Source organism: Pseudomonas sp. 3B-A001-10F (genome assembly GCF_056313565.1).
In genome coordinates this window covers 1-115343 of record NZ_JBQYFW010000008.1, presented here as the reverse complement: position 1 = coordinate 115343, position 115343 = coordinate 1, and the positions used below count along the sequence as shown (strand labels likewise).

General features: G+C 59.1%; 95 protein-coding genes, 1 tRNA gene and 3 pseudogenes (1 of these 99 running past the window's edge). 43 read left to right on the top strand and 56 right to left on the bottom strand.

What is annotated here, in order from left to right; genetic code table 11:
- On the top strand, positions 1-22 hold the 3' portion of the coding sequence (locus tag AC0ZWN_RS10525) for a DUF3820 family protein (protein WP_003227425.1). 215 nt of this gene lie to the left of the window's left edge; 22 of the gene's 237 nt are visible here — the last part of the coding sequence; the start codon falls outside the window, past its left edge; its stop codon occupies positions 20-22.
- Positions 23-51: 29 nt separating this feature from the next.
- Positions 52-1233: an aminotransferase class V-fold PLP-dependent enzyme gene (locus AC0ZWN_RS10520; protein ID WP_476334980.1), complete on the top strand. Its 1182-nt coding sequence runs from the start codon at positions 52-54 to the stop codon at positions 1231-1233.
- Here the strand turns inward: AC0ZWN_RS10520 and AC0ZWN_RS10515 are convergent.
- From AC0ZWN_RS10515 to zwf, 4 genes are all read right to left on the bottom strand, one after another.
- Positions 1230-1805: a hypothetical protein gene (locus AC0ZWN_RS10515; protein WP_476334979.1), complete on the bottom strand. Its 576-nt coding sequence runs from the start codon at positions 1803-1805 to the stop codon at positions 1230-1232. The two genes, AC0ZWN_RS10520 and AC0ZWN_RS10515, sit on opposite strands and share 4 nt — an antisense overlap.
- Before the next feature lie 171 nt (positions 1806-1976).
- Entirely contained in the window at positions 1977-2642 is a 666-nt protein-coding gene (locus tag AC0ZWN_RS10510) for a bifunctional 4-hydroxy-2-oxoglutarate aldolase/2-dehydro-3-deoxy-phosphogluconate aldolase (protein WP_008082815.1), read from the bottom strand.
- Between the two features lie 17 nt (positions 2643-2659).
- Positions 2660-3370: a 6-phosphogluconolactonase gene (pgl, locus tag AC0ZWN_RS10505; RefSeq protein ID WP_034153386.1), complete on the bottom strand. Its 711-nt coding sequence runs from the start codon at positions 3368-3370 to the stop codon at positions 2660-2662.
- Positions 3357-4823: a glucose-6-phosphate dehydrogenase gene (zwf, locus tag AC0ZWN_RS10500; RefSeq protein WP_077574250.1), complete on the bottom strand. Its 1467-nt coding sequence runs from the start codon at positions 4821-4823 to the stop codon at positions 3357-3359. The genes pgl and zwf overlap by 14 nt, the downstream gene beginning before the upstream one ends.
- Before the next feature lie 226 nt (positions 4824-5049).
- Between zwf and AC0ZWN_RS10495 the strand changes: the two genes are divergently transcribed.
- On the top strand, positions 5050-5910 hold the full coding sequence (locus tag AC0ZWN_RS10495; RefSeq protein WP_171057240.1) for a MurR/RpiR family transcriptional regulator: 861 nt from the start codon (positions 5050-5052) through the stop codon (positions 5908-5910).
- 208 nt (positions 5911-6118) lie between these two features.
- Here AC0ZWN_RS10495 and AC0ZWN_RS10490 read toward each other — a convergent pair whose 3' ends face one another.
- From AC0ZWN_RS10490 to edd, 11 genes are all read right to left on the bottom strand, one after another.
- Positions 6119-6973: a D-hexose-6-phosphate mutarotase gene (locus AC0ZWN_RS10490; RefSeq protein ID WP_093430701.1), complete on the bottom strand. Its 855-nt coding sequence runs from the start codon at positions 6971-6973 to the stop codon at positions 6119-6121.
- A 114-nt stretch (positions 6974-7087) separates the two neighbouring features.
- Complete coding sequence (locus AC0ZWN_RS10485; RefSeq protein ID WP_150693291.1) at positions 7088-8437, bottom strand: carbohydrate porin; 1350 nt, start codon at positions 8435-8437, stop codon at positions 7088-7090.
- Positions 8438-8630: 193 nt separating this feature from the next.
- Positions 8631-9791 (bottom strand): ABC transporter ATP-binding protein, encoded by a 1161-nt coding sequence (locus AC0ZWN_RS10480; RefSeq protein WP_038369188.1) that lies wholly within the window; start codon positions 9789-9791, stop codon positions 8631-8633.
- Between the two features lie 2 nt (positions 9792-9793).
- On the bottom strand, positions 9794-10639 hold the full coding sequence (locus AC0ZWN_RS10475; RefSeq protein WP_007917872.1) for a carbohydrate ABC transporter permease: 846 nt from the start codon (positions 10637-10639) through the stop codon (positions 9794-9796).
- Positions 10632-11540, bottom strand: a complete 909-nt coding sequence (locus tag AC0ZWN_RS10470; protein ID WP_095048188.1) for a carbohydrate ABC transporter permease — start codon at positions 11538-11540, stop codon at positions 10632-10634. The genes AC0ZWN_RS10475 and AC0ZWN_RS10470 overlap by 8 nt, the downstream gene beginning before the upstream one ends.
- Positions 11541-11696: 156 nt before the next feature.
- On the bottom strand, positions 11697-12998 hold the full coding sequence (locus AC0ZWN_RS10465; protein WP_016983700.1) for an ABC transporter substrate-binding protein: 1302 nt from the start codon (positions 12996-12998) through the stop codon (positions 11697-11699).
- Positions 12999-13128: 130 nt separating this feature from the next.
- Positions 13129-14388, bottom strand: coding sequence for a D-mannose isomerase (locus tag AC0ZWN_RS10460; protein WP_476334977.1), 1260 nt, complete (start codon positions 14386-14388; stop codon positions 13129-13131).
- Between the two features lie 310 nt (positions 14389-14698).
- Positions 14699-16168 carry an ATP-binding protein gene (locus AC0ZWN_RS10455; RefSeq protein ID WP_476334976.1) on the bottom strand — a complete coding sequence of 490 codons (1470 nt, stop codon included), beginning with the start codon at positions 16166-16168 and terminating at the stop codon, positions 14699-14701.
- Positions 16158-16889 carry a response regulator gene (locus AC0ZWN_RS10450; RefSeq protein WP_003227460.1) on the bottom strand — a complete coding sequence of 244 codons (732 nt, stop codon included), beginning with the start codon at positions 16887-16889 and terminating at the stop codon, positions 16158-16160. Before AC0ZWN_RS10450 ends, AC0ZWN_RS10455 begins: the two co-directional genes overlap by 11 nt.
- Positions 16890-17049: 160 nt before the next feature.
- Positions 17050-18003, bottom strand: a complete 954-nt coding sequence (locus tag AC0ZWN_RS10445; RefSeq protein ID WP_476334975.1) for a glucokinase — start codon at positions 18001-18003, stop codon at positions 17050-17052.
- On the bottom strand, positions 18000-19826 hold the full coding sequence (edd, locus tag AC0ZWN_RS10440; protein ID WP_093430466.1) for a phosphogluconate dehydratase: 1827 nt from the start codon (positions 19824-19826) through the stop codon (positions 18000-18002). The genes AC0ZWN_RS10445 and edd overlap by 4 nt, the downstream gene beginning before the upstream one ends.
- 220 nt (positions 19827-20046) lie before the next feature.
- Here edd and gap point away from each other — a divergent pair, with 220 nt between their 5' ends.
- The 9 genes and pseudogenes from gap (at position 20047) to AC0ZWN_RS10395 (ending at position 30720) form a co-directional block, all read left to right on the top strand.
- Positions 20047-21048 carry a type I glyceraldehyde-3-phosphate dehydrogenase gene (gap, locus tag AC0ZWN_RS10435; RefSeq protein ID WP_099756996.1) on the top strand — a complete coding sequence of 334 codons (1002 nt, stop codon included), beginning with the start codon at positions 20047-20049 and terminating at the stop codon, positions 21046-21048.
- Positions 21049-21248: 200 nt separating this feature from the next.
- On the top strand, positions 21249-21767 hold the full coding sequence (locus AC0ZWN_RS10430) for an RNA polymerase sigma factor (RefSeq protein ID WP_093430467.1): 519 nt from the start codon (positions 21249-21251) through the stop codon (positions 21765-21767).
- Positions 21768-21892: 125 nt separating this feature from the next.
- Positions 21893-22858, top strand: a complete 966-nt coding sequence (locus AC0ZWN_RS10425) for a FecR family protein (RefSeq protein ID WP_476334973.1) — start codon at positions 21893-21895, stop codon at positions 22856-22858.
- A gap of 122 nt (positions 22859-22980) precedes the next feature.
- Positions 22981-25566 carry a TonB-dependent receptor gene (locus tag AC0ZWN_RS10420; RefSeq protein WP_476334972.1) on the top strand — a complete coding sequence of 862 codons (2586 nt, stop codon included), beginning with the start codon at positions 22981-22983 and terminating at the stop codon, positions 25564-25566.
- Positions 25567-25677: 111 nt separating this feature from the next.
- Entirely contained in the window at positions 25678-26274 is a 597-nt protein-coding gene (locus tag AC0ZWN_RS10415; protein ID WP_476334970.1) for a biliverdin-producing heme oxygenase, read from the top strand.
- 165 nt (positions 26275-26439) lie between these two features.
- Positions 26440-26850, top strand: a complete 411-nt coding sequence (locus AC0ZWN_RS10410; protein ID WP_476334969.1) for a YbaN family protein — start codon at positions 26440-26442, stop codon at positions 26848-26850.
- Positions 26851-27040: 190 nt separating this feature from the next.
- Positions 27041-28321: pseudogene (locus tag AC0ZWN_RS10405) on the top strand (methyl-accepting chemotaxis protein); the annotation flags it as partial.
- 102 nt (positions 28322-28423) lie between these two features.
- On the top strand, positions 28424-29179 hold the full coding sequence (locus AC0ZWN_RS10400) for a methyl-accepting chemotaxis protein (RefSeq protein ID WP_400507418.1): 756 nt from the start codon (positions 28424-28426) through the stop codon (positions 29177-29179).
- A gap of 191 nt (positions 29180-29370) precedes the next feature.
- Positions 29371-30720: a CoA transferase gene (locus AC0ZWN_RS10395; protein ID WP_476334968.1), complete on the top strand. Its 1350-nt coding sequence runs from the start codon at positions 29371-29373 to the stop codon at positions 30718-30720.
- Between the two features lie 340 nt (positions 30721-31060).
- On the opposite strand, the gene AC0ZWN_RS10390 is transcribed toward AC0ZWN_RS10395, so the two are convergent.
- Positions 31061-31924: a DNA-3-methyladenine glycosylase family protein gene (locus tag AC0ZWN_RS10390; protein WP_476334967.1), complete on the bottom strand. Its 864-nt coding sequence runs from the start codon at positions 31922-31924 to the stop codon at positions 31061-31063.
- Complete coding sequence (arcD, locus tag AC0ZWN_RS10385) at positions 31921-33348, bottom strand: arginine-ornithine antiporter (protein ID WP_476334965.1); 1428 nt, start codon at positions 33346-33348, stop codon at positions 31921-31923. Before arcD (AC0ZWN_RS10385) ends, AC0ZWN_RS10390 begins: the two co-directional genes overlap by 4 nt.
- Positions 33349-33788: 440 nt before the next feature.
- Here arcD (AC0ZWN_RS10385) and arcD (AC0ZWN_RS10380) point away from each other — a divergent pair, with 440 nt between their 5' ends.
- The 12 genes from arcD (AC0ZWN_RS10380) to AC0ZWN_RS10325 all read left to right on the top strand — a co-directional run bounded on the left by arcD (AC0ZWN_RS10380) (position 33789) and on the right by AC0ZWN_RS10325 (position 48514).
- Positions 33789-35216 carry an arginine-ornithine antiporter gene (gene arcD, locus AC0ZWN_RS10380; protein ID WP_093430475.1) on the top strand — a complete coding sequence of 476 codons (1428 nt, stop codon included), beginning with the start codon at positions 33789-33791 and terminating at the stop codon, positions 35214-35216.
- 33 nt (positions 35217-35249) lie between these two features.
- The gene (gene arcA, locus AC0ZWN_RS10375; protein ID WP_116255073.1) at positions 35250-36506 is read left to right on the top strand and encodes an arginine deiminase; all 1257 of its coding nucleotides are present in this window, start codon (positions 35250-35252) and stop codon (positions 36504-36506) included.
- 69 nt (positions 36507-36575) lie between these two features.
- Positions 36576-37586, top strand: coding sequence for an ornithine carbamoyltransferase (locus AC0ZWN_RS10370; protein ID WP_008086805.1), 1011 nt, complete (start codon positions 36576-36578; stop codon positions 37584-37586).
- A 68-nt stretch (positions 37587-37654) separates the two neighbouring features.
- Positions 37655-38584 carry a carbamate kinase gene (gene arcC / locus AC0ZWN_RS10365; protein ID WP_414915503.1) on the top strand — a complete coding sequence of 310 codons (930 nt, stop codon included), beginning with the start codon at positions 37655-37657 and terminating at the stop codon, positions 38582-38584.
- A gap of 62 nt (positions 38585-38646) precedes the next feature.
- Positions 38647-39009, top strand: coding sequence for a DUF5064 family protein (locus tag AC0ZWN_RS10360; protein WP_180698636.1), 363 nt, complete (start codon positions 38647-38649; stop codon positions 39007-39009).
- Positions 39010-39286: 277 nt separating this feature from the next.
- On the top strand, positions 39287-40795 hold the full coding sequence (locus AC0ZWN_RS10355) for a sigma-54-dependent transcriptional regulator (protein WP_476334963.1): 1509 nt from the start codon (positions 39287-39289) through the stop codon (positions 40793-40795).
- A gap of 433 nt (positions 40796-41228) precedes the next feature.
- Positions 41229-41612, top strand: coding sequence for a glycine cleavage system protein GcvH (gene gcvH / locus AC0ZWN_RS10350; protein ID WP_099757005.1), 384 nt, complete (start codon positions 41229-41231; stop codon positions 41610-41612).
- An 11-nt stretch (positions 41613-41623) separates the two neighbouring features.
- Positions 41624-44476 carry an aminomethyl-transferring glycine dehydrogenase gene (gene gcvP, locus AC0ZWN_RS10345; protein ID WP_476334962.1) on the top strand — a complete coding sequence of 951 codons (2853 nt, stop codon included), beginning with the start codon at positions 41624-41626 and terminating at the stop codon, positions 44474-44476.
- Between the two features lie 201 nt (positions 44477-44677).
- On the top strand, positions 44678-46054 hold the full coding sequence (locus AC0ZWN_RS10340; protein WP_463547183.1) for an L-serine ammonia-lyase: 1377 nt from the start codon (positions 44678-44680) through the stop codon (positions 46052-46054).
- A 134-nt stretch (positions 46055-46188) separates the two neighbouring features.
- Entirely contained in the window at positions 46189-47313 is a 1125-nt protein-coding gene (gcvT, locus tag AC0ZWN_RS10335; RefSeq protein WP_476334961.1) for a glycine cleavage system aminomethyltransferase GcvT, read from the top strand.
- 403 nt (positions 47314-47716) lie between these two features.
- The gene (locus tag AC0ZWN_RS10330) at positions 47717-47929 is read left to right on the top strand and encodes a cold-shock protein (RefSeq protein WP_003227496.1); all 213 of its coding nucleotides are present in this window, start codon (positions 47717-47719) and stop codon (positions 47927-47929) included.
- Positions 47930-48025: 96 nt separating this feature from the next.
- Positions 48026-48514 (top strand): RDD family protein, encoded by a 489-nt coding sequence (locus tag AC0ZWN_RS10325; RefSeq protein WP_093430484.1) that lies wholly within the window; start codon positions 48026-48028, stop codon positions 48512-48514.
- A gap of 135 nt (positions 48515-48649) precedes the next feature.
- On the opposite strand, the gene nadA is transcribed toward AC0ZWN_RS10325, so the two are convergent.
- From nadA to AC0ZWN_RS10230, 19 genes are all read right to left on the bottom strand, one after another.
- Positions 48650-49708 (bottom strand): quinolinate synthase NadA, encoded by a 1059-nt coding sequence (gene nadA / locus AC0ZWN_RS10320; RefSeq protein WP_016773509.1) that lies wholly within the window; start codon positions 49706-49708, stop codon positions 48650-48652.
- A 271-nt stretch (positions 49709-49979) separates the two neighbouring features.
- Positions 49980-50055, bottom strand: a tRNA-Lys gene (locus tag AC0ZWN_RS10315).
- Between the two features lie 62 nt (positions 50056-50117).
- On the bottom strand, positions 50118-50810 hold the full coding sequence (gene queC / locus AC0ZWN_RS10310; RefSeq protein WP_476334960.1) for a 7-cyano-7-deazaguanine synthase QueC: 693 nt from the start codon (positions 50808-50810) through the stop codon (positions 50118-50120).
- A gap of 1 nt (position 50811) precedes the next feature.
- Positions 50812-51459: a 7-carboxy-7-deazaguanine synthase QueE gene (gene queE / locus AC0ZWN_RS10305; RefSeq protein WP_007951198.1), complete on the bottom strand. Its 648-nt coding sequence runs from the start codon at positions 51457-51459 to the stop codon at positions 50812-50814.
- Between the two features lie 166 nt (positions 51460-51625).
- A complete protein-coding gene (gene ybgF / locus AC0ZWN_RS10300) occupies positions 51626-52459 on the bottom strand; it encodes a tol-pal system protein YbgF (protein WP_007912724.1) in 834 nt (277 codons plus the stop codon).
- 6 nt (positions 52460-52465) lie between these two features.
- Positions 52466-52963, bottom strand: a complete 498-nt coding sequence (gene pal / locus AC0ZWN_RS10295) for a peptidoglycan-associated lipoprotein Pal (protein ID WP_003178634.1) — start codon at positions 52961-52963, stop codon at positions 52466-52468.
- A gap of 52 nt (positions 52964-53015) precedes the next feature.
- Positions 53016-54296: a Tol-Pal system beta propeller repeat protein TolB gene (gene tolB / locus AC0ZWN_RS10290; RefSeq protein ID WP_476335037.1), complete on the bottom strand. Its 1281-nt coding sequence runs from the start codon at positions 54294-54296 to the stop codon at positions 53016-53018.
- A gap of 17 nt (positions 54297-54313) precedes the next feature.
- Positions 54314-55393: a cell envelope integrity protein TolA gene (gene tolA / locus AC0ZWN_RS10285; protein WP_095048213.1), complete on the bottom strand. Its 1080-nt coding sequence runs from the start codon at positions 55391-55393 to the stop codon at positions 54314-54316.
- Entirely contained in the window at positions 55393-55845 is a 453-nt protein-coding gene (gene tolR, locus AC0ZWN_RS10280) for a protein TolR (RefSeq protein WP_161806672.1), read from the bottom strand. The genes tolA and tolR overlap by 1 nt, the downstream gene beginning before the upstream one ends.
- Before the next feature lie 23 nt (positions 55846-55868).
- Positions 55869-56564 (bottom strand): protein TolQ, encoded by a 696-nt coding sequence (gene tolQ, locus AC0ZWN_RS10275; RefSeq protein ID WP_008080223.1) that lies wholly within the window; start codon positions 56562-56564, stop codon positions 55869-55871.
- Positions 56554-57021: a tol-pal system-associated acyl-CoA thioesterase gene (gene ybgC / locus AC0ZWN_RS10270; protein WP_095048214.1), complete on the bottom strand. Its 468-nt coding sequence runs from the start codon at positions 57019-57021 to the stop codon at positions 56554-56556. The genes tolQ and ybgC overlap by 11 nt, the downstream gene beginning before the upstream one ends.
- Positions 57022-57148: 127 nt before the next feature.
- Positions 57149-58210: a Holliday junction branch migration DNA helicase RuvB gene (ruvB, locus tag AC0ZWN_RS10265; protein ID WP_007912736.1), complete on the bottom strand. Its 1062-nt coding sequence runs from the start codon at positions 58208-58210 to the stop codon at positions 57149-57151.
- Positions 58211-58819 (bottom strand): Holliday junction branch migration protein RuvA, encoded by a 609-nt coding sequence (gene ruvA, locus AC0ZWN_RS10260; RefSeq protein ID WP_034153418.1) that lies wholly within the window; start codon positions 58817-58819, stop codon positions 58211-58213.
- A gap of 114 nt (positions 58820-58933) precedes the next feature.
- Positions 58934-59461, bottom strand: coding sequence for a crossover junction endodeoxyribonuclease RuvC (gene ruvC, locus AC0ZWN_RS10255; protein WP_007962095.1), 528 nt, complete (start codon positions 59459-59461; stop codon positions 58934-58936).
- A 158-nt stretch (positions 59462-59619) separates the two neighbouring features.
- Positions 59620-60366, bottom strand: coding sequence for a YebC/PmpR family DNA-binding transcriptional regulator (locus AC0ZWN_RS10250; RefSeq protein WP_007912738.1), 747 nt, complete (start codon positions 60364-60366; stop codon positions 59620-59622).
- A 129-nt stretch (positions 60367-60495) separates the two neighbouring features.
- The gene (gene aspS, locus AC0ZWN_RS10245) at positions 60496-62271 is read right to left on the bottom strand and encodes an aspartate--tRNA ligase (protein WP_093430490.1); all 1776 of its coding nucleotides are present in this window, start codon (positions 62269-62271) and stop codon (positions 60496-60498) included.
- Between the two features lie 100 nt (positions 62272-62371).
- Positions 62372-62593, bottom strand: coding sequence for an FmdB family zinc ribbon protein (locus tag AC0ZWN_RS10240; protein ID WP_093430491.1), 222 nt, complete (start codon positions 62591-62593; stop codon positions 62372-62374).
- A gap of 131 nt (positions 62594-62724) precedes the next feature.
- Positions 62725-63063 carry a ribbon-helix-helix domain-containing protein gene (locus AC0ZWN_RS10235; RefSeq protein WP_258708716.1) on the bottom strand — a complete coding sequence of 113 codons (339 nt, stop codon included), beginning with the start codon at positions 63061-63063 and terminating at the stop codon, positions 62725-62727.
- Between the two features lie 184 nt (positions 63064-63247).
- Entirely contained in the window at positions 63248-63718 is a 471-nt protein-coding gene (locus tag AC0ZWN_RS10230) for a Dps family protein (protein ID WP_038366640.1), read from the bottom strand.
- Between the two features lie 311 nt (positions 63719-64029).
- On the opposite strand from AC0ZWN_RS10230, the gene AC0ZWN_RS10225 reads away from it, so the two are divergent.
- The gene (locus tag AC0ZWN_RS10225; RefSeq protein ID WP_007912746.1) at positions 64030-64632 is read left to right on the top strand and encodes a cold-shock protein; all 603 of its coding nucleotides are present in this window, start codon (positions 64030-64032) and stop codon (positions 64630-64632) included.
- 70 nt (positions 64633-64702) lie between these two features.
- Here the strand turns inward: AC0ZWN_RS10225 and AC0ZWN_RS10220 are convergent, their stop codons facing one another.
- Positions 64703-64909: a SlyX family protein gene (locus AC0ZWN_RS10220; protein ID WP_093430493.1), complete on the bottom strand. Its 207-nt coding sequence runs from the start codon at positions 64907-64909 to the stop codon at positions 64703-64705.
- A 3-nt stretch (positions 64910-64912) separates the two neighbouring features.
- On the bottom strand, positions 64913-65338 hold the full coding sequence (locus AC0ZWN_RS10215) for an HIT domain-containing protein (protein ID WP_093430702.1): 426 nt from the start codon (positions 65336-65338) through the stop codon (positions 64913-64915).
- Between the two features lie 891 nt (positions 65339-66229).
- Between AC0ZWN_RS10215 and AC0ZWN_RS10210 the strand changes: the two genes are divergently transcribed.
- A complete protein-coding gene (locus AC0ZWN_RS10210; protein ID WP_258708718.1) occupies positions 66230-67594 on the top strand; it encodes an OprD family porin in 1365 nt (454 codons plus the stop codon).
- Positions 67595-67712: 118 nt separating this feature from the next.
- Here the strand turns inward: AC0ZWN_RS10210 and AC0ZWN_RS10205 are convergent, their stop codons facing one another.
- Together AC0ZWN_RS10205 and AC0ZWN_RS10200 are read right to left on the bottom strand one after the other, a co-directional pair.
- Positions 67713-68555: a mechanosensitive ion channel family protein gene (locus tag AC0ZWN_RS10205; protein ID WP_034153426.1), complete on the bottom strand. Its 843-nt coding sequence runs from the start codon at positions 68553-68555 to the stop codon at positions 67713-67715.
- A gap of 139 nt (positions 68556-68694) precedes the next feature.
- Positions 68695-69180 (bottom strand): YajQ family cyclic di-GMP-binding protein, encoded by a 486-nt coding sequence (locus AC0ZWN_RS10200; protein WP_007912755.1) that lies wholly within the window; start codon positions 69178-69180, stop codon positions 68695-68697.
- A 140-nt stretch (positions 69181-69320) separates the two neighbouring features.
- Here AC0ZWN_RS10200 and AC0ZWN_RS10195 point away from each other — a divergent pair, with 140 nt between their 5' ends.
- The 3 genes from AC0ZWN_RS10195 to AC0ZWN_RS10185 are packed head-to-tail and all read left to right on the top strand — an operon-like array spanning position 69321 to position 72908.
- Positions 69321-70238, top strand: a complete 918-nt coding sequence (locus tag AC0ZWN_RS10195; protein WP_476334959.1) for a putative 2-dehydropantoate 2-reductase — start codon at positions 69321-69323, stop codon at positions 70236-70238.
- A gap of 45 nt (positions 70239-70283) precedes the next feature.
- On the top strand, positions 70284-72320 hold the full coding sequence (locus AC0ZWN_RS10190; RefSeq protein WP_476334958.1) for a sensor histidine kinase: 2037 nt from the start codon (positions 70284-70286) through the stop codon (positions 72318-72320).
- A gap of 3 nt (positions 72321-72323) precedes the next feature.
- Entirely contained in the window at positions 72324-72908 is a 585-nt protein-coding gene (locus AC0ZWN_RS10185; RefSeq protein WP_476334956.1) for a cob(I)yrinic acid a,c-diamide adenosyltransferase, read from the top strand.
- A gap of 113 nt (positions 72909-73021) precedes the next feature.
- On the opposite strand, the gene AC0ZWN_RS10180 is transcribed toward AC0ZWN_RS10185, so the two are convergent.
- From AC0ZWN_RS10180 to secA, 4 genes are all read right to left on the bottom strand, one after another.
- Positions 73022-73969 (bottom strand): Nudix family hydrolase, encoded by a 948-nt coding sequence (locus AC0ZWN_RS10180; protein WP_476334955.1) that lies wholly within the window; start codon positions 73967-73969, stop codon positions 73022-73024.
- The gene (locus tag AC0ZWN_RS10175; RefSeq protein WP_476334954.1) at positions 73966-74598 is read right to left on the bottom strand and encodes a glutathione S-transferase family protein; all 633 of its coding nucleotides are present in this window, start codon (positions 74596-74598) and stop codon (positions 73966-73968) included. Before AC0ZWN_RS10175 ends, AC0ZWN_RS10180 begins: the two co-directional genes overlap by 4 nt.
- Before the next feature lie 179 nt (positions 74599-74777).
- On the bottom strand, positions 74778-75995 hold the full coding sequence (argJ, locus tag AC0ZWN_RS10170) for a bifunctional glutamate N-acetyltransferase/amino-acid acetyltransferase ArgJ (RefSeq protein ID WP_476334953.1): 1218 nt from the start codon (positions 75993-75995) through the stop codon (positions 74778-74780).
- A gap of 122 nt (positions 75996-76117) precedes the next feature.
- The gene (secA, locus tag AC0ZWN_RS10165; RefSeq protein WP_476334951.1) at positions 76118-78853 is read right to left on the bottom strand and encodes a preprotein translocase subunit SecA; all 2736 of its coding nucleotides are present in this window, start codon (positions 78851-78853) and stop codon (positions 76118-76120) included.
- A 308-nt stretch (positions 78854-79161) separates the two neighbouring features.
- Between secA and AC0ZWN_RS10160 the strand changes: the two genes are divergently transcribed.
- Positions 79162-79617: a DUF721 domain-containing protein gene (locus AC0ZWN_RS10160; protein WP_038366691.1), complete on the top strand. Its 456-nt coding sequence runs from the start codon at positions 79162-79164 to the stop codon at positions 79615-79617.
- A gap of 8 nt (positions 79618-79625) precedes the next feature.
- Here the strand turns inward: AC0ZWN_RS10160 and AC0ZWN_RS10155 are convergent.
- Positions 79626-79724, bottom strand: a pseudogene (locus AC0ZWN_RS10155) (metal ABC transporter ATP-binding protein); the annotation flags it as partial.
- Positions 79721-81199: a helicase HerA-like domain-containing protein gene (locus AC0ZWN_RS10150; protein ID WP_476334950.1), complete on the bottom strand. Its 1479-nt coding sequence runs from the start codon at positions 81197-81199 to the stop codon at positions 79721-79723. The pseudogene AC0ZWN_RS10155 and the gene AC0ZWN_RS10150, both read right to left, overlap by 4 nt.
- A 190-nt stretch (positions 81200-81389) precedes the next feature.
- Here AC0ZWN_RS10150 and AC0ZWN_RS10145 point away from each other — a divergent pair.
- The 5 genes and pseudogenes from AC0ZWN_RS10145 to AC0ZWN_RS10125 all read left to right on the top strand — a co-directional run.
- Positions 81390-82421, top strand: a pseudogene (locus AC0ZWN_RS10145) (cache domain-containing protein); the annotation flags it as partial.
- Positions 82422-82514: 93 nt separating this feature from the next.
- Entirely contained in the window at positions 82515-83279 is a 765-nt protein-coding gene (locus tag AC0ZWN_RS10140) for a methyl-accepting chemotaxis protein (protein ID WP_371043227.1), read from the top strand.
- Positions 83280-83545: 266 nt separating this feature from the next.
- Positions 83546-84658, top strand: a complete 1113-nt coding sequence (locus tag AC0ZWN_RS10135; RefSeq protein ID WP_460129964.1) for a glycosyltransferase family 4 protein — start codon at positions 83546-83548, stop codon at positions 84656-84658.
- Positions 84651-85427, top strand: a complete 777-nt coding sequence (locus AC0ZWN_RS10130; protein ID WP_476334948.1) for a DUF2334 domain-containing protein — start codon at positions 84651-84653, stop codon at positions 85425-85427. The genes AC0ZWN_RS10135 and AC0ZWN_RS10130 overlap by 8 nt, the downstream gene beginning before the upstream one ends.
- Positions 85424-86419 (top strand): lysylphosphatidylglycerol synthase transmembrane domain-containing protein, encoded by a 996-nt coding sequence (locus AC0ZWN_RS10125; protein WP_476334946.1) that lies wholly within the window; start codon positions 85424-85426, stop codon positions 86417-86419. Before AC0ZWN_RS10130 ends, AC0ZWN_RS10125 begins: the two co-directional genes overlap by 4 nt.
- A 48-nt stretch (positions 86420-86467) precedes the next feature.
- On the opposite strand, the gene AC0ZWN_RS10120 is transcribed toward AC0ZWN_RS10125, so the two are convergent.
- Both AC0ZWN_RS10120 and purU read right to left on the bottom strand, forming a co-directional pair.
- A complete protein-coding gene (locus AC0ZWN_RS10120) occupies positions 86468-86644 on the bottom strand; it encodes a hypothetical protein (RefSeq protein WP_449123596.1) in 177 nt (58 codons plus the stop codon).
- A gap of 84 nt (positions 86645-86728) precedes the next feature.
- Positions 86729-87577 carry a formyltetrahydrofolate deformylase gene (gene purU / locus AC0ZWN_RS10115; RefSeq protein ID WP_007912774.1) on the bottom strand — a complete coding sequence of 283 codons (849 nt, stop codon included), beginning with the start codon at positions 87575-87577 and terminating at the stop codon, positions 86729-86731.
- 336 nt (positions 87578-87913) lie between these two features.
- Between purU and mvaT the strand changes: the two genes are divergently transcribed.
- Positions 87914-88291, top strand: a complete 378-nt coding sequence (gene mvaT, locus AC0ZWN_RS10110; protein WP_007912775.1) for a histone-like nucleoid-structuring protein MvaT — start codon at positions 87914-87916, stop codon at positions 88289-88291.
- A 96-nt stretch (positions 88292-88387) separates the two neighbouring features.
- Here mvaT and sbcB read toward each other — a convergent pair whose 3' ends face one another.
- Positions 88388-89818 carry an exodeoxyribonuclease I gene (gene sbcB / locus AC0ZWN_RS10105; protein ID WP_095126197.1) on the bottom strand — a complete coding sequence of 477 codons (1431 nt, stop codon included), beginning with the start codon at positions 89816-89818 and terminating at the stop codon, positions 88388-88390.
- A 181-nt stretch (positions 89819-89999) separates the two neighbouring features.
- On the opposite strand from sbcB, the gene AC0ZWN_RS10100 reads away from it, so the two are divergent.
- Genes AC0ZWN_RS10100 through AC0ZWN_RS10075 form a run of 6 tightly spaced genes read left to right on the top strand, consistent with a single transcriptional unit; the run spans position 90000 to position 96719 of the window.
- Positions 90000-90725 carry an RDD family protein gene (locus AC0ZWN_RS10100; RefSeq protein ID WP_476334944.1) on the top strand — a complete coding sequence of 242 codons (726 nt, stop codon included), beginning with the start codon at positions 90000-90002 and terminating at the stop codon, positions 90723-90725.
- Positions 90722-91699: a stage II sporulation protein M gene (locus tag AC0ZWN_RS10095; RefSeq protein WP_476334942.1), complete on the top strand. Its 978-nt coding sequence runs from the start codon at positions 90722-90724 to the stop codon at positions 91697-91699. Before AC0ZWN_RS10100 ends, AC0ZWN_RS10095 begins: the two co-directional genes overlap by 4 nt.
- A complete protein-coding gene (locus AC0ZWN_RS10090; protein WP_476334941.1) occupies positions 91686-93233 on the top strand; it encodes a DUF4129 domain-containing protein in 1548 nt (515 codons plus the stop codon). The genes AC0ZWN_RS10095 and AC0ZWN_RS10090 overlap by 14 nt, the downstream gene beginning before the upstream one ends.
- Positions 93230-94393, top strand: a complete 1164-nt coding sequence (locus tag AC0ZWN_RS10085) for a DUF4350 domain-containing protein (protein WP_476334940.1) — start codon at positions 93230-93232, stop codon at positions 94391-94393. Before AC0ZWN_RS10090 ends, AC0ZWN_RS10085 begins: the two co-directional genes overlap by 4 nt.
- Positions 94390-95391: an AAA family ATPase gene (locus AC0ZWN_RS10080; protein ID WP_095048231.1), complete on the top strand. Its 1002-nt coding sequence runs from the start codon at positions 94390-94392 to the stop codon at positions 95389-95391. The genes AC0ZWN_RS10085 and AC0ZWN_RS10080 overlap by 4 nt, the downstream gene beginning before the upstream one ends.
- Complete coding sequence (locus AC0ZWN_RS10075; RefSeq protein WP_476334939.1) at positions 95388-96719, top strand: DUF58 domain-containing protein; 1332 nt, start codon at positions 95388-95390, stop codon at positions 96717-96719. Before AC0ZWN_RS10080 ends, AC0ZWN_RS10075 begins: the two co-directional genes overlap by 4 nt.
- Here AC0ZWN_RS10075 and AC0ZWN_RS10070 read toward each other — a convergent pair whose 3' ends face one another.
- The 7 genes from AC0ZWN_RS10070 to AC0ZWN_RS10040 all read right to left on the bottom strand — a co-directional run bounded on the left by AC0ZWN_RS10070 (position 96720) and on the right by AC0ZWN_RS10040 (position 113556).
- A complete protein-coding gene (locus AC0ZWN_RS10070; RefSeq protein WP_476334938.1) occupies positions 96720-100763 on the bottom strand; it encodes an Ig-like domain-containing protein in 4044 nt (1347 codons plus the stop codon).
- Positions 100756-104862 (bottom strand): Tc toxin subunit A-related protein, encoded by a 4107-nt coding sequence (locus AC0ZWN_RS10065; protein ID WP_476334937.1) that lies wholly within the window; start codon positions 104860-104862, stop codon positions 100756-100758. The genes AC0ZWN_RS10070 and AC0ZWN_RS10065 overlap by 8 nt, the downstream gene beginning before the upstream one ends.
- Positions 104859-108602, bottom strand: coding sequence for a Tc toxin subunit A (locus AC0ZWN_RS10060; RefSeq protein ID WP_476334935.1), 3744 nt, complete (start codon positions 108600-108602; stop codon positions 104859-104861). The genes AC0ZWN_RS10065 and AC0ZWN_RS10060 overlap by 4 nt, the downstream gene beginning before the upstream one ends.
- 144 nt (positions 108603-108746) lie before the next feature.
- Positions 108747-111770 (bottom strand): hypothetical protein, encoded by a 3024-nt coding sequence (locus tag AC0ZWN_RS10055; protein WP_476334934.1) that lies wholly within the window; start codon positions 111768-111770, stop codon positions 108747-108749.
- A gap of 394 nt (positions 111771-112164) precedes the next feature.
- Positions 112165-112521: a PilZ domain-containing protein gene (locus AC0ZWN_RS10050; protein WP_093430706.1), complete on the bottom strand. Its 357-nt coding sequence runs from the start codon at positions 112519-112521 to the stop codon at positions 112165-112167.
- A gap of 228 nt (positions 112522-112749) precedes the next feature.
- Positions 112750-113136 carry a tetratricopeptide repeat protein gene (locus AC0ZWN_RS10045; RefSeq protein ID WP_093430516.1) on the bottom strand — a complete coding sequence of 129 codons (387 nt, stop codon included), beginning with the start codon at positions 113134-113136 and terminating at the stop codon, positions 112750-112752.
- Between the two features lie 84 nt (positions 113137-113220).
- Positions 113221-113556 carry a hypothetical protein gene (locus AC0ZWN_RS10040; protein WP_476334933.1) on the bottom strand — a complete coding sequence of 112 codons (336 nt, stop codon included), beginning with the start codon at positions 113554-113556 and terminating at the stop codon, positions 113221-113223.
- A gap of 235 nt (positions 113557-113791) precedes the next feature.
- On the opposite strand from AC0ZWN_RS10040, the gene pyk reads away from it, so the two are divergent.
- Positions 113792-115243 (top strand): pyruvate kinase, encoded by a 1452-nt coding sequence (gene pyk, locus AC0ZWN_RS10035; protein WP_093430517.1) that lies wholly within the window; start codon positions 113792-113794, stop codon positions 115241-115243.
- Positions 115244-115343: the final 100 nt, after the last annotated feature.

The window sequence follows — 115343 nt, the reverse complement described above, 5'->3', positions numbered from 1 at the left end:
CAAACCTGCCCCGCGCCACTGAAGCGCCCTCCTCTCTAGAGTCAGCCGACCATGCCCGATAACACCCGCCGCGCCCGTGACGAAGCCTTTTGGCGAACGTTCGCCGATCGCTACGACGTTCAACCCGGTCCCGTGAACCTGGAAAACGGTTATTTCGGGCGCATGTCGCGCACGGTGATCGAGGAATACCAGCGCAACATCGAGCTGATCAACACCAGCAACTCGGTGTACGTGCGCCAGCGTTTCGAGCAGCACGACAACCTCGATATCCGCGCACAGCTGGCCGAGTTGATTGGCGTGCGTGCGCAGAGTGTGGCGTTCACCCGCAATGCCACCGAAGGTCTGCAGTCGCTGATTCGCAACTACAACCGCTTGCAACCGGGCGATCAGGTGCTGATCAGCGATCTGGAATACGACACGGTCAAAGGCGCCATGCGCTGGCTCGCCAGGCAGCGCGGCGCCGAGGTGATCGAGATTGCTCACGTGCACCCGGCGAGCTACGACAGCCTGGTGGAGACTTACCGCGAAGCCTTCGTCGGTCATCCGCAAATCAAGCTGATGGCCCTGACTCACGTCACTCACCGCACCGGTCTGGTCATGCCAGTGCAAGCCATCGCCGCGCTGGCCAAAGAGCATGGCGTCGATGTCATCCTCGACGGCGCCCATGCACTCGGTCAGATCGAGTTCGATCTTGATGCCCTCGGCATCGCTTTCGCCGGATACAACCTGCACAAATGGATCGGCGCACCGCTCACCCTCGGCTTCCTCTATATCGCGCCACACCGCCTGGCCGACATTGATCCGGACATGGGTGAAATGCATTACCCGGGCAATGACATCCGTGCGCGCACTTCGTACAGCACGCCCAACATTCCGGCGCTGATGACTTTGCCGCTGGTGTTCGAAGAGCACCGTTCCCTCGGCGGCGCTCCGGCCAAAGGTGCTCGCCTGAATTATCTGCGCAACCTCTGGGTCAGCGCGGTGCGGCACTTGCCGGGCATCGAAGTGATGACGCCAGACGACCCTCGGCTGTACTGCGGCATCACATCCATGCGCTTCACTCGGCACGACGATCAACAGGCGATGGCCGAGCGTCTGCTCAACGACTACAACCTGTTCACCGTGGTGCGCCATGGCGCAGCCAGCGGGCCGAGCATCCGCATTACACCGGGGCTGACCACCACCGCTGCCGACATGCAGTTACTGGTGCGGGCGCTGAACGAGCTGCGCTAAAACACCGTGATCAGGTATTTGTCATAGCCCGCCACGCCGATCTGCGATGACAGTGCAAAGGTGTCGACGCCGATCGTCAGGTTGCCGAAGTAGCCGTCCTCCGGGCCATCGTCTGTGATCGGCCGCAACGCCAGCCGAACGGCATCGTTATCAGTGGCTGTGCAATTGCAGGCACAGGGCAGATGCAGGCGCCCCGCCCAGGCCTCCTGGTACAGCTGCGGCTGTTGATCGTCATTGGCGATGGCGACGCTCAGAGCGATGCATGAAAAGGCAGTTTGCCGATCCGGGTAAAGGCTGGTGAAACGAACGATGCCTTTACTGTCGGTCGACTGACTGCCGCACAGTGTGTCGGTGCCAATGTGCTGCTCGATGCGGACCACGGCGCCACTGACCGGCTCGCCGGTCATGGCATCGACCAGGGCCAGCCGCAATAGAAGAGGCAAGCCTTCGATGCCCGCGCTGATGTTGCGCACCTTGCCCTGGCTGTTGTGCCAATCGAAACTGCCAACCACGGGCAACTGCCGTGGGTGCAGAGCGTTGTCTGATAAAGCTAAAGATTGCTGGTCGTCCATGAGGCGTTCTCTCTTCCGTAAGATGAACGCAGATTAGCGCCACGCAAACGCGGCTGTGCGGTAACTATGTATCGCGTGATGTCCCGACACTTTCTTCAAGGCAAAAAAAACGGTGCACCGACCAAGCGCACCGTAAAGCCGTAGAACACACAACGAAGTGTCTGGTAACAATCAGTCCAGCAGCGCCAGTGCCTCAGCGGTGCATTCCTGAATACGGGCCCAGTCGCCGTTCTTGATCCACTCCGGATCAAGCATCCAGCTACCGCCCACGCACATGACGTTTTTCAGCGCCATGTAGCTCTTGATGTTGGCCGGGCCGACGCCGCCAGTCGGGCAGAATTTCACTTCGCCGAACGGACCGCCGAGGGCCTTGATTGCCGCCACGCCACCGCTGACTTCAGCCGGGAACAGCTTGAAGCGGCGATAACCCAGACCGTAGCCTTCCATGATGCCGGAGGCGTTGCTGATGCCCGGCAACAGCGGAATCGGGCTGTCGACACTGGCTTCCAGCAGGTCACGGGTGATGCCTGGGGTGACGATGAACTGCGAGCCAGCGGCTTCGGCAGCCGCGAGCATGTTGCGATCGAGCACGGTGCCGGCACCGGTCATCAATTCCGGACGCTGGTCGCGCAGGATCTGGATGGCCTTGAGGCCAAACTGCGAACGCAGGGTCACTTCCAGCGCGGTGAGGCCACCGGCAGCCAGAGCGTCAGCCAGTGGCAGCACGTCCTGTTCGCGAGCGATGGTGATCACCGGCAGGATCCGCGCCTTGGCGCAGAGGCTGTCGATCAGGGCAACTTTGTCCGCCATGGAAACGGTCGGGGATGGGGTTGTCATAGCGGCTGTTCCTTGGCTCATGGGCACCAGTAAATCTCTAACGTAGGTTGCAGAAACGCGCGCACCGGCATGGCGGCGACGTCGGATGCCAGTGCGGCATTCAGGGTGGTCAGTTTCGACTGACCGGAAATCGACAGAATCTTGTGTTTGGCCGAGGCCAGCAGCGCACGGCTCATGGTCAGGCGTTGACGCGGCACGCTTGGCGCCAGCATCGGCCAGCAACGGCGCGTGCCATCAGCCTGCAGCGCTTCGGCGAGGTTCGGGCTGTCGGGGAACAGCGACGCCGTGTGGCCGTCATCACCCATGCCCAATACCAGCACGTCAATCGGCGGCAATTCGGCAAGCAAGCGGTCAGCCTGTTCAGCAGCCTGCTCGACGTTGGCCGCCGCGCTATACAGGCTGAGGAACTGCGCCTTGGCCGCCGGGCCTTTGAGCAGATACTGCTTGAGCAGACCGGCATTACTGTCGGCATGTTCAACCGGTACCCAGCGCTCGTCGGCGAGGGTCACGACGACCTTCGACCAGTCCAGTTCCTGCTTGGCCAGGTGCTGGAAAAACGCCACCGGGCTACGACCGCCGGACACCACCAGCACCGCGTTGCCGCGTGCAGCAATGGCTTCGCTCAATTGCTTGGCCACGTTCAGCGCCAGACCTTCGGCCAACAACACCGGGCTTTTGAATTCGTGGGCATTCACGCCCGCAGGCAGTTGCACATCAGATATCGCCATACCACGACCTCCCGTCCCGCGTGATCAATGCAATGGAGCTCATCGGCCCCCACGACCCGGCCGCATACGGCTTGGGCGCGTCACCGGATTTTTTCCACCCGGCGATCAGTTGGTCACACCACTTCCACGCGGCTTCGATTTCATCTTTACGGACAAACAGGTTCTGATTGCCGTTCATCACTTCCAGCAACAACCGCTCGTAGGCATCGGGAATCCGCGCGCTACGCCAGGTGTCGGAGAAATTCAGTTGCAGCGGGCCGCTGCGCAGTTGCATGCCTTTGTCCAGGCCCTGCTCTTTGGTCATCACGCGCAAGGAAATGCCTTCGTCCGGTTGCAGGCGAATGATCAGTTTGTTGCTGATCTGCAGGCGCTGCTCAGGGGCGAAGATGTAGTGCGACGGTTCCTTGAAGTGGATGACGATCTGCGACAGTTTTTGCGGCATGCGTTTGCCGGTGCGCAGGTAGAACGGCACGCCGGCCCAGCGCCAGTTGCGGATATCGGCACGCAAAGCGACGAAGGTTTCGGTGTCGCTCTGGGTATTGGAGTTCGGTTCTTCGAGGTAACCCGGTACGGATTTGCCTTCGCTGTGGCCGGCAATGTACTGGCCACGCACGACCTGCGTGGTCAGGCCTTCCGGACTGATCGGCGCCAGGGCCTTGAGCACTTTTACCTTTTCGTCGCGGATGCTGTCGGCGGACAGGTCGGCCGGCGGGTCCATGGCGATCAGGCAAAGCAGCTGTAACAGGTGATTCTGGATCATGTCGCGCAGTTGGCCGGCCTTGTCGAAGTAGCCCCAGCGGCCTTCGATACCAACCTTCTCGGCCACGGTGATTTCCACGTGGGAGATGTAATTCTGGTTCCACTGGGTTTCGAACAGGCTGTTGGCGAAACGCAGGGCGATCAGGTTCTGAACGGTTTCTTTGCCCAGGTAGTGGTCGATGCGGTAGGTACGGTTCTCCGGGAAGAACTGCGCCACGGCGTCGTTAACCTTGCGCGAGGATTCGAGGTCGGAGCCGATCGGCTTTTCCAGTACCACGCGGGTATTTTCTGCCAGACCGACTTTCGCCAGGTTTTCGCAGATCGCGCCGTACACCGCCGCAGGGGTGGCGAAGTAGGCAATCATGCGTTGCGTGCTGCCAGCCAGTTCGGCCAGCGCCACGTAATCTTCGGATTTGAGGAAGTCGACGTGCAGGTAGGTCAGGCGTGCGAGAAAACGCTCGGCGACGGCCTCGTCCAGCTCTTTGCCCACATAACGACGCAGTTCGGCGGCGATGAACGCCATGTGCTGTTGCTGGGAACCTTCTTCACGGGCCAACGCGATGATGCGCGTGTCCTCGTGCAACAGATCGGCGCCATCGAGGTGATAAAGGGCAGGAAACAGCTTGCGCAGGGCCAGATCGCCAAGCGCGCCGAACAAGGCAAAGGTGCACGGTTCAACCGTAATCGAAGGCATGATGTTTGTTCTTTTATCAAGTTAAGCTACAAATACCTTTTTTCAAGGCATCACTCAAGGGAAAATGTAGTAATAACCACAACATTTTCGCAAAATACAGATTCCGAGTGGTGGTCGCTCGGACGCATCAGTAGGATAGGCCACCGTTACGGGCCATATCAAAGGCCCAATTTGCATAGCCCGGCGCACCTTTGCGCAGGTGAATTAGGAATTCCATATGGACCGCGTGCGAAATTTACTGGAACAGATCCAGAGTCGCCTTGAAGACCTGAACAAGGCCGAACGCAAAGTCGCCGAGGTGATCCTGCTCAACCCGCAGCAGGCCACCCGCTTCAGCATCGCCGCCCTCGCCCAGGCAGCCTCGGTGAGCGAACCGACGGTCAACCGTTTCTGCCGTTCGTTCGGTGTCAGCGGCTATCCCGAACTCAAACTGCAACTGGCGCAGAGTCTGGCCAGTGGCGCGGCGTATGTCAGCCGCGCGGTCGAGGCCGACGACAATCCCGAGGCGTACACGCAGAAGATTTTCGGCAGCGCCATTGCCTCGCTGGACAGTGCCTGTCAGGCACTGGATCCGAACCTGATCAGCCGCGCCGTCGACCTGTTGATTCAGGCGCGACAGATCCACTTCTTCGGCCTCGGCGCCTCGGCACCGGTGGCACTGGATGCGCAGCACAAGTTCTTCCGCTTCAACCTGGCGGTGACCGCGCATGCCGATGTGTTGATGCAGCGGATGATTGCCTCGGTGGCGCACACCGGTGAGTTGTTCGTGATCATTTCCTACACCGGGCGCACCCGTGAACTGGTCGAAGTGGCGCGTATTGCTCGGGAAAACGGTGCTTCGGTGTTGGGTTTGACGGCGGAGAATTCGCCGCTGGCCAAGGCGAGTACCTTGAGCCTGAACATTCCGTTGCCGGAAGACACTGACATCTATATGCCGATGACATCGCGGATCATTCAGTTGACCGTGCTGGATGTGTTGGCGACGGGGATGACCTTGCGTCGCGGAGTGGATTTCCAGCCGCATTTGCGCAAGATCAAAGAGAGCTTGAATGCGAGCCGGTATCCGGTTGGGGATGAATTCAACTAAAGATCAAAAGCACCCTCACCCCAGCCCTCTCCCGGAGGGAGAGGGGGCCGACCGACGTGTCTTCCGTCATGCATCGACCTGAGAGACCGAGTCGATTATGGATTCACAGCCGATCTTTCATTTCGGTGAAACTCTCCAATATCCCGCAATCAGTCCCCTCTCCCTCTGGGAGAGGGCTAGGGTGAGGGTAGCGGTGTACTTGACACACTCAAGCCGCCGCCCACGCCTGCAAACTCAAATGCGCCTTCTCCCCCGGCGCTAAATGCAGGCTGTCAGTCCCACCCGCCGCCGCTTCCACGCAGACAAACTCCGAAATCTCATCCCACGTCACGCCCAACAACGGCCGCGCGCCCGGATGCCACACCACCGTATCCGCACTGTCACCGGTATCAATGCACAACTCGCGCTGCCAGGCGTGATCTTTCAGCTGCAATTCACCGTCATGCTGGAACACCCGCTGACAGCCGCCATCCACTCGCAACTCGCCTTCCTGCTGACAAATCTGCCGATTCAACTGGTCATAGCCCTGCGCCCCTTCAAGCCCAGACAGCGCTATCTCGCCGACATCGCCAATACGCCAGTAAGCGTGCAAAGCCTGGCTCAACTGGCATGGCATGTCGTCCTGATGCTCGGTACTCAGGCGTAATTCCATGCGTTCGCCCAGATGCGCGTGCAGGTCGACCTGCCAGTCGCACAGCTGCAATTGCCAATGCAGGCGCACGCCGTCTTCGGCGCTGCTGCTGTCGAGCAGCTTCCAGTCGAGCAAGCGCGCCCAACCATGCGATGGCCAGGCGTTTTCGCTGGGATGACGGCCATACCACGGCCAGCACACCGGCACGCCACCGCGAATAGCGCCGACATGCGGCCACTTCGCCGCGCACCACAACCACGGCTTTTGCCCACGCGGCTGAAAGTGCAGCAACTGCGCGCCCTGACGACTGAACACCGCCTGACACAGCGGGTGATCGATCACCAACACGTCGCGCATCTGATAGCGCTCCCAGGCGAACACCGGTTGTTCACGCAGGGATTTGAAGAAGCGTTGTAGCGGATGCTCATGCATTTGCCACGATCCTGAACTCGTCTTTCACAGGGGTGCGCCGCCCCCCAAAAAAAAGCGGACAGCCTGGGCTGTCCGCAAATATGCGCACATAGAGAGGAGCTTATCGCAGACGCGTTAGAACGTAGACTGAATTTTCAGGCCAGCGACCAAAGCGTTGTCCACTTCATCCACACCACCCGGGTGAGTGATGTATTGCAGGTTAGGACGTACGGTCAGCCAGTTGGTGACGTGGAAGCCGTAGTTGATCTCGTAGTTGTATTCGGTTTCACGAATTGGCGAGAACACCGGATTGTCGTAGTCCGAAACACCGTTGGAAGCGTTTAGTAGTTCGGCGTTTTTCTTCACGTCATCGTTGACGTGGATACGCGCCGCGCCGATACCGACGTCATCCTTCGGACGCGCGTCGAACGGGCCTTTGTAGACAAACATCACCGACTGGTAGTTGTCGATGAAGTTGGTGTCCTTGTCGTGGAACGTGGCGTTGGCAGCAATGTTCAGACCGCGAGAAGCATCACCGTTATGGCTGGTGAGTTGCTGTTGCGCCACGAACCAGTAGCCGCTTTTGCTGCTGTGGGTTTTGTAAGCGTCGCGCGTGGTTGCCGCGTCGAAACCGTTGACGTCTTCACGAACGTCGTCGGCATCAGCGGTGCTCTTGTAGTAACCGACGCGGTATTCGCCTGGCAGGCTGTTGACCTTCGGCGACCAGACCAGCTCGACCGGAAGAACGGTACCTTTGGTGCCGCTGCCACTGAGCTTGAAGCCGTTGCCGTGTTCCAACTGCGACGGGTTCTGGTTGTACGCACCGATCTGCGCGTAGAGCTCGTCGTTGATGTTGTACTTCACACGGATCGCGGCCTGACTGACCGGCCAGTTGTACCAGATGTTGGTCGCCCAGTTACCCACTTGCGAGCCGCAGAACGCCAGGTTCTGGAAGTCGCACGGGAAGGTGTTGAAGTCTTCGCCTTCACCGAAGTAACCGGCCTTGACGTCGAGTTTGTTGTCGAAGAACTGGTGCTGAATCCACAACTGGGTCAGACGCACCATGTGGCCACGGCCGTAAACTTCTTGCGACGAACTCAAGGTGCCGGCACGCGGATCGCCAACGCGGTCGTTGGAGATGTTGTAGCCGTTACGGTTGGTCAGCTGGATCTTCGCCTGAGTGTTATCCCAGCCCCACAGCTTTTGCAGATCGAGTGCCACGCCCAGACCGAACTGGTCAGCGTAACGCGCAGTCTTGTCGTCGTTGTAGCCACCGTTCAGGTTGCCACCGACTTCCCCAACGTAGTCAGCCTTGATATCGATACCCTGCTCGATCAGCTTGGTACGCTCGCCACCCCAGTCGCCGGTCATCCATTTCGAATCGGAACTGAAGGCATCCGCCGCCATGGCGTTACCGGCCAGCACCAAGGCCGCCGCAGCCGACACTTGGCAGATCAACCGGGCATTGACGTGTTTCTTTTTCATCCCTACATCCTCGTCTTTATTGTTATTAACTGTTTTTATCTAACGCGGTTTACATAAAGTGCGATGGATTACAGGCAATCCACCGCGTGCTCCTTTGTGGGAGCGAGCCTGCTCGCGAATGCGGTGTAACAGGGGACATCAATGCTGGATGTCAGACCGCTTTCGCGAGCAGGCTCGCTCCCACATTTGTTCCTCAGCGCCCCTTGAACTGGGCGACGTTCGCAGACCGCGCATCGGTCTGTGGTTGCCCGGCAGTGCCGAGGCGCTCACCGGTGTTGGCATCAAACAACAACACTTTCGACGGATCGAATTGCAGCGTCAGGTTCTCGCCCACCTGCGGTGCCACATCCGGCGCCAGACGGCAGCAGACTTTGGTGTCATTGAGGTTGACGAACACCAGGGTGTCCGGACCGGTCGGCTCGGTCACCTGTACTTCGGCGCGAATGCTCGGCAAGCCATTGCCCTCGCCGTTCGCCAAAACGATCTGTTCAGGACGCAGACCGAGGATCACTTCGCGATCTTCGAGCCCGGCGTCCTGCATGCTCATCGGCAGCTCGCAACGCGCCTGACCGCTGTCGAGCAGCGCCAGCAGACGACCGTCCTTGCGCTGCAGACGCAGCGGGATGAAGTTCATCGGCGGCGAACCGATGAAGCTCGCCACGAACAGGTTGGCCGGGTCGTTATAGATCTCTTTTGGCGTGCCGAACTGTTGAATGATGCCGTCCTTCATCACCGCCACCTTGTCGCCCAGAGTCATCGCTTCGATCTGGTCGTGGGTCACGTAGACCGTGGTGGTTTTCAGGCGCTGGTGCATCAGTTTCATTTCGGTGCGCATCTCGACGCGCAGCTTGGCGTCGAGGTTGGACAGTGGTTCGTCGAACAGATAAATCTTCGGTCGCCGCGCCAGGGCACGGCCCATCGCTACACGCTGTTGCTGACCACCGGAAAGTTGACCCGGCTTACGGTTCAGCAGGTGTTCGATCTGCAACAGCTTGGCGACGCGCGCGACTTCTTCGTCGATCGCCGACTGCGGCATCTTGCGGATCTTCAGACCGAATTCGATGTTCTCGCGCACGCTCATGGTCGGGTACAGCGCGTAGGACTGGAACACCATGGCGATGTCGCGATCCTTCGGGCTCATGCCGCTGACGTCCTGATCGCCGATCATGATCGCGCCGCCGGTGATGGTTTCCAGACCGGCGATGCAGTTCATCAGGGTCGACTTGCCGCAGCCCGACGGGCCGACGAGGATCAGGAATTCACCGTCCTTGATCGACAGTTCGATGTTCTTCAGGGTGTCCGGCAGGCCGGCACCGTAGGTCTTGTTGACGTTGCGAAGTTCGAGCGTTGCCATGATTACCCCTTGACTGCGCCGGCTGTCAGCCCGCGCACGAAATACTTGCCTGCGACCACATAGACCAGCAGGGTCGGCAGGCCGGCGATCATCGCCGCTGCCATATCAACGTTGTATTCCTTGGCGCCGGTGCTGGTGTTGACCAGGTTGTTCAGCGCCACCGTGATCGGTTGCGAATCACCGCTGGAGAACACCACACCGAACAGGAAGTCGTTCCAGATCTGGGTGAACTGCCAGATCAGGCAGACCATGATGATCGGCGTCGACATCGGCAGAATGATGCGGCGGAAAATCGTGAAGAAACCTGCGCCGTCGAGGCGTGCAGCTTTCACCAGTGCATCCGGAATGCTCACGTAGTAGTTACGGAAGAACAGCGTGGTGAACGCCAGACCGTAAACCACGTGAATAAACACCAGACCGGTGGTGGTGCTCGCCAGGCCCATCTTGCCGAGGGTGAACGAGGCCGGCAGCAGCACGGTCTGGAACGGCAGGAAGCAGCCGAACAACAGCAGACCGAAGAACAACTGCGAACCACGGAAGCGCCAGAACGACAGCACATAACCGTTCAATGCACCGATGGCGGTAGAGATGATTACCGCCGGAACGGTGATCTTGATCGAGTTCCAGAAGTAACCGTCAACCGTGGCCCAGGCCTTGACCCAGCCGATGCCGCTGACCACGGTCGGCCAGCTCAGCAGGTTGCCGGTGCTGATGTCTTCCGGGGTCTTGAAGCTGGTCAGCAACATGACCACCAGCGGCACCAGATAAAGCAGTACGGCGAGGATCAGCACCGCGTAAATCGCGATGCGACTCAGGCTGATAGCAGGTTTGGCAGCGAGACTAGTCATTGCGCTTGGTCCTCAGCTCGGAATACAGGTAAGGCACGATGATCGCGAGGATCGCGCCGAGCATCAGAATCGCACTGGCCGAGCCCATGCCCATCTGGCCGCGACTGAAGGTGAAGGAATACATGAACATCGCCGGCAGGTCGGAGGAATAACCCGGGCCACCAGCGGTCATCGCCGCGACGAGGTCGAAGCTCTTGATCGCGATGTGCGCCAGAATCATCACCGCACTGAAGAACACCGGACGCAGGCTTGGCAGCACCACTTTCCAGTAGATCGTCGGCATGCTCGCGCCATCGATCTGTGCAGCGCGGATAATCGATTGATCAACGCCACGCAGGCCGGCGAGGAACATCGCCATGATGAAGCCCGAGGCTTGCCAGACAGCGGCGATCACCAGGCAGTAAACCACGCGATCAGGGTCGATCAGCCAGTCGAGACGGAAGCCTTCCCAGCCCCAGTCACGCAACAATTTGTCCAGGCCCATGCCCGGGTTGAGCAGCCATTTCCACGCGGTACCGGTAACGATCATCGAGAGCGCCATCGGGTACAGGTAAATGGTGCGGATAAAGCCTTCGCGACGGATGCGCTGGTCGAGGAACACCGCCAGCAACACGCCGATCACCAGAGTGATACCGATGAACATGCCGCCGAACACCGCGAGGTTTTTGCTCGCGACCCACCAGCGGTCGTTGTCGAACAACCGCGCGTATTGCGCCAGACCGGCCCACTTGTAGTTGGGCAGGAAGGTCGAGGTGGTGAACGACAGAATGAACGTCCACAGGATGTAGCCATAGAAGCCCACCAGCACGATGAACATGCTCGGCGCCAGCACCAGTTTGGGTAGCCAGCGTTGCAATGCATCGAACGGCGAGGCCTTGCTGAACACAGCAACAGAACTCATGGGGAAATCCAGTACAGGGAATAAAAACTACAGTGAGATCCCTTGTGGGAGCGAGCCTGCTCGCGAATGCGGTGTGTCAGTCGACGGATGGAGCAACTGACACAACGCCTTCGCGAGCAGGCTCGCTCCCACAGGAGAAGCCTGTGCTACCGACGCTTATTTGGACGACTTGATCGCTGCGCCCAGTTTCTTGGCGGTGTCGGCCGGGTCGGCTTTCGGGTCGTTGATGTAGTTGGTCACGACATCAAAGAACGCGCCTTGCACCGCCAGCGTGGTCGCCATGTTGTGCGCCATGCTTGGCTGCAAGCCGCCGGACTTGGCGTCCGCCAGGAAGTCTTTGGCTGCAGTCTGTGCGCAGGAGTCGAAACCGAGCTTGTCCATGTTGTTCAACATGTCGTTGCGCACCGGGATCGAGCCTTTGTTGATGCTGAAGACTTTCTGGAAGTTTTCACCCAGCACGACTTTGGCGATGTCCTGCTGACCGGCCGCAGTGCCTGCGTCCTTCTGCTTGAACACGGCCAGCGAGTCAATGTTGTAGGTGAACGCCTTATCGGTGCCCGGGAAGGCTACGCACTCGTAATCCTTGCCGGCGACTTTCTTGGCAGCGGTCCATTCGGACTTGGCCCAGTCACCCATGATCTGCATGCCGGCCTTGCCGTTGATGACCTTGGCCGCTTCCAGGTTCCAGTCCTGACCCTTGCCATCGGCGTCCATGTAGGTCGCGACTTTCTTCAGCTCGGTCAGCGCCTTGACCATTTCCGGGCCGGTCAGCGCGGCATTGTCCAGGTCAACCAGGGCTTTCTTGTAGCCATCGACACCCATGACCGAGAGCACCACGGCTTCGAACACGGTGCTGTCCTGCCAAGGCTGACCGCCGTGGGCCAGCGGAATGAAGCCCGCAGCCTTCAGCTTGTCGCCAGCGGCATAGAATTCTTCGAGGGTGGTAGGGTTCTTGGTGATCCCGGCTTTCTTGAACACTTCCGGATTGATCCACAGCCAGTTCACACGGTGAATGTTCACCGGCACGGCCACGTAATCACCGTCGTACTTCACGGTATCGGAGACTTTCTTGTCGAGCAGGCTGTCCCACTTTTCCGACTTGGCGACGTCTTTCAACACGTCAGTGTCGAGCAGGCCGGTCGACGCCCATTCCTGGATGTCCGGGCCTTTGATCTGGGCAACGCCTGGCGGGTTGCCTGCAACGGCACGGCTTTTCAGCACGGTCATGGCCGTTGCACCGCCACCGCCGGCGACAGCGCCGTCTTTCCAGGTGAAACCGTCTTTTTCGACTTGGGCCTTGAGCACATCAACGGCAGCTTTTTCGCCACCGGACGTCCACCAGTGCACGACTTCGACCGAACCTTTGGATTCGGCAGCGGAAACACTGAGAGGCAGAATTGCGAGCGGGAACAGGGAGGCGACAGAAATGACAGTAGCGAGGCGAGAAATCGCATTCATCTGAGATGTACCTTTCTTGTTGTTATGCATGCAAGTCTGGTGCTTGCGCTGCACAGGAGTTTAAACAGGACGTTTCCCTTCGCAGGTAACGAAGGGACGCGCGAATGTCACTACATGGTTACATGATTGGTCACATGACAACGCTCTGGGACAACTGCGCCAGAGCCGTTGCCATACTCGGTGACAAGGGTAGACGAGGGATCAGCAAGGCTTGCCAGGCGTGATACAGATCGGGTTTGCCCGGCCAGATATCGGCACTTGGCAGGTTTTGCGGATTGAGCTCGTGGCGCCAACTGCCGTCGCAACGGTCGATGAAATACGTTTCGCAGAATTCCCAGAACAGCCGGTACCAGGTTTCGTATTGCACATCACCCGTGCGTTTGAGCAAAGTACTGGCAGCGGCGCTGGCCTCGGCGTGTGTCCAGTGCAGGCGATGGCGGACGACGGCTTTGTTGTTCCAGTCGAGGGTGTAGACGATGCCCGGTAGACCATCGACGTCCCAACCGTTGCGGCAATTGCTCTCGAACAGTTTTTGCGCATCGGTGGCGAGCCAACCGGGCGTGAGCATGCCGGCTTGCACCCGCGCCGCTTCGAGGTGCAGCAGCAGCCGCGCCCATTCGAAACCGTGGCCCGGCGTGGTGCCGTAAGGGCGGAAGCCGTCGGCGGGATTGTCGTGGTTGTATTCGCGTAGCGGCTGCCAGTCGCGGTCGAAGTGCTCGATGACCATGTAACCGTTGGCGGCGGCGTGCCCGTGAACAACGCGTTCGACGATGCGTTGCGCGCGAATCAACCAGCGCGGATCTTCAGTGACATCGGCCAGCGCGAGGAACGCTTCGGTCGCGTGCATGTTGCTGTTGGCACCGCGATAGGCTTCTTCTTCGCTCCAGTCGCGATTGAAGAATTCGCGCATGGCGCCCTCTTCTTCGCTCCAGAAATAGGTGTCGATGATGTCGATGGCGTCATCCAGCAACGCTTGCGCGCCGGGACGCTGCGCGACTACTGCGGAACTGGCCGCCAGTGCGACAAAGGCATGCAGATAGGCATTCTTGCCGGTGTTGTCATCGCGGTGTTCGGCGACAGCAAACCAGCCGCCGTGCAGTGCATCACGCAACGGCCCGCGCAGGGCGGCGATGCCGTGATCGACCAGTTCGGCAAAACCCGGCAAACCCTGAATGTGGGCCATGGCGAAGCTGTGGGTCATGCGCGCGGTGTTCATCGTTTCGGCTTGTGCGTTCGCTGGCAGACGGCCGCGTTCGTCGAGGTTGCCGAAGCCTTCGGGCAGTTTCGATGCCTTGGCGAAATCCAGCAGGCGCAGGCCTTCGCCGGCGAGCCATTGCTGATGGGCAGGGGCGTTCAGCCAACTGCTGAAGCCTGGGTGGAAGAGATCCATGGGTGGCCTTTTTTGTTGTTATGACTGCGGGGGAGTCTAAACAACGGGCTGGGGTGGTCTTGTAACGAAGGGGGCGGGGTTTGTCACCAGTCCGTGACAAAGAGCAGCCCTCACCCCAGCCCTCTCCCAGAGGTAGAGGGGGCCGACCGAGGTGTAATAAGCTTTCCGCCGACCTGAAATACCGAGTCGATTATGGATTCGGCGTTGTACAGTCAGGTCGGCGTATCTCTGCAGCATCCCCCGGTCAGTCCCCTCTCCCTCTGGGCGGTCCGACGTTTCGGGAGGGCTAGGGTGAGAGAAAGCCTTTGACTCAATCCGCCGAACGCGGCAGTTGCAAGGTCACCCGCAACCCACCCTCACGCAGATTCTGCAGCGTCACTTCCCCACCATGGCTGTGGGCAATATTGCGCGCGATGCCCAACCCCAAGCCATAACCCTGCTGCTGCCCCGCCAGACGGAAGTGCGGTTCGAACACTTGCTCCAGCCGCTGCTCCGGAACACCCGGCCCTTCATCGTCGACGTGCAGAACAAACGCGCGCTCATCGTCGTCGATGTGCAAATGCGCGTTTTGCCCGTACTTCAACGCATTGTCGATCAGGTTACCGATGCAGCGCTTCAACGCCAGCGGCTTGCCCGGATAAGCCGCCAGCGCCTTGCCCTGCTGCGTCACGCGGCCATTGCCATTCGGCGCCAGATACGGCTCCACCAGACAGTCGAGCACATGGTTCAAGTCCACCGGTTCGATGTTCTCGTGGATGTCGGTGTCTTTTACACATTGCAGCGCGCCTTTGACCAGCAGTTCCAACTCATCCAGATCACGGCCGAACTTGGTTTGCAGCGTTTCGTCTTCAAGCAATTCGACGCGCAAGCGCAAACGGGTGATTGGCGTGCGCAGGTCATGGGAGATCGCGCTGAACAATTGGCTGCGCTCGGTCAAGTAACGGCTGATGCGCTCGCGCATGGTGTTGAACGCACGCCCCACTTCGACCACTTCACTACCGCCGCCCTCAGCCACTGGCTCGACGTCGGCACCTAGCGACAAATCCCGCGCCGCCCGCGCCAGACGCTTGAGCGGCCGGCTCTGCCAGTGCACCAGCAGGCCGATGAACAGCAGCAGGAATCCGCTGGTGAGGACGATGAACCACACCTGCTGCGACGGCAGGCCTTGTTCTTCAAGGCTGGTGTACGGCTCGGGCAGCAAGGAGGCGATGTACAGCCATTCGCCCGGCGCCATTTGAATCTGCGTGACCAGCACGGGTGGATTCACTGGCTCCAGGGTCAGCGCGTAATGCGCCCACGAGCGCGGCAATTCATCGAGTTTCAGCCCGGCGTTGAAAATCCGCAGATCTTCGGGGCTGACAAAGGTCACCGAAATATCCGTGTCATTGCCGAGCGTCTGACGCAGCACTTCGTCGACCGCTTTCATCACCGCCGCTTTACGCGGCGTGACCGGCAGCACATCCATGCCCAGTGGCTTGTCGTTGAGCGTCACCACGAATCGCGTGCCGCCCATGCTGCGCAATTGATCGAGCACCAACGGCCGATAAGCCACCGGCAACGAGCGGAAGTAACTGACGCTGGCGGTCATCGAATGGGCGAGGCTGCGGGCGCTGGTGACTAGGCCTTCGAGCTGCGTAGCGCGCAGTTGCGAGACCCAGATCACGCTCGACAATGTTTGCGCGAACAGCACCGCGAGCAACGTCAGCAGCAACATCCGCCCGAGCAGCGAACGCGGCATCGGCACTTTGGCGGCGAATTTGCGCAGCGACTCAGTGACCATTGCCGGCAACCACGTTGGCTGCCAGTTGGTAGCCGCTGCCGCGCACCGTGCGAATCAGTCGTGGCGGTTTCTCGGTGTCGCGCAGACGCTGGCGCAAACGGCTGACGGCCATGTCGACGATGCGATCGAGCGGCATCAAATCGCGACCACGGGTGGCGTTGCCGATGGTGTCGCGGTCGAGAATTTCCTGCGGGTGATCGAGAAACAGTTTCAGCAGGGCGAAGTCGGCACCGGAGAGAATCACTTCCTCGCCGTCGGTGTGAAACAGCCGGTGACTGACCATGTCCAGCCGCCACTCGTCGAAGGCCAGCACGTCACTGCCGCTGCGCTCCTGACCGAATTGCGCACGACGCAGCAATGCCTTGATGCGCGCTTGCAGTTCGCGGGGGCTGAAGGGTTTGCCGAGGTAGTCGTCGGCGCCGAGTTCCAGACCGATCACGCGGTCGGCTTCGTCGGAACTGGCGGTGAGCATGATGATCGGCACCTGCGCCTGACGCGGATGCTGACGCACCCAACGGCACAGGCTGAAGCCGTCTTCGTCGGGCAGCATGACATCGAGGATCACCAGATCGCTCGGCGCCTCGTTGAGGGCCTGGCGGAAACTGGCACCGTCGGCGGTGGCCCGTACCTGAAACCCGGCGCGGGTCAGGTAGGTTTCCAGCAACTCGCGTATTTCCTGGTCGTCATCGACCAACAATATCGACTTGTTGACTGAGCTCACTTCGAAGGCATCCTTGTTGTTGGAATTGGGGCGGATTATGCCTGATGAACCGATCGTTCCCACGCTCTGCGTGGGAATGCCTCTGGGGACGCTCCGCGTCCAGTGACGCGGAGCGTCACGGGCTGCATTCCCACGCGGAGCATGGGAACGATCTCACGCTTCAGCCTGCCTGTTCCAGAGCCACACCCGCGCCCATCAGTCCGGAATACGGCGCTGTCACCAGCCACACCGGGATGCCTTTGAAGTAATCGCTCATGCAGCCTTTGTCAGCAAAGCTGCGGGCAAAACCGCTTTCGAGGAAGAAATCGGCAAACCGGGGAATCACCCCGCCGACGATATACACCCCGCCACGTGCGCCCGTGGTCAGCACGTTGTTGCCGGCCACACGGCCGAGCCAGCAGCAGAACTGCTCGAGCACTTCCAGCGCAATCGGATCACCCGCCAGACCTGCCGCCGTGATCGCTTCCGGCGTATCAAGCGTTGGCTCATGCCCATCCACCGCACAGATCGCCCGGTAAACCCGTGGCAATCCACCGCCGCTCAACGCAGTTTCGGCGCTGACATGGCCGATTTCGTTGTGGATGTGCTGCCACAGCTGGGTTTCACGCGGGCTGCTCAACGGCAAATCAACATGCCCGCCCTCGCCCGGCAACGCCGCGAAACGTCCCTCACCAAGATCGAGCAAGGTGCCGACGCCAAGGCCAGTGCCCGGGCCGATCACCACCGCCGGGCGCAACGGCTCCGGCGTACCCTCGCAGACCACACGGAATTCGCCGGGCTGCAAACGGGTCATGCCCAGCGCCATCGCCGAGAAGTCGTTGACCAGCAACAACTGCTCGACCTGCAAGGTTTTGCAGAACGCTGTGCGACTCAAGCGCCAGTGATTGTTGGTGAATTTGAATTCATCACCACTGACCGGACCTGCCACGGACAAGCACACCGAACCGATCGAACCCGGCGCCAGACCGAGCCCGCTCAGATAGAGGCTGATTGCCTCCTCCGGGCTGGCATGGTCGGCCGTGGCCAGCACCTGAACCGATTCCAGTTGCTGGTTTTTCCACAACGCAAACCGCGCGTTGGTGCCTCCGATGTCACCGACCAAAGCCAGTTTCAATTAAGCGTCTCCAGGGCAGAAGTGAAGGCGCTGGCGCCCTGCTCCGCCGAGCTGAAGGCCATGCGCATGAAGCCAAACAGTTCGCGCCCGCTGCCGATGTTATTGCCCAACAGGCCTTTGGCGGGTTCGCGCGCTGCAAATTCGGCGGCGTCGACCTTCAGTTCCAAGGTGCCTTTGACGCCATCGACGCGGATGATATCGCCCTCTTGCACGCGCGCCAAAGCGCCACCGACATAAGCTTCCGGGCTGACGTGAATCGCTGCGGGGATTTTCCCCGAGGCGCCGGACATCCGCCCGTCGGTCACCAGGGCGACTTTGAAGCCGCGATCCTGCAGCACGCCGAGGAACGGCGTCATCTTGTGCAGTTCCGGCATGCCATTGGAACGCGGGCCCTGGAAGCGCATCACGGCGACAAAATCCTTCTCCAGCAAACCGGCCTTGAATGCATCGGCCAAGTCCTGCTGATCCTGGAACACCATGGCTGGCGCTTCGACGATCTGGTTTTCCAACGCGACCGCAGAAACCTTCATCACACCGCGACCGAGGTTGCCCTCCATTACGCGCAGACCACCCTCCGCCGAGAACGCACGCGCCACTGGACGCAGAATGTTTTCGTCGAGGCTGTCCGTCGGGCCTTCGCGCCATACCAACTGGCCGTTATCGAGGAACGGCTCTTTGGTGTACTGGCTCAAGCCGTGGCCGAGCACGGTGTTGACGTCTTCGTGCAACAGCCCGGCGCCGAGCAGTTCGCGGATCAGGAACGACATGCCGCCCGCTGCCTGGAAGTGGTTGATGTCGGCTTTGCCGTTCGGGTAAACGTGACTCAGGGTCGGCACGACTTCGGAGAGGTCGGCCATGTCCTGCCAGGTCAGTTGAATACCTGCTGCCATGGCGATGGCCGGCATGTGCAGGGTGTGGTTGGTCGAGCCGCCGGTGGCGTGCAGCGCAACAATCGAGTTGACCAGCGACTTCTCGTCGACGATTTCACCGATCGGCATGAAGTTGCCATTTTGTTTGGTCAGACGCGTGACTTGGTGCGCGGCTTCGCGGGTCAGCGCATCACGCAGCGGCGTGTTCGGGTTGACGAAAGAGGCGCCCGGCAAGTGCAGGCCCATGACTTCCATCAGCAACTGGTTGGTGTTGGCGGTGCCGTAGAAGGTGCAGGTACCCGGGCTGTGGTAGGACTTCATCTCCGATTCCAGCAGCTCTTCGCGGGTGGCTTTGCCTTCGGCGTACTTCTGACGGACGTCGGCTTTTTCCTTGTTGGAAATCCCCGAGACCATCGGCCCGCCCGGGACGAAAATCGTCGGCAGGTGACCGAAACGCAGCGAGCCCATCATCAGGCCCGGGACGATCTTGTCGCAGATGCCGAGCATCAGCGCACCATCGAACATGTTGTGCGAGAGCGCCACGGCAGTCGACATGGCAATGACTTCGCGGCTCGGCAGGCTCAGTTCCATGCCCGGCTCGCCTTGGGTCACGCCGTCGCACATCGCCGGCGTACCGCCCGCGAACTGGCCGACCGAGCCGATTTCGCGCAGGGCGTTCTTGATCTGTTCCGGGAAGACTTCATACGGCTGGTGCGCCGAGAGCATGTCGTTATACGAAGAAACAATGGCGATGTTCGCCGAGTTCATCATCCGCAGGCTGTGCTTGTCTTCGCTGCCGCAACCGGCCACGCCGTGGGCGAAGTTGGCGCATTGCAGCTTGCCGCGCATCGGCCCGTCGGTGGCGGCGCCGCGAATCAGTGCAAGGTAAGCCTGACGCGTGGCGCGGCTGCGGGCGATAAGCCGTTCGGTGACCTCAAGGACGCGGGGATGCATGTGTAGAACTCCAGGCTAACGGATGTGGCGACCTGATTGTCTATGCTGATCAAACGCCGTTGTTGTTGGAATGACAGACGGCTTTTTTGACCATTCGGACCAGTTGATTCAGGTCACTCGTTGTAGATAAAACAAAATATTGCCACTAAAAAGGCTTGTTTTCTATTTTTATGCGAATAATCTTGTAATTCCAACAACAAAACGACGGCGGCGCTGTTCCATGACTCTTCGAATCGCAATCAATGGTTTTGGCCGCATCGGCCGTAATGTCCTGCGCGCACTGTATACCCAAGGCTATCGACAGGATCTGCAGATCGTCGCCATCAATGATCTGGGCGACAGCTCGATCAATGCTCATCTGCTCAAATACGACACCGTTCACGGCACGTTCGACGCTCAGGTCGAGCATGACAACGAAAGTCTGACCGTCAACGGCGACCGCATTGCGGTCAGCGCGATTCGCAACCCGGCCGAATTGCCATGGGCGGCGGAAAAGATTGATGTGGTGTTCGAATGCACCGGTCTCTTTACCGATCGCGCCAAAGCGGCCGCGCATATTACTGCCGGCGCGCGCAAAGTGATCATTTCGGCCCCGGCCAAAGGTGCCGACGCCACTGTGGTTTATGGTGTGAACCACGACATTCTGCGCCAGTCGCACCAGATCATCTCCAACGCTTCGTGCACCACCAACTGCCTGGCGCCAGTGGCGCAAGTGCTGCACCGCGAGCTGGGCATTGAAAGCGGTCTGATGACCACCATTCACGCCTACACCAACGATCAGAACCTCACCGACGTCTATCACACCGACCCGTACCGCGCGCGCTCGGCCACGCAGAACATGATCCCGAGCAAGACCGGCGCTGCTGAAGCAGTGGGCCTGGTGCTGCCGGAACTGGCGGGCAAACTGACCGGCATGGCCGTGCGCGTGCCGGTGATCAATGTGTCGCTGGTGGACCTGACCGTGCAGCTGAAAAAAGAAGCCAGCGCCGAGGAAGTCAACGCGCTGATGAAAGCTGCGAGCCAACATTCGAAGATTCTCGGCTTCAACACCCTGCCGCTGGTGTCCAGCGACTTCAACCACAACCCGCTGTCGTCGATCTTCGACGCCAACCACACCAAAGCCAGCGGCAAATTGCTGAAAGTGCTGGCCTGGTATGACAATGAGTGGGGCTTCTCCAACCGCATGCTGGATAACTGCCTGGCGCTGTGTAACGCCGAATAATCTCAAGTAATCCCCCTATCCCTGTGGGAGCGAGCCTGCTCGCGAAAGCGGTGGGTCAGTCGCTAGTTGAATTGGCTGACACTACGCCTTCGCGAGCAAGCTCGCTCCCACAGGGTTTCGATTTCGATTTGAAATCAACACTTGACCATTCGACTGGATGATAAGCATTATCATTCGCTTGAAATCGATCAGGTCCTCCCGTGAGTCAATCGCGCTTCAACCACGTCTTCCTCACCCAGCGCACTTCACTGCTGCGAACGCTGGAACGGATGGTCAACAATCACAGCACCGCTGAAGACCTGTTGCAGGAGACCTACCTGCGCGTGACGCGGGCGTTGAGCGAGCGGGCCATTGATCACCTCGAACCTTTTGTCTTCCAGACCGCACGCAATCTGGCGCTGGATCACTTGCGTGCGCGCAAGATCCATTCGCGAACCATGGTCGATGATGTGCCGCAGGATGTCGTGCACAGCGTCGCCGCCCCTGCCAGCAGCGCCGAAGACGCCGCCCACGCCGAACAGATGCTGGAGCGCCTGAACGTGAGCCTCAGTCAACTCAGCCCCCGCCAGCAACAGATTTTCATCCTCAGCCGTTTGCACGGAAACAGTTATCAGGAAATCGCCGATGAGCTGAATGTTTCCCTCAGCACCGTGCAGAAAGAACTGAAGCTGATCATGAGCATTTGTATCGGCGTCGCCGAGCGTCTGAATGGCGACTGAGGTCGTAGGCCTTTTCTGTAAGTGCCAGGATCGACTGCACGGATCATCGGGCTTTGTTACCCTTGCCCGACTTTTACGCTTCACTTAAAAAAACAGCCGTGCGCAGACACTGCCGAGGAAACACCGTGACTGACACCCACCGCTCGCCTTCGCCGGATTCGGTGCAGGACGCTGCCAACGCAATGGACCAGGCACTCGACTGGCTCATCGTGCTCGGCAGCCCGGAAGAGGAGCAGACCCGGCAGTTTCATGCCTGGCTGGCGGCCGATCCGTTGAATGCCGAAGCGTTCGCCAAGGCCCAGACGATCTGGGACGGCCCGCAAGTCGCCCAGTGCGCGCAAAGCCTGGCGGCCAAACCTGCGAAGGTCACTTTTCTCAAGCGTCTGCGTCCGCACTGGAAACCACTGGCCACTGCCGCCGTGCTGATCCTCGGTTTGTTCAGTTTCAGCAATTTACCGATGCGCCTTCAGGCCGATCATCTGACCGTGGTCGGCGAGCGCCAGCGTCTGCAACTGGAGGACGGCTCGAAAGTCCTGCTCAATACCAATTCAGCGTTTTCCAGCACCATCAACGATCAAAAACGTGTCGCGCGGCTATACCAGGGCGAAGCGTTTTTCGAGATTGCCAGTGGCCGCAGCCAACCCTTGGAAATCGACGCCGGTCCGGTTCGCGCCAGCGTGCGCGATACCGCATTTGCCGTGCGTTATCTCGATGGCGTGGCGCAGGTTAACGTGCAGCGCGGCGATGTCGATCTGCAGGCAACGCATAACGACGCTCGCGTACGTCTTAAGGCGGGTGAGAGTATTCGTATCGGCCCCAACGGTTTCGACCGCCCGGCCAAACTCGATGCCAACACTGACCTGGCCTGGGTCCAGGGCCGACTGGTGTTCGAGAACTGCCCGCTGAATCAGGTGCTGGCCGAATTGCGCCGCTACTATCCAGGCTGGATCATCAACACCAACGAGCAGTTGGCCGACGTCGCCGTAACCGGCAATTACCGACTCGACCAGCCGCTCGACGTGGTCCGTTCCCTCGCTCACATCACCTCGGCGCAACTGAAAGAATTCCCCGCCTTGGTCATCCTGAACTAAATGAGAATTATTTTTACTCGATAGCCAACGTCAGTACGTCTCGTTATAGCCAATGCAATTGATTCGCAACACGCGAAGCCAATCAGCCCCTATAAAGATTCGTGCGACACGGAGCGCTATCGATGTCCTCACGCCTTACCCGCCAGACCTCCTCCCCTTCCCGCGTGCTGTCGCTGCTGACCGCTGCCATCCTGATGGCCGGTGCTGCGCCGCTGATGGCTGCGACCGAACAACCGTCGCGCAACATGGGCGATTACTCGTTCGCCATCGGCCAGCAGCCGCTGGTGTCGGCGCTCAATGCCTTCACCGCCGTGACCGGTTGGCAAGTCGGCTTGCCGGCAGAACTGGGTCAGGGCGTGTCGTCGCCGGGCGTGCGTGGCTCGCTGCCCCCGGAAAAAGCCCTGGAGCGCCTGTTGGTGGGGACCAACCTGAGCTTCCGCAAAATCAGCAGCAACAACGTCGTGCTGGAAAAGCGCAACGCCAGCGGCACGCTCAATCTCGATCAGGTGACCATCAGCGCCACCCGTCAGGAGCAGTCGGTCAACAGCGTGCCGGCCACCGTCACCGTGCAGACCCGCCAGGATCTGGACCGCAACAATGTCAACACCATCAAGGATCTGGTCCGCTACGAGCCGGGTGTGTCCGTCGGCGGCGCCGGTCAGCGTGGCGGCATCAGCGGCTATAACATTCGCGGCATCGACGGCGACCGCATCCTGACTCAGGTGGATGGCGTCGAAGTCCCGGACGGTTTTTTCAACGGCCCGTACGCCAAGACCCAGCGCAATTACGTTGACCCGGAAATCGTCAAACGCGTGGAAATCCTCCGTGGCCCGGCCTCGGTGCTGTACGGCAGCAACGCCATCGGCGGCGCCGTCAGCTATTACACCCTCGATGCCGACGACATCATCAAGCCGGGCAAAGACGTCGGTGCGCGCCTGAAAAGCGGTTACAGCTCCGCCGATGACAGCTGGTTGAAGTCCGCCACCGTCGCCGGCCGTGCCGACCAGTTCGACGGCTTGCTGCACTACAGCCAGCGTGACGGCCACGAGACCGACTCCTACGGCAGCAACAATGGCACTGGCCTTGAGCGCACCGCCGCCAACCCGGAAGACGTCAACGCCTACAACGTGCTGGCCAAGATCGGCTGGAACTACAACGAAGATTCGCGTCTGGGCCTGACCTACGAAAAGTACAAGGATGACCGCGACACCGATCAGAAAAGTGCCTACGGCGGCCCGTACTTCAACGGCGCCCCGACCATTCCGAACAGCGTGCTGCCCGGCGGCATGTACCAGTGGCGCACCGGCAACGACACCATCACCCGTGAGCGTTTCGGCATCGAGCACTCGTTCGCCCTCGACAGCCTGCTGGTCGACAACGTGAAGTGGAGCCTCAACCACCAGATCGCCAAGACCGACCAGAGCACCACCGAGTTCTACTACCCGATCACCCGTAAGGTGCTGCGTACTCGCGACACCATTTACGAAGAGAAACAATGGGTCTTCGATGCACAACTGGACAAGGCGTTCGCCATTGGAAGCACCGATCACGTACTGACTTACGGCACCACCCTCAAGCAACAGAAAGTCACCGGTTCGCGCAGCGGCGACGGCACTTGCTTGGCCGTCGGTCGTGGCTGCACCGCCATCGGTGCGACCAGCACCGCTGACGTGTTGGCCAAGGCCACCGACTTCCCGGACCCGACCATCAACACCTACAGCGTGTTCGCTCAGGATCAGATCAGCTGGAACAACTGGACCTTCCTGCCGGGCCTGCGCTACGACTACACGCAGCTCAAGCCGCACATCACTCAGGAATTCCTCAACACCGTGGCGGCGGACGGCCAAGGCACGGTCAGCGACGAGAACAAGACCTGGCACAAAGTCTCGCCGAAATTCGGCCTGACCTACGCCCTGACCGAGAATTACACTTGGTACGGTCAGTACGCCGAAGGCTTCCGCACCCCAACCGCGAAAGCCCTGTACGGCCGCTTCGAAAACACTACCACCGGCTACAGCGTGGCGCCGAACCCGGACCTCGAACCGGAAAAAAGCAAAAGCTACGAAACCGGTCTGCGCGGCAACTTCGAACACGGCTCGTTCGACGTGGCGGTGTTCTATAACAAGTACCGCGACTTCATCAACGAAGACGCCGTGACCCCGGGCCGCAACGAGCTGACCTTCCAGTCGGCCAACATCAAACACGCCACCATCAAAGGTGCGGAAGTCAAAGGTCGTCTGAATCTGGATGCGTTCGGCGCACCGCAAGGCCTGTATACCCAAGGCTCGATTGCCTACGCCTACGGTCGCAACAACGACAACGGCGAGCCGATCAACAGCGTCAACCCGCTGACCGGCGTGTTCGGTCTGGGTTACGACCAGGACAACTACGGCGGCCTGCTGAGCTGGACCGTGGTGAAGAAAAAGGATCGCGTCGACGACAGCAACTTCAAGTCGCCGGATGGCGTCAGCAGCCAGTTCAAAACCCCGGGCTTCGGCATTCTTGATCTGGCCGGTTATTACAAAGTCACCGACGACGTCACCGTCAGCGGCGGCATCTACAACCTGACCGACAAGAAATACTGGCTGTGGGATGACGTGCGCGGTTACGACAGCGTCGGCGAAGCTTCGGTGACACAGCCGGCCAACCTCGATCGTCTGACCCAACCGGGCCGCAACTTCGCGATCAATCTGATCTGGGACATCTGATCCGGTCAACCTCACTGCGCGTGTTCAGGCACCGCGCCGTGAGGTTTTTTTACGCTTGCACAGCGTCTTGTTCGTCTCGTTATCAAGCGCCTCTTTTATCAAGGACATGTCATGACCACTTCGGAAAAAGCCCTGCGTTCGCAACGCTTGAACCAGATCACCAATGAACCGCACAGCAAACTCGATGCATTGGTGAAGGCACACGCGCCGTTCGAGACCCGCGCCAACTTCGCCCGTTTCGTCGTTGCGCAGTACCTGTTCCAGTCAGAGCTGGTCGACCTCTACAACGACGCCGAACTGACCGCCATCGTCCCGGATCTGCCGGCCCGTTGCCGCGCCGAAGCGGCCAAGGCTGACCTCGCCGACCTCGACACCGAAGTGCCGGCGCCGGTCGCGGGCGCCGTAAAAAACCCAAGCAAGGCTCGTGCACTGGGCTGGCTCTTTGTCTCCGAAGGCTCGAAGCTCGGCGCTGCATTCCTGATCAAACGCGCCGTGGCGCTGGAGCTGAGCGAAACCTTTGGCGCCCGCCACCTCGGCGAGCCTGAAGGTGGCCGTGCCGAGGGCTGGAAGAGCTTCGTGCGCACCCTCGATTCGCTGCAGTTCACTGCCGAAGAAGAAGCCGAAGTCGAGCAAGGCGCGATCGACGCGTTCAACCGCTTCACCGTGCTGCTGGAACAGGCTTACGCCACCGAAGCCGAAATGGCCTGAAGCAACACACATCCCCCTGTAGGAGTGAGCCTGCTCGCGATGGCGTCATGTCATTCAATATGAATGTCGACTGATACACCGCTATCGCGAGCAGGCTCACTCCTACAGGGGAACTGCGACAACCTGTAAGATCTCCCTTCCGCTTCAGAAGCCACCGCGTAGCCCATGCCGCAACCCGCCTCCTCGAAACTCGCCCGTGTGCTGTTCGGCCTGCTGGCCTACGTCAGCCTCGGCATCGGCCTGATCGCCATCGTCGTGCCGGGCCTGCCGACCACCGAGTTCATCCTTCTCGCCGCCTGGGCCGCGACTCGCAGCTCGCCGCGCCTGAGTGCCTGGCTGGAAAACCATCGCTTGTTCGGGCCGATCCTCAGCAACTGGCGCAACGGCAAGATCATCGCGCGCAAGGCCAAGGTCAGCGCGACAGTGAGCATGCTACTTTGCGCAACCTTGATGCTGGTGATGCTCGATCACGGCTGGCCAATCTATCTGGCGATTGCCGGGATGAGCCTGGGCAATCTATGGATCTGGTCGCGCCCGGAATCCATTCGGGTCTGCACTGACCCGTCTTCACCCTGAAACATCCCTGTAATTAATCCCCTTTTCAGCACTTTCCCCTGCGCAAACGTTTAGCGCTGACCGTTCGTCGGCACGCGACTCATGCCCTCTGCTCACGCGCCGATGAGCATTGAATGGCGCTGAATGGATTTGGCGAACCGGATAGTTCATATCCACCTGCCACCCGTTTATTCATTCGCGAGATCGCCCCATGTTCGACTCTCTGTCCATTCGCCTGAAAATCGTCCTGCTCTCCGGTCTGTGCCTGCTCGGTGTGGTCGCGCTGATCGTCGGTATGAACATCTACCAGACCAACCAGAACGACGAACTGGTCAGCAACTCCAGCAACAAATTGCTCACCGCCAGTGTGCAAAATCTGTTGCAAGCCAAAGCCGCCGAACAAGCCGTGCGGGTGCAGAAAACCTTCGGCGAAAGCCTGACGGTGATCACGGCCGTGGCTGACCAGATCAAGGACATGCGCGTCATGGCCGCCAAGCGTTCGCTGGACGCCGGCGCCTTGCGTGAAGAGTTGAACCTGAGCCTGAAAACCGCCTTCGAGCGCAACGACAAAGTGCTCGGTATCTGGCTCGCCTTCGAACCCAACGGCCTCGACGGCAAGGACAGCGAATTCGCCAACGACGCCGCTCGCCAGTCCAACGAAGCCGGACGTTTCGCCACCTACTGGAGCCGCGCTGGCGGCGCCTCGCTGAACACCATCATGGTCGAAGAAGACCTGACCAAAACCACCCTCAGCGTCAGCGGCACGCCCTATAACAGCTGGTACACCTGCCCTCGCGACAACAAACGCACCTGCCTGCTCGACCCGTATGCCGACACTGTCGGGGGCAAGGAAATGCTCATGACGACCATTTCCGTGCCGTTGATCGTCGACGGCAAAGCCATCGGTGTGGTCGGTGTCGACATCGCCCTCGATGCCCTGCAAGCAGCGGCCGTGGATTCCCAGCGCAACCTGTTCAACAACGCCGGGCACATGCTGATTGTCTCTGGCAGCGGCGTGCTCGGTGCCGACAGTTCCGACGCGAGCAAGGTCGGCAAGAAAATCAGCGACACCCTCGGCGCCGATGGCAAGGATGTGCTGCAACTGCTGACCTCCGGCACACCGAAGATTCTTGAACAAGGTGATTTGATTCGCGCCGTTTACCCAGTCGATCCGATTGGTAACTCGCGCGCCTGGGGCGTGGTCATCGACCTGCCGAAACAAGTACTGCTGGCTGACTCGGTCAAGCTGCAAGCAGTGCTCGATGATGCTCAGGAAACCGGTGTGATCACGGCGCTGCTGGTCGCTGTAGTCGCCGGTCTGGTTGGCTTGCTGTTGATCTGGCTGACCGCATCCGGCGTCACCCGGCCGATCAATAGCGTTGCCGAGATGCTGAAGAACATCGCCAGCGGCGAGGGCGATCTGACCCAACGCCTGAACTACAGCAAGCAGGATGAGCTGGGCGAACTGGTGAACTGGTTCAACCGCTTCCTCGACAAGCTGCAACCGACCATCGCACAGATCAAACAGAGCATCACCGAAGCACGCGGCACCGCCGACCAGTCTTCAGAAATCGCCCGCCAGACCAGCGAAGGCATGCAGGTGCAGTTCCGCGAGATCGACCAGGTCGCCACCGCCTCCAACGAAATGAGCGCCACCGCCCACGACGTCGCCAACAGCGCCTCCAACGCGGCCAATGCCGCGAAAGGTGCCGATCAGTCGGCCAAGGACGGCATGTCGATCATCGAGCGCAGCACCCGCGACATCAATCAACTGGCCGACGAAGTCAGCAAAGCTGTGACCGAAGTTGAAGCGTTGGCAGTCAACAGCGAGCAGATCGGCTCGGTGCTGGAGGTGATACGCAGCATCGCCGAACAGACCAACCTGCTCGCCCTCAACGCAGCGATCGAAGCGGCTCGCGCCGGTGAGAGCGGCCGTGGTTTCGCCGTGGTTGCCGACGAGGTGCGTAACCTGGCCAAACGTACGCAGGATTCGGTGGAAGAAATTCGCATCGTGATCGAGCGCATTCAGACGGGAACGCGTGGCGTGGTCGCGACCATGCATTCGAGCCAGACCCAGGCGCACAACAACGCCGGGCAGATTCGTCAGGCGGTCGATGCACTGGGCAAGATCAGCGACGCGGTGACGGTGATCAGTGACATGAACCTGCAGATTGCCAGTGCGGCCGAGCAGCAAAGTGCGGTGGCCGAAGAGGTCAATCGCAATGTCTCGGCGATTCGCACCGTTACCGAAACATTGACTGAACAAGCCACTGAGTCGGCGGCGATCAGCAGCCAGCTCAATGCCCTGGCCAGTCAGCAGATGAAGTTGATGGATCAGTTCCGCGTATAAGCCACACCGTTGAACCCTGTGGGAGCGAGCTTGCTCGCGAATGCGGTCTGCCATTCAATGATGATGTTGAATGTGATGACCTCTTCGCGAGCAAGCTCGCTCCCACAGTGGTGAGTGTTCACCCGCTGGCGTTTTCATCTGACTCGAGATTGTTTTGCACTATCATCGCCCTCTCTTCCGGAGGGCCTTCGATGACTGATCTGCTCACGTCCATTCAAGCCGCACTCGGCTTGCCACACACGCCGATTCCGTTCACCAACAGTGGCGCCCTGCCCTCGGCGTTCGCCGTCACCGACCTGGCCTGCGCGAGCATCGCCGCGGCCGGTCAGGCCGTCAGCGAACTGCTCCTGCAACAAACCGGACACTTGCCCGCCGTCGAAGTCGACCGAAGACTGGCCTCGTTCTGGTTCGCCACATCAATCCGTCCCATCGGCTGGCAAGTCCCGCCACTGTGGGATCCCGTCGCTGGCGATTATCAGACCCGCGATGGCTGGATCCGCCTGCACACCAATGCCCCGCATCACCGCGCCGCCGCTGAACGTGTGCTCGGTGCCTGCGCCGACCGTGGAGCGATGGCTGCCAAAGTCGCGCAATGGGCGAGTACGGATCTGGAGCAAGCGGTGGTCGAGGCCCAGGGTTGTGCCGCGCAAATGCGCAGTTGGGTGCAGTGGCAGACGCATCCGCAGGGGCTGGCGGTGAATGCCGAGCCGCTGGTGCATTTCTTCGATTCGCCGGATGAACACAGTCAACCGTGGCAAGGCTCGGTGGCGCAACCGTTGGCCGGGATCAAGGTACTTGATTTGACGCGTGTCCTCGCTGGCCCCACCGCCAGCCGTTTCCTCGCAGGCCTTGGCGCCAACGTGTTGCGCATCGATTCCCCGACCTGGAATGAGCCTGGTGTCATTCCGGAAATGACCCTCGGCAAACGTTGCGCACGGTTGAACCTGCATGATCCGGTTGATCGTGCGGTGTTCGAAGGATTGTTGAAAGACGCTGACATTCTGCTGCACGGTTACCGCGCCGATGCGCTGGAGAATCTTGGTTTCGGCGTTGAGCGCCGTCGCCAGCTCGCGCCGGGCCTGATCGACGCCGGCCTCAACGCCTACGGCTGGAGCGGCCCGTGGCAGAACCGTCGAGGTTTCGACAGTCTGGTGCAGATGAGCAGCGGCATCGCCGAGGCCGGGCAGCGCTGGAAGCAAGCTGACAAACCGACGCCGTTGCCGGTGCAGGCGCTGGATCATGCGACCGGGTATTTGCTGGCGGCGAGTGCGCTCCGCCTGTTGACCGAGCGTTTGAACACGGGTCGTGGTGGCTCGGCGCGGTTGTCGCTGGCGCGGACGGCGAAGTTGTTGATTGAATCTGGGCCGGGTACGAGTGAGGTATTGCGGGCGGAAGATGAGCGGGATCAGGGCTCATTTCTGGAACAGACCCCTTGGGGCCCGGCGCATCGCTTGCAGGTGCCGGTGAAGATCAGCGGCATATCTATTCAATGGGCTTTGCCGGCTACGGAATTGGGTTCTCACCAACCACGGTGGGCTTAAAAAGCCCCTCACCCTAACCCTCTCCCAGAGGGAGAGGGGACCGATTGGGGGATGCTTCGGAGTTACGCCGACCTGACCCTGCATCACTGAATCCATAATCGACTCGATTTAACAGGTCGACGTATAGCGCCAGACACCTCGGTCGGCACCCTCTCCCTCAGGCAAAGGGGACTGATTGGGGGATATTCGAGAGATTCACCGACTTGAACGATCGGCTGTGAATCCATAATCGACTCGGTCTTGCAGGTCGATGTACAACGCAAGACACCTCGGTCGGCCCCCTCTCCCTCCGGGAGAGGGCTGGGGTGAGGGCTGCAATTTCAAGTTGAGCGATGATGTATCAATCTGCCCGGCTCAAAGATGTCCACAACAGTTGCGCCGCATACCCCCGATACGGCCGCCACGCCTCAGCGCGCAACGACAAATCCCGCGCTGGCGGCCGCTCTCCTTCCAGCACTTCCAGTGCCCGCAACAACCCGACATCGCCGGTCGGAAACCCATCCATATCCCGCAACTGCCGCAACGCAATGTACTGCGCCGTCCACTCGCCAATCCCGTGCAACGCCAACAACCGCGCCACGCCACCCTCGCGATTCGGTTCAAACAATGAAGGCTCATCGAGCAACGCCTGCGCCACACCCGACAGCGTCCGCCCGCGACTTTTCGGCATGCCCAGCGTTGCCAGATCTGCCGCCGCCAACACGCTCGCCTCGGGAAACACGTGAGTCAGCCCCGGCACGCCCGAATCCAGCGGCGCGCCATATTGCGCCACCAGTTTCCCCGCCAGGCGAATCGCCGCAACCACGGTAATCTGCTGCCCGAGCACCGCGCGAAAGGCCAGTTCCAAGCCATCCCACGCCCCGGGAATCCGTAATCCCGGCCGCTCGGCAATCAACCGCGCCAGCAACGGATCATTCGCCAGATGCGCATGCATCACCGCCAGATCCGCATCCAGATCAAACATCCGCCGCAACCTGACAACGATCTCTGGCACCACCAACGGATCAGGAAAATCCAGCTCAACGGCCAAGGCATTCCCTGCCTCAGGCCAAATTGAAACCGTGCCATGAAGCCCGTTCAAGCCAATGCTGCGTGAATACACACCATCGGCCACGGTCTCCATCCCGACCACCGCCCGTGCCGCGAGAAACCCCAACATCGCCTCCCAGTCATACGGCGGTGCATACGCAAGCGACAACCTCACAACGACAACACACCGCTGTACAACCCATACGCCGCCAGCCCCGCGCCGGTGATCACGCAGGTGAAAATGCCTTTCTCGACATGAGTGAACAACGGCTCGCCCGCCTCACGCTTGGCCTTGGCAAACAAAATCACCCCTGGCGCATACAACAGCGCCGACAGCAGCAAATACTTCACCCCACCGGCATACAACAACCACACCGCGTAACCGAGGGCGATGCCGCCAATCAGCAAATCCTTGGTGCGCTCTGCCGAGGCATGCTCATAGGTTTCGCCACGTCCGCTGAGCAACACCGCGTACGCCGCCGACCACAGGTACGGCACCAGAATCATCGATGAGGCCAGATAAATCAGACTGGTGTAAGTACCCGCCGAAAACAGCGTGATCAACAGGAAGATCTGGATCATCACGTTGGTCAGCCACAACGCATTGACCGGGACGTGATTCTTGTTTTCCTTTTTCAGAAACGCCGGCATGGTCTTGTCCTTCGCCGTGGCGAAAAGAATCTCCGCACACAGCAGCGCCCACGACAACAACGCACCGAGCAGGGAAATCGCCAGGCCAATGCTGATCAGCAACGCACCCCACGGCCCGACGATGTGCTCGAGCACCGCCGCCAGCGACGGGTTCTGCAGATTGGCCAATTCCGGCTGGCTCATGATCCCCAGCGACAGCACGTTGACCAGCACCAGCAGCGCCAGCACGCCGATAAAACCGATCACCGTGGCGCGGCCGACGTCGCTGCGTTTCTCCGCCCGCGCCGAGTACACACTGGCACCTTCGATGCCGATGAACACGAACACCGTGACCAGCATCATGTTGCGCACCTGATCCATTACCCCGCCGAAATTCGGGTTGCTGGTGCCCCAGATGTCGCGGGTAAAAATGTCAGCCTTGAACGCCACCGCCGCGATAACGATGAACATGATTAGCGGTACGACTTTGGCCACCGTGGTCAGTTGATTGATCAGCGCCGCCTCCTTGATCCCGCGCATCACCAAAAAATGCACGGCCCACAGCAGCACCGACGCGCAGCCAATAGCGATCGGCGTATTGCCTTGGCCAAACACCGGAAAGAAATAGCCGAGGGTGCTGAACAGCAGCACGAAATAGCCGACGTTGCCCAGCCACGCACTGATCCAGTAACCCCAGGCGGACGAGAAACCCATGTAGTCGCCAAACCCGGCCTTGGCGTAGGCGTATACGCCGGAATCCAGTTCCGGCTTGCGATTGGCCAGGGTCTGAAAGACGAACGCCAGAGTCAGCATGCCGATCGCGGTAATCCCCCAACCGATCAGAATCGCCCCGGCATCGGCGCGCGCCGCCATGTTCTGCGGCAGGGAGAAAATTCCCCCGCCAATCATCGAACCCACCACCAGAGCGATCAACGCGCCTAATCGCAGCTTTTGCGTCGGTTGCGACATTTCAGTTTCCCTTTGAATGTGTGGTGAGAATTGGGTTTTAAAGACGATTAACTAAACGGATAAAGGTAGATGACGTTTATCAAGTAACGCCAATTAACGCCCATTTATATATAGCCGATGACGCTAACGCCCTAGCACGCTAAGTCGGTTTTGTGCGCTGATCCCGATAATTCAATTCTGTACTGAAAACAGAGACAGAAAATTTGCCAAAAGCTGAAAAAGAACTAGCGTGATAATTCGAAAGTAATAATAGCCATTCCCAAAGATGTAGCCACAACGCCTCTAGGACGGGCCTTGCGGGCAGGAGCTTTATGCCTTCAGCCGAAGCCTAAGTCATTCATTAACAATGGAATGTGACCATGCACTGATCTACGTCAGCTGTTTGAACAGACAACAGAACTACGCTGTGATCTCTTCTCTCCTGCAATGGAGTCATGCAAATGTCTGAAGCTCCCGGAAAACTACGACTAGGTGCACTGGTTGCATTGGTAGTCGGTTCAATGATCGGTGGCGGGATATTCTCCTTGCCTCAAAACATGGCCGCCAGCGCCGACGTCGGTGCGGTACTTATCGGTTGGGCCATCACCGCTGTCGGCATGCTCACCCTCGCTTTTGTCTTTCAAACCCTCGCCAATCGCAAGCCTGACCTGGACGGCGGCGTCTACGCCTACGCCAAGGCCGGATTTGGCGATTACATGGGTTTCTCGTCCGCTTGGGGTTACTGGATCAGCGCATGGCTGGGTAACGTCGGTTACTTCGTTCTGCTGTTCAGCACTCTCGGCTATTTCTTTCCGGTTTTCGGTGAGGGCAACACCGTTGCTGCGGTGATTGGCGCCTCGGTGCTGCTGTGGGCCGTGCACTTTCTGGTGCTGCGCGGGATCAAGGAAGCGGCGTTCATCAACCTCGTGACCACGGTCGCCAAGGTCGTACCGCTGCTGCTGTTCGTGTTGATCGCGGTGTTCGCCTTCAAACTGGACATCTTCACCGCCGACATCTGGGGCATCAAAAATCCGGATCTGGGCAGTGTGATGAACCAGGTGCGCAACATGATGCTGGTCACCGTGTGGGTGTTCATCGGCATCGAGGGCGCGAGCATCTTCTCCGCCCGCGCGGAAAAACGCTCGGACGTGGGTAAGGCCACCGTGATCGGCTTCATTACCGTGCTGCTGTTTCTGGTGCTGGTGAACGTGCTGTCGCTGGGCATCATGACCCAACCGGAACTGGCGAAACTGCAGAACCCGTCGATGGCCGCCGTGCTCGAGCATGTGGTCGGTCACTGGGGCGCGGTGCTGATCAGCGTCGGTCTGATCATCTCGCTGCTGGGGGCGCTGCTGTCGTGGGTGCTGCTGTGTGCGGAGATCATGTTCGCCGCCGCCAAAGACCACACCATGCCGGAGTTCCTGCGCAAGGAAAACGCCAACCACGTACCGGTCAACGCGCTGTGGCTGACCAACGCGATGGTGCAGATTTTCCTGATCATCACGCTGTTCTCGGCCAGTACTTACCTGTCGCTGATCTACCTCGCCACTTCGATGATTCTGGTGCCGTACCTGTGGTCGGCGGCCTATGCCCTGCTGCTGGCGGTGCGCGGCGAAAGCTACGAAGGCTTCGCGGCCGAGCGGCGCAAGGATCTGATTATCGGCGGCATCGCGTTGATCTACGCGGTGTGGCTGCTGTATGCCGGCGGGGTCAAGTATCTGCTGCTCTCGGCCCTGCTCTACGCACCCGGCGCGATCCTGTTCGCCAAGGCCAAGCTGGAACTCAAACAACCGGTTTTCACTAACGTCGAGAAGCTGATTTTCGCCGCAGTGGTCGCGGGCGCCCTGGTGGCGGCCTACGGTCTCTACGACGGCTTCCTGACTCTGTAACCCCTGATTATTTTGTCATCTGGAGGATCTGAAATGACCACGGAAAAAGTTAAGTACGGCGTCCATTCCGAAGCCGGCAAACTGCGCAAAGTCATGGTGTGCTCCCCAGGTCTGGCCCATCAGCGGCTGACCCCGAACAACTGCGATGAACTGCTGTTCGACGACGTGCTCTGGGTGGCCCAGGCCAAGCGCGACCACTTCGACTTCGTCACCAAGATGCGCGAGCGCGGTATCGACGTGCTGGAAATGCACAACCTGCTGACCGACATCGTTGCCATCCCGGAGGCGCTGGACTGGATTCTCGAGCGCAAGGTCACTGCCGATTCGGTGGGCCTGGGCCTGATCAACGAAGTCAAATCCTGGCTGAAAAGCCTGGAGCCACGGCACATCGCCGAATTCCTCATCGGTGGCGTGTCGGCCGATGATCTGCCGGACAGCTTCGGCGGCAAGATCATCGAAATGTACCGCGACTTCCTCGGCCATTCGAGCTTCATTCTGCCGCCGCTGCCGAACACCCAGTTCACCCGCGACACCACCTGCTGGATCTACGGTGGCGTGACGCTGAACCCGATGTACTGGCCGGCGCGCCGTCAGGAAACCCTGTTGACCACCGCCATCTACAAATTCCACCCGCAGTTCACCAATGCCGATTTCGAGATCTGGTACGGCGACCCGGACAAGGATCACGGCAGCTCTACCCTTGAGGGCGGCGACGTGATGCCAATCGGCAACGGCGTGGTGCTGATCGGTATGGGCGAACGCTCATCCCGCCAGGCCATCGGCCAACTGGCGCTGAACCTGTTCAAGAACAAAGCCGTGGAAAAAGTCATCGTCGCCGGCCTGCCGAAGTCCCGCGCGGCGATGCACCTCGACACCGTGTTCAGCTTCTGCGACCGCGACCTGGTGACAATTTTCCCGGAAGTGGTGAACCAGATCGTCGCCTTCACCCTGCGCCCTGACGAAAGCAAACAGGGCGGCATCGACATCCGCCGCGAAGAAGGCACCTTCCTCGACACCGTGGCCAAAGCCCTCAACCTGCCGAAGCTGCGCGTGGTGGAAACCGGCGGCAACAGCTTCGCCGCCGAACGCGAGCAATGGGACGACGGCAACAACGTGGTGGCCGTGGAACCGGGCGTGGTCATCGGCTACGACCGCAACACCTACACCAACACCCTGCTGCGCAAGGCAGGTGTGGAGGTCATCACCATCAGCGCCGGTGAACTGGGCCGTGGCCGTGGCGGTGGCCACTGCATGACCTGCCCGATCATCCGCGACCCGATCGATTACTAAACGACCATCTCCCCGGCCGCACCCATCCCGTAGCGGCCGGGCCGATTACCGAATCCAAGGAGAATCATCATGGCGTTCAACATTCACAACCGTAACCTGCTCAGCCTGGAACACCACACTCCACGTGAGCTGCGTTACCTGCTCGACCTGTCCCGCGATCTGAAGCGCGCCAAGTACACCGGCACCGAGCAACAACACCTGAAGGGCAACAACATCGCCCTGATCTTCGAAAAAACCTCGACCCGTACCCGTTGCGCGTTCGAAGTGGCGGCCTATGACCAAGGCGCCAACGTCACCTACATCGACCCGAACTCGTCGCAGATCGGCCACAAAGAAAGCATGAAAGACACCGCCCGCGTGCTGGGGCGCATGTACGACGCCATCGAATACCGTGGCTTCAAACAGGAAATCGTCGAAGAGCTGGCCAAGTTCGCCGGTGTGCCGGTGTTCAACGGCCTGACCGACGAATATCACCCGACGCAAATGATCGCCGACGTGCTGACCATGCGTGAACACGCCGACAAGCCGATCCACGAAATCAGCTACGCCTACCTCGGCGATGCGCGCAACAACATGGGCAACTCACTGCTGCTGGTCGGCGCCAAACTCGGCATGGACGTGCGCATCTGTGCGCCGAAAGCGCTGTGGCCACTGGATGATCTGGTTGAGCGTTGCCACAAATATGCCGAAGAAAGTGGCGCACGTATCACCCTGACTGAAGACCCGAAAGCGGCGGTCAAAGGCGTCGACTTCATCCACACCGACGTTTGGGTGTCGATGGGCGAGCCGGTGGAAGCCTGGGCCGAGCGTATCCAGCAACTGCTGCCGTATCAGGTCAACGCTGAACTGATGAAAGCCAGCGGCAATCCGCGCACCAAGTTCATGCACTGCCTGCCGGCGTTCCACAACAGTGATACCAAGGTCGGCAAACAGATCGCCGAGCAGTATCCGCACCTGAAAAACGGCATCGAAGTGACCGACGACGTGTTCGAGTCGCCAGCCTGCATCGCCTTCGAGCAAGCGGAAAACCGCATGCACACGATCAAGGCGATTCTGGTCTCGACCCTGGCTGATCTGTAACCACTGCTGATCCATGATCGTTCCCACGATCCTGCGTGGGAACGATCAACACGAAAAGGACATGCATTATGCGTATCGTCGTAGCGCTGGGCGGTAACGCCCTGCTCCGCCGTGGTGAACCGATGACCGCTGACAATCAGCGCGCCAACATCCGCATCGCCACCGAGCAAATCGCCAAGATCCATCCCGGCAATCAACTGGTCATCGCCCACGGCAATGGCCCGCAAGTCGGCCTGCTGTCGTTGCAAGCGGCGGCCTACACCTCCGTCAGCCCTTACCCGCTGGACGTGCTCGGTGCCGAAACCGAAGGCATGATCGGCTACATCATCGAACAGGAACTGGGCAACCTGCTCGATTTCGAAGTGCCGTTCGCCACCCTGCTCACTCAGGTTGAAGTCGACGCCAAAGACCCGGCCTTCCAGAACCCGACCAAACCGATCGGCCCGGTTTACGACAAGGCCGAAGCAGAAAAACTCGCCGCCGACAAAGGCTGGGCGATTGCTCCGGATGGCGATAAATTCCGCCGCGTGGTCGCCAGTCCACGGCCAAAACGCATCTTCGAAATCCGCCCGATCAAGTGGTTGCTGGACAAGGGCAGCATCGTGATTTGCGCCGGTGGCGGCGGGATTCCGACCATGTACGACGAGAACCGTAATCTCAAGGGCATCGAGGCGGTGATCGACAAGGACCTGTGCTCGTCGCTGCTCGCCGAGCAACTGGAAGCCGACTTGCTGGTAATCGCCACGGACGTCAACGCGGCGTTCATCGATTACGGCAAGCCGACGCAAAAAGCCATCGCCGAAGCGCACCCGGATGAGCTGGAACGCCTCGGCTTCGCCGCCGGCTCGATGGGGCCGAAGGTGCAGGCAGCCTGCGAATTTGCGCGCCATACTGGCAAGGTTGCGGTGATCGGTTCGCTGGCGGACATCGAAGCGATTGTCCAGGGCACTGCCGGTACTCGCGTGACCACTGCGAAGCCCGGCATCACTTACCGATAATTAGAAACTCCGGGGGCAGACCGAGGGTCTGCCCTTCTCCCATGCCTTGAAAGGAGAAAACCATGGCCCAATTCGAACCCGGTCGCCTGCACATCGAGCGGCATGCGTTGACGCCGGATGACGTCAGTTACAACGTGCACCTCGACTATGAAGTGTTCACCGACCCGCAGAAAGGCAAAGGCATCCAGTTCACGATGCATGGCAACCTTCAGGGCAAGGACATGAAAGAGACCTTCTTCCTGCCCAAAGAGGAGGCCTACAACTTTGCCAACAATGTGACGAAAATCGCCGAGAAGTACGGCATTCCCAAGACGCACAGCCAGATCGGCTCGGTTCACAAGCATTACGACATGATGTTTGAAGACATCCGCAAGCAACTTGATATGAAGTCCGGCGACCCGGTCAATCTTGAGCATTTCGAATAACCCGCAAAAGCCCCTCACCCTAGCCCTCTCCCAAAGGGAGAGGGGACTGATTGGGGGATGCTTCGGAGTTACGCCGACCTGAACTCGCTTTACCGAATCCATAATCGACTGGTTCTTTCAGGTCGATGTCAAACCTCAGACACCTCCGTCGGCTCCCTCTCCCCCTGGGAGAGGGCTGGGCGGGCGGCGTTTCCGATGAGGGTGCTTTTGCTTTCACCTCTCTCCAAGCCCAAGGCATACTTGCCACCCTCCGCTCTGCAGATCACTGAACCGCCCCATGCGTATCCACGTCAGCTTCATCGACCGCGTCGGCATCACCCAGGAAGTCCTGGCTATCCTCGGTGGGCGCAATCTCAATCTGGATGCGGTGGAGATGATCCCGCCCAACGTCTACATCGATGCCCCGACCTTGAGCCCGCAAGTGCTCGAAGAGCTCAAAGATGCGCTGTTCCGCGTGCTCGGCGTCGAGGCTGTGACCGTGGTCGACATCCTCCCCGGCCAGCGTCGGCATTTGCAGCTCGATGCGTTGCTGGCGGCGATGACCGACCCGGTGCTCGCCCTCGACAGTGCCGGCAAGGTGCTGCTGGCCAACCCGGCGTTGATCGCGCTGTACGGTCGCGAACCGGCCGGCGAGAGTGTCGCGGAACTGTTCAACGATCCCGCGCTGCTCGACACCTTGCTCGAAAACGGCTTCCGTTTGCCGCTGCGCGAAATCACCGTCAACGGCCAGACTTTGCTGCTCGACGCCACGCCGATCACCGATGCCGGCGCCCTGCTGACCTTGTATCAACCAAACCGCATCGGCGAACAACTCTCGGCACTGCACCACGACCACGCCGAAGGTTTCGATGCGCTGCTCGGCGAGTCCCCGGCGATTCGTACGCTCAAGGCCCGCGCGCAAAGAGTCGCCGCTCTTGATGCACCGCTGTTGATTCAAGGCGAAACCGGCACCGGCAAAGAACTGGTCGCCCGCGCCTGCCACGCCATCAGCGCGCGACACAGTGCACCGTTTCTGGCCCTCAACTGCGCGGCCCTACCGGAGAACCTCGCCGAAAGCGAACTGTTCGGCTACGCCCCCGGCGCCTTTACCGGCGCGGCGCGCGGCGGCAAACCGGGGCTGATGGAACTGGCCAACCAGGGCACGGTGTTTCTCGATGAGATCGGCGAGATGTCGCCGTACTTGCAGGCCAAGCTGCTGCGTTTCTTGAACGACGGCAGCTTCCGCCGCGTGGGCGGCGATCGCGAAGTGAAGGTCAACGTGCGCATCCTCAGCGCGACCCACCGCGATCTGGAAAAAATGGTCAGCGAAGGCTTGTTCCGCGAAGACCTGTTTTATCGCCTCAATGTGCTCAACGTAGAAGTGCCACCGCTGCGTGAACGCGGGCAAGACATTTTGCTATTGGCGCGGTATTTCATGCAGCAAGCCTGCGCGCAGATCCAGCGCCCGGTCTGCCGTCTCGCCCCGGGAACTTACCCGGCCCTGCTCGGCAACCGCTGGCCGGGCAATGTGCGGCAATTGCAGAACGTGATCTTCCGCGCGGCGGCGATTTGCGAGAGTAGCCTGGTGGATATTGGCGATCTCGATATTGCGGGTACCTCGGTGGCGCGGCAAACCGACAGCGATGTCGACAGCCTCGAACAAGCGGTCGAAGCTTTTGAGCGTTCCCTGCTGGAAAAACTCTACGTTAGCTATCCCTCGACCCGCCAACTGGCCAGCCGCCTGCAAACTTCGCACACGGCCATTGCCCATCGGTTGCGCAAGTACGGCATCCCCAACAAACCCTGAAAAACCACAAATCCCCTGTAGGAGTGAGCCTGCTCGCGATAGCGGTTTGACATTCAACATTTGCGACGTCTGACAGACCGCTATCGCGAGCAGGCTCACTCCTACATTTATTTGTGGCGCATTCGAAATCCGTTCAAAAACGACCTCCAGCTGTACTGAAAGCGCTACAGCGGAACGATATCGCTACACCCTCCTCCGATCACCGCTGTGCAAGGCTTTGATCCCGTTCAGCTTTTATCCTCGCCCCATGCTGTAGCGATTTCGCTACACACGTCAGCACGCGCCACATACAAAAACAACACAAATCATTGATTTATAACAATAAATCAACATTGGCCACATTCTTGCTAATCAACCCTTCATAAATAAGGGCCTTCGCGCCCGACTATTCCACCGCGTCCACCAGACGAGTCTGGCCCCCTGAGGAGTTTCCATGAGCGAGTTGCGTTTTACTGAAGATCACGAATGGCTGCGCACCGAAGCTGACGGCAGCGTTACTGTCGGCATCACCGCTTTCGCGCAGAACGCCTTGGGCGACGTGGTGTTCGTGCAACTGCCTGAGCTGCAGGCTTACGAAAAAGGCGCTGAAGCCGCCACCGTGGAATCGGTGAAAGCCGCCAGCGGCGTGTACATGCCTCTCGACGGCGACGTACTGGAAGTCAACCCGGCGCTGGAAGACGCCCCGGAACTGGTCAACGAAGATCCGCTGGGCGAAGGCTGGTTCTTCCGCTTCCAGCCTGCCGACGCATCGGCCGTGGCCAAATTGCTCGATCAGGACGCGTACGACCGTCTGATCAAAGCCCAAGCCGAAGCCTGAGGAATACCGACATGACTCAAGTAAACCTTGGCACCGCCAACGAATTCATCGCCCGTCACATCGGCCCGCGCGCCGGTGACGAGCAAGCCATGCTCAACAGCCTCGGCTTCGACTCGCTTGAAGCCCTGAGCGCCAGCGTCATTCCGGAAAGCATCAAGGGCACCAGCGTGCTCGGCATGGACGACGGCCTCAGCGAAGCCGATGCCCTGGCGATGATCAAATCGATCGCCGGCAAGAATCAGCTGTTCAAGACCTACATCGGCCAGGGCTACTACAACTGCCACACGCCGTCGCCGATCCTGCGCAACCTGCTGGAAAACCCGGCCTGGTACACCGCGTACACGCCGTACCAGCCAGAAATTTCCCAGGGTCGTCTCGAAGCGCTGCTGAACTTCCAGACGATGATCAGCGACCTCACCGGCCTGCCGATCGCCAACGCCTCGCTGCTCGACGAAGCCACCGCCGCTGCCGAAGCCATGACCTTCTGCAAACGCCTGAGCAAGAACAAGGGCAGCCACCAATTCTTCGCCTCGATCCACAGCCACCCGCAAACCCTCGATGTGCTGCGCACTCGTGCCGAGCCGCTGGGCATCGACGTGGTTGTTGGCGATGAGCGTGAACTGACTGACGTGACGCCGTTCTTCGGCGCGCTGCTGCAATACCCGGCAAGCAACGGTGATGTGTTCGACTATCGCGAACTGACCGAACGCTTCCACGCCGCCAACGCTCTGGTCGCCGTGGCTGCCGACCTGCTGGCCCTGACCCTGCTGACCGCCCCAGGCGAGTTCGGCGCTGACGTCGCCATCGGTTCGGCACAACGCTTCGGCGTGCCGCTGGGCTTTGGTGGCCCGCACGCGGCTTACTTCTCCACCAAAGATGCGTTCAAGCGCGATATGCCGGGCCGTCTGGTCGGTGTCTCGGTTGACCGTTTCGGCAAGCCGGCGCTGCGCCTGGCGATGCAGACCCGCGAGCAACACATCCGCCGCGAGAAGGCCACGTCGAACATCTGCACCGCACAAGTGCTGCTGGCCAACATCGCCAGCATGTACGCCGTCTACCACGGCCCGAAAGGCCTGACGCAGATCGCCAACCGCGTGCATCACCTGACCGCGATTCTGGCCAAAGGCCTGACCGCGCTGGGCGCTAACGTCGAACAAGCGAGTTTCTTCGACACCCTGACCGTCGCCACCGGCGCAAACACCGACGCGCTGCACGACAAGGCCCACGCTGCGCAGATCAACCTGCGCGTGATCGACGCTCAGCGTCTTGGCCTGTCGGTCGACGAAACCACCACCCAAGCTGACATCGAAACCCTGTGGGGCCTGTTCGCCGACGGCAAGACTCTACCGGATTTCGCTGCTCTCGCCGCCTCGGTACAGAGCACCATCCCAGCATCGCTGGTACGTCAGTCGCCGATCCTCAGCCACCCGGTGTTCAACCGTTATCACTCGGAAACCGAGCTGATGCGCTACCTGCGCAAACTGGCGGACAAGGATCTGGCCCTGGATCGCACCATGATCCCGCTGGGTTCGTGCACCATGAAACTCAACGCTGCCAGCGAAATGATCCCGGTGACCTGGGCTGAATTCGGTGCCCTGCACCCGTTCGCTCCAGCCGCGCAAAGCGCCGGTTACCAGCAACTGACCTTTGAGCTGGAAGCGATGCTCTGTGCCGCGACCGGTTACGACGCGATCTCGCTGCAACCAAACGCCGGTTCGCAAGGTGAATACGCTGGCCTGCTGGCGATCCGCGCCTACCACCAGAGCCGTGGCGATGAGCGCCGCGACATCTGCCTGATCCCGTCGTCCGCCCACGGCACCAACCCGGCCACCGCCAACATGGCTGGCATGCGCGTGGTCGTGACCGCGTGCGATGCGCGCGGTAACGTCGACATCGAAGACCTGCGCGCCAAAGCCATCGAGCACCGCGAACACCTCGCCGCGCTGATGATCACTTACCCGTCGACCCACGGCGTGTTCGAAGAAGGCATCCGCGAAATCTGCGGGATCATTCATGATAACGGCGGCCAGGTATACATCGACGGCGCCAACATGAACGCGATGGTTGGCCTCTGTGCACCGGGCAAGTTCGGCGGTGACGTTTCGCACCTGAACCTGCACAAAACCTTCTGCATCCCGCACGGCGGTGGCGGCCCTGGCGTTGGCCCGATTGGCGTCAAGTCGCACCTGACCCCTTTCCTGCCGGGCCACGGCCAGATGGAACGCAAGGAAGGCGCGGTCTGTGCAGCACCGTTCGGCAGCGCAAGTATTTTGCCGATCACCTGGATGTACATTCGCATGATGGGCGGCGCAGGCCTGAAACGCGCTTCGCAGCTGGCGATCCTCAATGCCAACTACATTTCCCGTCGTCTCGAAGAGCACTATCCAGTGCTGTACACCGGCAGCAACGGTCTGGTGGCGCACGAATGCATTCTGGATCTGCGTCCATTGAAAGACAGCAGCGGCATCAGCGTCGATGACGTCGCCAAACGCCTGATCGACTTCGGCTTCCACGCACCGACCATGTCGTTCCCGGTCGCGGGCACGCTGATGATCGAGCCGACCGAAAGCGAATCCAAAGAAGAACTGGATCGCTTCTGCGACGCCATGATCCGCATCCGCGAAGAAATCCGTGCGGTGGAAAACGGCACGCTGGACAAGGACGACAACCCGCTGAAAAACGCACCACACACGGCGGCAGAGCTGGTTGGCGAGTGGACTCACCCGTACAGCCGCGAGCAAGCCGTGTACCCGGTCGCGTCGCTGATCGAAGGCAAATACTGGCCACCGGTCGGTCGTGTCGACAACGTTTTCGGCGATCGCAACCTGGTGTGCGCCTGCCCGTCGATCGAAAGCTACGCTTAAACCGATGCGGGATCAGTTATCGCTGATCCCGCACACACCGCTGATCCCCTGTAGGAGTGAGCCTGCTCGCGATAGCGCACTGACATTTACCAATGATGTCGACTGACAGACCGCTATCGCGAGCAGGCTCACTCCTACAAGGGAATGCGGTCAGCCGCAAAACTTTGCCAATTCCTATAACAAGAAACCGGAGAACCACTCATGTCGTTAAGCGTGTTCGACCTGTTCAAGATTGGCATCGGCCCCTCCAGTTCCCACACCGTCGGCCCGATGCGCGCAGCCGCGCGTTTCGTCGAAGGTTTGCGCCGTGAAAACCTGCTGACAAGCACCGCCAGCGTTCGCGTTGAGCTGTACGGTTCCCTCGGCGCCACCGGTAAAGGTCACGGCAGCGACAAAGCCGTGCTGCTCGGCCTCGAAGGCGAACACCCGGACACCGTTGATACCGAAACCGTCGCCGCACGCCTGCAAGAAATTCGCGGCAACGGACGACTGAACCTGCTCGGCGAACACAGCATTGCGTTCAACGAGAAAGAACACTTGGCGATGATCCGCAAGCCGTTGGCCTATCACCCCAACGGCATGATTTTCCGCGCCTTCGATGCGGCGGGGATTCAGATCCGCAGCCGCGAGTACTACTCGGTCGGTGGCGGTTTCGTGGTCGACGAGGACGCGGCCGGTGCTGATCGCATTGTCGAAGATGCCACGCCGCTGACCTTCCCGTTCAAAAGCGCCAAGGACTTGCTCGGTCATTGCGCCACCTACGGTCTGTCGATCAGTCAGGTGATGCTGACCAACGAAAGCGCCTGGCGCCCGGAGGCGGAAACCCGCGCCGGCCTGTTGAAAATCTGGCAGGTGATGCAGGACTGCGTCGCTGCGGGCTGCCGTAACGAAGGTATTTTGCCCGGCGGCTTGAAGGTCAAACGCCGTGCGGCAGCGTTGCATCGGCAACTGTGCAAGAACCCGGAATCGGCGTTGCGCGATCCGTTGTCGGTGCTCGACTGGGTCAACCTCTACGCCTTGGCGGTCAACGAAGAAAACGCCAACGGTGGCCGCGTAGTCACCGCGCCCACCAACGGCGCGGCGGGGATCATTCCGGCGGTGCTGCATTACTACATGCGTTTTATCCCCGGCGCGAATGACGACGGCGTCGTACGGTTTCTGCTGACCGCTGCGGCAATCGGCATTCTCTACAAAGAAAATGCCTCGATCTCCGGCGCCGAAGTCGGTTGTCAGGGTGAAGTCGGCGTGGCCTGTTCGATGGCGGCCGGTGCGTTGTGCGAAGTGCTTGGCGGCAGCGTGCAGCAAGTCGAGAACGCTGCGGAAATCGGCATGGAGCACAACCTCGGCCTGACCTGCGACCCGATTGGCGGGTTAGTGCAAGTGCCGTGCATCGAGCGCAATGCCATGGGCTCGGTAAAAGCCATCAACGCGGTGCGCATGGCCATGCGTGGCGACGGCCAGCATTTCGTCTCCCTCGACAAAGTCATCCGCACCATGCGCCAGACCGGCGCCGACATGAAAAGCAAATACAAAGAGACCGCCCGCGGCGGTCTGGCGGTCAACATTATCGAATGCTGACCTCACCCCAGCCCTCTCCCTCTGGGAGAGAAAAGTAATTAGCCCCCTCTCCCTTCGGGAGAGGGCTGGGGTGAGGGGCTTTTGATCTTGATCTTGCCTCTTACCCCCAAACTCTAATTTTCAAGGAGCCACGCATGTCCACCGAACAACTGTCGAAAACCCCGCTGCACGCTCTGCACATCGAACTCGGCGCTCGCATGGTGCCGTTCGCCGGCTACGACATGCCGGTGCAATACCCACTCGGCGTGATGAAAGAACACCAGCACACCCGTGAGCAGGCCGGGCTGTTCGATGTCTCGCACATGGGCCAGATTCGCCTGACCGGCGCCAACGCCGCCAAAGCCCTGGAAAGCCTGGTGCCGGTAGACATCATCGACCTGCCGGTGGGCATGCAGCGTTACGCGATGTTCACCAACGACAACGGCGGCATTCTCGACGACCTGATGGTGGCAAACCTCGGTAATGACGAATTGTTCCTGGTGGTCAACGCCGCGTGCAAGGATCAGGACCTTGCCCACCTGCAAAAACACATCGGCGATCAGTGCACCATTACGGCGCTGTTCGAAGAGCGCGCTCTGCTGGCATTGCAAGGTCCGGCGGCGGTCACCGTGCTGGCGCGGCTGGCACCATCCGTTGAAAAAATGACTTTTATGCAGTTCGCCCGTGTCAATCTGCTCGGCGTCGACTGCTTTGTCAGCCGTTCGGGTTACACCGGTGAAGACGGTTTCGAAATCTCCGTACCAGCTGCAGATGCGGAAAAACTTGCCCGCGCCCTGCTCGCCGAACCGGAAGTCCGGGCCATTGGCCTCGGCGCTCGCGACTCGCTGCGTCTGGAAGCCGGTCTGTGCCTCTACGGCCACGACATGAACACCGAGACCACGCCGATCGAAGCCAGCCTGTTATGGGCGATCTCCAAGACACGTCGCGCTGATGGCGCGCGGGCCGGCGGTTTCCCGGGCGCGGAGAATGTTTTCGCTCAACAACAGAATGGCGTGGCACGCAAACGCGTCGGCCTGCTACCGCAGGAGCGCACCCCCGTGCGTGAAGGCGCAGAAATCGTCAACGAAGCCGGCGAAATCATCGGCAGCGTGTGCAGCGGTGGTTTCGGTCCGACCTTGGGCGGGCCGTTGGCGATGGGTTACCTCGACAGCGCATATGTCACCCTCGACACGCCGGTTTGGGCCATCGTTCGTGGGAAAAAGGTGCAAATGCTTGTAAGCAAAATGCCATTTGTTCCACAACGCTACTATCGCGGTTGATTGACTGTTTCTATAAGTAACGCGATTGCGTTATACGTGCACTAATGTGTAACGCAATCGCCACAAAAAAGTGCATTTTCTATCAACTGATTCGAATATGAACTTTGCTTATAACGATCGAAAACAATTGAACAGGCTAATCGTCTAAGCCCGCACTAGCGAGAGGATTAACTTGCTCAAGCTCAGTAAAACCGGGGGCTTCGCAGGGCTTGTTTTTTCTCCCGTAGTTGGCGTAGAGTTTCTCCACTGTGTTTGCATGGGTCAGCTTGGAATCGTGACCTGGGCAGTAGCCTACAAGTTAGCTACATCCCGTTCGACGTCTTCTTACTCTCCTGCAACCAGCCCCAGTACTCTTTCATGAGAAGGAGACTGTCATTAATTTTTGCGTCAAAGGAAATAAGAAATGTCCACACGTCAGAGCGGTACCGTCAAGTGGTTTAACGACGAGAAAGGTTTTGGTTTTATCACTCCAGAAAGCGGTCCGGATCTGTTCGTACATTTCCGCGCCATTCAGGGCAACGGTTTCAAGAGCCTGAAAGAAGGCCAGAAAGTGACCTTCGTTGCTGTGCAGGGCCAGAAAGGCATGCAGGCTGACGAAGTACAAGCAGAAGCCTGATTTCTGTTACGAAAAAGCCCCTGATATTGATATCAGGGGCTTTTTTGTGCGCGCGAATCCGTAAAATGGCGCTTCATTTTGCGTCCAGAGGCTGCCATGTCGAAAAACCTGCTCACCCCACAGGGCGATTTTCCCGCCGTTGGTCTAGGCCGGCGTCTGGCGGCGATGTTCTATGACTTTCTGCTATGCACCGCCCTGCTGATCGTCACGGGTGGCATCTACAAGATGATTCAGGCAGCGATAATTGGTGAAGAGCGCCTGCGAGTGATGACCGATGCCGGCAAGCTCGACGGTGATCCGCTCTACTCGACCGTGCTGGTGTTGGTTCTGTTCGCATTTTTTGCCAAGTTCTGGACCCACGGCGGTCAGACGCTGGGCATGCAGGTGTGGGGCATTCGTGTGCAGAACGCCAATGGCACGGCGATCAGCCTCTGGCAGGCGTTGTTGCGGTTTATGGTGTCGATTGCGTCGTGGCTGTGCGTGGGGTTGGGATTCCTCTGGTCGCTGTACGACAAGCAGAAGCGCACGTGGCATGACATCTATTCCGACACCCGCGTGGTGCGGATCCCGAAAAAGACCAAATAACTTCCAGACGCCAAAAACCACTGTGGGAGCGAGCTTGCTCGCGAAGGCGTCGTATCAGTCGATTCTATTGGTGACTGATACACCGCTTTCGCGAGCAGGCTCGCTCCCACAGGTTTTGTGTAATGCCTTTAGAGCTTAGGCGTTACCGGCCAGCTTCATCCGCGCCGCCTGAGTGAAATCGAGCATGCGCTTCAACGGCCGGATCGCCTGCGGAATCAACGCCGGATCAACAAAGATCTCGTTGGTTCCTTCCTTCAAGCTCTTGAGCGTGCGCTCAAGGGTGTTCATGGCCATCCACGGGCAATGTGCGCAACTGCGGCACGCCGCGCCGTTACCAGCGGTTGGCGCCTCGATGAAGACCTTGTCCGGGCACAGCTGCTGCATCTTGTAGAAGATGCCACGGTCGGTCGCAACGATCAGGGTCTTGTTCGGCAGCGATTGCGCGGCAGCGATCAACTGGCTGGTGGAACCCACGGCGTCCGCCAGTTCGATCACCGACGTAGGCGACTCCGGGTGCACCAGAATCGCAGCGTCCGGGTACAACGCTTTCATGTCTTCAAGCTGCTTGGACTTGAACTCTTCGTGAACGATGCAGGCACCGTCCCACAGCAGCATGTCCGCGCCGGTCTTGCGCTGGATGTAAGTGCCCAGATGCTTGTCCGGCCCCCAGATGATGGTCTCGCCGTTGTCCATCAGGCTTTCGACGATCTCCAGCGCGCAACTCGAAGTCACCACCCAATCAGCCCGAGCCTTAACGGCTGCGGAGGTGTTGGCATAGACCACCACCGTGCGCTCCGGGTGCTGATCGCAGAACGCCGAGAACTCGTCGACCGGGCAACCCAGGTCCAGCGAGCAGGTCGCTTCCAGGGTCGGCATCAGCACGCGTTTTTCCGGGTTGAGAATCTTCGCGGTCTCGCCCATGAACTTCACGCCGGCGACCACCACGGTTTTGGCCGGGTGAGCATTGCCGAAGCGGGCCATTTCCAGGGAGTCGGAGACGCAACCGCCAGTTTCTTCGGCCAAAGCCTGAATTACCGGGTCGCAATAAAAGTGGGCCACCAGCACCGCGTCCTGAGCCTTGAGCTCGGCGGCAATGGCGGAACGGTAATAAGCCTCTTCCTCAGCAGTCAGCGGTTTGGGCTGTTTGGCATCGAGGTGGGCTTGAACCAGAAGGCGTTCGGAAATCTGCGTCATGTTCGCAAGACCTGCAGGCGCGTTCGCGCGAAAGTCGAGTATACACCCGGCTCCGGACCGCTTGAGGGTACCGCCGGGAGAGTGAGTATTATCAGGCACGGACAGCATTGAAGCTGCGCAAGGCTACAGAATATCCCGTTGATACAAAAGATGATTCTGACCTGCGTCAGCGCTGCGGGCGGTGAAATAACGCATAGCGAAATTGCAGGCAAAAAAAAACCCGGAAATCCTCACTTTCGTGGGCCTTCCGGATTTTCTAAACCGCCAAATATGGTGGGTCGTGTGGGATTCGAACCTACGACCAATTGGTTAAAAGCCAACTGCTCTACCAACTGAGCTAACGACCCGCTGTGTGGTGGCGCGTATAATACTGATTTTTAAGGACTATTCAACACCTTTTTGAAAATAATCAAAAATAAGCTGTTGGATCGTCCACACCAGCGGCCGCAAAGCCTTCTGCGCGCAGGCGGCAGCTGTCGCATTTACCGCACGCGCGGCCGTCATCGTCGGCCTGATAGCAGGAAACGGTGAGGCCATAATCAACGCCGAGCTTCACGCCCGCCTGGACGATCTGCGCCTTGCTCAGGTTCTGCAGGGGCGCCTGAATGCGGAAACCGTTGCCTTCAACACCGGCCTTGGTCGCCAGATTGGCCATGCGCTCGAACGACTCGATAAACTCCGGACGGCAATCCGGGTAACCGGAATAGTCCACGGCGTTGACACCAATAAAGATGTCACGTGCACCCAGCACTTCGGCCCAGCCCAACGCCAGCGAAAGGAACACCGTGTTACGCGCAGGCACGTACGTCACCGGAATGCCTTCGCCCAGCTCCTCCGGAATATCGATGCTGCTGTCGGTCAGTGCCGAGCCGCCCATACCATTCAGGTTGAGGCCAATCACCTTGTGTTCGATCACACCCAAGTCGCGGGCGACGCGGGCAGCGGCGTGCAATTCAGCGTGCGAGCGCTGACCGTAATCGAAACTCATGGTGTAGCAGCTGTAGCCTTCGGCGCGAGCCATGGCCACGACGGTGGCCGAATCGAGGCCGCCGGACAGCAGAATGACCGCACGTTTTTCGGTGGTGTTCAGTTGTTCGGTCATCTCAGCGCCCCGGCTCGTCATTCCATAGATATTTATGCAACTGCAATTGCAACCGCACCGGCAGGTTGTCAGCCACCACCCAGTCCGCCAGATCCCGAGCATTGAGGTCATGGTGACTTGGGGAGAACAGCACTTCACCGGCACGCCGTTCAAGACCGTACTGGATCAGCTTGGACACGGCCCAGTCATAGTCTTCCCGCGAGCAGATGACAAACTTCACCTGATCGTTGGGGGTCAGCAGTTCGATATTCTCGTAACGGTTGCGATGGGCTTCTTTCGAGTCCGGCGTTTTCAGATCGACAACCCGACTGACGCGCGGATCGACGGCCGAAATGTCGAGTGCGCCACTGGTTTCCAGCGAAACCTCGTAACCGGCATCACACAACTGTTTGAGCAAAGGAATGGCGTTCGGCTGCGCCAGCGGCTCACCACCGGTGACACAGACGTAGCGCGGACGAAATCCGGCCACTTGCTCGAGGATGTCGTCGAGGGTGCGGATGGTGCCGCCACTGAACGCATAGGCGCTGTCGCAGTATTGGCAACGCAAAGGACAACCGGTCAGGCGCACAAAAACCGTGGGCAGCCCGGCAGTCCGCGTTTCCCCCTGCAACGAGTAGAAAACTTCGGTGATTCTCAATGTGTCTTGCATAGTCGCCACGGGCGTAACAGCTAAACAGGCTGTCCGCCTCCGTCAGGCACTTCAGGCAATCCCGCCAACGCGTAGACCGCAAGAAGCGTGTTTCAGAAAAAGGGCGTGAATTCTAACGAAAAAACCCGCGACAAGCGCGGGTTTCTTCTAAACGGGTAACACGACCTTACATGCGTTGCAGATCGCGTTGAGCCAACTGAGCGGCGGAGGTACCCGGATATTGGGCCACCACCTGCTGCAGAATGCCTTTGACCTTGTCGGTATGACCAAGGCGGCGCTCTACGTCAGCCAGCTTGTACAGCGAGTCCGGCACTTTAGCGTGCTTTGGATACAGCTGCGAAACCTTGGCGAAAGCCTGACCTGCACCTTGCAGATCGCCTTTGGCCAGATTGACTTCGCCCAACCAGTACTGGGCGTTGCCCGCGTATTGGCTGTTCGGGTATTTGCGCAGGAAAGCGGCAAAAGCCTGGCTGGCCTTGTCGAAATCCTTGGCTTTGATCAGGTCGAAAGCGGCATCGTAATACAGCTTTTCCTTGGCCGGATCACCCGGTTCGCTGCTTGCAGCAGGTGCCTGGGCAGCAGCCCCGGCGCCAGCAGCAGCACCGGCAGCAGCACTTGCATCGCCACCGGCAGAAGAATTCTCAGGAGTCGCGGCAGGTGCAACGCCGGATCCTATGCGCCGATCAAGATCCTGGTATCGCTCCAGGGATTCCTGCTTCATGCGCGCAACCTGATTCTGCAGTTCTTCGATCACGCCTTGCTGGCGAGAAATCTGATCCTGCATCTGTTGCAATTGGTTGAACAGCATGCCTTGTGCCGAGGCAGGGGCCGAAGCCGCTCCCCCGGCATAGGCGCCGTTCGTACCGTAACCTGCAGGCGGATAACTGCTCCCGCTATTGTTATAACCGGAGTTGTCATCGACCACAGGAACCGCAGCCCACGCCGCAAGCGGCGCAAGGCTGAGAGCCAGAACAGTTACAGCACGACGGCACGTTCGCATATCGAATTACTTACGCAGTTCGACGCGACGGTTTTGAGCCCAGGACTGCTCGTCGTTGCCGGTAGCAACTGGACGCTCTTCGCCGTAGGAAACCAGTTCCAGCTGAGCTGGGGAAACACCTTGCAGTACCAGGTAGCGCTGAACGGCTTTCGCACGACGCTCGCCCAGTGCCATGTTGTACTCACGAGTACCACGTTCGTCGGTGTTGCCTTCCAGAACAACGCGAGCGCCGTTTGCTTTCAGGTCTTTGGCGTGAACGTCCAGAGCGCGCATGGCTTCTGGCTTCAGGTCCGAGCTGTCGTATTCGAAGTAGAAGGTGGTGATTGCGCGCAGAGCAGCTTCTTCGCTCAGGGAACCGTCAACGGCACCAGTGTTTGCGCCGTAACCAGCGTTTGGATCAACAGCGCCTTCACCGGCGTTGTCGCCGCCTTTGGACGAGCAACCTACAGCTACAGCCATGGCCAGAGCCAGCGCAGCAAATTTACCAAACTTCAGCATTTCCATCGTGAAACTCCTAATGAACCCCAGTGTGTTAAGTAAAACGTGTAGCGCCCGCTCACTTCAGGTAAGGGGACCAGGACGGTTCTCTGACTTCGCCTTGAGCGGTAGGAAGCGGGAGCCTAACGCGTCCATTAATGGACACGAGCATCAAGACTCCCCGGCCCTGTTGGCGGGTGGCGTAGATTACCATGGTGCCGTTGGGCGCAACAGTAGGTGACTCGTCCAGAGTGCTATCAGTGAGGATCTTTACACTCCCTCGCTGCAGATCCTGAGCTGCCACCTTGAAATTGGTGAAGCCATCCTGACGATGGATCATCACCAAAGTCTTTTCATCAGCCGAAAGTTTCGGGTTGGCGTTGTAATTACCTACAAACGTCACACGCTCGGCACCACCGCCACTGGCGCTGGTTTTGTAGATCTGAGGCTTGCCGCCGCGGTCCGAAGTGAAGTAGATGGTCGAGCCATCCTTGCCCCAGTACGGTTCGGTGTTGATGCCTGGACCTGCGGTTACGCGGGTGATCTGGCGCGAAGCCAGGTTCATCACGTAGATGTCCGGGTTACCGTCCTTGGACAGTACGAACGCCAGGCGATCACCGTTCGGCGACCAGGCTGGCGCGCCGTTCAGACCTTCGAAGTTGGTGATCTGCTCACGGCGACCGGTGTCGATGTTCTGCATGAAGATGCGCGGGCGCTTCTGCTCGAACGACACGTAGGCGATGCGCTTGCCATCCGGTGCAAAACGCGGCGACAGGATTGGCTCACGCGATTGCAGCAGAGTCACTGCGCGGGCGCCGTCGTAGTCCGAACGCTGCAGGGTGTAACGGGTGTTCTTCTCGGAGAAGCGCTCAGCCGTCACGTACAGCAGACGCGTCGAGAACGCACCTTCAATACCGGTCAGTTTCTGGAACGACTGGTCGGAGATGAAGTGCGCCATGTCACGCAGTTGCTCGGTGGTGCCGGAAACACTGCCGTCAGCCACTTTCTGTTCGGTGGCCACGTTGAACAGTGCCCACTGCACCTGCAGGCGACCGCCGGCTGGCGCAATGCTGCCGACCATCATGTATTGAGCACCCACCGCCTTCCAGTCACGGAAGATGATTTCGCTCGGCTGGCTTGGCTGGCTGATCATGTTTTGCTTTGGAATCGGCGAGTAGTAGCCCGAGTTACGCAAATCGTTACCAATGATTTCTGCCATGTCGTCCGGCAGAACTGCACCGCCCTGCATACCGAACGGTACGACTGCGATCGGAGTAGCCCGGTCAGTGCCGCTGCTGATCAGGATGTTCTTTTCGTCTGCTACCGCTATCCCTGCAAGGCAGCAGATAACGACCAGCATTGATCGAAGAATATTTCTCACAAGCCTAAATCCTCAGGATTGAATGTCATCTTGAATGAACGATACGGAGCAAAATCAGTAGGGCTCAAGCCCTGCATTTCCGTCAATCGCCCGATGTTCTTAACGGCGGCTACCGCAGAAGCGTCAAAAGAAGCATCGCCGCTGGACTTTGTGACCGTAGCACCTGTTACGGTACCGTCCGGCAACATACTAATCCGCAGCTCCACTTTCATGCCTTTACGCGCCGAAGGTGGAAGATTCCAACCCTCCGAAACACGCAGCCTGATCAGGTCGTCGAAATCACCCGCCACGCTGTCGCCGAGTTCATCCGCCTTGGTCGCTGCCCGATCCGTCTTGTCCGAAAGCAATTCAGCCAACGCCTGGGCCTTTTTGTCTTCAGCCGACTTGCGAGCTGCATCCTGGGCCTTTTTCTTGGCAGCGTCAGCAGCAGCCTTTTTCTTCGCGTCTTCGGCGACCTTCTTTTTCGCCTCTTCAGCTTCAGCTTTCTTCTTGGCGTCTTCGGCGGCTTTCTTCTTCGCGTCTTCGACGATCTTTTTCTTGGCTTCTTCGGCAGCGGCTTTCTTGGCCTCTTCTTCAGCAGCCTTTTTTGCTTCTTCTTCAGATTTCTTCTTGGCTATATCAGCCAATTGTTTCTCTTCAGCCTTCTTGGCTTCGGCGGTCTTCTTGGCTTCGTCGGCTTTTTTGGCTTCGTCAGCCTTTTTCGCCTCGTCTGCTTTCTTCGACTCGTCGGCCTTCTTGGCTTCCTCGGCCTTTTGAGCCGCTTCCTCTTTCTTTTGTTCCGCCGCCTTCACAGCTTCCTGCTCGATCTTTTTCTGTTCGAGCTGTTCGACTTCAGTCTGGCGCGCGGCAGTTTTCTTCGCCTCACCCGCAATCTTCTGATTGGTCTGGGTAGTCGCCGGACTTTTAGATTTCAACTGGTACAGAGTCGCCTGGACAATCGGCTTGGCCGGCGGCAGCTCTGGTGTAAAGGCAAAACTGACGAACAGCATGCCGAACACCAGCACGTGCAGGACAATTGCCAGAACACTAGGCCAGAAGTAGCTTTCCGAGGCGGACGGCTCTCGCTGTTGCTGCATCAGGGGGCCTCGGTAATCAAACCAACATTACCGACCCCGGCTTTCTGCAGCCCGCCCATGGCGCCCATGACGGAACCATAGTCGACGGTCTTGTCACCGCGGATGAAGACCTGGGTACGCTTGCCGCCTTCAGTGCCGGCACGAATGATCTTGGTCACCGCGTCGGTCATTTGCGGCAGAGTCATGGCCCTGTCCTGTTGCTTCTCGGTATCGACTTCGCTGCCAAGGTTCCAGTAATAGGTCTTGTCAGCCTTGATCGAAATGGTCAGGACCTGAGTGTTGTTGTCCTGCGGCAAGGCTTCGCTGGAAACCTTGGGCAGATCAACTTTCACGCCCTGATTGAGCATCGGCGCGGTCACCATGAAGATGACCAGCAGTACCAACATCACGTCGATGTAAGGCACCACGTTCATCTCGGCAACCGGCTTGCGCTTTTTGCGAGCTCGAGCGATTAAAGCCATTGGAAATTACCTGCTTATTCTTCGCTGGTGTGCACTTTGCGGTGCAGGATCGCCTGGAATTCATCGGCGAAGGTGTAGTAGCGGCCCAACAAGGTTTCGCTGCGAGCGGCGAAACGGTTGTAAGCGATTACGGCAGGGATCGCGGCGAACAGACCGATCGCAGTAGCGATCAGAGCCTCGGCGATACCCGGGGCCACAGTGGCCAGGGTTGCTTGCTGGGCGCTGGCCAGACCGCGGAAGGAGTTCATGATGCCCCACACGGTACCGAACAGACCGATGTACGGGCTGACCGAACCGACGGTGGCGAGGAACGGCAGGCTCTGTTCCAGTTTCTCTTCTTCGCGGGAAATGGCGACGCGCATGGCACGGGCCACACCTTCCATGACCGCTTCAGGGTCGACACCTGGCTGCTGACGCAGACGGGAGAACTCCTTGAAGCCGGCACGGAAGATCTGCTCCACGCCAGAATCCGGATCCGGGTTGCTGCCCGCCTGACGGTACAGCTTGGACAGGTCGATACCCGACCAGAAGCGCTCTTCGAAGCTCTCCAGGGCACGTCGACCGGCACGCAGCAGATTGCTGCGCTGAAAGATCATGATCCATGAGGTCACCGATGCGGCCACCAGGGTCAACATTACCAACTGCACCACGATGCTGGCATTGCTGACCAGGCTCCACATGGAGGAATGGTCGACGACGTTAGCTTCCACGCTTTATCTCCTGCTTTGAGTGTGTACCCGGGCCGACCGCGTCGGCGAAGGCCGCACGCAAGTCTTCGGGAAGGGCCCGGGGTTTCAAACTGTTAGTGCGCACACAGGCCACCAGAAACTGCCCTTCACAGAGCAGCACATTATCCGTTGCCCGCCTGACCTGCTGTTTGAAGCGCAGGCTGACCCGGTTCAATTCGATTACATCAGCGCTTACCAGCAGTTCGTCGTCCAGTCGCGCCGGCGCGTGATAGCGCGCTTCGCTGGAGTGCACGACAAACAACAGGTCCTCCCCTGCCAGCTGCGATTGGGCAAAGCCCAGCTCGCGAAGCCGCTCGGTTCGAGCCCGTTCCATAAACTTGAGGTAATTAACGTAATACACGATGCCGCCCGCATCGGTGTCCTCGTAATAAACGCGACAACGATGTGCGAACGACTCAAGCCCGTTTTGCGCGCGCATACTCTAGTGCTTACTCCTCAGGTTGCCAATCCAGCCAGGCAACTGTTTTTCATGGTTTCAGGGCTTTACCGCAAAAGTACCGTCCTATGACCGTACAAACCCTGAATAAATCGACAAAAAATGTGTATCAATCGTCCACGGCATCGAGAAACTCGTCTGCCACGGGCATTTCACCCATTCGTGACGGGATGTTTAAACCAAAGTGCAGGTACGCATGGCGCGTCACCACCCTGCCCCGTGGAGTGCGCATGATGTAACCCTGCTGGATCAGATACGGCTCCAGCACATCTTCAATCGTGTGGCGTTCCTCACTGATTGCAGCGGCGAGGCTGTCGATACCGACGGGGCCGCCATCGAACTTCTCGATCATGGTCAATAGCAGGCGGCGATCCTGATGATCGAAACCGTGCTCGTCGACATCCAGCAGGTTCAGCGCCAAGTCTGCCACCGCTTTGGTGATATGGCCCTTTGCACGCACTTCGGCGAAGTCGCGCACACGGCGCAGTAGACGGTTGGCGATCCGCGGCGTGCCCCGGGCGCGGCGCGCGATTTCGAACGAGCCTTCCGGATCCAGCGGCAGACCGAGGATGGCTGCGGAACGGCTGACAATCGTCGCCAGATCAGCCGTGCTGTAGAACTCCAGACGCTGGACGATACCGAAGCGGTCACGCAACGGGTTAGTCAGCATGCCGGCGCGAGTCGTCGCGCCGACCAGCGTGAATGGCGGCAGATCGAGCTTGATCGAACGTGCGGCCGGCCCTTCACCGATCATGATGTCGAGCTGGAAATCTTCCATCGCCGGGTACAACACTTCTTCAACGATCGGCGACAGACGATGGATTTCGTCGATGAACAACACATCGTGCGGCTCAAGATTGGTCAGCAACGCCGCCAGATCACCCGGACGCTCAAGCACCGGCCCGGAAGTGCTCTTGATCGATACACCCATTTCCTGGGCGATGATGTTGGCCAGCGTGGTCTTGCCCAGGCCCGGCGGGCCGAAGATCAGCGTGTGGTCGAGGGATTCGCTTCGGCCACGGGCGGCCTGGATGAACAGCTCCATCTGCTCGCGCACGGTCGGCTGGCCGATGTAGTCGGCCAGGCTGACCGGGCGAATGGCGCGGTCCTGGACTTCTTCGCGCTCGCGCGGGCTGTGCGCGGCGGTGATCAGACGATCAGCTTCAATCACTTAAATCATTCCCTTCAGGGCGCGGCGGATCAGGTCTTCACTGCTCAAATTCTTGTCCTTGATGGCGGTAATCGCCTTGCTCGCTTCCTGCGGCTTGTAGCCCAGGGAAATCAGCGCACTGACCGCATCGTTCTCGGCGGTGTTGACCGGCGCCGGGCCATCCGGCTGGTTCGGCACGAGCGCGAACATGGCTGGCGTAGTTTCCCAGGCCTTGAAGCGATCCTTGAGTTCGACCAGCAGACGCTCAGCGGTTTTCTTGCCGACACCCGGCACCTTGGTCAACGCCGAGGTGTCCTGAGACTGCACGCAGCGGATCAACTCGTCGACTTCCAGACTCGACATCAAGGCCAGGGCCAATTTTGGCCCGACACCATTGAGACGGATCAACTCGCGAAAAAAGTCTCGCTCACGCTTGCCGGCAAAACCATAGAGTAATTGCGCGTCTTCGCGTACGACCAAATGCGTGTGCAAGGTCAGCGGTTCACCGACCGACGGCAGGCGATAAAGCGTGGTCATGGGCACTTCCAGCTCATACCCGAGGCCGTTTACATCCAGAATCAGGTGCGGCGGCTGTTTTTCAGCCAGGGTGCCGCGCAAGCGTCCAATCACGTTTCAGATCCTTGAGCGTTGGCCAGCCGTGGGCTGGCGACTGTCGAAAGGCGGATTTCGGGCCGACGACCCAGGCGCAAAAACCGGCTTTCAGGAAAATTGATGCTGATGCTATCAGAGACGCAGGCGCCCGCCACGACTGCGTGCCGTTCCCAGACCGTGCGGCAGCAGACTGGAACGTGTGTGCGCGTGGCAAATGGCAATGGCCAGAGCGTCAGAGGCATCGATTTGCGGCTTGCTGGTGAGTTTGAGCATGTGCATGACCATCATCTGCACCTGCTCTTTATTGGCGGCGCCGGTGCCGACCACGGCTTGCTTGACCTGCGTGGCCGTATATTCGGCGATCTCCAGGCACTCTTCCGCACCGGCGACGATCGCTGCACCGCGCGCCTGCCCCAGCTTCAGCGCCGAGTCGGCGTTTTTCGCCATAAACACCTTTTCGATGCCCATGGTCACCGGTCCGTAGGTCTGGATGATCTCGCGCACGCCGCGATAGACGATTTGCAGGCGTTCGTGCAGCTCGCCCGCACCAGTGCGGATGCAGCCGGATGCCACATAGATACAGCCGCCACGTCCGGTATCACGAACTATTCCGTAACCGGTGATGCGCGAACCGGGGTCGATACCAAGAATTAAAGTCATAACGCCTGCAGATTCGGTAAAAGCACGATTTTCAAATCAACCCATAACAAATGTGGGAGCGAGCCTGCTCGCGAAAGCGGTTTCATCATCAGCAACGATGTTGCCTGAAAATCCGCCTTCGCGAGCAGGCTCGCTCCCACATTGAATCGTAGCCGCTCTTAACCGAGCTGAGCGGCCACGTCTTCCGGAATATCCGCGTTGGAATAAACGTTCTGCACGTCATCCAGATCCTCAAGCATGTCGATCAGCTTGAGCACCTTCTCCGCACCTTCCAGATCCAGTTCGGCACTGGTGGTTGGCTGCATGACGATTTCCGCATCATCGCCCTTGAAACCCGCAGCTTCGAGCGCGTTACGCACGGCATAGAAACTGGTGAACGAGGTGAACACATCGATCGAACCGTCTTCGTGGCTGACCACGTCATCGGCATCGGCTTCCAGCGCCGCTTCGGTCAGTGCATCCTCATCAACGCCCGGTGCGAAGCTGATCTGGCCTTTGCGCTCGAACAAGTAAGCTACCGAACCGTCGGTGCCGAGGTTACCCCCGCACTTGCTGAACGCATGGCGCACAGCAGCGGCAGTACGGTTGCGGTTGTCGGTCATGCACTCGACCATCACCGCCACGCCGCCCGGGCCGTAACCTTCGTAGGTCAGCTCTTCAACGTTATCCGCTTCGGTGGCACCAGCGCCGCGCGCCACGGCACGGTCGATGATGTCGCGGCTCATGTTCGCGCTCAGCGCCTTGTCCAGGGCCAGACGCAGACGCGGGTTGGAACCCGGATCACCGCCGCCCTGACGGGCCGCAACGGTCAGTTCGCGGATCCACTTGGTGAAGATCTTGCCTCTCTTGGCATCCTGACGTTCTTTGCGGTGCTTGATGTTCGCCCACTTGGAATGACCTGCCATAACTCGCTCCGAATTCTCTTTGAAACGTTGCCCGCCCTGCTCATGCAGCGGCCAGCAAACAAAAAAATCTCGACCTGCTCTTTATAGAAAGAAAAAAGGCGCATCCGAAGATGCGCCTTCAGGCCCGTCTTACTCAGCCTTTGGCGTTTCGCGCAAACGAATGTGCAGCTCGCGCAGTGCCTTGGCATCCACCACACCCGGCGCTTGCGTCATGACGTCGGCAGCACTCTGGGTTTTCGGGAAGGCGATCACTTCACGGATCGACTGGGCGCCGGTCATCAGCATCACCAGACGGTCCAGACCGAAGGCCAGACCACCGTGCGGCGGAGCACCGTACTTCAGCGCGTCGAGCAGGAAGCCGAATTTCTCTTCCTGTTCTGCTTCATTGATACCCAGCAGACGGAACACCGCTTGCTGCATTTCCTTGCGGTGGATACGGATCGAACCGCCACCCAGCTCGGTGCCGTTCAATACCATGTCGTAGGCGCGGGACAGAGCGCCAGCCGGGTTGGCTTCCAGCTCTTCAGGAGAGCATTTCGGCGCGGTGAACGGGTGGTGCAACGCGGAGAAGCTGCCGTCGTCGTTTTCTTCGAACATCGGGAAGTCGACGACCCACATTGGCGCCCACTCGCAGGTCAGCAGCTTGAGGTCGTGACCGAGCTTGATGCGCAGTGCGCCCAGAGCTTCGCTGACGATCTTGGCCTTGTCGGCGCCGAAGAACACGATGTCGCCATCGACTGCGCCAACGCGATCGAGGATCACGTTGAGCTTGTCTTCAGGGATGTTTTTCACGATCGGCGATTGCAGACCGTCAACACCGGCAGCGCGCTCGTTGACCTTGATGTACGCCAGGCCCTTTGCACCGTAGATGCCGACGAACTTGGTGTAATCGTCGATCTGCTTGCGTGGCATGCTCGCCCCGCCTGGAACGCGCAGTGCGGCGATACGGCATTTCGGATCGTTGGCCGGGCCGCTGAACACCTTGAATTCAACTTCTTTCAGTTGATCGGCAACGTCGACCAGTTCCAGCGGGTTACGCAGGTCTGGCTTGTCGGAACCGTAGCGGCGCATGGCTTCTTCGAAAGTCATGTGCGGGAAATCGCCGAATTCCAGACCCAGCACTTCCTTGAACAGGTTGCGGATCATTTCTTCAGTCAGGCCCATGATCTCTTTTTCATCGAGGAAGCTGGTCTCGATGTCGATCTGGGTGAATTCAGGCTGACGGTCAGCACGCAGGTCTTCGTCGCGGAAGCACTTGGCGATCTGGTAGTAACGGTCGAAACCGGCAACCATCAGCAGTTGCTTGAACAGCTGTGGCGATTGCGGCAGGGCGAAGAACGAACCAGCGTGGGTACGGCTTGGCACCAGATAGTCACGCGCACCTTCAGGGGTGGCACGGGTCAGGATCGGCGTTTCAACGTCGAGGAAGCCGTTCTCGTCGAGGAAGCGACGGATGCTGGTGGTCATGCGCGAACGCAGACGCAGCTTCTCGGCCATTTCCGGGCGACGCAGGTCGAGGAAGCGGTAGCGCAGACGGGTTTCTTCGCCCACGTCGGAGAACTCGTTCAGCGGGAACGGCGGAGTTTCCGACTCGTTCAGCACTTCCAGTTCATAACCCAGCACTTCGATCATGCCCGACGCCATGTTGGCGTTGGTCGCACCGGCCGGACGCAGACGCACCTTGCCGGTGATCTTCACGACGTACTCGCTGCGCACGCGATCGGCAGCGGCGAAGCTCTCGGCGCGATCCGGATCGAATACCACCTGGGCCAGACCGTCACGATCACGGATATCGAGGAAAATCACCCCGCCGTGGTCGCGACGACGGTGAACCCATCCGCAAAGGGTAATTTCCTGGCCTTCCAGGCTTTCGTTCAGTTGGCCGCAATAGTGGCTGCGCATCATGATAATGGTTCGCTTCTCGTCATTCGATATTCGGTGGAGATCCCGTTGCTTTCAAAGCAATGCGGAAACTCACGCGTGTCGTTCAACCTGGGGTTGAACCCTAGTCAGATTTGTCGCCACCGGCCAGATTCTTCTTGGTCCCGGTCTTGAAATCGGTTTCGTACCAACCGCTGCCGCTGAGGCGGAAGCCTGGCATGGACAGCTGTTTCTTGAGCTCTGGCGCCTGGCAGGCAGGGCAGTCGACCAGCGGTGCATCGCTGATCTTTTGAATGGCTTCCAACTGATGACCACAGGAAGCACATTGGTAATCGTACATCGGCATGGGGGTGTCTCGGCGATCAGATTGCCACCGCGCGCAGGGCTTTGCGGCGAAAGAGCGGGATTATATCGATTAAATGCGGCCTGTGCAGCCGTAAGACTGCACAGGCCGAGACCTCGTTTGCAACCGGCGTTTCAGAGCGATTCGGCAACTGCTGCCTGCTTGACGCCGTTCATGACGCACACCACCCGCACCAGCGCGCTGAAATTTCTCACCCCGCCGTGACGCAGATGCACTTCGCGGTCAACGTGAGACAACAACGAGCTGATCGAACAGCAGTTATCTGCGGCCATATTGCCGAGGATGTTCCAGTAGACCCGCTCCAGCCGCAGACAGGTCGCATAACCGTTCAGACGCACGGATCGTGACGATGGCTGAACCAGTGCCATGTCGAACTCGCTGATGAACGGATCAACTTTCAACTCATGGGGCAAGCCGACAATCCTGTCGCCTCGCCTGTCTCCCTCTGCCATATCAGTGACACTCCTTTGCCATCTCTGCTTGTTTGAAAAGTCACATCCTGTGGCTTTCATAAAAGCGCAGACACAAAGTTATAGCCAGACGACTTATTGACCGACTCCGTAGGATAAGCCAACGACACAGGTAGGATTGCGGACAGCGCACGAGCCCCGCTGGCGGGCCCGCGCGCTAGGGGGATTACGCTTCCAGCAGCGAGCGCAGCATCCACGCCGTTTTTTCGTGAACCTGCATGCGCTGGGTCAGCAGGTCTGCGGTCGGTTCATCGCTGACCTTGTCGAGCAGCGGGAAGATGCCACGGGCCGTGCGGGTCACGGCTTCCTGACCATCGACCAATTGTTTGATCATGTCTTCGGCACTCGGCACGCCCACCTCTTCCTTGATAGAAGAAAGGCGCGCGTACGTGGCATAGGCGCCCGGCGCCGGAAAGCCCAATGCGCGAATACGCTCGGCGATCGAGTCCACGGCCAGCGCCAGCTCGTTGTATTGCTCTTCGAACATCAAATGCAGCGTACGAAACATCGGGCCGGTGACGTTCCAGTGGAAGTTGTGGGTTTTCAGATACAGCACGTAGGTGTCCGACAGCAGACGCGACAAGCCTTCGACGATGGATTTGCGATCTTCTTCACTGATACCGATATCGATTGCCATATTTACCCCCTAACGGCGATTGAATTCATCCAACAGGTGCAGACCCACTCTAGCAAGCCTACCGACACCCCGCAGCCCAGATCGGGTGCAGGTGCTGCGACAAATCGACCGACGCATGCCGCTGGCCGGGCTGATTTGAGTAGCCGCAGGCTTTGCTGTTAAATAGGCAGTGTGTCGCCATGCCCCATTTTTCGGGGCGTTGCGCATAGGCTGATGCCGTGAACGTGTCCACCGCCTCTTATTTTGTTCCGAAGCGAACCGTGCGCCTTCAGCTCTTCCTTGTGAGCCGTCATAAACGTGAGCCAATCAAAATGTTGAAAATCGTCCACCTGCTAATGGGCGCAGCGGCACTGCTGCTGTCGTTCATACCCAGCTTGAAATCCGAAGCCGTTCCCTACCTGCAACAACCCGATGCACTTTACCTGGCCTTTTTCGGCCTGCTGAACCTGGTGATTGCTCCAGTGATTCCTTTCTGGAACAAAGGCCCTCGTCAGCATCTGCAAAACCTGGTCAGCGCGCTGCTGGTACTGACCGTCGTCCTGCAAACCTTGACCCTGATCGCCCCGATGCCCGTCATCGCCGGTCAGCCAGCCGTGCTGTTCACTCTGGTGATCGCGCTGGTTGCCGTGGTCCTGCACCTGGCCGTCAGCTTCTATCGTTCTTCACCGGCTGCTGCTCCAACCAGCTATGACATGACCAATCGTGATACCGGTACCGTCAAGTGGTTCAATACCTCCAAAGGCTTCGGCTTTATCTCCCGGGATTCCGGCGATGATATCTTCGTGCACTTTCGCGCGATCCGTGGCGAAGGTCACCGCGTCCTGGTCGAAGGCCAGCGCGTGGAGTTCTCGGTAATGAACCGGGACAAGGGCCTGCAAGCCGAGGACGTGATCGCCGCGCTGCCGCGACGCTGATCCAGGCATAAAAAAACCGCGAGCAGCGTGCTGTTCGCGGTTTTTTTACGCCTGATGAAAAGTGCCTGCCTCAGTAATGTGGCGGTGGCGCCTCATCCTCGAAGGACTCGAACTGGCCGACCATCTCTTCCTGACGCTTGAGCAGCGCCGCCATCTGCAATTGCAGGCGCTCGACCACGCGCTGCTGCGCCACCAGCACGTCGTTCAACGACTGAATGGTGTCATCCTGAAACGCCAGACGACTTTCCAGATCGGTAACACGTTCTTCCAGATTCATGACTCAGTCCTCCACAAAGCTGAAATGCTCGGTCAACACCAGTCGCAACCGTTCGCGAATGGCAGCGACCTGCTCGGTACTGTAAGGCTTGGCCGGGTGTTTGCCCCAGACCGGCGCGGGCCAGGCTGCGTCGTCACGTTTGCGCACAATCACATGCATATGCATCTGACTGACAACGTTACCCAAGGTCGCGACGTTCATTTTGTCGGCATCGAACAGATCCTTGAGCAGCTCAGCCAGCGCGGTGGTTTCCTGCCAAAACTGCTGTTGATCGGCGACATCCAACTGAAACAACTCACTGATATCGTCGCGACGAGGCACCAGAATGAACCAAGGGTAATTGGCATCATTGGACAGCAGCAGTCGGCAGAGAGGGAAATCACCGATCGTCAGCGTGTCCTGTTGAAGTCGTGAATCTAAAGCAAACACTGCGCGCACTCCCGGCTGATCATTATTCAGCTTAGCGGCCATCCCGATGGACAGCGCACCAAGCGACAGGACGGCAGCATACCTGCGAATGCGCCAGCCTTCACGACGACGGTGAACCCCGTCGCTCTGCCAACGCCCCGAGATGTGACATTTGCGAGCGCGACGCACCAGCACGGAACCAACATCGACGTTCAGCGCAAAAAAATGACCAGAATCAGCAGAGACGTGCAGCGTCATGCCCCTGCAAGCTGTATGAATTCAGAACAGCTGCAAATTTTTTTGCACCAAAACCGCACAGTGCGTCTACGCTCACTGCGTCGGGCATCCGCCAAATACTCACTGGCGGGGTGAACCGGTAACGTTTTTGGATGTCACGCGCGTTTCTCGGCGTGACAACACCATAGGAGGAATGGCGTCAAGCAATGAAAAAATCAGGCTTGAAGCCCAGCTTTCACGAGGTTTTCACAAACGCAGGCGGGTGTTCAGAAAAATAACCGCAGCGAAATTGCGGTTTGTGCACGCTTGTTGCATTCGTACCCATATGGACTATAAGCGCACCACTGGAAGTGGATGCCTTAAGCCCCATAAGAACAGTGGCAGGGTTGCCCGATGGAGATTCAAGTGTTTTGCCAGGGACTCTTTTTTACCGATGCAAAAAGGCCCATAAACAGCGAGAAAGTTGTCAGTCCGGCTGCGTCGGTACTGTGAATTTGCGACATCCACCACGTCATTTGCGACACCGTCGTAAAGAAGCTGAAAGGTTGGAATAGCAAGTATCGCCAACATTGTCGGCGTGATATAAGTTTGCGCCGACACAAAAAGAAAGAGCCGCCCAGATAATAAAACAGGTGGGACGGCAGTACTCTTCTAAAACCAAAGGAGCAAATCACGATGCGCGTGATGAAGTGGAGCATGATCGCACTGGCAGTTGCTGCAGCCGCCAGTACTCAAGTGGCTACGGCCGCCCCGTTTGTTAGTGACCAGGCAGAAGCCAAAGGTTTTGTTGAAGACGCGAAACTCACCGAGACGTTGAAGAACTACTACTTCAACCGCGACAACAAAGACGGTGGCCATGATCAGAAAGACTGGACCCAGGGTTTCCTGGGTAACTTCACCTCCGGTTATACCCAAGGTACCGTTGGTGTAGGTATTGATGCTTACGGCTATCTGGCTTTGAAACTGGATGGCGGTGACGGTACTTCCGGTACTGGCAACATGAGCCGTAGCGATACCCTCAAGGCCAACGGCTATGCTCACGACGTCAACGACAGTCAGGGCAAAGCTGGCGCGTCCATTAAGTTCCGCGTTTCTAAAACCGAACTGAAATTCGGCGACATGCAGCCTAGCACCTCTCCGGTATTCGCTGTTGGCGGTTCCCGTATCCTTCCGCAAACTGCCACTGGCTTCCAGTTGCAGAGCAGCGAAGTGAAAGACCTTGACCTCGAAGCCGGCCACTTCTACTCCGGCTCCAGCCAGGACAAGAACGCCCGTGACGGCGGTCTGTACTCCAACTACTCTGGCGTAGAAGCCAACACGATCGACTACTTCGGCGGCAAGTACGGCATCACCGAAAACCTGAGCGCCTCGCTCTACGGTGCCAAGCTGGAAGATATCTGGAACCAGTACTACGCGAACGTGAACCTGACCACCCCGTTCGGTGGCGACACTTCGCTGAACACTGACTTCAACATCTATCGCACCACCGACACCGGTGACAAGGAGGCAGGTGACATCAGCAACACGACCTTCTCCCTGGCAACTGCATTGTCGTTCCTGAAGGCTCATACCTTCACCCTGGCCTTCCAGAAGGTCAACGGCGACACTCCGTTCGACTACATCGGCGTGGGTAAAAACAACCGTGGTGGCGACTCGATCTTCCTCGCCAACTCCATCCAGTACTCTGACTTCAACGGTCCTGGCGAGAAATCCGTGCAAGCCCGTTACGACCTGAAAATGGCCGAGTACGGCGTTCCAGGCCTGAGCTTCATGGTTCGCTACGTTAAAGGTTGGGATATCGACGGTACCGGTCTGTCTGCAAACAGCCAATACCGCACAAGCACTGGCGCACCGCTGTACGGTGAAGACGGCGAACACCACGAAACCAACTTCGAAGCCAAATATGTTGTTCAGTCTGGCCCGGCTAAAGATCTGTCCTTCCGCATTCGTCAGGCCTGGCACGTTGCCAACTCCGACCAAGGCGAAGGCGACGTCAAAGAGTTCCGTCTGATCACCGAGTACCCACTGAACATCTTGTAATCGTCAGTGGTTAGTTTGGAAGCATAAAAAAAGGCCCATCTTGCGATGGGCCTTTTTTATTACCTGTCACTTGCAATAATTGCCTGACCGACAAGTCAGGCAATTAATTAGCAACCTATCATTGTGTTGCCGATTCCTGCACCACGCGAATCACGCGTTGCGGAAAAGGAATATCAATACCGGCAGTCTTTAAACGATCACGCGACTGTTCGTTAAACATGAACATTACGTCCCAGTAATCCGCAGTTTTAACCCACACACGCAGGGAAACAGTGATCGAACTGTCGCCCAACGTCGAAATCACGGCCTGAGGTGCAGGATCCTGCAACACACGCTCATCCTTGGCCAGATCCAGCAGCACCTGACGGGCCTTCTGCAGATCGGCTTCGTAATCAACGCCTACATCAAATACGACTTTGCGAGTCGGCTGACGGTTGGTGTTAGTAATGATGCCGTTCGACAGGTTGCCGTTTGGCACGATGATGGTTTTGTTGTCGCCAGTACGCAGCACGGTGTGGAAAATCTGGATGCTGTCGACCGTACCCGATACGCCTTGCGCTTCGATCCAGTCACCGATACGGAACGGACGGAACAGCAGAATCAGCACGCCGCCGGCGAAGTTCGCCAGGCTACCCTGCAAGGCCAGACCGATGGCCAGGCCGGCAGCACCGATCGCAGCAACGAAGGAGGTGGTTTCAACGCCGATCATCGAAGCGACGCTGACAATCAACAGCACCTTGAGAATGATGTTCGCCAGGCTGCTGATAAAACCCTGCAGTGCCAGATCGGCATTACGCAAGGCCAGCAAACCGCCAAGCTTTTGCGTGACCTTGTTGATCAGCCACCAGCCGATGGCCAGGGTGATCACCGCCAGCAGCACACGGCTGCCGTATTCCATGATCATCGGGATCCACGCCTGGGATGCCTTGACCAGGTTGTCCACCTCAGCATTCAAATCCATGTTCTATCTCCTGATTTCCGGCTTCCCGGGCTGTAAAAAATCAGCGGCAGAAAGACCGAACCCGCTGGGGCTCAATCGTTTCTGCCGTTGCTTGGGCCTCGGACGCTGAAAACGCCGAGAGGTTCCCCGACCGGAAAGCTTAGTCGCGGAAGTTGTTGAACTGCAGGGGCATGCCGAATTCCTTGGCCCGCAGGGCCGCGATGGCCTCTTGCAGGTCATCACGCTTCTTGCCGGTCACGCGTACCTGCTCGCCTTGAATGGCGGCCTGCACTTTCAGTTTGGCGTCCTTGATGTGGCCGACGATTTTCTTCGCCAGTTCCTTGTCGATACCTTCCTTGAGCACGGCGTCCTGCTTCATCAGCTTGCCCGATGCGTAGGCGTCTTTGACCTCAAGGCACTGCACGTCGATCTTGCGCTTGACCAGCGCCAGCTTGAGGATTTCGATCATCGCTTCCAGCTGGAATCCGGCTTCAGCGGTCAGGCTGACGGTGAGGTCCTTTTCCTTGAACTCGAAGCTGCCTTTGCCTTTCAGGTCATAACGACGATCGAGTTCCTTCACGGCGTTCTCGACCGCGTTGGTGAGTTCGTGTTTGTCCAGTTCGGATACCACGTCGAACGACGGCATGTAATCTCTCCAATAAAAAGGCGCGCTCGATGTGGATGGAGCGCGCTTGGCTTGCGGTTAAAATCGGGCTCATTATAACGGGTCTTTTCCCACCGACACGGCGAGCCGCACATGCCTGTACGCAATCGAGCAAAAAACTGATGGCCACTCCCTGGCATATTCTCGGCGCCGGCAGTCTCGGCACACTGTGGGCCACACGTCTGGCTCGCGCCGGCCTGCCGGTCAGACTGATCGTGCGTGATGCCGAACGCTTGCAAAGCTATCAGGCTGCGGGCGGCTTGACGCTGGTGGAGCAAGGTGTGGCGAGCAGCTATGCGGTTCCCGGCGAAACACCCGACAGTCCCGAGCCGATCAGCCGTTTGCTGGTAGCCTGCAAAGCCTACGACGCAGAAAACGCCGTCGCCCGCCTCGCCCCACGACTGACAGCGGACGCCGAACTGATCCTTCTGCAAAACGGCCTCGGCAGTCAGGACGCCGTCGCCAACCGTGTGCCAATGGCACGCTGCATCAGCGCTTCAAGCACCGAGGGTGCATTTCGCGATGGCGACTGGCGCGTAGTGTTTGCCGGCCACGGCTTCACTTGGCTGGGCGACGCTGGCCATCCGGTCGCACCGATCTGGCTGGACGATCTCGACGCCGCGAAAATCCCCCACGAATGGAGCACCGATATCCTTACGCGGTTGTGGCGCAAACTGGCGCTCAACTGCGCGATCAATCCGCTGACCGTGCTGCACCATTGCCGCAACGGTGGCTTGCAGGAGCACCATTGCGAAGTCGCCACCCTGTGCGCCGAACTCGCCGAATTGCTCGAGCGCTGCGGCCAACCCGCCGCCGCCGACAACCTGCAACAGGAAGTCGAAAGGGTGATCCACGCTACGGCTGCCAACTACTCGTCGATGTATCAGGACGTCGCCAACCGGCGCCGCACCGAAATCAGCTATCTGTTGGGCCACGCCTGCAAAGTCGCCACGCGCCACCAGTTGAACCTGCCGCACCTCAATCGATTGCAGCAACGACTGGTCGCTCATCTGCACAGCCTTGGATTGCCCAGCGACTGAGCAGCGGCTACGCTGGCCACTTGTTCCTTTGCTGTGAAAAACCTGATGCCATTGCGCCAGCGTCTCGAAAACCTGCCGGTCGGCCAGAAACTGCTGGCCGCACTCCTGGTGCTGTTGACCACGGTTCTGCTGGTCGCCAACCTGACCTTTATCAGCGCCGCCTATTACATCTCCCAGGAAAGCATGGCACCGCAGGCCTTGCAGACCATCGGCCGGCTGATTTCCAACCCGAGCCTGGTCAGCGAAGCCCTGCAATCACCGCAAAGCGCCGAGCGCCTGCTCAAAGAACTCGACAGCTATTCACCACTGCGCGCCGCCGCATTGTATGACGGCAAGGGTGAACGACTGGCGCAAGTGCAGCGCGGCGAAAAACTCAGCCTGCCGGAACGCTATCGGCACATCGAAGCGTGGCAACTGACCGAGTTTCGCAGCAACCAGTTGATCACCCTACCCCGCCCCGGCACCGCGCCGGGCCATCTGTTGCTGGTGGCCAGCAGCGAGCTGCCGATGGCGTTCTACACCGGCACGCTGACCGCGAGCCTCGGTATCCTGATTTTCAGCGTGTTGTTGTGGCTGGTGATTGCCCGGCAGATCAAACGCCTGATCACCCGGCCGATTCATCAGCTTGAGGAATTGTCGCGTCAGGTGACCCGCGAAGAGAACTACGCCCTGCGCGCCTCACGCGGCAATCATGACGAAATCGGCAGCCTCGCCGAGGCGTTCAACACCATGCTGTCGCGCATCGAAGCCCGCGAACAGCAGCTCAAGCGCGCCCGCGACGACTCGCAAGCGGCTTACGATCAGGCTCAGGGCCTGGCTGAGGAAACCCGCCACACCAATCGCAAACTGGAACTGGAAGTCCAGGTGCGCAGCAAGATCGAAAAGAAACTCACCGGTTTCCAGAACTACCTCAACAGCATCATCGACTCGATGCCCTCGGCACTGATCGCCCTCGACGAGCAGCTCTACGTCACCCAATGGAATCAGGAGGCCAGCGCCCTCTCCGGCACGCGACTGGACGAAGCGCTGAACCAGCCGATCTTCCTTGCCTTCGAACCGCTCAAACCGTTTCTGCCGCAACTCAAGCAGACCGTCGAGCAGCACACGGTGGCAAAAATTGAGCGAGTTACGTGGTTCAAGGATGAGGAGCCCAAGCATTACGCGCTGACGTTCTACCCGCTGATGGGTGGTGCCGGGCGTGGTGTGGTGATCCGCATCGACGACATCACCCAGCGTCTGTCGCTGGAAGAAATGATGGTGCAGTCGGAAAAAATGCTCTCGGTCGGTGGCCTCGCCGCCGGCATGGCCCACGAGATCAACAACCCTCTGGGCGCGATCCTGCACAACGTGCAAAACATCCGTCGACGCCTGTCCGCCGACCTGCCGAAGAACCTCGAAACCGCCGAGCAACTGGGCATTGAACTGGACACGGTGAACCGCTATCTGCAAGGTCGCGAAGTGCCGCAACTGCTCGATGGCATTCAACAGGCCGGCGCTCGCGCGGCGAAAATCGTCACGCACATGCTCAGCTTCAGCCGTCGCAGTACCCGGCAAATGGCGCCGTGCGATCTGCCAGCACTGATCGATCAAGCCGTGGAAATCGCCGGCAACGACTTCGACCTGGCCATCGGCTTCGACTTCAAGGGCCAGGCGATCATCCGTCAGTTCGATCCGGCGCTCGGCCCGGTGCCGGGCACCGCCAACGAACTCGAGCAGGTGCTGCTCAACCTGTTGAAAAACGCCGCACAGGCTATTCACCAGCGCGAAGACGACAGCGAGCCGGGGCGAATCATTCTGCGCACCAGGCTCAATCCGCCGTGGGCCGAAATTCAGGTCGAGGATAACGGCATCGGCATGAGCGAGAGCGTGCGCAAACGCACCTTCGAGCCGTTCTTCACCACCAAGGAAATCGGTCAGGGCACCGGGCTTGGCTTGTCGGTGTCGTATTTCATCATTACCAACAATCACAAAGGGCAGATGGAGGTGCAGTCAGCACCGGGCCAGGGCACCTGTTTCACCCTGCGTCTGCCGTTGACGCCACCGCTGCCCATCGCTGCCGAAACCAATCCATTATCGAGGTAACCCATGGGCTTTCGCCTGTCGAAAATCTACACCCGCACCGGCGACAAAGGTGAAACCGGCCTGGGCGATGGCCGCCGCGTGCCCAAAGACCATCCACGCGTCGAGGCCATTGGCGAGGTCGATACGCTGAACAGTCAGGTCGGCGTGTTATTGGCCGGGTTGATTGCCGAACGCGACACGTATCCGGGACTGAATGAACTGATCGAGGTGTTGGCGCCTTGTCAGCATCGCTTGTTTGATCTCGGTGGCGAGCTGGCCATGCCGGCGTATCAGGCGCTGAATGCGGCGGAAATCGAACGCTTGGAAACGGCGATTGACGTGTGGAATGAGGAGTTGGGGCCGCTGGAGAATTTCATTCTTCCGGGTGGGTCGATGCTGATTGCGCAGGCACATGTGTGTCGCAGCCTGGCGAGGAGTGCCGAGCGGCGTTGTCAGCATTTGAATGCGATAGAGCCATTGGCCGGGGTTGGCCTGGCGTATATCAATCGGTTGTCGGATTTGTTGTTTGTGGCGGCACGGTTGATTGCGCGGCGACAGGGGGTTGCGGAGATTCTCTGGCAGCCGGCGGCAAAGCCTGCAGAAAAGTAGTGCCTTACAGCACGCCATCGCGAGCAGGCTCACTCCTACAGTTGACCGCGTTCTACCTGAAGTAACGCGGTCAACTGTAGGAGTGAGCCTGCTCGCGATGAGGTCAGTAGCCGTTAAACAGAATCAGGCCAGAACGCGCGAATCCCCGCCACGCCTTGAGCCCCGCAATTCCAGGCTTTCTCCCGCTCCGCCGGACCAACCCCGCCCAACAGAAACACCGGTTTGCTGAAGCTTTCAATCAACGCCCCAGCCTGCTCCCAGCCAAGCGGCTGCGCATCCGGGTGCGTCAAAGTCGGCTGCACCGGCGACAGCGTGACGAAATCCACGCCCATCTGCTCGGCCAACGCCAGTTCTTCAGCGTTGTGGCACGACGCCGCGAGCCAGCGTTCCGCTGGTAACGGGCGCCCCGCCGCCGCGTATTTGCGCAGCTGTGCTGAGGTGATGTGCCAACCGGCAGAGGGGAAATCACCGAGCCATTCGAACGGCCCCTTGATCATCAGTTGCGCCTTGCCCGCACACAGCCCGGCCGCATCGACCGCCAGATCGCGATACTTGGGGTCATAGCCGTTCGGTGCGCGCAGCTGGATCAGTTTGATCCCGCCGGCAATCGCCTTCTGGATACCGCGCAGCAACGCCGGCGTTTCCAGTTCCTCCGGCGTAATCAAGTACTCCGCAGGCAAACGCGCGGCGGCAACGATCGGCTGGTTGGCGGCCGGGAATTCGTAGCTCGCCAGTTCCTTCGCCGTGACCCAGGCCAACGGCTGCCCTTCGGCACCGTGCGGTTCGCCGGTGAAGGCCGAGACTTCCCAGACATCCAGCAATACCTGTTTGTCGGGGTAATCGTGACGCACTTTGATCAGCGGGCGGGCTGAGCTAACTACTATGCCCAACTCTTCGTGCAGCTCACGGGCCAGTGCGCTTTCGACCGACTCGTCGGCCTCGACCTTGCCGCCGGGAAACTCCCACAGACCACCCTGATGTTGCGTGTCGGCGCGGCGGGCGATGAGGATTTTGCCACTGTTGTCACGAATGACCGCAGCGGCGACGTGTACACGTTTCACGGATTCAACTCCTCCAGTCCAGCCTTCTGCCATGCCTTGAAGGCGGGCCATTGGTAGACGGTTTCAACATAGGCTTCGTCGACGGCCGGCAGCGTCACCTGATAGGTGCGCAAACGCACCGCAATCGGCGCGAAGAAGGCATCGGCCAGACTCACCCGACCAAACAGGTACGGCCCGCTCTCGGTCGCGGCGGCGCGGCATTCGGCCCACAGTGCGAGCATGCGTTCGATGTCGACCTTCACTTCTGGCGGCACCGGGTTCAGCGGCGCGTCATGGTTGAGATTGAACGGCATATGATTGCGCATGGCGAAAAAGCCGCTGTGCATTTGGGCGCAGGCGGATCGCGCCTGGGCACGGGCGAATATATCTGTCGGCCAGAGTTGCTCGGACGGAAACTGCTCGGCGAGGTACTCGGCGATGGCTAATGAGTCAGCGATAGTGCCGCGCGAGGTTTGCAGCAGCGGGACCTTGGCAGTCGGCGAGTGCTTGAGCAGCAGCGCGCGGGTGTCGGGCTTGCCGAGTTTGATCAGTTCTTCGCTGTAGGGTGCGCCGGTCAGTTCAACGGCCAGGGCGGCGCGCAGGGACCAGGAGGAAAGCAGTTTGTCGCCGATGATCAGGTGCAGGGACATGGGTGTGGCGCCTTTTCGTCAGAGGAAGCTTCTAAACTTGTCGAGTCTGAACCATCGCTTTCGCGAGCAAGCTCGCTCCCACAGGTTCTTGGGTGTACACAGCATGTGTGAACGGCCGAAACCACTGTGGGAGCGAGCTTGCTCGCGAAGAGGCCGACAGCCCGCCCCCACCTTTTAGATCAAGTGCGGTATTCAGCGTTGATCTTCACGTATTCATGCGACAGGTCAGTGGTCCAGATGGTTTCGCTGCAATCGCCGCGACCCAGCTCGATACGGATGGTGATTTCTTCCTGCTGCATCACCGCCGAGCCCTGGGCTTCAGTGTAGGTCGCCGCACGGGCGCCACGGCTGGCAATGCACACGTCGCCGAGGAACACGTCGATCTTGCTCACATCCAGATCCGGCACGCCGGCGCGGCCGACGGCGGCGAGGATACGGCCCCAGTTCGGGTCGGAGGCAAACAGCGCGGTCTTGATCAGCGGCGAGTGCGCCACGGTGTAGCCAACGTCCAGGCACTCCTGATGGTTGCCGCCGCCATTCACTTCCACGGTGACAAACTTGGTCGCGCCTTCGCCGTCACGCACGATGGCCTGGGCCACGTCCATGCACACTTCGAACACCGCTAGCTTGAGTTTGGCAAACAGCTCGCCTTCGGCACGGGTGATTTCCGGCAGTGCAGCCTTGCCGGTGGCAATCAGCATGCAGCAGTCGTTGGTCGAGGTGTCGCCGTCGATGGTGATGCGGTTGAACGACTTGTTCGCGCCGTCGAGCATCAAGTTGTGCAGGACGTCGCGGGAGACTTTGGCGTCGGTGGCGATGTAGCCGAGCATGGTCGCCATGTTCGGACGGATCATGCCCGCGCCTTTGCTGATGCCGGTGACGGTGATGGTCACGCCGTCATGCTCGAACTGGCGGCTGGCGCCCTTCGGCAGGGTGTCGGTGGTCATGATCCCGGTGGCAGCGGCTTCCCAGTTGTTTTCCGACAGATCATCCAGTGCGGATTGCAGCGCGCCTTCGATCTTCTCGACCGGCAGCGGCTCGCCGATCACACCGGTGGAGTACGGCAGAATCTGGCTGGCATCAACGCCAGTCAGCTCGGCCAGTTTGGCAGTGGTACGTTCAGCGGCGGCCAGGCCAGGCTCGCCAGTACCGGCGTTGGCGTTGCCGGTGTTGGTCAGCAAATAACGCACGGCGTTCTGCACGCGTTTTTTCGCCAGGATCACCGGAGCCGCGCAAAATGCGTTCAAGGTGAACACGCCCGCCACGGTCGAGCCTTCGGCGCAACGCATCACAACGACATCTTTGCGCCCGGGGCGCTTGATGCCGGCCGAGGCGATACCGAGTTCAAAACCGGCAACCGGGTGCAACGTTGGCAAAGGACCAAGACCAACAGCCATGAATGCGCTCCTTACTCAATGATGTCAGCACCGTCACTCGCAGCGACGGTGGTTTAAATGGCAAAACGCCGCGACGGCAGGAGCCGGTCGCGGCGCGGGTATTTCAGCAGTTGAAACGGGGTTTACTGGATCTGCCCGTGGCAATGCTTGAATTTCTTGCCCGAACCGCAGTAGCACAGCTCGTTGCGGCCCAGCTTCTGCTCGTTGCGAACCGGCGCGGTAGCGAGGGCCACATCGACCTCTTCACCCAGTACTTCCGGTTGCTCCAGACCAGGGGCCTCGGCGTGTTCGAACTGCATGCGGGCGGCCAGTGCTTCGGCTTCCTGACGCAGACGTTGCTCTTCGGCTTCCGGATCTTCGCGGCGCACCTGAACGTGCGACAGCACACGGATCGAGTCGCGCTTGATCGAGTCGAGCAGTTCGGAGAACAGCGTGAACGACTCGCGCTTGTATTCCTGCTTCGGGTTCTTCTGAGCGTAACCACGCAGGTGGATACCGTGACGCAGATGGTCCATGGTCGACAGGTGGTCTTTCCACAGGTCGTCCAGCACGCGCAGTACGATTTGCTTCTCGAACGAGCGCAGTGCGTCGGCACCGGCCTGGTCTTCTTTCTCGTTGTACGCCGCCATCAGCTCGGTCATGAGCTTCTCGCGCAGGGTTTCTTCGTACAGGTGATCGTCTTCGTCGAGCCACTGCTGGATCGGCAGTGTCACGCCGAAGTCGCTGGCAATCGAAGCTTCCAGACCGGCCACGTCCCACTGCTCTGGCAGCGATTGCGGCGGAATGTGTGCGCTGACGGTAGCGTTGAGCACGTCCTGACGGAAGTCGGCGATGGTTTCACCGATGTTGTCGGCGGCCAGCAACGTGTTACGCATGTGATAGATCACTTTACGCTGTTCGTTGTTGACGTCATCGAACTCGAGCAGTTGCTTACGGATATCGAAGTTGCGGCCTTCAACCTTGCGCTGCGCCTTCTCGATCGCGTTGGTCACCATGCGGTGTTCGATCGCTTCGCCCGGCTGCATGCCCAGGGCTTTCATGAAGTTCTTCACTCGATCAGAAGCGAAGATACGCATCAGGCTGTCTTCCAGCGACAGGTAGAAGCGGCTGGAACCGGCGTCACCCTGACGGCCGGCACGGCCACGCAGCTGGTTGTCGATACGACGGGATTCGTGACGCTCGGAGGCAATCACCTGCAGACCGCCGGATTCCAGCACTTGCTGGTGACGCTTCTGCCAGTCGGCCTTGATCTGGGCAATCTGCTCAGGGGTCGGGTTTTCCAGCGACGCGACTTCAACTTCCCAGTTACCGCCCAACAGGATGTCGGTACCACGACCGGCCATGTTGGTGGCGATAGTCAGGGCGCCGGGACGACCGGCCTGCGCGATGATCTCGGCTTCTTTTTCGTGGAACTTGGCGTTCAGAACCTTGTGTTCGATGCCTTCCTTCACGAGCAATGCGGACATGTGCTCGGAGGTTTCGATGGTGGCAGTACCCACCAGCACCGGACGGCCGGCCGCCATGCTTTCCTTGATGTCCGCAACAATGGCCGCGTACTTCTCTTCGGCGGTCAGGAACACCAGGTCGTTGAAGTCTTTACGCGCCAACGGTTTGTTCGGCGGAATGACCATGACTTCCAGACCATAGATCTGGTGGAATTCGAACGCTTCGGTGTCGGCGGTACCGGTCATGCCGGACAGCTTGGTGTACAGACGGAAGTAGTTCTGGAAGGTGGTCGAGGCCAGGGTCTGGCTCTCGGCCTGAATGTTCAGGCCTTCCTTGGCTTCGATGGCCTGGTGCAGGCCTTCGGACAAACGACGACCCGGCATGGTACGACCGGTGTGTTCGTCGACCAGTACGACCTGACCATCCTGCACGATGTATTCAATGTTGCGATTGAACAGCTTGTGCGCACGCAGACCGGCATACACGTGGGTCAGCAGGCCCAAATTGTGTGCCGAGTACAGGCTCTCGCCTTCAGCCAGCAGGCCGACGCGGGTGAGCATGTCTTCGATGAACTGGTGACCGGCTTCGTTGAGTTCAACCTGACGGGTCTTCTCGTCAACGGTGTAGTGGCCAGCCTTGGTGACTTCGCCTTCGACTTCTTCAACGTGCAGTTCCAGCTGCGGGATCAGTTTATTGATCTCCATGTACAGCTTGGAGCTGTCCTCGGCCTGACCGGAAATGATCAGCGGGGTACGCGCTTCGTCGATGAGGATGGAGTCGACTTCGTCGATCACGGCAAAGTTGAGTTCGCGCTGGAATTTTTCTTCCATGCTGAACGCCATGTTGTCGCGCAGGTAGTCGAAACCGAATTCGTTGTTGGTGCCGTAGGTGATGTCGGCGGCGTAGGCCAGACGCTTCTCTTCCGGCGGCTGGAACGGCGTCACGACGCCGACGGTCAGGCCGAGGAATTCATACAGCGGGCGCATCCAGTTGGCGTCACGACGCGCCAGGTAGTCGTTCACCGTCACAACGTGCACGCCCTTGCCGGACAATGCGTTGAGGTAAACACCCAGGGTCGCTACGAGGGTTTTACCCTCACCGGTGCGCATTTCGGCGATCTTGCCTTCGTGCAAGGTCATGCCACCGACGAGCTGTACGTCGAAGTGGCGCATACCCATGATGCGCTTGCCGGCTTCGCGGGCGACCGCAAAGGCTTCTGGCAACAGCTTGTCGAGGGTTTCCCCTTTGGCGATGCGGGCCTTGAACTCAGAGGTCTTGGCGCGCAATTGATCGTCCGAAAGGGCCACCATTTGCTCTTCGAAGGCATTGACGAGCTGCACCGTCTTGAGCATGCGTTTGACTTCACGCTCGTTCTTGCTTCCAAAAAGTTTCTTTAACAAAGGCGCAAACATATCGGCAGGATCTTCCACACTAAAGGGATGGAGGGCGGCCCCGTGAGCGTCGCCCGTGCAGCCCTCATGGCCGCATGCGAACGAGCATTCTACCCGGAAACGGAAGTGAGGAAAGTGGCGATGTTCCACGATGCTGGCACTGCGCTTTGACGGGGCTCACTTAAAATAGGGGCGTTTTGCTCAACTTCAAGTCATACAAGGCAGAAGTTAGTCGTTGATTTAATGGGCAAAGCGAGGGCAAAAGCAATGGGCGAGTGATTTCGGCCTTTCTGCTACCATGGCGTTTCTGTTACTTCAGGTGTTCGATCATGGCATTTCGCCCTCTTACGGCCAGAGCACCCGCCGTTCTCCTGCGCGAAGCCAAGCCGCTCAAAGCCATCCTCGGTCATGCCCAACGACTGGGGCATTTGCAGCGTCTGCTCGAAAGCCAACTGCAACCCGCCGCCCGTGAACATTGCCATGTAGCGTCGTGGCGTGAGGGCAGTCTGTTGCTGATTGTCACCGATGGCCATTGGGCCACACGTCTGCGCTATCAGCAAAAACGCTTGCAGAGGCAGCTGCAGATGTTTGATGAGTTCGCCAGTTTGACGCGGATTCTGTTCAAGGTGCAGCCGCCGACCGTTCAACGCGGAGCGGCCGGGCACACGATGGATTTGTCGACGGATGCAGCGGCGACGATTCAGGCCACGGCGGACGGGATCACTGATCCGGGTTTGCGCGCGGCACTGGAACGACTGGCGGCGCACGCCAAAGCCAAGACCTGACAAATTCCCTGTGGGAGCGAGCTTGCTCGCGAATGCGGACTGTCATTCAACCTATGTGTTGCCTGACACGGCGCCTTCGCGAGCAAGCTCGCTCCCACAGGTTTCAGCGGCGTTTGCTGCCACCGAGTAAAGAGCCCATCAAGCCGCGTACCAGTTGTTTGCCGAGGTTATTGGCAGCCTGACGCATGGCTGACTTCAAGGCCTGCCCTGCTGCCGTACCCAGGAACTCTCCAGCCCTGTCCGCCAGACTCGGCTCTTGTGAAGCCGCTGGCGCTTCAGCCTCCGGCGCCAGCCCTTTACGCCCCATCAGAATTTCATACGCCGACTCACGATCGATCGGCTTGTCATAGCGGCCCTTGAACGGCGAGCCCGCAATCAACAGCGTGCGTTCGGTTTCGGTCAACGGCCCGATCCGCGACTGCGGCGGTGCGACCAGTACGCGCTGCACCATTTCCGGCGTGCCTTTCTCGGTCAGCGTGCCGACCAAGGCCTCGCCAATTCCCAGTTCAGTCAACACCGACAAGCTGTCGAACGCCGGATTCGGTCGGAAGCCGTCCGCCACCGCGCGCAGGGATTTCTGCTCTTTAGCGGTAAAGGCGCGCAAACCGTGTTGAATGCGTAAGCCAAGTTGCGCCAGCACGTCATCGGGCAAGTCCGCCGGCGATTGCGTAACGAAGTACACGCCAACGCCTTTGGAACGGATCAGCCGTACCACTTGCTCAAGTCGCTCCTGCAAGGCCTTCGGTGTATCGCCGAACAACAAATGCGCCTCATCAAAAAACAGCGCCAGCAGCGGTTTGTCGGCATCGCCGCGCTCGGGCAATTGCTCGAACAGTTCAGCCAGCAGCCACAACAGGAATGTCGCGTAGACCTTCGGCGCCTCGTGTACCAGTCGGCTGGCATCGAGCAAATGAATGCGCCCGCGACCATCGGCGGTCGGTTGCAGAATGTCTTCAAGTTGCAGTGCCGGTTCGCCGAACAAGGCTTCGGCGCCCTGCTGCTCAAGGATCGCCAGACGGCGTAGCAGCGCCTGACTGGAACCGGTGGTCATCAGCGCCGCGTCTTCACCCAACAGCTGCGGATTGTCCTTGAGGTGATTGAGCAGCGCTTTCAGATCCTTCAAGTCCAGCAGCAACAGGCCTTCGCGATCGGCGACCTTGAAGGCTGCATATAGCGCCGACTGCTGACTGTCGGTCAGTTCCAGCAAGCTGCCGATCAGCAACGGGCCCATTTCGCTCAACGTGGTGCGCAACGGATGACCGGACTCGCCGTGGATGTCCCACAAGGTCACCGGATAGGCCTGCGGCTTGTGGTTGAGCCACGGCATCCCGGCAATGCGCTCGGCCACCTTGCCCTGCGGGTTGCCGGCAGCGCCGAGGCCACACAGATCGCCCTTGATGTCAGCGGCAAATACCGCGACCCCGGCGTCGCTGAACGCCTCGGCCAAACGCTGCAAAGTGACGGTTTTACCGGTACCGGTGGCGCCCGCGACCAGTCCGTGGCGGTTGGCCAGGCGCATGGCCTGAGCGATCTGTTGGCCTGCGAGATCAGCGCCGATTACGAGTTGCGAGGAGTCAGGCATTTTGTCACCCAATGGTTAATCTTTGATTGCGCATGGCCGATAAAGAGGAGTGAGAGACCCCGACCACAAGTCAGGCCGGACATTTCCCTAAGGAGAGACGGAAATATCAGCTTGTTTTCACCCTTGCCCATTTTGCGCGCTTCTATAAAAGCATGCCCTGGACATTAAGACCTTAGCGGAACCCCAAGCCATGAACAAAAATCTGCGCTTCAGCCATAAAATTTTGCTTGCCGCCGCCCTCATCGTCATCGCCGCCTTCGCCTCGTTTACCTTGTACAACGACTGGTTGCAGCGCAATGCGATCCGCGATGACCTGAACAACTATCTCAACGAGATGGGCGAGGTCACTGCCGGCAATATCCAGACCTGGCTCAGCGGCCGCATTCTACTGATCGAGAACGCCGCCCAAAACATCGCCATCAACCCCGAGCCCGCCAACGTCGCCAGTCTGCTGGAACAGAAAAGCCTGACCTCGACGTTCATGGCGACCTATCTGGGCGATGCCACCGGGCACTTCACCATCCGTCCGGACACCAAGATGCCCGACGGTTTCGATCCGCGCGTGCGCCCTTGGTATAAAGGTGCCGAGGGCAGCAGCACCTCGACCCTGACCGAACCGTACATCGACGCTGCTACCGGCCAGTTGATCATTTCCATCGCCACTGCCTCGAAAAAGGCCGGCCAGAGCGTGGGTGTGGTTGGCGGCGACCTGAGCCTGCAATCGCTGGTCGACACCCTCGCCGCCCGGGACTTCGACGGCATGGGCTATGTGTTCCTGGTCAGCGCCGACGGCAAGATCCTCGTGCACCCGGACAAGGCCTTGGTGATGAAATCACTGAAGGAAGCCTATCCGCAGGACACGCCCCGCATCAGCAGCGACTTCAGCGAAGTCAACGTCGACGGCAAGACCCGCATCGTCACCTTCGCGCCGATCAAAGGCCTGCCGTCGGTGAACTGGTACATCGGGCTGTCGGTGGACAAGGATCAGGCCTTTGCGATGCTCAGCGAATTCCGCACTTCGGCAGTGATCGCGACCGTGATTGCCGTGGCAATCATCATTGCCCTGCTCGGCATGCTGATCCGCCTGCTGATCCAGCCGCTGCACGTGATGACCCGCGCCATGGAAGACATCGCCGATGGCGAAGGCGACCTGACCAAACGCCTGACCATCGTCAATAACGATGAATTTGGCGTGCTCGGTACCGCATTCAACCGTTTCGTCGAGCGTATTCACGGCTCGATCCGCGAAGTGTCGTCGGCCACCGGCCAGGTTAACGAAGTCGCCCTGCGCGTGGTCGCGGCATCGAACTCGTCGATGTACAACTCTGATCAGCAAGCCTCGCGCACCAGCAGTGTCGCCGCAGCGATCAACCAGCTCGGCGCCGCGGCGCAGGAAATCGCTCGCAACGCCGCCCAGGCTTCAAATCAGGCCAGCGACGCGCGCGGTCTGGCTGAAGACGGCCAGCAAGTGGTGGATCGCAGCATCAAGGCGATGAATCAACTGTCGAGCATGCTCAGCGCGTCGAGCAGCAACATCGAGTCGCTGAATAGCAAAACCGTGAACATCGGCCAGATTCTCGAAGTGATCACCAGCATTTCCCAACAGACCAACCTGTTGGCGCTCAACGCGGCCATTGAAGCGGCACGTGCCGGTGAAGCCGGCCGGGGTTTTGCCGTGGTGGCGGATGAAGTGCGCAATCTGGCGCACCGCACCCAGGAATCGGCGCAACAGGTGCAAACCATGATCGAGGAACTGCAAGTCGGCGCCCGTGAGTCGGTGAGCACCATGAGCGACAGTCAGCGTCACAGTCAGGACAGCGTCGAGATTGCCAACCTTGCCGGGGAGCGCTTGAACAGCGTGACCCAGCGCATTGGCGAGATCGACGGGATGAACCAGTCGGTGGCCACCGCGACCGAAGAGCAGACGGCAGTGGTGGAGTCGATCAATGTCGACATCACCGAGATCAACACGCTGAACCAGGAAGGCGTGGAGAACTTGCAGGCGACGTTGCGCGCGTGTTCGGACCTGGAGCAGCAGGCTTCGCGTCTGAAACAGCTAGTTGGCAGTTTCCGCATCTGAGATCAAAAGCCTACCCCCTCACCCCAGCCCTCTCCCCCAGAGGGGCGAGGGGGAAAGGGAGCCGATCGGGGGATTTTCCAGACCTGAGTTCGACTCAGGTCTCTCAAGTCGGTGTAACTCCAACATCCACCTCGGTCAGTCCCCTCTCCCTCCGGGAGAGGGTTAGGGTGAGGGCGCTCTTCAGCTACACCGCGCAATCCCGACCGAACATCTATTCTTGATAAAGGTCAACCAAGGGAGAACTACGCAACGGAGGGTTGATCACCGTGCATATCGCCGACATCACCATGTTCTACGCCCCGGCCAGCGGCGGCGTGCGTACTTATCTGGATGCCAAACACCGCCGGCTCGGAGTCAAATCCGGTACCCGCCACAGCCTGCTGATTCCCGGTGCGCACTTCGGCGAACACGACGGCGTTTACACGGTTCCCGCCCCCGCCCTGCCCTTCGGCAAAGGCTATCGATTCCCCCTTCGCCTCGCGCCATGGCGAAACGTCCTGCAGGATTTACAGCCCGATCTGATCGAAGTCGGCGACCCTTATCTGACCGCCTGGGCCGCCCTTGATGCGCGACGACAGCTGGATGTGCCGGTAATCGGTTTCTATCACTCGGATCTGCCCTTGCTGATCGGCAATCGCATGGGCCATTGGGTCACACCGAATATCGAGGCGTATGTCACCAGGCTTTACGGCAACTTCGATCGGGTTTTGGCACCCAGTCAGATCATGGCCGACAAGCTCAGCGGCCTCGGTGTACGCAATGTGTTCGTGCAACCGCTGGGCGTCGACCTGCAGACCTTTCACCCCAAAGCCCGCGACCCGCAACTGCGTGCAGAACTGGGCATCGCCGAAGACACCCGGCTGCTGATTTTTGCCGGACGCGGCTCGAAAGAGAAAAACCTGCCGGTATTGCTCAAATGCATGCAACGCCTCGGCCCGCGCTATCACCTGCTACTGGTCGGTTCGTCGATGCCCACCGCGGTGCCGGAAAACGTCAGTGTGATCGACGAATTCTGCCCCGCGCCACGCGTCGCGCAGTTGATGGCCAGTGCGGATGCCTTGCTGCATGCCGGCGACCAGGAAACCTTCGGCCTGGTGATCCTCGAAGCCATGGCCTGCGGCATTCCCGTGGTGGCCGTGGCCGCCGGGGCTTTCGAAGAGATCGTCACTGATTCCTGCGGCCTCCTGTGCGCACCGAACAACCCGCAAGCAATGGCCAATGCCGTGCGCGAACTGTTCAGTCGCGGCGGTAGCAAACTTGGCACACTGGCGCGCCAGCATGTCGAAACCCACTATGCGTGGGATACGGTGGTCGACAGTTTGTTGGGCCACTATCACGCCGTACTCGGACATACGCTGCCCAAGGTGGCCAATGGTTGAATCGATGAACGACCGCGCCGTCTTGCTGGTGCTGCACGACGTCGCTCCGTCGACGTGGGCGGATTACCAGCCGTTTGTCGAGGCCGTCGACGCCTTGGGCAACGTACCGATCACGTGGCTGGTCGTTCCGAATTTCCACCGGCACAACGCCCTCGACGATCACCCGGCATTTTGCCGACGGCTCGATGAGCGCGTCGCCCGTGGCGATGAGTTGGCGTTGCACGGTTATTTCCACGATGACCAGGAGCCCGGCCCGACGACGCCGCACGACTGGTTCATGCGCCGCGTTTACACCCATGAAGGCGAGTTTTACCGTTTGTCCCGGGAAACCGCCCTCGCTCGCCTGCGCACCGGCATCGAAGTCTTCCAGCGCCACGACTGGCCACTGCACGGTTTCGTTGCCCCGGCGTGGTTGATGAGCAACGGCACCCGCCAGGCCCTGCGCGGTTTGCCCCTGTGCTACACCAGCGATCCGCAGCATCTGTATCGACTGCCGGATTTCACCGCGATCGATGCGCCGGGTCTGGTCTGGAGCGCTCGCAGCGCCTGGCGAAGGGGCCTGTCGAAGATTGTCAGCGAGCAGCGTCAACAGCGTTGGCGTCGGGCGCCGATGATTCGTCTAGGCTTGCATCCCGTGGACATGCGCCACGGTTTTTCCCGTGATTACTGGCTGCACACCCTCGAACGACTGCTGAGCGAAGGACGCGTACCGATGACCAAAATCCACTGGCTCGCCCAACAGCGCGGTCAACTGGGAAGCGCCGCATGAGTCGCGGCATTCTCTTGCTGATCGGCCTGCTCGCGGCGGTGCTGATTCCGGTTGTGCTGGGTGGCGGCGACACCTGGGCGCGGCTGCAGAGTTTCCCGTTGCACTGGCTGTTGATCATGTTCGGCATGATCCTGCTTTGCTGGGGCATCAATACCTTGCGTCTGCGCCTGCTACTCGGTGATCAGCGCGAGCGCGTCACGCCGCTGCAAAGCCTTGGTGTAGTGATGGCCGCCGAATTCGCCTACTGCGCGACTCCCGGTGGCAGCGGCGGGCCGTTGACGATCATGGCCCTGTTGGCCCGCTCCGGCGTGCGGCCGGCGCGGGGCAGCGCGGTGTTTGCCATGGATCAGCTCAGCGATTTGCTGTTCTTTCTCTGCGCCCTCAGCGGCATTTTGATTTATGCGCTGTTCCAGCACCTCAGCGATCGCCTCGAGTGGTTGCTGACCGTCAGTGCGATTTCGCTGTTCGGCGGTTTATTCAGTTGTGTGCTGGTCGCGCGCTATCACCGCACCTTGATTCGCGTGAGCGGTCGCCTGCTGGCAAGGATGAACGTCAAGGCCAGTACCCGCCGTCGCTGGGCGCGCAAGTTGCTGCATTTTCTCGCGGCGTTTACCGATACATTGAAGTTGCCCTGGCAAACATTGATCAAAGTATTCGCCCTGACGTGTGTGCATTGGTTGCTGCGCTACAGCGTGCTGTATCTGGCGCTACGCGGCCTGGGCGCGGACTTGCAGTGGGCGTGGAGTTTTCTGGTGCAGATGCTTTCGCTGGGCGCCGGGCAATTCAGCCTGCTGCCGGGCGGCGCGGGGGCGGCGGAGTTGACGTCGGCAGCGTTGCTGGCGCCGATGGTGGGGAAATCCACTGCAGCGGCGGCGATTCTGATTTGGCGGGTGGTGACGTATTACTTTTATCTGCTGGTCGGGGGGCCGGTGTTTTTGTTGATGCTGGGCCGACCGCTGTTGAGGAAACTGATGAAGGTGGGGCAGGCTTGATCGTCCGGTCGCGCCCCGTGCCTTTGGCTGCGCCTAAATGATCGCGCCTCAGGCATCGTCTTTGTTGTCGTCGGACTTCTCTTGCAATTGTTCCCACAACTCCGCAGCGCCGGGAAACTCGGTGCCATCCTCCGGGCTCATGTCCTCGGGATCATATCGACTCAAACACCCTTCGCCCAACGTCGCCGGCGCTTTGGAAGTGGCTTTGTCCAGTGGATCGGCCATGGCTTATCCTCACAGCTGAAATGAAAAAGGGTCTGGACGATTGAACGCCCAGACCCTTGGTTTTTCAAGCCCGTGGGGTTGAGATCAGAACACCACAGTCTTGTTGCCGTGCACCAGCACGCGGTCTTCGAGGTGATAACGCAGGCCACGAGCCAAGACCATCTTCTCGACGTCACGGCCGAAACGCACCATGTCTTCGATACTGTCACTGTGGCTGACACGCACCACGTCCTGCTCGATGATCGGGCCGGCGTCCAGCTCTTCGGTCACGTAATGGCAGGTCGCGCCGATCAGCTTCACGCCACGCAGCGACGCCTGGTGATACGGCTTGGCACCCACGAACGACGGCAGGAAGCTGTGGTGAATATTGATGACCTTGTGCGCGTATTCGCGGCACATGTCTGGCGGCAGGATCTGCATGTAACGCGCCAGCACCACCACTTCGGCATCGTGCTGCTTGACCAGACGCGACACTTCGTCGAAGGCCGGTTGCTTGTCCTGCGGATTGACCGGGACGTGGTAATAAGGAATGCCGTGCCACTCGACCATGCTGCGCAGGTCGTCGTGGTTGGAAATCACGCAGGAGATTTCGCAGTCCAGTTCATCGCTGTGCCAGCGGTGCAGCAAGTCCGCGAGACAGTGCGATTCGCGGCTGGCCATCAGCACAACGCGTTTTTTCTGCTCGGTGTCGGTGATGCGCCAGTCCATCGAGAACTCTTCGGCGATCGGCGCAAACTTCTCGCGCAGCACTTCAATACCGAAAGGCAGCGAATCGGCACGAATTTCGTGACGCATGAAGAACCAGCCCACCTGGTTGTCCGAGTGGTGGCTCGCTTCGGTGATCCAGCCGTTGTGGGCTGCCAGAAAATTACTGACTTTGGCAACAATGCCAACGCGGTCCGGGCAAGATATCACCAGCCGAAAAGTGCGCATGAGGGGGAAACTCCAGAACTTCGCAAAGGCCGCCATTCTAGCGGCTGCGCAGGAAAACTGCAGTATTGATCAGCAACGGGAGGCGCCAGGCTCAGTGCTACGGATTCTTGATGAGTAACCGACAGACTGGTGCTGATCCTGCGGGATCGCTTGATCAGACAACTGTGAATATCTGTGATGACTCGATCACACTATTTAACTGAATATTCAATAGAGAGCAGTTTCTCGTAACTAATTTAAATAAAAACCCCGGTTAAATGTTTACTTGATGAAACAGCCTGACTATTATTGCGGCACTGTCCCCCTGCCATCCCGCACTCTACTAAGGTAGTAATCATGTCCTTGATCAACGAATATCGCGCCACCGAAGAAGCCATCAAAGAGCTGCAAGCCCGTTTGAAGAACCTGTCCCAAGACGACAAACTGCAAGCCGAGCTGGAATTCGAAGGCAAACTGCGCACCCTGATGGGCGAATACTCCAAATCCCTGCGTGACATCATCGCGCTGCTGGATCCGGAAGCTAAAACCAAAGCAGTACGCGGCGGCGCAGTAAAAACTACCGGCACCAAGCGTGCTCGCAAAGTTAAACAATACAAAAACCCGCACAACGGCGAAGTCATCGAAACCAAAGGTGGCAACCACAAAACTCTGAAAGAGTGGAAAGCCAAGTGGGGCGGTGACGTGGTTGAAGGCTGGGCTACCCTGCTGGGCTAAGCCGCAACGTCTTCGCAGAGCGATCCGCGAAAAACAAACGCCAGCGAATGCTGGCGTTTTTTTATGCCCGGGATTTAAGCCCGGTCATGTTCGATTTCAAAGATTCAAACGTTTGCGCAATGCCTGGACATAATTCTGCCATTCATTGAGCACCTCACTCTGCATCGGCGTGGCATTAATCGACCATTGCTCGGCCGCCTCGGTAAAAGATTTCAAGGTATTCGGTGCGCCGCACTCAGGCGTGGACAAACGCTGCTGACAAAATATCCTCCAGCGTTCTTGCTCTTCGAAATTCAACGTCTCGGGAAAGTTGCGTGCGCGATATCGAAAGAGTAATTCAGGCAAACGTTCGTCATCGAAAGGCCATTGCTCTTGCGCTAGTTGTGCCGGGTCAGCGCTCCTCACTTGCTCACATAGACGTCGGTCACGGTCACCGATAAATCCGTCGTACAACTGTTGTTCCGGATCCTCGCTCGGAATGAAATCTTCGCTGACATAAATCTCTGCAACTTTATCTTTCCAAACTTGCTGTGCGTCAGTTAGCCGCAGTGCTCGCTGTTGATAAAGCGCCATGTCCAGCCCCAGACGTTGCTGATCCTGCGCACGCAAAACCGCAAGCGGCGCCACCACCGGACAACGGTTGATGTGAATCAGCTTGAGCGGCACCGGCAATTCGCCTTCCAGCAAATCATCACGACGCGTGTACAAACGCTGGCGCAGGGTCTGCGCGTCCAGATCGAGCAACCCCTGCGGGTCGAGGTGCAGATCGCAGACGATCAAGGCGTTACGGTTTTTTGGATGCCAGGCTAATGGCAGCACCACACCGACATAACTGCGCGCGGCCGAGAAACGCCCGGAAATATGCACCAGTGGCTGCAGCAGACGAATCTGATCCATGACCTTTTGCTTGCTACGCAACTGGAACAGCCAGTCATAGAGTTTTGGCTGTTTCTCGCGGATCAACCGTGCCAGTGCAATGGTCGCGCGCACATCCGACAACGCTTCGTGGGCATGCCCGTGATCGATATTGTTCGCGGCGGTCAGGCGTTCTAGCTTGAGCGTCACCCGACCTTCGTCATCGGTCGGCCAGACCAGGCCGTCAGGACGCAGCGCATAAGCAGCGCGCACCACATCGATCAGATCCCAGCGACTGTTACCGCCCTGCCACTCCCGGGCGTACGGATCGAAAAAGTTGCGATACAGGCTGTAACGGGTCATCTCGTCGTCGAAACGCAGGGTGTTGTAACCCGCGCCACAGGTGCCGGGGGCCGCCAGTTGGGCATGCACCCGCGTCATGAAATCAGCCTCGCTCAAGCCTTTTTCGGCCAACTGGCTCGGGGTGATGCCGGTAATCGCGCAGGCCGCCGGATGCGGCAGGATGTCTTCGCTGGGCTGACAATAGAGGTTGACCGGCTCGTCGATCTCGTTGAGCGCATGGTCGGTGCGAATTCCGGCCACTTGCAGTGGGCGGTCGTTTCGCGGATTGATGCCAGTGGTTTCGTAGTCGTACCAGAAGATTGAAGTCACGGGCGGTTCCTGAACAGAAGATCGGCAAAGTCTAGGCGCTCGACCGCGCTCGCGGCCAGCCTCGTGTCATTCAAACACTTCGTACTTCACGATGTGCAATACATAGTTATGTCGTTTTCCCCCGAGAGGCTGCTAGCATCGACCTCACTTGCACCCCGAACAGGCGAACACCAGGTAGCCCATGCTCGAGACCACAGCACCGCCAAGGAAAGCACCGCTGGCCCCGCCGCTGGATACGCGGCATCAGGTCGAAACGCCGGAAGGCATCGACCTGCCGTTGCGTCCCGCCGGGTTAATGGTGCGTGCCGTAGCCTTTGCGATCGATCTGGCCCTGCGCGGCGTGATCATGGGGGTGCTGTTCATCGCCCTGGCGTTTCTCGGCAAGCTCGGCATGGGCCTCGGCTCGCTACTGCTGTTTGCGATCAGCTGGTGGTACATGGTGCTGTTCGAAGTGCTGCGTCAGGGCCGCTCGCCGGGTAAACAATGGATGGGGTTGCGCGTGGTGCACGATGACGGCACCCCGGTTGGCTGGTCGGCCTCGTTGCTGCGCAACCTGCTGCGTTTTGTCGATCTGCTGCCCTTCGGCTACTTCCTCGGCATCCTCAGTTGCCTGCAACACCCGACCTTCAAACGCCTTGGCGACATCGCCGCCGGCACATTGGTGGTCTACAGCGAACGCCCGCTGACTCGCCCGCAACTGCCTGAAGCCGAACCACGGCGTTCGCCCGTCCCCCTGACGCTTGCAGAACAACGCGCCGTGCTGGGTTTTGCCGAGCGCCAAGGTGAATTATCGCCTGCACGGATCAATGAACTGGCAGCCCTGCTCGCCCAGCCATTGCACATTTCTGCGCCCAAGGCTGTGGCTGAACTCAATGGCATCGCTCGCGGCTTGTTGGGCCCGACATGAAGCAAAGTCTTTTCGAAACGCGGCACAAGGCCGAATGGGAGCGTTTTGCGCTGGCCCTTGAACGCCTTGAGCACGGCAAGGAGACCTCGCAAGTCGCCGGTTTCCCCAAAGCCTACCGCCGGCTTTGCCAGCATCTGGCGTTGGCGCAGGATCGCGGCTACAGCAGTTTCCTCATTGATTCGCTGCAACAACAAGTGCTGCGCGGACATCAACAGCTTTACCGTCACCGCAGTCGACTCGGCGCCAATCTGCTGAGTTTCATCCTCGCCGACTTCCCCCGCCTGGTCCGTGCCGAATGGCCCTTTGTGCTGGTCGCCAGCCTGCTGTTCTTCGGCAGTCTGATCGGCGTCGGCGTGTTGGTGTATGTATTTCCCGAACTGGTCTACAACCTGATCCCCGCCGATCAGGTGCGCGAGATGCAAGGCATGTACGACCCGGTCGCCGGCCACCTCGGACGCCCCGCCGAACGTGCGGCCAGCGAAGACTGGGTAATGTTCGGTTACTACGTGATGCACAACATCGGCATTGCCTTTCAGACTTTCGCCAGTGGCTTGTTGCTAGGCGTCGGCAGTGCGTTCTTTCTGTTCTACAACGGCATGGTCATCGGCGCGGTCGCCGGGCATCTCAGCGAGATCGGTTTCGGCCAGACTTTCTGGTCATTCGTCATCGCCCACGGCGCCTTTGAACTCAGCGCCATCGCCCTCGCCGGGGCCGCCGGCCTGGAACTCGGCTGGGCGTTGATCGCACCCGGGCGGCTGACCCGCAGCGAAGCGCTGAAACGCGCCGCACGCAAAAGCGTGTTGCTGGTCTGCGGGGTGATGTTGTTCCTGTTGATTGCCGCGTTTATCGAAGCTTATTGGTCGTCGAAAACCAGCGTCACACCACTGACCAAGTATCTGGTCGGCGCCGGGCTTTGGACGTTGGTCGCGGTCTATCTGTTGTTCGCCGGAAGGACCCGCCATGCGCCTGAGTGACGCCACCGTGGTGATCCGCCCGCGCACGACCTGGGAAGCCATGGACCTCGGCGTGCTGATGAGCCAGCAACATCGGCGTCTGCTGATGACCAGTTGGGCGATCGTCACCCTGCCGCTGTTCGCTTTGCTCAGCCTGTTGCTATGGGACTCGCCGTCGCTGGCGGTGTTTATCTTCTGGTGGCTGAAACCGGCGTACGAACGTCTGCCGCTGTACATCCTGTCGAAAGCGCTGTTTGGCGAAACACCTACACTCAAGCAAGCTCTGCGCGAATGGCCGCGCCTGCTCAAACCGCAACTGCTGGCCAGCCTGACCTGGCGCCGCCTGAGTTTCAGCCGCAGTTTTCTGCTGCCGGTGGTGCAACTCGAAGGCCTCGATGGCAGCGCCAGGCAACAACGCTTGCACGTGCTCCTGCAACGCAACGCTGGCGCCGCGCAGTGGCTGACCATCATTGGCGTGCACCTGGAAACCGCGCTGTGGATCGGCTTGATGGTGCTGTTCTATATGTTGCTTCCGGAGCAAATCGAAACGGATTGGAGCTGGCAGTCACTGATTCTCGCGGCGGATCAAGACTGGCACTGGCTCGAACACCTGACCAATGCTTTCTACGCGCTGGTGCTGGTGGTGTGGGAGCCGATCTATGTCGCCTGCGGGTTCAGCCTATATCTGAACCGGCGCACACAACTGGAAGCCTGGGATATCGAACTGGTGTTTCGCCGCTTGCGACAGCGCCTGAACAACGGTGTATTGGGAGTGATGCTGGCGGTCTTTCTGGTGCTGCCGAATATGCCGTCGACCTGGGCGGCCGAGCCTGATGACAGTCCGCAGGCACCGCGTTTGTTGAATCAACCACTCACCAGCCAGGCCTCACGGGACAGCATCAAGGCATTGCTTGAACAGCCGCCGTTCAAGAACAAGGAAGTCGTCACCCGCTATCGCTTTGGCGACGACCCGGCGAAACCTGCCGAAGCGCAGAAGCCGGGTGAAGCGCCACAGTGGCTGAAAACCCTGCTGGACTGGCTCGACGGGCAACACTTGAATGGACTGGCGAAGATTATTGAAATGCTGTTGTGGGGCACGGTGATTGCTGCGTTCGGCTGGCTGATCTGGCGTTATCGCGACTATCTCCAAGCGTTCGTCAGCCGCCGTCCGAGACTGCCTGCCAAACCGAAACGCGCGCTGCCGCAACAAGCCTTCGGTCTGGACTTGAACCGCGACACCTTGCCTGACGACATTGCAGGCAGCGCCGAACACCTCTGGCAAAGCCAACCTCGTGCAGCGCTGGGCCTGCTGTATCGAGGGCTGCTCAGCCATCTGCTCGACGACTTCGACATGACCCTGAAACCCGCCGATACCGAACTTCAGGTACTCGCGCACGTTGAACAATTGCAACGCCCGGAACTGCTCGCCTTCAGCCGCAGCCTGACCACCCATTGGCAGAACATGGCCTATGGGCATCGTGTCCCGGCAGCCTCCCTGAAGCAGGAGCTGTGCGATGGCTGGCGCGCCTTGTTTGGTCCCGGAGCCGCCCGTTGAATCGCCGGACACTGTGGTGGGTGGCTGCGTTGATAGCCCTGTTAATCGGCACGCTGAGCGTGTTCCTCTACCTCAACGCCACGCCTTATCAGGAAGAAGTCGATCACGGGCCCTCGCCCGCCGCGCAAGCCAATCCATACCTGGCCGCCGAGCTGTTTTTACGTGAACGCGGGCTCAACGTCAGCCATACCGAAAGCCTCGCGACACTCCCCGATATCGACCCGCGCCGCCACACGTTGCTGTTGTTCAACGACCGCTCAAGCATGACCCCGCGTCAGGTTGACCAAGTGTTGAACTGGACCCGCGCAGGCGGGCGGCTGGTGTTCGTCGCCGAATCTTTGTGGGATGAACAGAGCAAACAAAGCAACGACTTGTTACTCGACCGGGTGCAATTGCATCAATCCCTGAGCAAGGATCTGAAAGATTTACCCGCAGACGCTGAACCAGAGCGCTTCCCGCAACTGACCAGACTTTATCTGGAAGACGAAGACGCACCGGCCTACGCTGGCTTCGACACCGACTTCCACCTCGACGACCCGAAGAATCTGGCGCAAGCCTGGGCCAACAGCGCCAAGGCCACGCACATGATGCAGCTGCCCTACAGCCTGGGCACGATCACCGTGGTCACCGACGCCGAGCTGTGGAAGAACAAGACCATCAGCCAATACGACAACGCCTGGCTGCTCTGGTATTTGAGCGCCGACACCGACGTCACATTGATCTACAACACCGAGCACGATGGCCTGCTGACCTTGCTCTGGCGCTACTTCCCGCAAGCCATTGTCGCTTTGCTCGCGTTGATCGGCCTGTGGCTCTGGCACGTCGGTGTGCGTCATGGCCCACTGCAATTACCCACCCCGAGTGGACGCCGGCAATTGCAGGAACACCTGCGCGCCAGCGCCGATTTCCTGTTGCGCCACAACGGCCAGCAGGCGTTGCTGCAAGCACTGCAACAGGACGTTCTGCGCCGTGCCCGTCGCCGTCACCCCGGCTTTGACCAATTGAACGTTGCCGAACAGTGGCTGGCGTTGTCGCGTCTGACCCGACAACCCACCCGCGCCATCAGCCAGGCCCTGAGCCCGGTGCCGGATCGGCGCCTGTCCAGCGCCGATTTCTGCCGCCAGGTCGCCCACCTGCAAACCTTGAGGAACACGCTATGACTGAACAGATCGAGCCCGGCAGCGCCAGCCACGCCGCCCAGCAACGCCAGCGTGCCAGCCAGTTGGCGCAAGCAGTACGCGGTGAATTGCAAAAAGCGCTGATCGGCCAGAACCAGGTGATCGATGACGTGCTGACGGCGCTTATCGCCGGCGGTCATGTGCTGCTCGAAGGCGTGCCGGGACTGGGCAAAACCCTGCTGGTGCGGGCGTTGGCCCGTTGTTTCGGCGGCGAGTTCGCGCGGATTCAATTCACCCCGGATCTGATGCCCAGCGACGTCACCGGCCATGCCGTGTACGACCTGCAAACCGAGCAGTTCAAGCTGCGCAAAGGCCCGCTGTTCACCAATCTGCTGCTGGCCGACGAGATCAACCGCGCCCCGGCGAAAACCCAGGCGGCCTTGCTCGAAGCGATGCAGGAGCGCCAGGTCACGCTCGAAGGTCGCGCCCTGCCGATCGCGCAACCGTTCATGGTCCTCGCCACGCAGAACCCGATCGAACAGGAAGGCACTTATCCCCTGCCGGAAGCCGAACTCGACCGGTTCATGCTCAAGGTGCGCATGGACTACCCCGACGCCGATCAGGAGCTGAACATGGTGCGCCAGGTCTGCCGCTCGACCCGCGCCGACATGCTCGATGTGCAACCGCTGCGCACCGTGTTGCAAGCCAAGGATGTGCAAGCCCTGCAACGGATTGCCAGTGATTTGCCACTGGACGATCAGGTTCTCGATTACGCCGTGCGCCTGGCGCGCGCCACGCGCACCTGGCCGGGGCTGACCCTGGGCGCCGGGCCGCGCGCCTCGATTGCTCTGGTGCGTTGCGCCCGTGCCCGCGCCTTGTTGCGTGGCGGCGAGTTCGTGATTCCCGACGACATCAAGGGCTGCGCGCTGGCCGTGCTGCGCCATCGCGTACGCATCGCGCCGGAGCTGGACATCGAAGGCCTGCAGGTCGATCAAGTGCTCGCACAATTACTCGACCAAGTTCCGGCGCCGCGCCTGTGAAACCCTCGCGCCTGCTGTTGATCTGGCTGGCCTTGCTGCTGCTCATCGGCATTGTGCTGGGCACGTTGCGCGCACTGCTGATCGACACTCCGGCGAGCCTGATATCGATCAACTGGGGTTTGCTGCTCGCGCTGCTGGCTCTGGCGGCGCTGGATGCGTTGCGTCTGCACCGTTTGCCAACACCGCGCATCACCCGGCAGATGCCCGGCAGTCTGGCGCTCGGCCGATGGAGTGAGGTGCGCCTGGAAGTCGAACACGACTTCAGCGAACCGATGCACATTCGACTCTTCGACCACCCGCCAGAAGGCCTGAGCTTCGAAAACCTGCCGCTGTCGATTGAATTGCAACCCGGCCAGCGCAGCCTGCTCGGCTACCGCCTGCGCCCACTGAAACGCGGGCATTTCAGCTTCGCCCACTGCGAAGTCAACCTGCCCAGCCCCTTGGGATTATGGTCAGGCAAACGCTTGCTCAGGGTCAGCGACCAGACCCGCATCTACCCCGACTTCGCCCGGCTCTACGGCGGTGAGTTGCTGGCGGTGGACAATTGGCTCAGCCAGCTCGGCGTGCGCCAACGGCAACGGCGCGGTCAGGGCCTGGAATTCCATCAATTGCGCGAGTTTCGAGAAGGCGACAGCCTGCGCCAGATCGACTGGAAAGCCACCGCACGCCAGCGCTCACCGATTGCCCGTGAATATCAGGACGAGCGCGATCAGCAGATCATCTTCCTGCTCGACTGTGGCCGACGCATGCGCAGCCAGGACGATGAACTGTCGCACTTCGACCACGCGCTCAATGCCTGCCTGTTGCTCAGTTATGTAGCCTTGCGTCAGGGCGATGCGGTGGGTTTGAGTACCTTCGCTAGCGAACACCCACGCCATCTCGCGCCGGTCAAAGGCAGCGGCCAATTGAACGTGCTGCTCAACACGGTTTATGACCTCGACAGCACGCAGCGCCCTGCCGATTATCAGGCCGCCGCCAATCAACTGCTGACCCGACAGAAGCGTCGGGCACTGGTGGTGCTGGTAACCAACCTGCGCGATGAGGACGATGAGGAGCTGCTGAGCGCGGTCAAGCGCCTGAGCGCACAACATCGAGTGTTGGTGGCCAGTCTGCGCGAAGAAGCGCTGGACACGTTACGCCAGACCACGGTGCAAACGCTGCCCGAAGCGCTGGCTTACTGCGGCACGGTGAGTTACCTGAATGAGCGGGCAGAACTCCATGAGCGGTTGAGCGCTCATGGCGTTCCGATGGTGGATGTCCGGCCCGCAGAACTGGGGGCCGAACTGGTGACGCGGTATCTCAGTTGGAAAAGAAGTGCGGCGCTTTGATCATCTCTCGATCCGCACGTGCACAGATCCGCTGCTCGAGGTACCGTCAGGATTCTCGACTTTGACATCAAGGGAAACGGTTTCCGACAGATCCATCACCCTCCAAGAGGTTTCGTATTTACCGTTGCCATTTGTACTGTAATCAATGAATGGCCTGCCGTTAATGGAGACAAGAATTTTCCTTTTCGGCATCGGTTCTCCAGAAGCCTTGTCTACGATCAACGCAGTCATGGTTACCCAGTCGTTCACGAAAGCCGGATTCGGCGCAGCGACGACGGACTTCACAACTGCAGGACGTTCAGTGACAGTCAACCGCAGCGTTTCCACATCCCAGCCAGCCAAGCCGCCCTTTACCGACGCCCACAACGCTGCCTCACCTGCAGTGCCCAAGACAAAGCGCACCGTTGCCATCCCATCGGTACCCGTCAGTGTTGCCGGTAAAGATGTGTTGTTGTATTCCCACATCACTTCGACATTAGCCAAAGGCTCGCCGGTATTGGCTGAAACCACCAAAGCCTGAGCTGAAATTTCTTGCCCCGGATAACCGGTCAGATCATCGCTGAACATTTCCTTGATCTGTCGAGGTTCATGCAGGAAATACGGCAACGAAATCGATTCCGAATACTGCGTGTCCCCCACCGTCGCGGTCAGTTGCGCCGCTCCGGGCGTCTTGGGCACAAAGCGGATCCGCGCCACGCCGTAGAAGTTGGTGGTCGTCGTCACCTCGCCAAGATCCGCACTGCGCCAGACAACGTTCATCCCCGCCATCGGCCTGCCACTGATGGCCGAAACAACGGTGATCTGCTCGGACACAGCCTCGCCCCAGTACAGCGTCTGGCTAACCCGCGAACGCTCGGCGATTTTCACCACTTGGGCGCCTTCGCCCACCGACATTGCATTGACAGGTGACCATCGAGCCAGGCTTTCGCAGGCCAGAAACAAGCCGAAACTGCCGTTACGCTTGTCATCGATCATGAAGGAATCGGTGAATCCCGCCTCGCGGCTGAAAACTCTTGGCAAACCGAGTACGGGCTGAGTAAAACGAATGCCGAGTGCCTCAGGTCCGGTGCCGACCATGCCCAACGTCAAATTTCGACCGGACAAGAAGGTGTCTTGCGGGGCAGTTACATCGATTCTATGGGTCAGTTTGCGACGCGCAAAACCAGTGTCCTGGCCGAAAGGCTGTGCAGGTCCGTTGTCCATACTGAACTGCAATCGAGCCCACGGATCGTCGGCCAGCGAACAGACCTCCATCGAACGTGTATCTGTAGCATTGTCATACGGACTGCTGACAGACACCTCAACCGTTGCCGATCCGCCTGTGGTTGCCCCATACGCAAAGCCTGCCCAGCCATCGTCAGCAGTCACATGTTCTTCAGAATGACCATCCACCTTCCACTGCGTTGGCACTTGAACCATGGCAGCTTCCGAGAAATCCGAACGTACTTTCGCCCACATCCATGCTGGGTCCTGACCCACGATCGGGAAAACGGCAGACTCACGTACGGTTTCAATGCTGAGTTTGTTGTGGCCCAAGTGCATTCTGGTGACATCCGTCGAGCCAGCCCCCCCCGTCAAGAATTTCAGACCGAACGCCCCGCCCCCCTGACTATCGGAACAATCCAGTGTCCAGGTCATGCCACTTTCATCAATAACATTGTGGCTATGTGGAGGCGGGTCGAGAACGATGTCCATCTCTGACGCTGGAGTTCCGGACCATTGCAAATCCATGGCAAGCCCCACCAGGGCACTCAGTGCTTTGGTTCTGAAAATATACCGGTGTACGGCACCCAGGCAGGGATACAGCAACTGACCTCGGTCGGTGCTCATATGATCCAGTTCCAGAGTGAACTCATCGTAAATATCCGGTGAAACCAAGCGGCCGAGCAACTCTCGATCTTCCAGTGAATCGGTCAACAACCGCAGTCCGAACATGCTGCTGCGGCTCTTGGCGAATTCAGAACTCAGAGTCCAGATCAGCGGTTCATCTGCCCGCAATACCCTGGGCTCGCCAAGTTCACTCACCACCAGCCCGATGCCTGGGTCGTCAATGCCCCATGCCAACGTGATTTCCTGGCCGATAAGAGGACTGTCGGCGAGAGCAGTAACCACCAGGGAATGGGTCAGGCCTCGTTTGCAGACAACCCCTAGATCCTGGTTGATCAGACCACGATCAAATGTGATGTTGACCTTGTCCTTCCATGAACTCCTGGCAATCGCGGTCACGCTGAATTCGCACTCATGCGACTCGGCCGATTCATGCGCTCGCACCGCCGCGGTGATCGCATGAATCCCGTGTTCTCTGGTGTAAAACTTCAGGCTCCCCCAACCACCGCTTCCCGTTTGGCTCTGCACGACGCTTTCGGCCATTTGCCACTCGACCAGCGCACCGATCACCGGTTCGCCGTCGCCCTGATCAGTAACATGCACCACTTGCAAGCGCAGGTACGCACTTTCGTGTTCCTCCACCACCGGACTATTCTCGGCCTGACGCACCTCTTTGATCCTGATCCTGTTGCGCGCCAGCGACATACGTTTTCTGGGCGACGGCAACAACAGCTTCGAGCAGACCAGTGACAACTCGAATATCCCGTCGCGCCGGTCTTCGCAGTTCAGCGTCCAGGATGCAGTGCCCCCTCCATCGATCGGCATGGGCACCGATGTTTCCAGTGGCGGACTGACCACGACACCCAGTTGCCCAGGCTTGTCACCGTGCCAATGCAGATAGAAGTCGCTGCCTCGCAGACGACTGTTGGCCGCCAGCATTACATCAATGAAATGGGTAGAACCCCGGTTCGGATAACTGTTATCAATCCAGTCCCTGATTTCGTTGTTTTCACGGACAGTCAACCGTGCCCACGGATCCTCGCCCAGTACCAGTACGTCAAACGTCTGAGCCCACACACCCTGCTCGTAATAAAGGCTGACCACAGAGGCTTCAATAACGAAGTCCCCTGCTGCCTTCGCCTCATAATCGAAGTAAGCCCAACCTTGTTCATCAGTAACGGTGGCCGCCAACACCCCGTGCTCGGCGGTCGCCCAGTTCACCGTAAGCCCGGCAAATGGCTGGCCGGTGTAATACGACGCTACTTGCACACCCAAACGGACACTTTGCTCAATCAACGGGTAGTAAGCGGCCTCGACCACCTCACGAAAAATCAGTCGATGATGCCCCAGCGATACGGGGATCTCGTAGGCCTGCGCGGTGTAACGGTTGCGCAAGCTCAGGGTGAATTCGTAGTCCTGATCATCGATTAACGGGCAATCGAGCGTCCATGGCACGTCCAGCGATTGCGGGGTGTCCCAAGCAGGCGTCGCGACAATCGCGCCCTGCGGGTTATTGTCGATGCTCAATGCAACCGGGGTGCCGTCCCAAGGGTTATCCGGCACAGGTACAAAACCGAGTACGTGGGGTGTGATCAATGCGTCGCTGCCAAAAGCTCCGCCCCTGCTGGCGCCCTGACACAGGTACATTTTGCGCAAGGGCGGGAACGACATGCCGTCCAGCTCAACTTCCTGCAACTCAAGTGGCGCGAGTTTCAACTCGACTTTGACGCGCGTAACCCAGAGTTCGCCATTTGGACTCGAAGACTCTGTCGAGCTGTATATTTCGATGCGCAGCGGCTTTGAGCTTGAGATGTCCGATGTCAGTTCCACTTCATGCAGGGTCGGACTGAAACGCCTCTCTGGCGCTGATCCGAAACCCTCGCGCTGTTGTGCCTGATCAGGTTTACCCACGGGTTTGAGTTCGATGCGGTAATGCTCGATTTCTCCCTGAGAAATCCTCACCCAGCCTGATTGGCTGAAACTGCTTTCCCACAGAAAACTCAGCCAATAAGCACCATTGCTATCAGGATCTCTGGGAAGTGTGACGTCCTGCGTGACACCCGCGCCCTTCGGCGCTTTGATGTGCTTGACAGGCGTGTTGTCGTAATACGCCAGGCCTATGGCAACCGCCCCCGTTTTTGCCCAACAATCGAACCTTTCTTCGAAATCACCGTTGCACACCAGGTTTTCATTCACCTGAACGATAGGATTATTCATGACTGCGCACTCCCTTGCCCTTGCCGGCCAGGCCCTCTTGTGCTGCATTGACCAACTCCTTCACCGAATCGGTAAACGACTGATCTCCGCTCTTGCACGTGTAGCGAATGCGCAAAATGAAATCGTTCATCGAGCGCAGCGTGGCCTCCTGCGGCGGTTCTTTATGCCATGGCCATTTCAGCTCCCAGGCGGACACCACACCGGTATTTTCAAATGGATAGAGCAAACCTTCGTCTGGCTTCGCCGCCGCCATGCCGTTGTCGGCAATACCCACCGACAGGGCGATCTGCTGGCCCGGACGCAAGTTGAACAGCACATCAGAAGGGGCCACTACCCCAGGACCAGGATTGTGCAAGTACTGCACTGACTGCACCGAAGCCCGGCTGGCGGTCATGCTGCCGACCTGCAGCAAGGTCGCGCGCACGTCCTCGAAAGGCCCCGTCAGCACTGGCAAGTCGACTTCCACCGAACTGATCTGCCGGCAGAAATGTCCCGGATAGTCCCGATCGAACAGCAGTTGGGTGAGTTTGAATTCCAGCGAGCCGTTCGTCTGCAATTGCGCCAATGCAGCCTCCCAACTACCAACGCCCTGAGGGTCAGTTGCGTCATTGAACAGGCGACGCAACGAGATGGTTTTCACCAGTTCCAGACGCCGCTCGGTGCGTTGCAAGTACTCACGTTCCATACGCAGCAGGTACGCGCGCAGATGCTCGCCAGCAGTCAAACCGTGGCGTTGATCCTGCCAGACCTGCGGCAAGGGAATATGTGAATCGTAATCGCCGGTTTCGGCGCTCATCGCAGCTTGCGCGCTAAGGCACAGACTGACTACTGCGTCGTAAGCCTGATAGTGCAAGGCCTTGAGCTGGCCCAGCATCCAGCCGAACAATTCGGCATTGGTCGCGCGTTTTTTCAGATAGTTGTACATCGTCAACGCCTGAGCGTTAGCTCGTAGCGTTTGCGCAAGGTTGGTTCTGGCCGCATCAATCGCATGGTTCTGCGCGACGATTTGCGCATCGATGGCCGCAATTTCTGCCAGCGCCTGATCGCGTTGCAGCCCCCACTCATTGCGGCGACGGCGATAGCCTTCGGTGGTAGCTTGCTTGTCGGCATCGATTTGCAGCATCGACGAAGCTATCTCCAGGCCAAAGCAGATGGCATCGGTAACTTTGTCGATACGAAACCCGCCGTTCGCCATACCGAAGATATTGGGCGCGGCCGCCAAGGCCGCGCCTACCGGTTTGAGGATTTTGGCAGTCAGCGCCAGCTCTTTGGACTGGTCCAGGTTTGCCATGACCTGATATTCGACAGCCGACACGTTTTCGTCATAGCGGGCTGCGTAAGCAGCAGCCCGTTCCCGAGCCACTGTCCGGCTCTGCTCAAGCGCCGTCATGCTCGCTTCCAACTGAGCGATGGATTGCTCCTGCATGGTTTTGGCGTAGTTACCCAACTCCACCAGATGGTTTTGCTGCAGCTCTTCCTGCTCGGCACGATCACGCCGCTCAAGCAGATTGAGTACCTGGCTGCCGTAATCCTGCAGAGCCTGCACCGCACGCAAGGCAACCTCGAAGATCGTGCGCCAGCGAAACGCAATCACCACCAGCCGTCCGCCCATCGGTCTGGCGCCACCGACACCACCTGCGGCCAGAGCGCGCAGCAATTGGTTCGGGTCAGTCGGTGGGTTGAACAACGGCAGGAGCATGGGCTTGCCATCAATGGTCAAGTTGTTGCGCAAGTTGTTCATGCGGTACTGCGGCTCGTTGAACCGCGCGAGCAACTCATCATTGATGGGTGCCCTGAACGGCGGACACCCCAACATGCCCAGCATGGGAGCCGTATCGGAGCCGCCCGGAACATCTGCCAGGCTGTAATTCAATGTCTGCTCGAAAGCTTCCAGAGCCGTACGCGTGCAACTTTGGGCCAGAAGGTTCTCCAGCGTCGCGGTCTGCCACAAGTTCACCGTTTGAGTCAGAGGCGGTTTGCCCATCAATGATCCCGCTTGTACATAGCACAGCTTTGCCGCCACCAGGCTTTCGCGGGTCAGTTGGCGGTAATGCCAGTCCCCCCAGGCCATGAGGTTCTTCACATATTCGATGAACATCAGCAGCCTCAAATGCACAGGCGCCGAATATCCAATCGCATCCGGGTCGGCGGGCGCCGCGGCTTCACAACCGGCATGCCCCAGATCGTTGATCAAGGGGCGGCAGCGCCAGAAACGTGGTTTCTCGGGTACCGAGTTGCTATCGGCAGGGGCCCGGGGATCGAAAATGAAATGCAACCACGTCTGTGCTTCGGCAAACCGCTCTTCATCACGCAAGCGTGTCGCGATCAAATGCGGCAGATGGAAAAACAGCTCCCAGAAAAACAGACCGTTGGCACCGTCGAAAGCGCCATTGCGTTCCGTGAAATCAACATCGGTAGGCGGCGGCTCTGACAGATGCTGGGAGTCCCAATTAATCAGCGTCGCAGGAGAGACAGTGGAGCGTGTGACCAACTCGGGACCGAACAGCGAATTGAGCCGAACGTAGCGCAACGCCCAGTCATCACCGAGTTGAAAGTCGAGGAACTGGGCGGCATCCGTGGTGTTTTTAAGCAGCGTTGGCGCGCGGAAATACGGGAGATCGACAATCGTCAGAGCAAACTGTTTACCGCCAAAGCCTTCAGTATCATTCCTTAGAGTGAACTTGACGTTGTTCCAGGTCCCCTTTGGTCGAGTGAAGGTACCCAAAAAATTCATTGTCCAACCGCCGGCTGTAGGCACCGAACGCATCACCGGCACCGGGTCACCACCGGCGGAATTCTCCAACTGCAAGGTGAAGTTTGTATTCTTCTCTGACAAACCTGTGGGCCTGCAAAAGCCCTCAACCGTCAGCTCGTCTTTGTCACCCACTCGCATGGCGAAGACGTTCAGCCCCAGAAAAGCTGCCATGGAGCCTGACGGTGACTCACTTGGGACCACAGTAACCTCAAGACCCAAGGGGTGCTGAACCGTCAAGGCAGAAACAAATCGATCATTCTTGGCCATCTCCAGCCAGGTACCACCGTCTTCAACAACGGGGCGCATCAGCACATCGATGATCGCGGTCTCGTTCAAGGCAGCTGTGCCGGTTTTATCATTGTCCAGCAATACCCCGAGCTTGCCTTTGGGATTCTGAGAGTCGACCCACACGGTTGCAATCAGCCAGGCACCCGCAGAAAGATCCTCATCAAACTCGCCATGGTGTAAATTCAAAGGCGCCGACCACTGGCCGTTCTGCCTCATGAAGGCCACATTGATATCCAGCTGATGGGGCACGAATCGGGATCTGTCGTCCTTTGAGGGATCCGCGGGGACGGCTTTGATGATCTCGCCGACCTTGTCCCGCCACTCCGCCCAGACCAGACACAGTCGGCCATTCCAGACCACCGGACGCATGTCCAGCACCCGCCCGGCAGGTTGAATATCCACCGCTTTCCATTCACTCCACGCCGCCGGGTTGACGGCCACACACGTGGGCGTGATCTCGATTTGCGCCTTGCGCCAGAAGTACTGGAACGGCGGCACCCGCTGACGCCCGACAAAGTAATAATCGGCGCGCTCCGGGGTCGTGCCGTCCATGTAGCCACTGACAACATCCAGATCGCAGATCTGTTCGAAGGCTTGCAAGTAATCCTGTAGCGCGGTTTGAACCGAATCGCTGTTCAAACGGGCCTGGTTGAGGTTGTTTTCAAGGGCCTTGAACAGATCCGTCTTACGCTGACGGACGAACGGATTGATGTAGTTTTCCGGGTAGAGCGCGATCATCTGCACTGCGGCCCAGTCCGAGTAGTTATTGTACAGCGCCCAGTTTTCCAGCTGCTCAAAGGGAAACTCGTGGTTTTCGAAACCGGGCTCCATTTTGTTGTACACCGCACTGATATATTGCTGCGCACAACTGATCGCTTCGGCAACCCCCGACGTCTGCACACGAGCACTGTCCAACGGGTCGATGCGCAGCAATTCGAACACGTCCTCCGGGGTCCGCAAAGGCGGGTAACGCTCCGCCTTTACTTGCCCGATGCAATACTCAAGCAACGCGGTACGACGTTTTTCCTGCAACAGGCCAATGTTGTTCGATGTCATGATCCTTGCTCCGTGGAAGAGGTTCCCGAGTCACTGGCGGAAGGCGTTGACGCTTGTTCAAGCGAGTGGCTGCGGCCTTGCGTCACCCCAAACCTGATGGGTTCGAAGAGTGTCCCCAAGCCGCTTGCCAGGCTGCGTATACCGACTTCGAATTCACCGCTGAAATCGCTGGTGATATAAACCGTGGTTTGACCTTGCTGATTGGTGAACCCCTGTGCCGGACGGATCGTTGGCCTTTCTTCGGGATCTGTTTCTACCTCCCAGGCCCAGTCCACCAGCATGTTGGCCCCAAGGTTTCCGTACTGGTCCACCATCGTGGCGTAGAGTGTGATTTCCTGACCAAGCGGCACGACCTCCGTTGGCACCGGAGACATAAGCCCGGTCGGGAAATTCATGCTCTCGGCGTGGGCGATGACGTCGATGCTCACTGCCCACTCAGGCTCGAGCAGGCTCAGGGAAAAATAAAGGCTGTCCGTGCCCAAGACTGTGCCCGGAAAATACTCAGCCGTGAGGACTCCTTCGGGATCGGTGATGCCTGATCTGATGGTCCCTAGCTCGGAGTGCCAATCAACAGCGATGCCTTTCAACGCTGCGCCTCGGGCGTCGGTGAGCGTCATCGTAATGATCGCTTTCTCATCTTTTTTACTAGCGAAGACTTCCGTCGGTTCTACTGCGCAAGTCATCCTGACCAACTGCTTCAGTTCGCCCGGTGCTTGCACGACAGGCACACGCGTCTGGGTCTGACTGAGCAAAGCCAGTTCAGCTGCCTGGGCATAGGCCTCGCTGGCATCGGTTGTCTCCGGCAAGGTACCGATCCGCAAAATGGTCCGGGCATCCATACCGGTCTGCATCGACAACTGGTAAACGCGTATCAGCAGATCCAGTTGTTCCAGGGTTTTCAACACTTGGGTTTCAGGATCGATATGGCGAACACATTCGCTGACTTCCTGCGCGCTCCAGGCAAAGAATTCAGCCAGTTTGATGGCTGCTGCCTGCTGCACCACCCGCAATGCATCCTCGCTGGGTCGGGCAGGAAGCGAATGGACCTGACGCAGATAGTCCAGCAATTTCTGTTCCGGCTGTGCACTCATGCTGAACGCGCGGGTCAGCGTGGTCATCGCGTAAAGTACGCGCACCGAGAACACATATTTTTGAGAGGGATCGATGATGATGATGCTTTGGTCGATCCACGCCTCATATCCATAATCCAGATAATCCCGGAGCAGGGCCGCACTCAAACCCAGCATTGAAACGACTTCGGCGCGCTGGCGCACAACAGCCAGCAATTCGAGTAAAGGATCTGAAGGTTCGTCGCGCCTGCGCTGCGTCGCTGGCGGTTCGAGGTCAGTGCGGTCATACACCTGGCGCAACAGTTGGTACACCGAAGCATCGACCCAGTTCAGCACCAGAACGGCCAATTCGCCCTCGATGCCGGCGTAGACTGCCAGCGACTCCCTGACCAGCGACACTTGAGCGTCTCTGGCCTGCAGAAGAACGGTGAGCATGATCTCGGCCAAGACGCTGACCTGGGCTTCCTCAATGTCCAGGCCGTTCCTGACGGCCCATTCGAGCTTCTCGCGGGCAAAGGCCGAATAATCCTCCGGCGTCATGGCAGTGGCCAGTATCAGCCCATTGACATCGACAACCGGCGCCAGCCCCTCACTGTCAATCGACAGTAAATCCAGCCAGTCGCTTTCTCCGGCCGGCGGAATACCGGCTACGAGAAAAGAATTATTGGATAACCGCGCGCTGGGCAGGAGGGTGCCGATCTTGTCGAAGAACTGCTGGTCCTGCTGGGAGAAATCGCTCAGACGCAGTGGTGCACTCACGTGCTGCAACATCCACAGCACCGACATGTTGCTTTGCTCGCACCATTGCACGCAGGCCTGCATGGCTTCGATCAGGCTCAGCACACCCGGATCGCCAGAGGTGACGTCAATGCGGCTGTCATCAACCGCCACGTCGACAATACGCGGCTTGCCAGCCAGCCCTTTGAGCCAGGTTTCTCCCCCCAGCACACTGAGCATCAACACGCCTTCGACCGGCGTGATATTCAACAGCCGGGGCAGTTTTACCAGACGGTAAAAACTGGAAATGACCGGCGCACTGCGCACCAGATTATCGGTAAGATCATGAGCCTGGGCTATCGCCAATGCCAGGTAGTGGTAAGTCTGAAGATCGATCCCCAAACCACTGCATAGCTGGCTGACCGTCAGATTGTCTTGATCCGATGTCGGTATCAGCGCAAACGGTGTGCCGTCGAGTCTCAGCGGCTCGCGATAATTGTCCTGATTGTTGAAGACCTGATCGAACTGCGACAGGGCATCACCGCGACCGTACAGTGACAGTTCATCGAGAAACACGGCGAAATCCGCCGCCGTGCAGTTGTAGCGTTCACGCAGTCGCTGAAACAGACCCAATGCATGGATCACGTTGACCGAAATCGCCCACACCTCAGGCTTTTCGGCTCCACGCGCTTGCGCCCTGATTGCTGCCACCAACAGGGCGTCAGTCTGCTCAGGGGACAGATTCAGCCATTTGTCCAGGCGCAACTTGCGGTTGAGTCGATCAAATGTATTCAAGCCTCTTGGGGTATTGGGATTAACGATTATCCGATGAAAATTATTCCCTGACTGCGTGGTGATACCGATAGCGGGGTGAGCATTATCATTGATGTAAACCGAGCCGGATCGACCACCTTCCGGGACATCGGGCTTTTCAGGGTATTCGACATTGTCCGAGCGCCGCGGCGCATAGTCCCCAACCGAAAAAAGACTTGTAACCTCCTCGGCCACAAGATTCGTACGTTGAGCCAAAAAAAATATCTGATTGAGATTCAGATACTCAGTGTCTTCGGTGCCAAAGTTCTCCAGATAGAACTGATACCTATCTTCGGGATATGTGTATTCCTCAGTAAGCAGCCGCTGCTGGTAAGGGCCCAGCCGAGAGGCATGCGCCAGAGCAGCAGCGGCAAGCCTGGTCAGGGGCGCGGAGTGCAAGAAGTTGGGGAATTTGCCGTCAACGATGTTGGCAAAATCCCCCACTGATCGTCCGCTGAAACCCGCAACCCCATCAACCGTGACCCAATGCTGGTAATACGGCAGACCGTTGGGATAGCGTGCTGTAATCAATGCCTGTTCAATTGGAACCTCCGTGTTCGCAGCGATGAACGCCTGTAGCACGCGTACGATCACGTCGACTGATGACTCCGGCGCGTTCACCGCTTTACTGTCGACCGTCAACGTCATCAAATCCGTGCGACGCTCATGCAACGGCAGCTTGCTGTCGTCACCAACGGATTCGATCAAGTCGCGAATCAAGCGATACAAGAAGACCAGATACGCCGAAGGCCCGAACATGGACTCCAGAGAATCCGAGGGGCACTTGGCTCTCAATTGCAGATCGAATATTCGCTCCAGTTGCGGCCCGTCAACGAGCGACATCAAACCACTGGACGGTCCTGTCGACCCGGCGTTGTCCCTCTTCACAGGATGTTCAATAAACCGACGCCGCACATAGCTCGCCAGGCTGTTGGCCCGGCGCAAAAAGCGTCGCGCCTCTTCCTGCTCAAGTCCGTACTCGCCGACCAGCAACGGAATACCCTTTTCGACCAGTGGGAAAAACGATCCCCCCTCCTCAACGTAACTCCAGAGTTTAGAAAGCCGGTTTTGCGCAGTGGACGTTTGCTGACCAAACAGCTGAATGAACAACTGCGCAGCGGGACGGAGTGAATCAGCCATGGTCACATTCCTTGAGTCGATAACGGGCCCGGTCCGCCTGACTGTCTTGTCAGGCGGACCTAGCTTTCCATAAGGATTTAGCGCTTGAACGCAGCAGCCGCCAACTGTCAGAAGTGACAGGTTTAATGCCCGTTCATCGGAAATTTACAAGCGTGATTTATCCGTCGGTGCTGATTCGATTTCAAACCGCTCACTGGCGATCCAGTCGGAACCCAGCGGATCGCTATCGCTTGGTTGCAGCTTGAAACGGCACCAGTTGCCACCCAACGGTAGCGCTTGGTCAGACAGGCCTTGCCAGTCAGGGTCGACCTGAATCGACGCTGCCCATGTCTTGTCCGGGTTGAACGGGTCGACCAGAACACCGACACCTTGACGGCCCGTGCCGGCAAACAGCACCGGGTTGCTGACCCAGCGTCCCGGCGCGGGTATCTCAATGGTGGGCAGATAAGTTGCCAGCTGAACCGTGCGTTTCGCGCTATCGGATTCAAACCCTTCGTAAGCCGCCACAACTTCCAGCTCATGATTGCCTTCGTTTTGCCCAGGCTTCAGCGTTACCGACCACGTCCGGTTTTCCCGCACCTCGGCGCTTGCCTGGTCGCTACCCAGCGTCACGGTCACGGTGTCGCCGGGCGTCGCGAAACCCGACACCACGACCCGTCGGCCGACATGGTCATCGGCAGTCGGGGTTTCGATAAACGGAGTCGCCGGCACGACCTTGTAACGCAAACGCTCATTGGGCTGAGAGCGTTGTGGAGTGCCATTGTGGACGAAGGTTTGAAAAGCCCAGATGGTTGTGATTCCCACCGGCAAACTCACTTCGGCTTCCCAGTTGTCTGATGCGTTCACCTCAATATCCGTCAGCAATGGCTCAGTAGCGCCTTCCAGCCAGACCTCCACCCGCGCGCCAGGTCGGCCAGTGCCAGCAATCTTCGAGGTGCGCGGCGCTTTCCCGCCAGGGATCGGCGTCGTGAATCGAGGCGGCGGCACCACCACCTTGAGTTCGTGCACAGCGCTGTTGGTCGACTCTTGCCCGTTAAGTATCTGTTGCGCATGGAGGAAGTAAGGCCTCAGCTCCAGATCGCGTAGTTCGATCGACCATTTGCCCTCCTCAAGCAATTCGAGCGGAGCACCCAGCGTTCTTCCCATCTGGCTGTCATGCAATTGCATCATCGCGCCCTGCATGCCGTTATCACCTTCAATGGTGACGTCGTACCCCACTTCTGTGCCGGATACGGGCGCGACGATGAGCGGTTGCAACATGACTCTGTGGACAGTGAAGGTTTTCGATGCCGGCACTGAAGGGAGATCGACAACGATCTGGGTAACGGTGACGCGGTGGAGGACTCCAGGTTCAAATGCTTTGGTTCGCTGAAATGCCCAGCGCTCACCCTCCACATCCGCTTCGTACTCCAAGCCGTCGTCGCTGAACCGGAGCTTTACCACCGCTCCAGACCAACAAGTGCCACTGAAAATCGGCTCCAGCCCCTCCCCGGAAGGATCATCCAGGCCTGGCGCCAGCGGTGGAATCGTGACGTCCAGGATGAAAGGACGTTGCGAAGGATGATTTCCCAGATGCTGTGTAATGCGCACTTCCCGCGTTTTGGTTGGCCCCCACTCCACCAATGCCGGAGTCGACCATTGGCCATTCACGACCACTACACTTCGTGCAGCCTCGGTTGTATCGGGAAACCTGAGCGAGACGGTGGCGCCTGTGTAACCTTTGCCGCTGAAGACGGGTAGATACTCCTCGGTGTAGCTCGCCTCGGTGATATCCGGCATGTCGTTGTGGACTTCGAATTCAAGCGGCAGCGATTCAATCCAGCCATTGGCGTTGTCGGCGATCTTTTGAATCACCGTCACATCGTAGCTGCCCAGAGGCCAGACAACGGGGGCAGTTTCCCACTCGCCTTGCCCATCGACGCGGACGTTGGGAGGCAAAGGCAGCGAGCCGTTGCTGGCAGAGAACTGGATTTCGGTCCGCAAGTTCTTGTCGTAATGACCGATACCGGAGAACTTCAAGCGTGTATCAGGAAGAAAGGTGACATCAGGCTCTGCCAGTTTGGGAGGCCGGATCCGGAAATCTCGAGGCGCGCTGCGAGGTGAAGGGACATTGTCCAGAGTTTGTATCGCTACGAGTGAAGCGGGTCCAGGCTGGACATTTACCGGCACTCTCCAGGTCCCAGCCGAAACCGCGGCCTCCCCCACGTGCTCTGATCCCAAATCCATGTAAACAGCCAGGGTGGCACCCTGGATGGCCAAATCACCTGAAAGGTCAAACGATTGAGACTGTAGCGTACCCGCCGCCGGATCTAAAATAACGGGCGAAAGGTTAACCGTGAGATCGACAGGGTTAGAAAGCAATGTCGATTTGTCGAACGTTTGTTCTGCGACCAGTATGAAACTTCCCCATGAGAGCGCTTTGGTCAGCTCTATTTTCCAGTGACCGTCAAACTCTACAATTCCTGAACCATAGCTATCCAGGGGGGTTCCTCGCCGGTAGAGGTTGATACTTGCATAGACTTTACCAGTGCCGGAAACAATCGGTTTTGCCTCACCGATCACTGCACCGCTTACTGGAGATATTATTCGCGGCTCCTCGATTACCGTTAAATTCCATTCCGTGGATTTGGAAGTTTTACCACCGAAAGTCTGTGTCGCATGCAAACTGTGTCTGCCGAGGGGAAGGTTCTCCAATTCGGCAGACCAGGTCCCGTCAAGGTTTGGCGTGCCTTTGAAAGACTTGTCGCCTGTCGTCACCTCAATTACGGGATTATCCCAGGCTCCGGTGCCAGAGATAATTATTGATGAAGAAACAAAACTATTTTGAGGCGGCCAGATAATTACCAAAGGCTTGATGATGCGGAACTGCCCTGAGAAGCCCCAGTCCGATCCCACCATTCCCCCTACGTAACGCGTATGTATTTCCAGACGGTCACTATGTTTTATTTCAGGAATAATGACGTCGTACCATTGCTCGTTCCAGTTTGAGCCTGGATCCATTTCGTACCAATGGTTGCCATTAAGCTTGAAGTGGACTTCACGCTTTGTCAGGTTGTTCGGTATTGTGTTGACCCGAATAGTCAGGGGGAACTGTTGAAGAGTTCCGCTAACATTGGGAGAAAAAGTAGGCGCTGCCCAGCCAAGGGGAAGTTCTGAATCATCCGTCACTGTTCTTTCTCCCGCATTCGCGAATTAAAAACCGACTCCAGAATCAGCGCTCCTGCAAATACCTGTCACCTGTCAAACCTGACAGTCCCGACCAACGGTAACCCTAGTCGACAAGGCGCTTAGAGGCGTCGGGCTTGGTAATGGCTGCAAGGCGCGAGATGGCCGAAAAAAAGCAAAACACAGCATCTGGGGATGGCGATTGCCAGTTGAGTGAGGTGGGCATGTGGCTAGCCGAAAAGGCTGAATAACGAACGGGTGTATGACCCAGCTTGACCGAGCAACTCGTGTTCCAGTGGAGACGCCTTCGCGGGCAAGCCCGCTCCCACAAGATCTGTTACACACCACAAATCGAAGGTAGGCGCGACCTGCTCGCGAAGCTTTTAGCGGGTTTGAATCAGGCCGAAGCCGGCAACGGCTGAAAACTGAAATATCGCTGCAACGCCTGCACCAATTGGCCAAATTCCGGCGGGGCGCGTTGCAGGACGAAGCCGGCGTCGTAGTGCAGCGGCGTGGCGTCTTCATGGCACCACACGCAGCACGCGGTGAAGTCGATCACCTGTTGGCAGCCATCGCTGGCGGGGATTTTCAGGCGTAACTGAAAGTCCACGCCGACCATCATGGGCAATTGGCTGATGAGCATCAGCCCGTCTTCGGAGAGGTTGCCGAGAAAACCGATGGGCTTGTCGGTGACGCTGTTGAACACTCTGAGGAAATACGGCAACTGATGCCGTTCGATCCGTTCGGTAAACATGCGCAGTTCGCCATGCAAGGCTCCGTCACAGAGCCGCACCTTGCTTCGGAACGTGCCTGCATCGCAGGCTCGCTCTCCCCGCTTCCGGTGTGACGGTCGCTACGTCGCCGTCACCTTACAACTGCCAGTCGCAGGTGTTGCTCCGGATTCAGAACGCGGTGCCGAATCCGGGTTATTCGACTATAGCTCAGCTTGTACACACGGCCAGATTTTGTATGACAACTGTCATCAGAAACGAGTCGGGCGCACCACGGCAGCGGCGCTGCGCGTCGGGTAATGGCCCAGGCTCTGCAAGGTTTCCAGACGGGCACGGGCGCGATAGGCGTATTCGCTGTTCGGGTACGAGGCGATGATGAACTGATAGGTCTGTGCCGCGTCGACAAACATTTTCTGCCGTTCCAGGCACTGGCCGCGCATCATCGACACTTCCGGCCACACGTACGGGCGGGCACGGCTGGCGCGTTCGACCTTGGACAGTTCGAGCATGACCTGCTCGCAGTTGCCACGATCGTAGGCGCTGTAGGCGTTGTTCAAATGGTGGTTCATCGACCAACGGGTGCAGCCCGAAACGGCGAGGACGCTGAGGGCAAGGGCGGCAATGGGCAACAATCGCATGGGGGTTCTCCTGTCTTGTGCTCTTTATCGACCCGCGACTGGAAATCTTCAATGCCGCCTTGCACGCTGCAGTGAATCGAGTCGTCAGGATTCAACGGCATCGTTGTGCGGCGCGGACAGCTCGGACGCGAGATGGATTGTGACGACGGGTGAACGTGGCGAGACTTCGCCGTTGGGTGCAACCTCGACAACGTAGAATCCGAACTGCCGCAGGTCTATCAAATTCGACCAGTCGCCACCAGGGCCAACAGCTTGATTGAAAAGCGGACTCAAAGAATCCTTGGTGCTATAAGCGCGCACGGTACTGCCAAGAGTAGCGGTCCCCTTCACGACAAACCGTGCACCTGGTCTATCCCCATTTTGCGGTGAAGTAATCACTGGTGGCTCGAGTGCTTCAGATGCGTCTTTTTTTGCGGTCATGTCGTCATGCCTCTTCGCCTCGCCAACCATAGGCGAGATGCGATTTTTTATACCGACAGGAAAACCGGGTGACACCTGTAAGAAATACCAGTTCCGATGAACGGTGTATTGCCAGGAACGTCGAATTGAAAAACGCTGCGTTCAATAAAGAAAACGATAAGTAGTGCAAACGAACAATGACTACACCCTTCGAGCATAGTAGCCTTCGCTAGCGCTTGAACTCAGGAGTCTTTGCATGTCCGTCCGTCGTACCAAAATCGTCGCTACCCTTGGCCCGGCCAGTAACTCGCCGGAAGTTCTCGAACAGCTGATTCTGGCTGGTCTGGACGTTGCCCGTCTGAACTTCTCCCACGGCACCCCCGACGAGCACAAGGCTCGCGCGAAGCTGGTGCGTGACCTCGCCGCCAAGCACGGCCGTTTCGTCGCCCTGCTGGGTGACCTGCAAGGCCCGAAAATCCGTATCGCCAAATTCGCCAACAAGAAGATCGAGCTGAAGATCGGTGACAAGTTCACCTTCTCCACCAGCCATCCGTTGACCGAAGGCAACCAGCAAGTGGTCGGCATCGACTACCCGGATCTGGTCAAGGACTGCGGCGTGGGCGACGAGCTGCTGCTCGACGACGGCCGCGTGGTAATGCGCGTGGATACCGCCACCGCAACAGAATTGCATTGCACCGTGACCATCGGCGGCCCGCTGTCCGACCACAAAGGCATCAACCGTCGCGGTGGCGGCCTGACCGCGCCGGCCCTGACTGAAAAAGACAAGGCCGACATCAAGCTCGCTGCAGAAATGGAAGTCGACTACCTCGCGGTGTCCTTCCCGCGTGACGCTGCCGACATGGAATACGCCCGTCAACTGCGCGACGAAGCCGGCGGCACTGCCTGGCTGGTGGCGAAGATCGAACGCGCTGAAGCCGTAGCGGACGACGAAACCCTCGACGGCCTGATCAAGGCATCCGACGCGGTGATGGTTGCCCGTGGTGACCTCGGTGTGGAAATCGGCGACGCCGAACTGGTCGGCATTCAGAAGAAAATCATTCTGCACGCACGCCGCCACAACAAGGCGGTGATCGTCGCGACCCAGATGATGGAGTCGATGATCCAGAATCCGATGCCGACCCGCGCTGAAGTGTCCGACGTAGCCAACGCCGTACTCGACTACACCGACGCCGTGATGCTGTCCGCCGAATCCGCCGCTGGTCTGTACCCGCTCGAAGCCGTGCAGGCAATGGCGCGCATCTGCGTCGGCGCCGAGAAGCACCCGACCGGCAAGACCTCCAGCCACCGTATCGGCAAGGAATTCAGCCGTTGCGACGAAAGCATCGCGCTGGCCACCATGTACACCGCCAACCACTTCCCGGGCGTCAAAGCGATCATCGCTCTGACCGAAAGTGGCTTCACTCCGCTGATCATGTCGCGTATCCGCTCCTCGGTGCCGATCTACGCCTTCACCCCGCACCGCGAAGCCCAGGCCCGCGCAGCAATGTTCCGTGGCGTGTACACCATTCCGTTCGATCCGGCTTCGCTGGAACCGCACGAAGTCAGCCAGAAGGCCATCGACGAGCTGACCAAACGCGGCGTTGTGGAAAAAGGCGACTGGGTCATCCTGACCAAGGGCGACAGCTACCACACCACCGGCGGCACCAACGGCATGAAGATCCTGCACGTGGGCGACCCGCAGGTCTGAGTGACGCGCTGAAAAACAAGAGCCCCGGCATGTGAGTGCCGGGGCTTTTTGTTTTCTGCTCTGGAAAATGTGCCGATTGATCCGGCCTCTTCGCGAGCAA

Bases quoted from the DNA above. Each gene is read 5' to 3' on its own strand.
- AC0ZWN_RS10520 (WP_476334980.1), top strand. From the start codon at position 52: ATGCCCGATAACACCCGCCGCGCCCGTGACGAAGCCTTTTGGCGAACG.
- AC0ZWN_RS10515 (WP_476334979.1), bottom strand. From the start codon at position 1,805: ATGGACGACCAGCAATCTTTAGCTTTATCAGACAACGCTCTGCACCCA.
- AC0ZWN_RS10510 (WP_008082815.1), bottom strand. From the start codon at position 2,642: ATGACAACCCCATCCCCGACCGTTTCCATGGCGGACAAAGTTGCCCTG.
- pgl (WP_034153386.1), bottom strand. From the start codon at position 3,370: ATGGCGATATCTGATGTGCAACTGCCTGCGGGCGTGAATGCCCACGAA.
- zwf (WP_077574250.1), bottom strand. From the start codon at position 4,823: ATGCCTTCGATTACGGTTGAACCGTGCACCTTTGCCTTGTTCGGCGCG.
- AC0ZWN_RS10490 (WP_093430701.1), bottom strand. From the start codon at position 6,973: ATGCATGAGCATCCGCTACAACGCTTCTTCAAATCCCTGCGTGAACAA.
- AC0ZWN_RS10485 (WP_150693291.1), bottom strand. From the start codon at position 8,437: ATGAAAAAGAAACACGTCAATGCCCGGTTGATCTGCCAAGTGTCGGCT.
- AC0ZWN_RS10480 (WP_038369188.1), bottom strand. From the start codon at position 9,791: ATGGCAACGCTCGAACTTCGCAACGTCAACAAGACCTACGGTGCCGGC.
- AC0ZWN_RS10475 (WP_007917872.1), bottom strand. From the start codon at position 10,639: ATGACTAGTCTCGCTGCCAAACCTGCTATCAGCCTGAGTCGCATCGCG.
- AC0ZWN_RS10470 (WP_095048188.1), bottom strand. From the start codon at position 11,540: ATGAGTTCTGTTGCTGTGTTCAGCAAGGCCTCGCCGTTCGATGCATTG.
- AC0ZWN_RS10465 (WP_016983700.1), bottom strand. From the start codon at position 12,998: ATGAATGCGATTTCTCGCCTCGCTACTGTCATTTCTGTCGCCTCCCTG.
- AC0ZWN_RS10460 (WP_476334977.1), bottom strand. From the start codon at position 14,388: ATGGATCTCTTCCACCCAGGCTTCAGCAGTTGGCTGAACGCCCCTGCC.
- AC0ZWN_RS10455 (WP_476334976.1), bottom strand. From the start codon at position 16,168: ATGGTCACTGAGTCGCTGCGCAAATTCGCCGCCAAAGTGCCGATGCCG.
- edd (WP_093430466.1), bottom strand. From the start codon at position 19,826: ATGCATCCCCGCGTCCTTGAGGTCACCGAACGGCTTATCGCCCGCAGC.
- gap (WP_099756996.1), top strand. From the start codon at position 20,047: ATGACTCTTCGAATCGCAATCAATGGTTTTGGCCGCATCGGCCGTAAT.
- AC0ZWN_RS10420 (WP_476334972.1), top strand. From the start codon at position 22,981: ATGTCCTCACGCCTTACCCGCCAGACCTCCTCCCCTTCCCGCGTGCTG.
- AC0ZWN_RS10415 (WP_476334970.1), top strand. From the start codon at position 25,678: ATGACCACTTCGGAAAAAGCCCTGCGTTCGCAACGCTTGAACCAGATC.
- AC0ZWN_RS10410 (WP_476334969.1), top strand. From the start codon at position 26,440: ATGCCGCAACCCGCCTCCTCGAAACTCGCCCGTGTGCTGTTCGGCCTG.
- AC0ZWN_RS10400 (WP_400507418.1), top strand. From the start codon at position 28,424: ATGCAGGTGCAGTTCCGCGAGATCGACCAGGTCGCCACCGCCTCCAAC.
- AC0ZWN_RS10395 (WP_476334968.1), top strand. From the start codon at position 29,371: ATGACTGATCTGCTCACGTCCATTCAAGCCGCACTCGGCTTGCCACAC.
- arcD (WP_476334965.1), bottom strand. From the start codon at position 33,348: ATGTCGCAACCGACGCAAAAGCTGCGATTAGGCGCGTTGATCGCTCTG.
- arcD (WP_093430475.1), top strand. From the start codon at position 33,789: ATGTCTGAAGCTCCCGGAAAACTACGACTAGGTGCACTGGTTGCATTG.
- arcA (WP_116255073.1), top strand. From the start codon at position 35,250: ATGACCACGGAAAAAGTTAAGTACGGCGTCCATTCCGAAGCCGGCAAA.
- AC0ZWN_RS10370 (WP_008086805.1), top strand. From the start codon at position 36,576: ATGGCGTTCAACATTCACAACCGTAACCTGCTCAGCCTGGAACACCAC.
- arcC (WP_414915503.1), top strand. From the start codon at position 37,655: ATGCGTATCGTCGTAGCGCTGGGCGGTAACGCCCTGCTCCGCCGTGGT.
- AC0ZWN_RS10360 (WP_180698636.1), top strand. From the start codon at position 38,647: ATGGCCCAATTCGAACCCGGTCGCCTGCACATCGAGCGGCATGCGTTG.
- AC0ZWN_RS10355 (WP_476334963.1), top strand. From the start codon at position 39,287: ATGCGTATCCACGTCAGCTTCATCGACCGCGTCGGCATCACCCAGGAA.
- gcvH (WP_099757005.1), top strand. From the start codon at position 41,229: ATGAGCGAGTTGCGTTTTACTGAAGATCACGAATGGCTGCGCACCGAA.
- gcvP (WP_476334962.1), top strand. From the start codon at position 41,624: ATGACTCAAGTAAACCTTGGCACCGCCAACGAATTCATCGCCCGTCAC.
- AC0ZWN_RS10340 (WP_463547183.1), top strand. From the start codon at position 44,678: ATGTCGTTAAGCGTGTTCGACCTGTTCAAGATTGGCATCGGCCCCTCC.
- gcvT (WP_476334961.1), top strand. From the start codon at position 46,189: ATGTCCACCGAACAACTGTCGAAAACCCCGCTGCACGCTCTGCACATC.
- AC0ZWN_RS10330 (WP_003227496.1), top strand. From the start codon at position 47,717: ATGTCCACACGTCAGAGCGGTACCGTCAAGTGGTTTAACGACGAGAAA.
- AC0ZWN_RS10325 (WP_093430484.1), top strand. From the start codon at position 48,026: ATGTCGAAAAACCTGCTCACCCCACAGGGCGATTTTCCCGCCGTTGGT.
- nadA (WP_016773509.1), bottom strand. From the start codon at position 49,708: ATGACGCAGATTTCCGAACGCCTTCTGGTTCAAGCCCACCTCGATGCC.
- queC (WP_476334960.1), bottom strand. From the start codon at position 50,810: ATGACCGAACAACTGAACACCACCGAAAAACGTGCGGTCATTCTGCTG.
- queE (WP_007951198.1), bottom strand. From the start codon at position 51,459: ATGCAAGACACATTGAGAATCACCGAAGTTTTCTACTCGTTGCAGGGG.
- ybgF (WP_007912724.1), bottom strand. From the start codon at position 52,459: ATGCGAACGTGCCGTCGTGCTGTAACTGTTCTGGCTCTCAGCCTTGCG.
- pal (WP_003178634.1), bottom strand. From the start codon at position 52,963: ATGGAAATGCTGAAGTTTGGTAAATTTGCTGCGCTGGCTCTGGCCATG.
- tolB (WP_476335037.1), bottom strand. From the start codon at position 54,296: ATGCTGGTCGTTATCTGCTGCCTTGCAGGGATAGCGGTAGCAGACGAA.
- tolA (WP_095048213.1), bottom strand. From the start codon at position 55,393: ATGCAGCAACAGCGAGAGCCGTCCGCCTCGGAAAGCTACTTCTGGCCT.
- ybgC (WP_095048214.1), bottom strand. From the start codon at position 57,021: ATGCGCGCGCAAAACGGGCTTGAGTCGTTCGCACATCGTTGTCGCGTT.
- ruvC (WP_007962095.1), bottom strand. From the start codon at position 59,461: ATGACTTTAATTCTTGGTATCGACCCCGGTTCGCGCATCACCGGTTAC.
- AC0ZWN_RS10250 (WP_007912738.1), bottom strand. From the start codon at position 60,366: ATGGCAGGTCATTCCAAGTGGGCGAACATCAAGCACCGCAAAGAACGT.
- aspS (WP_093430490.1), bottom strand. From the start codon at position 62,271: ATGATGCGCAGCCACTATTGCGGCCAACTGAACGAAAGCCTGGAAGGC.
- AC0ZWN_RS10240 (WP_093430491.1), bottom strand. From the start codon at position 62,593: ATGCCGATGTACGATTACCAATGTGCTTCCTGTGGTCATCAGTTGGAA.
- AC0ZWN_RS10235 (WP_258708716.1), bottom strand. From the start codon at position 63,063: ATGGCAGAGGGAGACAGGCGAGGCGACAGGATTGTCGGCTTGCCCCAT.
- AC0ZWN_RS10230 (WP_038366640.1), bottom strand. From the start codon at position 63,718: ATGGCAATCGATATCGGTATCAGTGAAGAAGATCGCAAATCCATCGTC.
- AC0ZWN_RS10225 (WP_007912746.1), top strand. From the start codon at position 64,030: ATGTTGAAAATCGTCCACCTGCTAATGGGCGCAGCGGCACTGCTGCTG.
- AC0ZWN_RS10220 (WP_093430493.1), bottom strand. From the start codon at position 64,909: ATGAATCTGGAAGAACGTGTTACCGATCTGGAAAGTCGTCTGGCGTTT.
- AC0ZWN_RS10210 (WP_258708718.1), top strand. From the start codon at position 66,230: ATGCGCGTGATGAAGTGGAGCATGATCGCACTGGCAGTTGCTGCAGCC.
- AC0ZWN_RS10205 (WP_034153426.1), bottom strand. From the start codon at position 68,555: ATGGATTTGAATGCTGAGGTGGACAACCTGGTCAAGGCATCCCAGGCG.
- AC0ZWN_RS10200 (WP_007912755.1), bottom strand. From the start codon at position 69,180: ATGCCGTCGTTCGACGTGGTATCCGAACTGGACAAACACGAACTCACC.
- AC0ZWN_RS10195 (WP_476334959.1), top strand. From the start codon at position 69,321: ATGGCCACTCCCTGGCATATTCTCGGCGCCGGCAGTCTCGGCACACTG.
- AC0ZWN_RS10190 (WP_476334958.1), top strand. From the start codon at position 70,284: ATGCCATTGCGCCAGCGTCTCGAAAACCTGCCGGTCGGCCAGAAACTG.
- AC0ZWN_RS10185 (WP_476334956.1), top strand. From the start codon at position 72,324: ATGGGCTTTCGCCTGTCGAAAATCTACACCCGCACCGGCGACAAAGGT.
- AC0ZWN_RS10175 (WP_476334954.1), bottom strand. From the start codon at position 74,598: ATGTCCCTGCACCTGATCATCGGCGACAAACTGCTTTCCTCCTGGTCC.
- argJ (WP_476334953.1), bottom strand. From the start codon at position 75,995: ATGGCTGTTGGTCTTGGTCCTTTGCCAACGTTGCACCCGGTTGCCGGT.
- secA (WP_476334951.1), bottom strand. From the start codon at position 78,853: ATGTTTGCGCCTTTGTTAAAGAAACTTTTTGGAAGCAAGAACGAGCGT.
- AC0ZWN_RS10160 (WP_038366691.1), top strand. From the start codon at position 79,162: ATGGCATTTCGCCCTCTTACGGCCAGAGCACCCGCCGTTCTCCTGCGC.
- AC0ZWN_RS10150 (WP_476334950.1), bottom strand. From the start codon at position 81,199: ATGCCTGACTCCTCGCAACTCGTAATCGGCGCTGATCTCGCAGGCCAA.
- AC0ZWN_RS10140 (WP_371043227.1), top strand. From the start codon at position 82,515: ATGTACAACTCTGATCAGCAAGCCTCGCGCACCAGCAGTGTCGCCGCA.
- AC0ZWN_RS10130 (WP_476334948.1), top strand. From the start codon at position 84,651: ATGGTTGAATCGATGAACGACCGCGCCGTCTTGCTGGTGCTGCACGAC.
- AC0ZWN_RS10125 (WP_476334946.1), top strand. From the start codon at position 85,424: ATGAGTCGCGGCATTCTCTTGCTGATCGGCCTGCTCGCGGCGGTGCTG.
- AC0ZWN_RS10120 (WP_449123596.1), bottom strand. From the start codon at position 86,644: ATGGCCGATCCACTGGACAAAGCCACTTCCAAAGCGCCGGCGACGTTG.
- purU (WP_007912774.1), bottom strand. From the start codon at position 87,577: ATGCGCACTTTTCGGCTGGTGATATCTTGCCCGGACCGCGTTGGCATT.
- mvaT (WP_007912775.1), top strand. From the start codon at position 87,914: ATGTCCTTGATCAACGAATATCGCGCCACCGAAGAAGCCATCAAAGAG.
- AC0ZWN_RS10100 (WP_476334944.1), top strand. From the start codon at position 90,000: ATGCTCGAGACCACAGCACCGCCAAGGAAAGCACCGCTGGCCCCGCCG.
- AC0ZWN_RS10095 (WP_476334942.1), top strand. From the start codon at position 90,722: ATGAAGCAAAGTCTTTTCGAAACGCGGCACAAGGCCGAATGGGAGCGT.
- AC0ZWN_RS10090 (WP_476334941.1), top strand. From the start codon at position 91,686: ATGCGCCTGAGTGACGCCACCGTGGTGATCCGCCCGCGCACGACCTGG.
- AC0ZWN_RS10080 (WP_095048231.1), top strand. From the start codon at position 94,390: ATGACTGAACAGATCGAGCCCGGCAGCGCCAGCCACGCCGCCCAGCAA.
- AC0ZWN_RS10070 (WP_476334938.1), bottom strand. From the start codon at position 100,763: ATGAATAATCCTATCGTTCAGGTGAATGAAAACCTGGTGTGCAACGGT.
- AC0ZWN_RS10065 (WP_476334937.1), bottom strand. From the start codon at position 104,862: ATGACATCGAACAACATTGGCCTGTTGCAGGAAAAACGTCGTACCGCG.
- AC0ZWN_RS10060 (WP_476334935.1), bottom strand. From the start codon at position 108,602: ATGGCTGATTCACTCCGTCCCGCTGCGCAGTTGTTCATTCAGCTGTTT.
- AC0ZWN_RS10050 (WP_093430706.1), bottom strand. From the start codon at position 112,521: ATGTTTACCGAACGGATCGAACGGCATCAGTTGCCGTATTTCCTCAGA.
- AC0ZWN_RS10045 (WP_093430516.1), bottom strand. From the start codon at position 113,136: ATGCGATTGTTGCCCATTGCCGCCCTTGCCCTCAGCGTCCTCGCCGTT.
- AC0ZWN_RS10040 (WP_476334933.1), bottom strand. From the start codon at position 113,556: ATGACCGCAAAAAAAGACGCATCTGAAGCACTCGAGCCACCAGTGATT.
- pyk (WP_093430517.1), top strand. From the start codon at position 113,792: ATGTCCGTCCGTCGTACCAAAATCGTCGCTACCCTTGGCCCGGCCAGT.